General features: G+C 55.2%; 62 protein-coding genes and 5 pseudogenes (1 of these 67 only partly in view). 23 read left to right on the plus strand and 44 right to left on the minus strand.

Features of this window, described 5'->3' with window-relative positions:
- On the minus strand, positions 1–225 hold the 5' end (the start) of the coding sequence (locus ACJAXR_RS03750; protein ID WP_415056883.1) for an ABC transporter ATP-binding protein. Its footprint begins 465 nt before the window's first position; only the first 225 of its 690 coding nucleotides appear in the window; it begins with the start codon at positions 223–225; the stop codon falls past the left edge of the window.
- Positions 218–1342: an AraC family transcriptional regulator gene (locus ACJAXR_RS03755; RefSeq protein WP_415056884.1), complete on the minus strand. Its 1125-nt coding sequence runs from the start codon at positions 1340–1342 to the stop codon at positions 218–220. Before ACJAXR_RS03755 ends, ACJAXR_RS03750 begins: the two co-directional genes overlap by 8 nt.
- Positions 1343–1415: 73 nt before the next feature.
- Between ACJAXR_RS03755 and ACJAXR_RS03760 the strand changes: the two genes are divergently transcribed.
- Together ACJAXR_RS03760 and ACJAXR_RS03765 are read left to right on the plus strand one after the other, a co-directional pair.
- On the plus strand, positions 1416–2327 hold the full coding sequence (locus ACJAXR_RS03760) for a TauD/TfdA dioxygenase family protein (RefSeq protein ID WP_415056885.1): 912 nt from the start codon (positions 1416–1418) through the stop codon (positions 2325–2327).
- A complete protein-coding gene (locus tag ACJAXR_RS03765; protein WP_415056886.1) occupies positions 2320–3111 on the plus strand; it encodes a 2-keto-4-pentenoate hydratase in 792 nt (263 codons plus the stop codon). The genes ACJAXR_RS03760 and ACJAXR_RS03765 overlap by 8 nt, the downstream gene beginning before the upstream one ends.
- Positions 3112–3345: 234 nt before the next feature.
- On the opposite strand, the gene ACJAXR_RS03770 is transcribed toward ACJAXR_RS03765, so the two are convergent.
- Both ACJAXR_RS03770 and ACJAXR_RS03775 read right to left on the minus strand, forming a co-directional pair.
- Positions 3346–5133: an acyl-CoA dehydrogenase C-terminal domain-containing protein gene (locus tag ACJAXR_RS03770; protein WP_415056887.1), complete on the minus strand. Its 1788-nt coding sequence runs from the start codon at positions 5131–5133 to the stop codon at positions 3346–3348.
- 211 nt (positions 5134–5344) lie between these two features.
- A complete protein-coding gene (locus ACJAXR_RS03775; protein ID WP_415056888.1) occupies positions 5345–7135 on the minus strand; it encodes an acyl-CoA dehydrogenase C-terminal domain-containing protein in 1791 nt (596 codons plus the stop codon).
- A gap of 346 nt (positions 7136–7481) precedes the next feature.
- On the opposite strand from ACJAXR_RS03775, the gene ACJAXR_RS03780 reads away from it, so the two are divergent.
- The gene (locus ACJAXR_RS03780) at positions 7482–9278 is read left to right on the plus strand and encodes an SLC13 family permease (RefSeq protein WP_415056889.1); all 1797 of its coding nucleotides are present in this window, start codon (positions 7482–7484) and stop codon (positions 9276–9278) included.
- Between the two features lie 41 nt (positions 9279–9319).
- Here ACJAXR_RS03780 and ACJAXR_RS03785 read toward each other — a convergent pair whose 3' ends face one another.
- On the minus strand, positions 9320–10594 hold the full coding sequence (locus ACJAXR_RS03785; RefSeq protein ID WP_415056890.1) for a bifunctional O-acetylhomoserine aminocarboxypropyltransferase/cysteine synthase: 1275 nt from the start codon (positions 10592–10594) through the stop codon (positions 9320–9322).
- 161 nt (positions 10595–10755) lie between these two features.
- On the opposite strand from ACJAXR_RS03785, the gene ACJAXR_RS03790 reads away from it, so the two are divergent.
- Entirely contained in the window at positions 10756–11589 is an 834-nt protein-coding gene (locus tag ACJAXR_RS03790; protein ID WP_415056891.1) for a universal stress protein, read from the plus strand.
- A 5-nt stretch (positions 11590–11594) separates the two neighbouring features.
- Here ACJAXR_RS03790 and ACJAXR_RS03795 read toward each other — a convergent pair whose 3' ends face one another.
- The 12 genes from ACJAXR_RS03795 to ACJAXR_RS03850 form a co-directional block, all read right to left on the minus strand.
- Positions 11595–12365 (minus strand): ParA family protein, encoded by a 771-nt coding sequence (locus tag ACJAXR_RS03795; RefSeq protein WP_415056892.1) that lies wholly within the window; start codon positions 12363–12365, stop codon positions 11595–11597.
- 39 nt (positions 12366–12404) lie between these two features.
- Positions 12405–13487 carry a uroporphyrinogen decarboxylase gene (gene hemE, locus ACJAXR_RS03800; protein WP_415056893.1) on the minus strand — a complete coding sequence of 361 codons (1083 nt, stop codon included), beginning with the start codon at positions 13485–13487 and terminating at the stop codon, positions 12405–12407.
- 180 nt (positions 13488–13667) lie between these two features.
- Positions 13668–15086: an FAD-dependent oxidoreductase gene (locus tag ACJAXR_RS03805; protein WP_415056894.1), complete on the minus strand. Its 1419-nt coding sequence runs from the start codon at positions 15084–15086 to the stop codon at positions 13668–13670.
- A gap of 107 nt (positions 15087–15193) precedes the next feature.
- Positions 15194–19642, minus strand: coding sequence for a glutamate synthase large subunit (gene gltB, locus ACJAXR_RS03810; protein ID WP_415056895.1), 4449 nt, complete (start codon positions 19640–19642; stop codon positions 15194–15196).
- 237 nt (positions 19643–19879) lie between these two features.
- Positions 19880–21445, minus strand: a complete 1566-nt coding sequence (locus ACJAXR_RS03815; protein ID WP_415056896.1) for an AAA family ATPase — start codon at positions 21443–21445, stop codon at positions 19880–19882.
- Complete coding sequence (aroB, locus tag ACJAXR_RS03820; RefSeq protein ID WP_415056897.1) at positions 21442–22521, minus strand: 3-dehydroquinate synthase; 1080 nt, start codon at positions 22519–22521, stop codon at positions 21442–21444. Before aroB ends, ACJAXR_RS03815 begins: the two co-directional genes overlap by 4 nt.
- A 99-nt stretch (positions 22522–22620) precedes the next feature.
- Positions 22621–23136, minus strand: a complete 516-nt coding sequence (gene aroK, locus ACJAXR_RS03825) for a shikimate kinase AroK (RefSeq protein ID WP_415056898.1) — start codon at positions 23134–23136, stop codon at positions 22621–22623.
- A gap of 5 nt (positions 23137–23141) precedes the next feature.
- A complete protein-coding gene (gene pilQ, locus ACJAXR_RS03830) occupies positions 23142–25232 on the minus strand; it encodes a type IV pilus secretin PilQ (RefSeq protein ID WP_415056981.1) in 2091 nt (696 codons plus the stop codon).
- Between the two features lie 56 nt (positions 25233–25288).
- Positions 25289–25813, minus strand: a complete 525-nt coding sequence (locus ACJAXR_RS03835) for a pilus assembly protein PilP (protein ID WP_415056982.1) — start codon at positions 25811–25813, stop codon at positions 25289–25291.
- 2 nt (positions 25814–25815) lie between these two features.
- Positions 25816–26439 carry a type 4a pilus biogenesis protein PilO gene (locus ACJAXR_RS03840; protein ID WP_415056899.1) on the minus strand — a complete coding sequence of 208 codons (624 nt, stop codon included), beginning with the start codon at positions 26437–26439 and terminating at the stop codon, positions 25816–25818.
- Positions 26436–27014, minus strand: a complete 579-nt coding sequence (locus ACJAXR_RS03845) for a PilN domain-containing protein (RefSeq protein ID WP_415056900.1) — start codon at positions 27012–27014, stop codon at positions 26436–26438. The genes ACJAXR_RS03840 and ACJAXR_RS03845 overlap by 4 nt, the downstream gene beginning before the upstream one ends.
- Positions 27014–28078: a pilus assembly protein PilM gene (locus ACJAXR_RS03850; protein WP_415056901.1), complete on the minus strand. Its 1065-nt coding sequence runs from the start codon at positions 28076–28078 to the stop codon at positions 27014–27016. The genes ACJAXR_RS03845 and ACJAXR_RS03850 overlap by 1 nt, the downstream gene beginning before the upstream one ends.
- Before the next feature lie 185 nt (positions 28079–28263).
- Between ACJAXR_RS03850 and ACJAXR_RS03855 the strand changes: the two genes are divergently transcribed.
- Positions 28264–30657, plus strand: a complete 2394-nt coding sequence (locus ACJAXR_RS03855; protein WP_415056902.1) for a penicillin-binding protein 1A — start codon at positions 28264–28266, stop codon at positions 30655–30657.
- On the opposite strand, the gene ACJAXR_RS03860 is transcribed toward ACJAXR_RS03855, so the two are convergent.
- Positions 30615–31562: a LysR family transcriptional regulator gene (locus tag ACJAXR_RS03860; protein WP_415056903.1), complete on the minus strand. Its 948-nt coding sequence runs from the start codon at positions 31560–31562 to the stop codon at positions 30615–30617. The genes ACJAXR_RS03855 and ACJAXR_RS03860 overlap by 43 nt on opposite strands.
- Before the next feature lie 137 nt (positions 31563–31699).
- On the opposite strand from ACJAXR_RS03860, the gene ACJAXR_RS03865 reads away from it, so the two are divergent.
- Together ACJAXR_RS03865 and ACJAXR_RS03870 are read left to right on the plus strand one after the other, a co-directional pair.
- The gene (locus ACJAXR_RS03865) at positions 31700–33391 is read left to right on the plus strand and encodes an AMP-binding protein (RefSeq protein ID WP_415056904.1); all 1692 of its coding nucleotides are present in this window, start codon (positions 31700–31702) and stop codon (positions 33389–33391) included.
- Between the two features lies 1 nt (position 33392).
- The gene (locus ACJAXR_RS03870; RefSeq protein ID WP_415056905.1) at positions 33393–36671 is read left to right on the plus strand and encodes a carboxyl transferase domain-containing protein; all 3279 of its coding nucleotides are present in this window, start codon (positions 33393–33395) and stop codon (positions 36669–36671) included.
- Positions 36672–36774: 103 nt separating this feature from the next.
- Here the strand turns inward: ACJAXR_RS03870 and cydC are convergent, their stop codons facing one another.
- The 9 genes from cydC to ACJAXR_RS03915 all read right to left on the minus strand — a co-directional run bounded on the left by cydC (position 36775) and on the right by ACJAXR_RS03915 (position 47091).
- Entirely contained in the window at positions 36775–38424 is a 1650-nt protein-coding gene (gene cydC / locus ACJAXR_RS03875) for a thiol reductant ABC exporter subunit CydC (protein WP_415056906.1), read from the minus strand.
- Complete coding sequence (cydD, locus tag ACJAXR_RS03880) at positions 38417–40096, minus strand: thiol reductant ABC exporter subunit CydD (RefSeq protein WP_415056907.1); 1680 nt, start codon at positions 40094–40096, stop codon at positions 38417–38419. The genes cydC and cydD overlap by 8 nt, the downstream gene beginning before the upstream one ends.
- On the minus strand, positions 40080–41081 hold the full coding sequence (gene cydB, locus ACJAXR_RS03885; RefSeq protein WP_415056983.1) for a cytochrome d ubiquinol oxidase subunit II: 1002 nt from the start codon (positions 41079–41081) through the stop codon (positions 40080–40082). Before cydB ends, cydD begins: the two co-directional genes overlap by 17 nt.
- A 51-nt stretch (positions 41082–41132) precedes the next feature.
- Positions 41133–41780: an alternative oxidase gene (locus ACJAXR_RS03890; RefSeq protein WP_415056908.1), complete on the minus strand. Its 648-nt coding sequence runs from the start codon at positions 41778–41780 to the stop codon at positions 41133–41135.
- Between the two features lie 140 nt (positions 41781–41920).
- Positions 41921–43351 carry a cytochrome ubiquinol oxidase subunit I gene (locus ACJAXR_RS03895; protein WP_415056909.1) on the minus strand — a complete coding sequence of 477 codons (1431 nt, stop codon included), beginning with the start codon at positions 43349–43351 and terminating at the stop codon, positions 41921–41923.
- Between the two features lie 169 nt (positions 43352–43520).
- The gene (locus ACJAXR_RS03900) at positions 43521–44243 is read right to left on the minus strand and encodes an LrgB family protein (protein ID WP_415056910.1); all 723 of its coding nucleotides are present in this window, start codon (positions 44241–44243) and stop codon (positions 43521–43523) included.
- The gene (locus ACJAXR_RS03905) at positions 44240–44602 is read right to left on the minus strand and encodes a CidA/LrgA family protein (RefSeq protein WP_415056911.1); all 363 of its coding nucleotides are present in this window, start codon (positions 44600–44602) and stop codon (positions 44240–44242) included. Before ACJAXR_RS03905 ends, ACJAXR_RS03900 begins: the two co-directional genes overlap by 4 nt.
- A gap of 146 nt (positions 44603–44748) precedes the next feature.
- Positions 44749–45891 (minus strand): acyl-CoA dehydrogenase family protein, encoded by a 1143-nt coding sequence (locus ACJAXR_RS03910; RefSeq protein WP_415056912.1) that lies wholly within the window; start codon positions 45889–45891, stop codon positions 44749–44751.
- A 21-nt stretch (positions 45892–45912) separates the two neighbouring features.
- A complete protein-coding gene (locus ACJAXR_RS03915; RefSeq protein ID WP_415056913.1) occupies positions 45913–47091 on the minus strand; it encodes an acyl-CoA dehydrogenase family protein in 1179 nt (392 codons plus the stop codon).
- A 258-nt stretch (positions 47092–47349) separates the two neighbouring features.
- On the opposite strand from ACJAXR_RS03915, the gene ACJAXR_RS03920 reads away from it, so the two are divergent.
- Together ACJAXR_RS03920 and ACJAXR_RS03925 are read left to right on the plus strand one after the other, a co-directional pair.
- A complete protein-coding gene (locus tag ACJAXR_RS03920; protein ID WP_415056914.1) occupies positions 47350–48825 on the plus strand; it encodes a flavin-containing monooxygenase in 1476 nt (491 codons plus the stop codon).
- On the plus strand, positions 48809–49732 hold the full coding sequence (locus ACJAXR_RS03925) for an alpha/beta hydrolase (protein WP_415056915.1): 924 nt from the start codon (positions 48809–48811) through the stop codon (positions 49730–49732). The genes ACJAXR_RS03920 and ACJAXR_RS03925 overlap by 17 nt, the downstream gene beginning before the upstream one ends.
- A 40-nt stretch (positions 49733–49772) precedes the next feature.
- Here the strand turns inward: ACJAXR_RS03925 and ACJAXR_RS03930 are convergent, their stop codons facing one another.
- Together ACJAXR_RS03930 and ACJAXR_RS03935 are read right to left on the minus strand one after the other, a co-directional pair.
- Entirely contained in the window at positions 49773–51065 is a 1293-nt protein-coding gene (locus tag ACJAXR_RS03930) for an ABC1 kinase family protein (RefSeq protein ID WP_415056916.1), read from the minus strand.
- Between the two features lie 92 nt (positions 51066–51157).
- Positions 51158–52609, minus strand: a complete 1452-nt coding sequence (locus tag ACJAXR_RS03935) for a YdgA family protein (protein ID WP_415056917.1) — start codon at positions 52607–52609, stop codon at positions 51158–51160.
- Between the two features lie 200 nt (positions 52610–52809).
- Here ACJAXR_RS03935 and ACJAXR_RS03940 point away from each other — a divergent pair, with 200 nt between their 5' ends.
- Positions 52810–53655: an acyl-CoA thioesterase gene (locus ACJAXR_RS03940; RefSeq protein ID WP_415056918.1), complete on the plus strand. Its 846-nt coding sequence runs from the start codon at positions 52810–52812 to the stop codon at positions 53653–53655.
- Between the two features lie 23 nt (positions 53656–53678).
- Complete coding sequence (locus ACJAXR_RS03945; RefSeq protein ID WP_415056919.1) at positions 53679–54581, plus strand: LysR family transcriptional regulator; 903 nt, start codon at positions 53679–53681, stop codon at positions 54579–54581.
- 38 nt (positions 54582–54619) lie between these two features.
- On the opposite strand, the gene ACJAXR_RS03950 is transcribed toward ACJAXR_RS03945, so the two are convergent.
- Positions 54620–55258 carry an SDR family oxidoreductase gene (locus ACJAXR_RS03950; RefSeq protein ID WP_415056920.1) on the minus strand — a complete coding sequence of 213 codons (639 nt, stop codon included), beginning with the start codon at positions 55256–55258 and terminating at the stop codon, positions 54620–54622.
- 139 nt (positions 55259–55397) lie between these two features.
- Positions 55398–56141 carry an SDR family oxidoreductase gene (locus ACJAXR_RS03955; protein WP_415056921.1) on the minus strand — a complete coding sequence of 248 codons (744 nt, stop codon included), beginning with the start codon at positions 56139–56141 and terminating at the stop codon, positions 55398–55400.
- Between the two features lie 143 nt (positions 56142–56284).
- On the opposite strand from ACJAXR_RS03955, the gene ACJAXR_RS03960 reads away from it, so the two are divergent.
- The 4 genes and pseudogenes from ACJAXR_RS03960 to ACJAXR_RS03975 all read left to right on the plus strand — a co-directional run.
- Positions 56285–57196 carry a LysR family transcriptional regulator gene (locus ACJAXR_RS03960; RefSeq protein WP_415056922.1) on the plus strand — a complete coding sequence of 304 codons (912 nt, stop codon included), beginning with the start codon at positions 56285–56287 and terminating at the stop codon, positions 57194–57196.
- A gap of 268 nt (positions 57197–57464) precedes the next feature.
- Positions 57465–58387 (plus strand): annotated as a pseudogene (locus tag ACJAXR_RS03965) (HlyD family secretion protein).
- Positions 58388–58389: 2 nt separating this feature from the next.
- Positions 58390–59043 (plus strand): annotated as a pseudogene (locus tag ACJAXR_RS03970) (ATP-binding cassette domain-containing protein); the annotation flags it as partial.
- Positions 59033–59419: pseudogene (locus tag ACJAXR_RS03975) on the plus strand (ABC transporter permease); the annotation flags it as partial. The pseudogenes ACJAXR_RS03970 and ACJAXR_RS03975, both read left to right, overlap by 11 nt.
- 325 nt (positions 59420–59744) lie before the next feature.
- Here the strand turns inward: ACJAXR_RS03975 and ACJAXR_RS03980 are convergent.
- Both ACJAXR_RS03980 and ACJAXR_RS03985 read right to left on the minus strand, forming a co-directional pair.
- Positions 59745–61016, minus strand: a complete 1272-nt coding sequence (locus ACJAXR_RS03980; protein ID WP_415056923.1) for an MFS transporter — start codon at positions 61014–61016, stop codon at positions 59745–59747.
- A gap of 379 nt (positions 61017–61395) precedes the next feature.
- The gene (locus ACJAXR_RS03985) at positions 61396–62229 is read right to left on the minus strand and encodes an enoyl-CoA hydratase-related protein (RefSeq protein WP_415056924.1); all 834 of its coding nucleotides are present in this window, start codon (positions 62227–62229) and stop codon (positions 61396–61398) included.
- Between the two features lie 1173 nt (positions 62230–63402).
- Here ACJAXR_RS03985 and ACJAXR_RS03990 point away from each other — a divergent pair.
- Together ACJAXR_RS03990 and ACJAXR_RS03995 are read left to right on the plus strand one after the other, a co-directional pair.
- Positions 63403–63858: a phosphate-starvation-inducible protein PsiE gene (locus ACJAXR_RS03990; protein WP_415056925.1), complete on the plus strand. Its 456-nt coding sequence runs from the start codon at positions 63403–63405 to the stop codon at positions 63856–63858.
- Positions 63859–64105: 247 nt separating this feature from the next.
- Positions 64106–65884, plus strand: a complete 1779-nt coding sequence (locus ACJAXR_RS03995; protein WP_415056984.1) for an acyl-CoA dehydrogenase C-terminal domain-containing protein — start codon at positions 64106–64108, stop codon at positions 65882–65884.
- A 61-nt stretch (positions 65885–65945) separates the two neighbouring features.
- On the opposite strand, the gene ACJAXR_RS04000 is transcribed toward ACJAXR_RS03995, so the two are convergent.
- Positions 65946–67247: an MATE family efflux transporter gene (locus ACJAXR_RS04000; protein WP_415056926.1), complete on the minus strand. Its 1302-nt coding sequence runs from the start codon at positions 67245–67247 to the stop codon at positions 65946–65948.
- 664 nt (positions 67248–67911) lie between these two features.
- Between ACJAXR_RS04000 and ACJAXR_RS04005 the strand changes: the two genes are divergently transcribed.
- Together ACJAXR_RS04005 and ACJAXR_RS04010 are read left to right on the plus strand one after the other, a co-directional pair.
- Positions 67912–68553, plus strand: a complete 642-nt coding sequence (locus ACJAXR_RS04005) for a DUF1326 domain-containing protein (RefSeq protein WP_415056927.1) — start codon at positions 67912–67914, stop codon at positions 68551–68553.
- A gap of 161 nt (positions 68554–68714) precedes the next feature.
- The gene (locus ACJAXR_RS04010; RefSeq protein ID WP_415056928.1) at positions 68715–69314 is read left to right on the plus strand and encodes a DUF2182 domain-containing protein; all 600 of its coding nucleotides are present in this window, start codon (positions 68715–68717) and stop codon (positions 69312–69314) included.
- Between the two features lie 122 nt (positions 69315–69436).
- On the opposite strand, the gene ACJAXR_RS04015 is transcribed toward ACJAXR_RS04010, so the two are convergent.
- From ACJAXR_RS04015 to ACJAXR_RS04025, 3 genes are all read right to left on the minus strand, one after another.
- Complete coding sequence (locus tag ACJAXR_RS04015; RefSeq protein ID WP_415056929.1) at positions 69437–70903, minus strand: spinster family MFS transporter; 1467 nt, start codon at positions 70901–70903, stop codon at positions 69437–69439.
- Positions 70904–71185: 282 nt separating this feature from the next.
- Positions 71186–72349: a hypothetical protein gene (locus ACJAXR_RS04020; protein WP_415056930.1), complete on the minus strand. Its 1164-nt coding sequence runs from the start codon at positions 72347–72349 to the stop codon at positions 71186–71188.
- Between the two features lie 36 nt (positions 72350–72385).
- The gene (locus ACJAXR_RS04025) at positions 72386–72844 is read right to left on the minus strand and encodes a GNAT family N-acetyltransferase (RefSeq protein ID WP_415056931.1); all 459 of its coding nucleotides are present in this window, start codon (positions 72842–72844) and stop codon (positions 72386–72388) included.
- A gap of 261 nt (positions 72845–73105) precedes the next feature.
- Here ACJAXR_RS04025 and ACJAXR_RS04030 point away from each other — a divergent pair, with 261 nt between their 5' ends.
- Together ACJAXR_RS04030 and ACJAXR_RS04035 are read left to right on the plus strand one after the other, a co-directional pair.
- Complete coding sequence (locus ACJAXR_RS04030) at positions 73106–73426, plus strand: DUF2388 domain-containing protein (RefSeq protein ID WP_415056932.1); 321 nt, start codon at positions 73106–73108, stop codon at positions 73424–73426.
- A gap of 117 nt (positions 73427–73543) precedes the next feature.
- A complete protein-coding gene (locus ACJAXR_RS04035) occupies positions 73544–75460 on the plus strand; it encodes a DUF4105 domain-containing protein (protein ID WP_415056985.1) in 1917 nt (638 codons plus the stop codon).
- A 183-nt stretch (positions 75461–75643) separates the two neighbouring features.
- Here ACJAXR_RS04035 and ACJAXR_RS04040 read toward each other — a convergent pair whose 3' ends face one another.
- A complete protein-coding gene (locus tag ACJAXR_RS04040) occupies positions 75644–76141 on the minus strand; it encodes a hypothetical protein (RefSeq protein WP_415056933.1) in 498 nt (165 codons plus the stop codon).
- A 188-nt stretch (positions 76142–76329) separates the two neighbouring features.
- Between ACJAXR_RS04040 and ACJAXR_RS04045 the strand changes: the two genes are divergently transcribed.
- On the plus strand, positions 76330–77256 hold the full coding sequence (locus tag ACJAXR_RS04045) for an AEC family transporter (protein WP_415056934.1): 927 nt from the start codon (positions 76330–76332) through the stop codon (positions 77254–77256).
- Between the two features lie 188 nt (positions 77257–77444).
- Here ACJAXR_RS04045 and ACJAXR_RS04050 read toward each other — a convergent pair whose 3' ends face one another.
- From ACJAXR_RS04050 to ACJAXR_RS04065, 4 genes are all read right to left on the minus strand, one after another.
- Entirely contained in the window at positions 77445–79223 is a 1779-nt protein-coding gene (locus tag ACJAXR_RS04050; protein WP_415056935.1) for an alpha/beta hydrolase, read from the minus strand.
- A gap of 180 nt (positions 79224–79403) precedes the next feature.
- A complete protein-coding gene (locus ACJAXR_RS04055; protein ID WP_415056936.1) occupies positions 79404–80801 on the minus strand; it encodes an NAD(P)-binding protein in 1398 nt (465 codons plus the stop codon).
- Positions 80802–80984: 183 nt separating this feature from the next.
- Positions 80985–81629, minus strand: coding sequence for an FMN-binding negative transcriptional regulator (locus tag ACJAXR_RS04060; protein ID WP_415056937.1), 645 nt, complete (start codon positions 81627–81629; stop codon positions 80985–80987).
- A gap of 86 nt (positions 81630–81715) precedes the next feature.
- A complete protein-coding gene (locus tag ACJAXR_RS04065) occupies positions 81716–82033 on the minus strand; it encodes a 2OG-Fe(II) oxygenase (protein ID WP_415056938.1) in 318 nt (105 codons plus the stop codon).
- A gap of 603 nt (positions 82034–82636) precedes the next feature.
- Between ACJAXR_RS04065 and ACJAXR_RS04070 the strand changes: the two are divergent.
- A pseudogene (locus ACJAXR_RS04070) lies at positions 82637–82786 on the plus strand (integrase); the annotation flags it as partial.
- 62 nt (positions 82787–82848) lie between these two features.
- Here the strand turns inward: ACJAXR_RS04070 and ACJAXR_RS04075 are convergent.
- Together ACJAXR_RS04075 and ACJAXR_RS04080 are read right to left on the minus strand one after the other, a co-directional pair.
- A pseudogene (locus ACJAXR_RS04075) lies at positions 82849–82929 on the minus strand (transposase domain-containing protein); the annotation flags it as partial.
- Positions 82930–83054: zinc-binding dehydrogenase (locus ACJAXR_RS04080; protein WP_415056986.1), on the minus strand; the 125-nt coding region annotated here is incomplete at its 5' end.

Raw genomic sequence — 83054 nt, forward strand, 5'->3', positions numbered from 1 at the left:
AGATTCACCCAGCCCGGCAATCGATTGGCCCGCAACGTGAATCTCTCCACTGTCAGCCTGATCCAGGCCGGCCACCAAGTGTAGCAGTGTGCTCTTACCGCTCCCCGACTCGCCCATCAACGCGAGACTGTGGCCGGCTTCTAGCCGCAAACTGACGCCATCGAGCACTGGAATCTGCCCCTGCGGGCCCGTATAGGCCTTCTTAAGATTCTGTATATCAAGCACGTTGCATGTCTCCTGAGCCGGCGTGAACCAGCGCATTAATCAATGGCTCCAAAGGTTCTGCATGACGCTGCGCGCGCCAGTGGTCCGGCGGCAAGCCTGTCCAGCGCTTGAAAGCACGGGAAAAGCTGGCCGCCTCGGCATAGCCCAATTGCCTGGCGATACTGTCGAGCCCCAGGGCGCTGTCACGCAGCAGACGCTCGGCCAGATTACGCCGGACCCGCTCATCCAGCCGTCGATAGGGATAGCCCTCTTCCGCCAAACGTCGGTGCAGAGTACGTTCGGACAATCCCAAATAGGCAGCCACCTCGCGCGCCGGATTAATCTGCCCGGAGCGCCCCATAAGCAGTTGCATCACTTGGTGCGCCAGGGGCGCCTGGATGTCATCAAGACTGTCGCACAGGTGCTGACAGAGACTTGCACAGGTGCGCTGGGTCATCGCATTGGCGAGCGGCAAGGGGGTGTCCAGATCGGCTACCGCAATGAGCATGCTATTGCGGCTGGCCCCGGTATCCACAGCACAGGCGAAATGCGCTGAGTATAGGCCCGGGGCACCCGTCCCTGGCACGCACAAATCCACCTTCAGCGGCACGAAGGGGCGTTGCAAAAGCTCGGAGAACAGACATTGCCAGGCAGTCAGACCGCGCTCAACCACCAGGCAGCGGGCGTCTTCAGGCAATACACTTTCATCGAGGATCATCCACAGACCGTCGGCATGGGGCTGTAACTTAACCGGGCAGATGGACAGAGACAGGGGTCTGAACTGGCTGGTGACGTCAATCGCATCCCTGAGCGTTCTGCTGGCCAGCATTGCATATCCCAGCAGGCCAAGGCTGGTCAGATGATAATACCGACCCAATTGCAAACCGATACCCGGCGAAGGATGTTGCACCACCAAATTACGGATAACCGCCAACTCCTGCCACAGCTCTACACTGGCGATCGCTTCTAAGTGCTCGGACGCATCCTGGAGACCGGTGTTGGCCAGGCAGGTAGCCGAATCGACACCATGATCTGCCGCCACTTCGAGCAAATAACGCAGATTGGTATTGTCTCGTCGCTGACGCCAGTCCAATACCGACTCCTCGCCTAGTTGGCAGTAAATATCATGCCATGGCACGATTTATCATGGAGTCAGTATAGAAGCTCAGGCATGCTCAAGGGGTATAAACCTATAACAAGAGGTAACCGCCATGCCCGAGTTCTTCTACACCACTGCGCGCAACAACCAGGCGCGCACAAGCCCGCATTTTCGTACCGCACCGGTAGGGGGCGGGCTGGGTGCCGATATCCATGATATTGACCTGAACACCCTTTCTGATGAGGGCCAGACGGATTTAAGACAGGCCTTGCTGGATCATCAGGTGCTTTTCATCCGCGATCAGTCACTGACCGTTACCCAGCTTGAAGCGGTATCGCAACGCTTTGGTGCGTTCGGCGTGGAGCCCTATGTCAAACCCATGGCTGACCATCCGCACGTGGTCCATGTAGTCAAAGAAGCCAGTGAGGGTACGCCCTTCGTTTTCGGCGGCGCCTGGCATTCGGACTGGTCGTTCCAGGAACGCCCACCCGCGTTCACGCTACTCTATGGTCACGATGTTCCAGAGGTGGGCGGCGATACCTTATTCAATAATATGTACCTAGCCTGTGAATGGCTTTCGCCCACTCTACGCAAGATATTGCTCGATCTGAATGGCATAAATAGCCCGGAGTTTGGTTACGGCCCCAACGCCAAACACAACGCTGGCCTGGAAAGCATGCAGATCATTTATGGTGAAAATGTCGACCATGATGTACGCAGCCATCCGTTGATTGCCCGCCATCCGGAAACGGGCCGCAATGTGCTATTTGCCAACCCTGCCTATACTTTGGGTATCGACGGTATGAAGCCCGAAGAAGCGCGACCTTTGCTGGATTATCTTTTCAGTGTAGCCAGCGCGCCAGCGTTCACCTGCCGCATGCGCTGGACACCAGGCACACTAGCCATCTGGGATAACCGTTGTGTCTGGCATCAGCCTGTGTCGGATTACTTCGGCCAGCGCCGGGAAATGTACCGAACAACGGTCCAGGGCGAGAAGCCCAAGCGAGGCATGCTGAATGAATGAAGAGAAGATATTTGATCCCCGCAGCGCAGCTCAAGAGCTATTTACCGCGCGCCGCAACAGGGAACCCTGCGAGCCGGTCGCGGGCAAGTATGAAGTCAATATGCTGGAGCAGGCCTACACCGTTCAGGACGAGCTGATCAAACGCTTCAACCAAGCCGGTCAGAAAGTAGTGGGCTACAAACTCGGTCTGACGGACCCGAAGGCACAAGCAAGAATGGCGCTGGACAGGCCTTTATTCGGCAAGCTTGTAGAAAAGTGGGGCTATCTGGACGGCGCCAGCATTCCGACTGAGCAGTTGATTTCTCCCCGGGTTGAAGGTGAGGTTGCCTTTATCTTCAGCGCAGCTGTCAATGATCCCCAAGTTGATGAGGACACGTTGATGGCGAGTATCGACAAGGTGGTACCGGCGCTGGAAGTCTGTGACTCGGCTTTTGCCGGCTGGCCCCGCAGCCTGTTTGACGCCGTCGCAGATAACCTATCGTCGGGCTTGTACGTACTGGGAAACGCTCAGATGGATATACGCGACCTGGACTTCACTGCGGTGACAATGACACTGTCTCGCAATGGCCAGGAAGTCGTCACGGGCGATGCCAGCCAGTGCATGGGCAGCCCTCTCAAAGCCTGTCTGTGGTTGGCTCGCGAAATGGCCGAGCGAGGCACACCCGTTCAGGCAGGCGACGTTATCCTGTCCGGTTCACTGGGCCCCATGCAAGAGGTTGCCAAGGGTGATCGTGTAACGCTAGATCTGGGCAAGCTGGGCAGCTTGGAATGCAGCTTCGATTGAGGTGACGGCAGGCAACCAACAGGCAAAAAAACCCCGCCAAAGCGAGGTTTTGCAGAACATGATTCCTGATCATCCCTAAATCCGAGGTACCTCCAGGCACTGTCCCTGCTCCCTGTTGATTTTGCGGCATCCCTGCGATGCTCTTAGCAAATCAATGTTACTCATAGGCGCAAGGACTGCCCATAGCTAATTGCCAACAGCCTTGTAAGCATTTGCTTACAAGGCTCTTTGCGATCAAAACTGAGCCGCATCCAGCTCGTACAACGGCTCGCTACCCGCGCGCACCGCTTCACTGAGGGAGTGAATGCGTGGCAGCAATCGTTTAATGAAGAAGCGTCCCGTGCCAATTTTCGCAGCATAGAAACCGTCGCTATCCTCTTTCAGCCGAGCATTCGCCGCTTTAGCCATGCGCGTCCACATGTAGCCGTATACGGTATAACCGAACACATGCAGATACTCGACCGATGCGGCACCAACCTCATTAGGGTTGGTCTTGCTGCGATCGATCACCAGCGCAGTCAGCTCTTCCAGATTCGTGAGCGCTTTTGCCAGTGGCTGCACAAAGTCAGCCAATGCAGCATCCTGATTATCGGCGATAAAACTCCTGACCTCTTCGACGAACACATTGAAGAAGGCGCCATTATTGGCTACGGTCTTGCGGCCCATCAGGTCCAGTGCCTGGATACCATTAGTACCCTCGTAGATCTGACCAATGCGCGCATCACGCACCAGTTGCTCCTGACCCCACTCACGAACATAACCATGCCCCCCCAGCACTTGCTGACCATGGATACAGCTTTCCAGACCGATATCGGTAAAGAATGCCTTGGCCACCGGGGTCAAGAGCGCTACAAGATCTTCACCCTTCTTCTTGATCTGCGGATCATCGGCAAACTTGCTGATATCCAGTTGCGAACCGACGTAGGTAGAAAAGGCGCGACTTCCTTCATTCATAGCCTTCATGGTCAACAGCATACGGCGTACATCTGGATGCACGATAATCGGATCAGCTACTTGCTCAGGCGCTATCGCACCCGTCGGTGAGCGGCTTTGCGTGCGCTCGCGGGCGTAAGCCACTGCGGTCTGGTAAGAGGCTTCGCCGCAGCCAATACCCTGAATACCAATCGACAGACGCTCGTAATTCATCATAGTGAACATGGCATTGAGCCCTTTATTCACTTCACCGATCAGATAACCCTGAGCACCATCAAAATTCATTACGCACGTAGCAGACGCCTTGATCCCCATCTTGTGCTCGATTGAACCGCAGCTAAGGCTGTTACGCTCGCCCAGACTGCCGTCCTGGTTGACCAGCATCTTGGGCACCAGGAACAGGGAGATACCCTTGGGACCCGCTGGGGCGTCGGGCAACTTGGCCAGCACCAGATGGATGATGTTATCGGTCAGGTCGTGTTCACCGCCAGTGATAAAGATCTTGGTGCCGGTGACCGCGTAGCTACCGTTGGATTGCGGTACAGCCTTGGTGCGAATAATGCCCAAATCGGTACCACAATGGGGCTCGGTCAGACACATGGTGCCGGCCCAGGTACCGCTGTAGAGGTTGGGCAGATAGGCCCGCTTGAGCTCTTCACTGCCATGAGCGTCGAGTGCCAAGCAGCAACCGGCGGTCAATGCCGGATACAGCGCAAAACTGTTATTGGCACCGTACACCATTTCCTCGACCTGAACGCCGAGCGTCTTGGGCATGCCCAGACCGCCAAACTCAGGGTTGCCGCCAAGACCCACCCAGCCGCCTTCGGCATAGGTGGTATAAGCCTGTTTAAAGCCTGCGGGCGTCGTTACCACACCGTCATTCCAGTGGGCACCCTCTTCATCGCCGCTGCGATTGAGCGGAGCAATAATCTGGGAGGTGATCTTGCCGGCTTCCTCGAGCATGGCTTCGGCAGTCTCAGCGTCGATCGCACCATTCAAGCCAGGCAGACTCTGCCACAGCTTGTCGGCTTCGAATACCTCGTTGAGGACGAAACGAATATCACGCAGGGGAGCTTTATAATCGGCCATGGAATAATCCTTTTGCAGTAGGAACGCCCGGACCATCCGGAACTAGCAGTCAAGTGTAACGCGACAACAAATAGATCGACAGCGTCTTTAAATGACTAATTTGTAAATCTTGGTCACGAAAAGCAGCGCTCGCAATGCCAGCTAAAAGAAAAGCCCCGAACCGGTCGGGGCTTTTCTATATTACGCACAGCCAGAAGTCACATACCTAGCCTCAGAACTGATCGGCCGTCATTTGCATCAGGTTATCAGCTCCGGACTCCACGGCCGCAACATGCGCCTGGGCGCGCGGCAGCAGTCGCTTGAAATAGAACTCCTGCGTGGCAAGCTTGGCCTTGTAGAAGCTTTCTTCACTGGTTCCGGCGTCAAGTTGCTTCTGTGCCGTCATAGCCATCTGCAGCCAGAAAAATGCTAACGCGACGTAACCAGAGAACATCAGGTAATCCATTGCCGCAGAGCCAATTTCTTCCCTATCTTGCATAGCCTTCATGGCTATCTTCTGAGTCATCTCGCCCCATTGGGCATTCAGGCTGCTAAGATTTTTAACGTAGTCACCGAACTGTGCGTTGTTCTCATTTTCTTTGCAGAAAACGTGCACTTCCTTGGTGAAAGCACGCAGCATCTTGCCTTGAGTCATCAGCACCTTTCGACCCAACAAGTCCAATGCCTGAATACCATTGGTACCTTCGTAGATTAGCCCGATACGGCAATCACGCAATTGTTGCTCTTGGCCCCACTCGCGCACATAACCATGACCACCGAAAACCTGCATACCGTGGTTGGTCACTTCAAGACCGGTCTCAGTCATGAATGCTTTACAGATGGGCGTGAGGAATGCCAGTTGCTCTTCGGCATTTTCCCGTTCCGCTTCATCCTTGGAATAATGGGCTTTGTCCAGCAGCTGCGCTGTGTAGAAAGCTAAGGCACGATTACCTTCATTGAATGCTTTCATGGTCAGCAGCATGCGCCGCACGTCCGGATGCACAATGATCGGATCGGCGGGTTTTTCTGGCTCGGCAGGGCCAGAGAGTGCACGCATCGACAGACGATCCTTGGCGTAGGCAAGTGCGCTCTGGTAGGAGGCTTCGCCATGACACAACCCTTGCATACCGGTTCCCAAGCGCGCGTGGTTCATCATCGTGAACATGCAGTTGAGACCCTTGTTGACCTCGCCGATCAGAAAACCCTTAGCGTCATCAAAGTTCATCACGCAGGTAGCAGATGCCTTGATGCCCATCTTGTGCTCGAGCGAGCCACACTTGACGCCGTTACGCTCGCCCTTTTCACCATTGGCATCAGGCAGGAACTTGGGCACGATGAACAACGAAATACCCTTGGTGCCTTCGGGCGCATCTGGAAGCTTAGCCAATACCAGGTGGACAATATTTTCGGCAAAATCATGTTCACCACAGGAGATAAAGATCTTGGTACCGGTAATCTGGTAACTGCCATCAGCCTGAGGCACTGCACGTGTTTTGGTCAGTCCCAAATCCGTACCGCACTGGGGCTCGGTCAGGCACATGGAACCCGTCCACTGACCCGGAACCAGTTTATTTAGGTACAGCTCCTTTTGCTCCTGGCTGCCGTGCGCGCGGATCGCAGCGGCGCAACCCTGGCTCAGACCGGGGTACATGCCCCATGCATAGTTAGCCGAACCAATCATCTCAGCGACAACAAATCCCAGTGACGCAGGCAAACCCTGCCCGCCGAACTCTTCCGGGCCGGTCATCGAAGCCCAGCCATTGTCGACAAACTGTTGATAGGCTTCCTTGAACCCAGCGGGGGTTGTTACTACACCATCATCAATATGGCAACCTTCCTCATCGCCAGAACGATTCAGTGGAGCCAGAACTTCGCCGGCAAACTTGGCACTTTCTTCCATGACCGCGGAAATCAGATCCGGTGTAGCTTCGGTCAGTTCAAAGCGCTCGTAAGCCGCGCCAAAGTCGTGCAGTTCTTCCATCACGAAGCGCATTTCGCGTAACGGAGCTTTGTAATTAGGCATGGCTAAATCTCGCTAGGGGGGACGGCTGGAACATGCCAACCATCAGAATTCATACAGTTGTTTGAACACTATGCCGACAGCGGGTAGCGGTCAAGGGATACCCCCTCCAATTTGACTGCTTGATACAAAGGCATAAGAAAAAGCAAACACAGCTCCGATCACAGTGAGTTAAAAGACCCTACTGGGCCAAAATTCGCATATAAAACTCTAGAGCCAAGCCATTACTTATACTTTTTCATTATATAAAAATCAGTTTTCGTGCTTGGACAATATTAGCCATCCCTTTTACTGTGGCGGCCTCACAGGATCCGACACGCGGAACCTCAACGTTATAAGGTTTGGTTTGATGAGCTGGGATTCCCTGCCAATGATTGGCGTCGCCCTACTGCTCTGCTGGATTTTCTATGCATTCGCCTGGGAAAAATTTAGCCCCGACGTCGTCGTCGGCATCGCAGTGGCAATTCTGCTGATCAGCAGCCTGCTGACACCTGCCGACGTGCTCGGCATCCTGTCTAACAGCGCGCCTATCACTATCGCCTGCATGTTCGTGCTCTCCGCTGCACTAGAGCGTACCGGCTGTGTTGACGGTCTGGGGAAATGGTTGTCACGCATGGGTGGCGGTAGTCCATTGCGCACTTTGTTCAGCCTGATGCTGACCGCGATGGTGCTCTCGACTTTTATTAACAATACCCCGGTGGTCGCCATCCTGACTCCGGTTGCAGTGACGTTAGCCGCCCAGGTCGGCAGCAAGGCATCGAAGATGCTCATACCGCTGTCCTATGCGACGATACTCGGCGGCACCATGACGATGATTGGCACCTCGACCAATATTCTGGTCGATGGGGTTGCCAGGGATCAGGGCATGGAGCCCTTTGGCATGTTTGAGATATTTCTGCCAGGTCTTATCATGGCAGCTATAGGCCTGGCGTTCATCATGTTGGTCGGCCATCGTTTGCTGCCCGATCGTGAAAGTTTGTCCAAGCAACTGCGTCCTGACCAGAGCCGGCCATTCATGACCGAGCTACTGGTGCCCCATGATTCACCCGTGGTGAACCAGAGTATCAGCGAAGCCAAACTCAACGGTGACAGCGGCATTCAGGTCCTGAAGATCTTCCGGGGCGACGAGGAATTGTCCACCCCGGTCAACTCCACAATACTGAGCGCCGGAGATCGCCTGGTTCTCCATGCCAACATGCGTGATTTCATAGAGCTACGACAAAACGGCCTACTCACCTTCAATCATGAGCAGCCAGCCAGTTTCGAGACTATCTCGACCCGTGACGTGGTGCTGGCAGAAGCCATAGTCGGACGCAATTCGCGTTACAGTCACCGGCCAATGCGCGATCTTAACCTGACCGCCCGCTACGGAATTCATGTCTTGGCAATCCACCGACACAACGAGAACATCCAGAATAATCTAGATGATTTTCAGCTACAGTTCGGCGACGTGATGCTGGTCGAGGGCACACCGACACAGATCCGTAAGTTCGCCGATAACGGTGACCTTATCAGCTTGAATACAGTGCATGAACGCGCCTACCGACGCACCAAGGCGCCCATTGCTATTGCTGCAGTGTTGAGTGTGATGGTTCTGGCGGCACTACGGATAATGCCGATAGAAGGCCTAGCCATGATTGCGACTGCCATCGTGCTTGCAACAGGGTGTCTGGATACAGAGGATGCCTACAAAGCTATTGATTGGCGCATCCTGACTATTATTTTCGGCATGCTGGCCATCAGCATCGCAATGAACAAGGTAGGCTTGGTGGATAGCGTGGTCGATCAGGTAATGCTACTGGCGCCTCTGATGGGCCCTCTCTTCATGCTTTCCTTCATCTATTTGTTAACTTCGATACTGACCGAGATCGTCAGCAATAACGCCGTGGCGGTCCTACTCACCCCAATCGCGATCGGCGTAGCGCACCAACTGGGAGCAGACCCGCGTCCTTTTGTGGTTGCTGTCATGTTTGCTGCCAGCGCCAGTTTTGCTACCCCCATTGGTTATCAGACCAACACCTTTGTCTACAGCGCGGGTGGGTACAAGTTTACCGATTTCATGCGAATCGGCATCCCGATGAATTTGATCATGTGGGCCACAGCCACTCTGATTATCCCGCTGATCTGGCCTCTATTTCCGGCTTGATCAGCGGGATGATCAGATCTGCTCTAACGAGGCAGCTGCGGTTATTCAGCCGCCTTGAGGGACTGCTCGAGATCCGCAAGGATGTCATCGATATGCTCAATACCGATCGACAGCCGCACCATATCCCGAGGCACACCGGCTTTGACCAGCTCCTCGTCGTTGAGCTGACGGTGTGTCGTGGTAGCCGGGTGGCAGGCCAATGATTTGGTATCGCCAATATTGACCAGTCGCACAATCAGCTCCAGCGCATCTATAAAGCGCGCGCCCGCCTCCTGCCCACCCTTGATGCCAAACGACAGGATCGAGGCCGGGATGCCGCCCATATAACGCTGAGCCAGGGCATGCTCTGGATGATCCGGCAAACCGGCGAACTGCACCCAGCTGACCTGAGGATGCTGCTGCAGATAGTGGGCTACCTTCATGGCATTTTCGCAATGCCGCTCCATCCGCAACGACAAGGTTTCCAGGCCCATAAGGATCTGGAAGGCATTCATCGGTGAGAGTGCTGCGCCCATATTTCGCAGTGGTACCACGCGACAACGCCCGATAAAGGCGGCGGGCCCAAAGGCATCGGTATAAACCACACCATGATAGGACGGATCGGGGCTGTTCAGCAGCGGGAAGCGCTCGGCATTGTCTGCCCAGGGAAAGCGGCCGCTATCAATTACCATGCCGCCCAAGGTTGTGCCATGCCCGCCAATGTATTTGGTCAGGGAATGCACGACGACATCCGCACCGTGCTCGATCGGGCGGCATAACGCAGGAGTGGCTACCGTGTTATCCACTATCAGCGGGACGCCATGGCGATGGGCCGCTGCGGCCAGTGCTGCGATATCGATAATATTGCCTGACGGGTTGCCGACAGACTCACAAAAGACTGCCTTGGTGCGCGCATCAATGAGACTCTCGAGCTCTGCAATATCGCCATGCGCGCCAAAACGCACCTCGATACCCTGACGCGGTAGGGTATGCGCAAACAGGTTATAAGTCCCACCGTACAACTTGGCTACCGAGACGATATTGTCCCCGACTTCTGCCAGCGTCTGAATAGCATAAGTGATCGCCGCCATCCCAGAAGCCACCGCCAGGCCGCCCACACCGCCTTCCATCTCTGCAAGCCGCTGCTCCAATACCGCATTGGTTGGATTCATGATCCTGGTATAGATATTACCCGGCACCTTGAGGTCGAAAAGATCGGCGCCATGCTGAGTACTGTCGAAAGCATAGGACGTGGTCTGATAAATAGGCACTGCGACCGACTTGGTGGTGGGATCCGGCGAATAACCGGCGTGTATCGCGAGTGTTTCGAGCTTCATTTTCGTTATTTTCCGTCAGGGGTGTATCGTCAAGCATGCCCATGCACTCACTGACAGGTCAATATCTGAAAGCAGCCAAGGGCGTAAAGCTTGATTCGGATCAAATAATCTGACAATCGGGACAGGCATACTGCTAAAACTATCTTAAAGGAGTGTCTGCCGTGTCACCCATTATTGTTGCCAGCGACCTAAGCCCGGAATCAGATCTGGCCGTCAGTCGAGCCTGTATGCTCGCCAACCGTCTGAACATACCCCTTATTGCCCTGCATACGGTAGATAATCAGCTGCCACTGCCTGTACAGGATAGGGCCTGTGCGGAAGCAAAAAACCTGCTTGGCAAGCAACTGGCCCGATGCCCGGGAAAAGAAGTTGCCGATATGCAACTAGTTATTAAAAGAGGGCCTGTCGCCGAAACCATTTTGCGCGCGGCGAGCGAGCAGAGCGCCCAGCTGCTGGTCATGGGCAAGCATCACCAACGTAGTCCTGAACTGTTTGTTGGGACGACGCTTGAGCGAGTCAGCCGACTCTCCTCAGTGCCTGTCCTGCTAGTTGCCGGCGACGGCGGTACTTATGAAAGTGGATTGCTGGCCCTGGATTTTTCAACCTGCGCCAGTGAGGCCTTGCGCAGCGCTGCGTTGATTCTCAATGGGGGTCAGCTGCACGCTCTGCACCTGTGCAACCCACCCTTGGGGGCCCGCCTGTCCGGACCTGCCGCCCGCGATGCTTTCATAGCAGAACAACAGGAAACCCTTTCCGATTTATTGGAAGATGAGTTCGAGATCCTGGATATGCTTGGTACGCCGCGGCCCACAGCAGATTTGCAGATACAGACCGGGGAGGTTCGGACATTTCTTGAGCAGGCTATAGCGCGGTTGCATCCCAGCTTCATTGCACTGGGAAGTCACAGCCGAAGCGGCATGAGCGAAACACTTCTGGGCAGCCTGGCTCTAGCACTGTTACGCGAACCACCCTGCGATGTATTGGTCGCACGCTGACTGCGTTAACCTGCCTCTATATGCTCGTGCAGAGCAATAAACTGCTGGGTCAGCTTGTGCTTGCCATCGAGAAAGATCAGCGGCGTATTGACCTGGTGTGATTCGCGCATGCGCACCGAGCTGGACAAATACACCGGAATCACCGGTAGGCCTTCAGCAATTAATTCATCAAGCATTTGCTGCGGTAGCGACGCCCTGGCCTGGAATTGATTAACCACGATACCTTCAACTTCCAAGCCCTCGTTATGCTCTTCTTTGATGTCTTCCAGCTCTCTGAGCAAGCCATACAACGCCTGCCTGGAAAAACTGTCGCAATCGAATGGGATGAGGCAACGGTCTGATGCGATCAGTGCGGAGATCGTATAAAAGTTGAAGCTCGGAGCGGTATCTATATAGATCCGTTCGTAATTATCTTTGAGGTCATTCAGCAATTTGCGCAGCTTTTGGATCTTGTACCGCGATTCGAGCTTGTGCTGCAATTCGGCCAGTTCGGGACTCGCTGCCATCAGCCAGAGATTCTCGAATGGCGTTTCGGTGACAAACTGTTCGGCTTTCTTGTTGAACAAGCTGGTAGAAAGCGTTTGCGCAAAAAAATCCGCAATGGTCAGGTCCACATCGACTAATCCATCACCCATCAGGTAATGGCTTGAGTTTGCCTGAGGATCAAGGTCCACCACCAGGGTCTTGTACCCGGCGGCCGCACTGACCGCTGCCAGATTACAGGCAATGCTGGATTTTCCAACGCCGCCTTTTTGATTAAAAATTACCCGCCGCATATCCTACTCCCTGTCAGCCTTGCGTACCGCCGAATGTAATCAGACCAAGATAGCAGACGGGTCATGATAGATCGCAGACAACTCGTGTACGGCTTCAATAAAGGCGCCGGCGTGAGCCGGATCAACCTCAGGCGTAATACCATGCCCCAGGTTGAAAACATGACCGTTACCTTTGCCGTAGCTTTTCAGGATACGCGCAACCTCTTCGCGGATGGCGGCCGGTTTCGCATACAGCACGGTAGGATCCATATTGCCCTGCAAGGCAACTCTTGAACCGACTCTGGAACGGGCTGCACCCATATCGATCGTCCAGTCCAGTCCCAGGGCATCGGCGCCGGTATCGGCAATGCTTTCCAGCCAGAGACCACCATTTTTGGTAAACAGAATAACCGGTACACGACGCCCATCATGCTCACGAATTAGCCCAGAAACAATCTTACGCATATAGGCCAACGAGAACTTCTGGTACGCATCAGCCGAGAGATTGCCACCCCAGGTGTCAAAGATCTGCACTGCCTGGGCGCCCGCCATGATCTGACCGTTAAGATAAGAAGTGACCGACTCAGCCAGCTTACCCAACAACTGATGCATCGCTTCAGGCTCGTCGTAGAGCATGGCTTTGGTCTTGCGAAAGTCTTTCGACGACCCCCCTTCAACCATGTAGGTTGCCAGCGTCCATGGACTACCGGAAAAACCAATCAGCGGCACACGACCATTGAGCTCGCTGCGAATAGTGCGCACTGCATTCATCACATAACCCAGATCCTGCTCTGGATCCGGAACTTTCAGTGCTTCAACGTCGGCGGGCGTATCTATCCGCTTACGAAAACGTGGGCCTTCACCGGTTTCAAAATACAAACCTAATCCCATTGCATCCGGGATGGTCAGTATGTCGGAGAACAGGATTGCAGCATCCAGCGGGAAGCGTTCCAGCGGTTGCAGTGTTACCTCACAGGCTCTTTCCGGATTCATGCACAACCCCATGAAGTCACCCGCACGTGTGCGCGCCTCGCGATACTCAGGAAGATAACGCCCAGCCTGGCGCATCATCCATACCGGAGTCACATCTACAGGCTCGCGCATCAGAGCACGCAGGAAACGGTCATTTTTTAGTTGGGGCATGAAATAAGCATCCAATTGCGGAATCAGCGGGCATTGTACCGGGAAAACGGGATAAAGATCAGCGGGACCAGGCATACACCCGTGGCCGGTTGCCGCAACATGTGTTTGCGCCACGCACACTCTCTGCGTATTGATACAAAAAGGGCGCCCTGAGGCGCCCTGTCTATCGCTTCAGATAATTCAGAGTTCAAGATACTCAAGAATACCCTCGGCGGCCTGACGGCCTTCCCATATCGCAGTAACAACCAGGTCCGAACCACGAACCATATCGCCACCAGCGAAAATCTTTGGGTTGCTGGTCTGGAAATGATACTGAGCCTTCTCCACGGCAACAACACGTCCCTGGCTATCCGTATTCACATTCTTGCCAGCAAACCACTCGGCAGGGCTTGGACGAAAACCGAAGGCGATGATCACTGCATCAGCGTGAATAATTTCCTCGGAGCCAGGAATGGGCTCAGGGCTACGTCGACCGCGGGCATCGGGTTCGCCAAGCCGCGTCTCAACGACTTTGACGCCCTCAACATGATCTTCGCCGACGATGGCGATAGGTTGCCGATTGAACAGAAATTTTACGCCTTCGTCCTTTGCATTCTTCACTTCCTTGCGCGAACCGGGCATGTTCTCTTCATCACGACGATAGGCACAATGAACCGACTTGGCACCCTGACGGATAGAGGTACGATTACAATCCATCGCCGTATCACCACCGCCCAATACGACCACACGCTTGCCTTTGAGATTGATGAAGTCGTGTTCAGACTTCTCAAATCCCAGATTACGGTTAACGTTGGCGATCAGGAAATCCAGCGCATCGTGAACGCCGGGCAGATCTTCACCGGGAAAGCCACCTTTCATATAGGTATAGGTACCCATGCCCATGAAGACAGCATCGTACTCATCGAGCAACTGGTCGATAGTCACTTCATTGCCGATCTCGGTATTCAGACGAAACTCGATACCCATCCCCTCAAAGACCTCGCGCCGACGCGACATGACCGTCTTCTCAAGTTTGAACTCAGGAATACCGAACGTCAGTAGACCACCGATTTCCGGATTACGATCGAAAACGACAGGACTGACACCCGCACGCACCAGAACATCCGCGCAACCAAGCCCGGCAGGGCCAGCACCAATAATAGCTACGCGCTTACCGGTGGGTACCACATGGGACAAATCCGGACGCCAGCCCATCGCAAAGGCTGTGTCAGCGATATATTTCTCTACCGAACCGATAGTGACCGCACCAAAGCCATCATTCAGAGTGCAGGCACCTTCACAGAGGCGGTCCTGCGGGCAGACCCGGCCACAGACTTCCGGCAAGGTATTGGTCTGATGCGCCAGTTCAGCCGCCTCGAGTATATTGCCCTCCGATACCAGCTTGAGCCAGTTAGGGATGTAATTGTGTACTGGGCATTTCCACTCGCAGTACGGATTACCACACTCCAGGCAACGATGTGACTGATCAGCAGCCTGCTCGGGCTTGTACTGTTCAGCAATCTCGACGAACTGCGTCTTGCGTGCTCGCAATGGTCTCTTCTGCGGATCCTTGCGGCCCACATCGATAAACTGGAAGTCGTTGTTCAAACGGTCAGCCATAAATAAACCTCTTAGCTGCAGCGGCACGCCAACGGTGTACCGCTGCAAACATTCACCTTGGGGCCAAGCCCGATCAAAATGATCAAGCCTGATGCCAGACAATCACCTTATTGCGGGCTGGCTCGAGTGCTGCTCAGCAATGCACCGAGGCTCGCAGCCTTAGGCTTGACGAGCCAGAAACGACGGATGTAATTATCCAGGTTGTCGAGTACTTCGGCGCCCCAGGCGCTGTCTGTTTCTGCCACGTACTCAGTCAACACCATGGTCAAGTAGCTGCGATAGGACTCCATAGACTCGCTGGAAATCCGATGCAATTCGACCAACTCATGATTCAGTTTGTCGAAAAAGCTATTGTCCTGATCCAGTACGAAAGCAAAGCCACCGGTCATACCCGCACCAAAGTTATGGCCTGTCGTACCCAGCACACAGACCATTCCACCAGTCATGTACTCACAGCAGTGATCACCTGCACCCTCAATTACCGCGTGGCAACCTGAGTTACGCACTGCGAAGCGCTCACCCGCACTACCAGCTGCGAACAATTTGCCGCCTGTTCCGCCGTAAAGGCAGGTGTTGCCGATAATGGCGGTCTCTTCCGAGCGGAACGGACTGCCCTTGGGCGGCACTATAACCAACTTGCCACCGGTCATGCCCTTACCAACGTAATCGTTGGCATCGCCCTCGAGATACATGTGCAGACCACCAGCATTCCAGACGCCAAAGCTCTGACCAGCAGTACCCTTGAAACGATAGGTTATCGGCGCACCAACCATGCCCTGGTTTCCGTGGACGCGGGCAATCTCACCCGATACACGCGCACCAATCGAGCGGTCACAGTTCGTCAACTTCATCTCGAACTCACCGCCGGTCAACCCGTCGATACCCGCACGGGCAAACTCGACCATCTTCTCTGCTGTAAGACCTTTATCAAACGGCTCGTTGCGCGGTGACTGGCAATACTGTGGCTTGTCTGCCGGCACATCTTTGCTAAACAGCAATGGCTCAAGATTCAGGTTCTGCTGCTTGCTGGTGTTACCCGGCAAGATTTCCAGCAAATCCGTCCGTCCGATCAGGTCCTGCAAATGAGTCACGCCCAGTTTGGCCATCCACTCACGTGTTTCAGTCGCGACGTAGGTAAAGAAGTTCACCACCATTTCCACGGTACCGATGAAGTGATTGTCGCGCAGGTGTTTATTCTGCGTGGCCACACCGGTCGCACAGTTGTTCAGGTGGCAGATACGCAGGTATTTGCAGCCAAGCGCGATCATAGGTGCAGTGCCGAAGCCAAAGCTTTCAGCGCCTAAAATAGCCGCCTTGATCACATCGAGGCCGGTCTTAAGACCCCCGTCGGTTTGCACGCGGACTCTACCGCGCAAGTCATTGCCGCGGAGAGTCTGGTGCGCCTCTGACAACCCCAGCTCCCAGGGTGAACCGGCATAACGGATTGAAGTGAGCGGTGATGCACCCGTACCGCCGTCGTAGCCGGAAATGGTGATCAGGTCGGCATACGCCTTGGCAACACCAGCGGCGATCGTGCCGACGCCCGGCTCCGAGACCAACTTGACCGAGACCAGCGCCTTGGGATTGACCTGCTTGAGGTCAAAGATCAATTGCGACAGGTCTTCGATCGAATAGATATCGTGATGCGGCGGCGGTGAGATCAGCGTCACACCGGGTACCGCATAACGAAGCCGAGCAATCAGCTCATTCACCTTGCCACCGGGCAGCTGCCCGCCTTCACCTGGCTTGGCGCCCTGGGCTACTTTGATCTGCAACACATCGGCGTTAACCAGATATTCCGGCGTCACACCAAAGCGCCCGGAAGCGATCTGCTTGATCTTGGAGCTGCGGCTAGTGCCATAGCGGGCCGGGTCTTCCCCACCCTCTCCGGAATTTGAACGCGCGCCCAAGCGATTCATTGCTTCGGCAATAGCCTCGTGAGCTTCCGGCGAAAGCGCTCCAAGTGAAATACCAGCGGAGTCGAAACGCTTAAAAATGCTTTCCAGCGGCTCGACTTGGTCGAGCTCGACGGGGGTCTGGTCATCGCGTAGACGCAGAAGGTCGCGCAATGATGCGACCGGACGACTATTAACGAGTGCAGCGTACTCCAGATATTTGTCGTAGCTGTCACCCTGAACGGCGTCCTGCAGTGTACGCACCACATCCGGATTATAAGCGTGATATTCGCCACCGAAAATGAACTTCAGCAGACCGCCCTGCTGGATTGCCTTGCGGGGGTTCCAGGCTTCTTTCGCCAACAGGCTCTGCTCCATCTGCAGATCGCTGAAGCGCGCACCCTGGATGCGACTGACCACTCCGCGGAAACACACATCGACTATTTCGTCGGCCAGACCGACCGCTTCAAACAACTGTGCGCCACGATAGGACACGATGGTGGAAATGCCCATCTTCGACAGAATCTTCAGCAGGCCCTTGGAGATACCCTTGCGATAACTCTTGAATACTTCATACAGATCACCGATTACTTCGCCGGTGCGAATAAGGTCGCCCAGCACTTCGTAGGCCAGGTACGGGTATACAGCAGTGGCACCGAAGCCGATCAGCACAGCGTAGTGATGCGGATCACGGGCAGTCGCGGTCTCGACCAGGATATTACAGTCGCAGCGCAATCCCACCTCGATCAGATGGTGATGTACCGCGCCAACTGCCAGTGCAGCATGCACCGGCAACTTGCCTTCTTCGATGTAACGGTCACTGAGTACAAGAAGTGTTTTGCCCTCACGCACAGCGGCCTCGGCCTGCAAGGCAATACCCTTGATGGCTTCGGACAAGGGCATATCGGCAGCCACGTTAAGCTCAATACGCTGGACGCTGAAGCCAGGACGATCCAAATTCATCAAGGTGCGCCACTTGGCAGGCGACATCACCGGGCTGCTTAGGATCGCTCTGTTGGCATGCTCTGCAGTCTCCTCAAAAACGTTGCGCTCGGCGCCGACGCAGGTTTCCAGGGACATCACAATCGCCTCACGAAGCGGGTCGATTGCCGGGTTTGTGACTTGAGCAAACTGTTGTCTGAAGTAGTCGTAGACTGAACGAACGCGAGTTGAGAGCACCGCCATGGGTGTATCGTCACCCATCGAACCCACTGCTTCCTGACCATTTTCGGCCAATGGACGCAGCACCTGATCACGCTCTTCGAACGTGACCTGGAACATCTTCATGTGTTGCTTGAGTTGTTCCGGGTTGAGGAAATCCGCACCATGGTCGCGGTCATTCATAGTGGCCTGGATGCGCAACGCGTTTTCCTTCAGCCACTTGCGATAAGGATGGCGTGACTTCAAACGGCCTTCAACGTCAGTGGTATGCAGCACTTCACCGGTCTCAGTATCAACCGCGAGTATCTGACCCGGACCGACGCGACCCTTGCTGATAACATCTTCAGGTTGATAGTTCCATACTCCAATTTCGGAGGCCACGGTGATGTAGCCATTTTTCGTGACCACATAGCGGGCCGGGCGCAGACCATTGCGGTCAAGAAGACACACTGCGTAGCGACCTTCTGTCAGTACAATGCCGGCTGGACCATCCCAGGCTTCCATGTGCATCGAATTAAACTCATAGAACGCCTTCAAATCGGCATCCATGGTTTCAACATTCTGCCAGGCAGGTGGAACAACCATACGAATAGCTCGAAACAGATCCATGCCGCCAGCCAGCAGCAACTCGAGCATGTTGTCCATGCTCGACGAGTCCGATCCGGTGACGTTGACGATCGGCGAAATACTTTCCAGATCAGGTAGCAATTCGTTGGTGAACTTGTTCCGCCGGGCATGCGCCCAATTGCGGTTAGCCGTAATGGTATTGATTTCACCATTGTGCGCGACCAGACGGAAAGGCTGGGCCAGCGGCCATTTGGGCAACGTATTAGTGGAGAAGCGCTGGTGGAATACGCTGATCGCGGTCTCCATGCGTTGATCGCTCAGATCTGGATAGAAGCGTCCCAGATCAGCTGGCATCATCAAACCTTTGTACGAAATAACCTTGTGCGACAGGCTGCAGACATAAAAGTCAGCGTCCGCCTCCATGGCGATCTCAGCCTTGCGGCGAGCATAGAACAGCTTGATCCCGAACGCCTGTTCATCAATACCTTCGCCGGAAACGAATACCTGTTCAATGCGCGGCATGCAGCTTAGCGCGAGCGGACCCAGCACGCTGCTGTCTACCGGAACTTCCCGCCAGCCAAGAGAAAACAGGCCTTGGCTTTCCAGCGCGGCGTCGAACGCAGAGCGTGCGAGAGTAGCGGAGGCATCGCTAGCGCCCATGAAGATCATGCCCACAGCATACTGATCCGGCAATGCCGCACCCAGTGACTCTTGAGCCACCTCACGCAGGAAACGATCAGGCTTCTGAATCAGCAGACCACAGCCGTCACCGGTTTTGCCGTCTGCGTTGATACCGCCACGGTGGGTCATACACGTCAGAGCTTCAATGGCCGTCAGCAACAAGTGGTGGCTCGGCTCGCCCTGCATGTGGGCGATAAGGCCAAAACCACAGTTATCCTTGAACTGATCAGGCTGATATAAACCTGCTTTCATAGGCACACTCTCAAATGCTATTAAATTCAGACGCTTACGAGATTCAAACGAGACTGGATCTGGCTCGGCGCCGGACGAAAGGACGATAAGTGTACACAGCGGTTCTTATGCCCACAATTTTTTTTAAGCGCAGGGTGCCGCATTAACGTATCCAAATGTCGTAAATACGAAACATTTAAGCACAACGGCCACCTGTTAAATCGGGCTGGCAAAGCACGCCAACCCCGCATCATCGGCTCAGTCGAGCGATTGCTGTATGTCAGCCATTGAGCGCGGCCAGGGATTACCACGCCGCATAGGTTCCGGTAGTACCGATACGCCCTGCTGGGCCTGCTGCCGATTGGCGTAATTACCCTGAGTCACAACGAACCAGGGTTTGCCCTGATACGTGGTTTCAAACATCCCCAGATTAGCTACACCGGAATGAGCAGCAATAAACCCTTTTGCGGCTTCGCGACGCTGCGATCCGAGCACCTGCAGCACGTAATTGCCTGCTGCGCTCGCACGATACCAGTCCGCCCCATGAACACCCGAGCTCACACTAGGTTCAACTTTAGGCGTTGCGGCAATGGGCGCCTGAGCCGCCTTTTGAGCAACCAATTTAGTATCCGCCGGCTCTGCAGCAAGACGACTATCACTGTCAGTCGCCTTAGCAGGCGAAGAAACACCAGGGCTCAGCTCAGTGGCTGGCTGACTGCTCGGAAAAAGATTAACCGTTGCCGGGCGCTCTTCACTTGGGGCTGATGACGTCTTTTCGGCAACAGCCGCCTCAGGCTCAGAAACCGTTTCGCGCTCCTGTGCCAGAACAGCAGCTCCGGGCTGTGCGTTCAGTTCGGTCAGCTCTGCAAGCTGGGGATCGTCGCTGACCGTGACCGATACCACTGGGTCAGGTAACTCCAGAACAGTAGTGGTTGGCGCCTCCTGACGATCGCCCATAAACCACGCAAACCCGATACCTACCGCCACCAGAACAACAGCAAGTATTGATTTAAACGGCAAACCAACGCCTCGCGCCGATACTGGTGCATCATGCTCTTCCATGGCGTCTCGCATGGATTGCCTTGCCGCTTCGTTGACCCGACCAGGCCAGCCACCGCTGTGTCGGTGAATCCACTGAATCTGCTCTTCATCCAACAGTTCTATGCCCTGTCCAGCAGCCTCTAATCGCTGTGCAATGTAATCTCGGGTCTCATCTAACGAGTAAGCCTGTAGAGGTATCTGATGCAACCACTGAGCGCCTTCCTCCTCCGCATCAACACGATCAAGAGCCGGCTGAATGCTATCGTCGGCAAACAGAAAGATCCGTATTGGTGATTCAGCTCCGCCCACACGACTTAGATCAACCAACTCCTGCAGCGCTCCCTGCTCCAGAAGTTGAGCATCATCAACAATCAAATACAGATTGATGCCAGTGGCATGTAATTGCTCGGCCCTGAGCATCAGCGCTGCCGGATCTCTGCCACCGGCGTTTACTGCCTGGCAGAAAAAAGAGATCAACGCAGCATCGCCCGAACACTCCCGCGCAGTGGTGACTACGCATTGAGTCGTATCTTTATTACTGCTGGCCAGAAGCACCTGCCTTAGTAAGGTCTTGCCACTTCCTTCAGGGCCGGTTACCAACAACAACCGATCACCATAGCGAGCAAGGTGATGCAACTGCGCTAATACCGTCTTGCGCTGGGGCGTAAAAAATTTAAACCCAGGGGTCCTCGTCGCGAAGGGATCGTGGCTAAGCTGATAATACTCTTCGATACTTTCAGCGCCACTCAACGCATTCATGCTCGTTTCCTGTCGATCTGTCATGATTGGACTTCCGCAAGGGTTGCCTGCAAGGTTTCTGAATCAAACTCGGCTGTTACCACCGCTTCACCGATGGCTTTGAGCAATACTAGCCTCAACTGACCATCCAGCACCTTCTTGTCTACTGCCATTAACTCGATAAAGTCAGCGGGACTCATTGAGGCCGGCGAACATATCGGCAGACCTGCCGACTTGATGATGCGAATCCCTCGCTCAGCCTCCGCCTGGTCGATCCACCCAATCCGTCTAGACATATCCAGTGCCATTACCATACCTGCGCCAACAGCCTCACCGTGCAACCACTGGCCATAACCCTGGTGTGCTTCGATCGCGTGCCCAAAAGTATGTCCTAAATTAAGGGTCGCACGCACACCACCCTCGCGCTCGTCCGCCGCTACAACTTCGGCTTTAGCTGAACAGGATCGGGCAATCGCCTCGGTTACCAGGTCATGCTGCAATTCACGCAGTGCGGCCATGTTAATTTCAAGCCAGTCGAGGAACTGTGGATCGCGGATCAGACCGTATTTGATCACTTCAGCGAGCCCCGCACTAATCTCTCTGGGAGGCAAAGTGCTGAGGCTTGCCGTATCGATGATAACCGCCTGGGGCTGATGGAAAGCACCGAGCATGTTCTTTCCAGCGGGGTGGTTTATACCGGTCTTGCCGCCAACGGAGGAGTCCACCTGTGAAAGCAGTGTTGTCGGTACCTGGATAAAGTTGACACCGCGCTGATAGCAGGCCGCAGCAAATCCTGTCATATCACCAATCACACCGCCACCCAGTGCTATCAGAGTCGTTCGCCTGTCGTGCCGCTCAGCAAGTAGGGTATCGAAAATCTGCTGCAACGTTGTCCAGTTTTTATAAGACTCACCTGTAGGGAGAACAACCGTCGATAACTGATAACCCTGCAGGGTTTCTTGCAATGTTTTCAGGTACAGAGGCGCTACCGTATCGTCGGTAACAATACACACCTGCTTTCCGGCGATGAAAGGAGCAAACAAATCACGCTGCCCGATCAAGCCAACACCGATAAAAATTGGATAGCTGCGATCCCCTAACTCGACCGTCAGTTGTTGCATATTAATTTCTCCCAAAGGAATCCGGCAAGAATACAACAGACGGCACCATCGTGGGCGCCCTATGGCTGCTCTGAGAGCGTGCAAATAAAATGGGGTAGTTCAGGGGTCGGTTTCGAGCAGACGACCTAGGATGGTATTCACGACCACTTTTGGACCGCGCTGGTCAGTATCGATGGTGATGTCTGCAATCTCACGGTAGAGAGGGTCGCGTTTCGCCATCAGCTCGCGTAATACTCGCTCAGGATCAGCATTGAGTAGCAGGGGTCTCTGCCGATCTTTGGACGTTCGCTGCAGTTGCTGATCCACGCTGGTGCGCAGGTAAACAACTAACCCGCTGGCTGAGAGTGCCTGCCGGTTAGAGGCTCGCATAACCACACCTCCGCCAGTGGCTAAGACGATACCGTGCTCGTTCACTAATTCCGCGATCATTGCTTCTTCACGCTCGCGGAATCCCTCTTCTCCCTCTACATCAAAAATCCACGGAATATCAGCCCCAGTACGAGCTTCTATTTCACGATCAGAATCCTTGAAGGGGTATTTGAGTTCCTTGGCGAGCAGTCGCCCGATGGTGCTTTTGCCTGCCCCCATCGGGCCTACCAGAAAGACATTGCGCAATGCGATTACCTTGCCACGGTAATTGCGCCGTTCTTGATGATGCGCGGAGTCAGAAAAATCAACAGCTCAGATTTGCTCTCAGAAGTAACATCGCGGCGGAACATCTTACCCAATACTGGCAAGTCTCCCAGAAATGGCACTTTCATCTGACTATTTTGTGTCTCGCTGGAGAACACGCCACCAATCACGATAGTTTCACCATCACCCACCAGAATCTTGGCGTTGACTTCATTCTTGCGAATGGTCGGCACGCCATTAACTTCATTGGTGAAATCAGGCTCGTCCTTGGTCACGATAACTTCCATGATCACTTGGTTGTCCGGTGTGATCTGCGGGGTCACTTCCAAAGATAGCACTGCTTCAGCGAAGGCAGTAGTCGTTGCACCGCTGGAGCTCGCTTCCTGATAAGGGATCTCAGAACCTTTCAGAATCTTCGCCGTTTCCTTGTCGGAGGTAACTACTTTGGGCTGCGAGATCACTTCACCGTTTCCTGTACTTTCCATGGCAGAGAGCTGGAGATCAAGAATCGCATTATTAGTTATAAAGCCGATACCAATACCCGAGGTTGCTCCAACAACACCCATGTCAACAAAAGGTGCATTCACTGCGGGAGTAGGCATAGCCGCACCGCCCGCTCCGCGACCGAAGGTTTCAAAGCGGTTGCCTAGATTGACATTACCGCCCCAGCGTACCCCGAGCGCCTTATCAAAACCTACGTTCGCTTCTACGATACGCGCTTCAATCATGACCTGACGAACCGGTATGTCCAGCTGCGCAACAATACGGCGAAGCTCATCTAGCTCCTGCTGAGTTTTGAGCGCAATAATACTGTTAGTACGGTTGTCAACTGTAATTGAGCCACGCTGCTCGCCATCAGCGGCGGTAACCGATGCAAACAGGCTGGCTATTTCAGAAGCGAGTGCGTAATTAACTTGAATAAGCTCGCGACGCAAAGGAGCCAACTCGGCGATCTGCTGTTGTGATTCCAACTCCTGCCGCTCTCTGGCGGCAATCTCAGCAGCCGGGGCTACCAGTAGCACATTACCAATCTTGCGCTTGTCCAGGCCTTTGGTCTTAAGCACCAAATCGAGCGCCTGATCCCAAGGTACATTCTGCAAACGCAGCGTGATACTGCCCTGCACTGTGTCACTAGCCACCAGATTGAGATCCGTAAAGTCAGCAATTAGCTGCAGAACTGAGCGGACTTCAATATCTTGAAAGTTCAGCGACAACTTCTCACCGGTGTAAGCGAAGGCGTCGGCGTTGCGTTTTTCTGATTCGGTACGGCTAAGCGGCTTGAAACTGACTATCAGACGCTTGTCGGTCTGGTAAACCAGGTGCTCATAGAATCCAGTCGGCTCGATGTTGACGATGGCATTGCCATTGCTACTCGACGCATTCACAAAGTTAACTGGAGTGGCGAAATCAGTGACATCCAGACGAACTCTGAGTGCATCGGGCAACTGTGTGTCAGGAAAGCTCAAGCGAATCTTGCCACCTTGATCTTGGACATCTACCTGGACAGAGGGGTCGGAAAGGTCAATAACAACGTTACCTTCACCCTGATCACCACGCTGGAAATCCAGACCGAGGATCGAGGGTCCACCCATCATTGGGTTGCTGGAAACTACGGGTTCGGAAGAGGCGCGCCAGTCATCCGGGACGACAGTGGGTGCGACTGGAGCCGATGCCGATGTCGAGCCGTAGCCCGGCGCATCACCTTCACCTACTAGTACATAGAGATCATTACCGTCGGTTCGAGTGGTATATGGGACAAGGCTCGTGAGATTGATGATAAGGCGAGTACGATCGTTTGCTTCAACCACCGTGAGGCTTCTGGCGTTACCCATGCCTAGCTCGCGATTGCGTGAATCCAACTGACTCTTGACACCCGGCAGGTCAATTGCAATCCGTGCAGGTTGCTCGATGGTATAGCCCTTCGGGACCGACGTTACCGGCTCGTCAAAGCTGAGCTTGAGCTCGACCCGCTCACCGGGCAACGAAGCCACGTCGAGATTTTGGAGGTTGGCCGCGAGGGCCAATGGGCTCAGCAGCACAATAACGGCGGCGAGCGAAAACTTCTTGGCTAGAGGCATTTGATTGCGTTCCACGCTTGACTGTTTACAGTTCATGATTTCTCTCCCTGGTTGACTTATCCGCGCTCAGGCAAGCTGAGCGTTCTCGGGCGCTCCAACCAACCGCCTTCCCCGTCCGGGACGATTTCGACTACGTCGACACGGCCTTCTTCGATCGCAATTATGCGGCCGTGGTTGCGACCCAGATAGTCACCCATCTGCACCCTGTGCACGCTGCCAGCACCGCGAACAAGCGCTTGAATGCCGCCACCGTCGCTCAGGGTTCCAACCATCTCAAATCCCTCGATATTGAATCCTTCAAGGAACTGTTTAACTCTGTCTTCATCTGGCTTGATATCCTGCGAACCCCGCTGACGCTGTGTCACATCGATGCGAATGGGTGGCTGGAAAGGACTGCGAAGCGACGCAGCACTGTAAGTGAATGCCTCATAAACCTTGAAGCGAGGCAGCGGCTCAATATTCCCCGCCGGCTTGGCGCGGGTCTCGGCCATGAATGCTTGCAGATCGGCGTAACCGCTATCGCCGCAACCGCTCAGTAGCAACGCTGGAAGAAGGGCCAGGGCCCATACACGCTTGTGCATGATCATTGCTGGCCTCCTGTGTCGTTATAACGATAAGTCCGAGCGAGAATGCTCATCTTCAATAGATCTGGATTGCCCTCGGCCACCGGCGCTATAGTAAAATCGTGGAGCGTAACAATACGCGGCAAGCTGGCGATGCTGCTGACGAAGGTGCCCAGATCATGATAGTTACCCTGCACCACAATGCTGATCGGCAGTTCAATATAGAATTGCTTAGCCGTTTCCGGCTGCAATGTAATTGACTCGAACTCCAGACCACTATTAAGGCCCATCTGCGTTATGTCTTCCAACAGACCAGGAACTTCAGTATCGCTGGGCAACTGCTTGAGCAGTGTGCCAAAACGCTCTTCGATTTCTACCAGCTGATCTTTGTAAGCTTCAAGATTCGCCGCGCGGAAGGATTTCGCTACGAAATCTTCTCTCAAGGTAACTTCCTGCACCTCACTGCGCTCAAGAACCACTTGCAGATCCTTGAGGTGAAAGTGATAGCCTGCAAACATCAGAGCAATAAGCAGTAACAGGCCTACTATGAACTTGAGAGCGCCAGGCCAGGCGCCAACGTTGTTGAAGTCGATGTTATTGACATCAATTTTCTTGAAACTTTCTACGGATGTGGACAGGCTCATGGCTGCTGTTCTCCCTCAGCGGTAACGGCGCCAGGCTCGGTCTGCTTGACCGACAGCTCAAAGACGTTAGCTTGGTCCAGGCCACCAGCCGTGACTGCTCGCACTGCGGTCAGATTTGGCGATGTCAGCCAATCGGACGCATCCATTTGCCGCATCAGATTCGAGACTCTGCTGTTTGACTCAGCACTACCTTTAACGCTGATAGTAGGACCTTTCATGTCCAGGGAACCAAAATACACACCGTCTGGCAGAGAGCGCGCCAGCTCGTCGAAAACCCGAACGATAATCGGACGATTACCTTGCAGGTCCTGAATGATTTTCATGCGATCGAGCAACTGCGTGCGTCGTGCTTGTAGTTGTTCGATCTCTTTTATACGCGCTTCCAGGAGGGTGATTTCCTTTTGCAAAAACTCATTTCGATCGTTCTGGTGATCAATCTTGCCATTCAGGAAACGATCGCCAAGAAAAACAAGGCCACCGGCAAATAGAACGACTAACACCAGTACGGTCAAAAATTCTTTCTTGCGCTCTTCCCTGAGCTGCTCGCGCCAGGGTAATAGGTTAATGCGAGCCATTAGTCGAAACTCCTCATTGCCAGACCGCAGGCAATCATCAGCGCCGGAGCGTCATTGCTGAGCGCGACGGCGTCGACTTTGTTTGACAAGGTCATATTTGCAAAAGGGTTGGCCACCAGCGTCGTGGTGCCGATTTTTTGCTGAATCAGCTGATCAAGCCCAGGAATCGAAGCCGTACCACCAGCTAGCAGGATGTAATCGACATCGTTGTACTGACCACCGGCAAAGAAGAACTGTAATGAGCGCGAGACCTGCTGTACTACCGCATCCTTGAACGGACTCAGCACCTCGCCTTCGTAGTCATCCGGCAACCCGCCCTGCTTCTTCGCCAGGCCAGCCTCGTCCTGGGAAAGTCCGTAACGCCGCTGAATTTCGTCGGTCAACTGCTTACCGCCGAACAGCTGCTCTCGCGTATAGATGATCCTACCTTTGCTGAGCACACTCAGGGTCATCATGGTGGCGCCAATATCGATCACCGCGACCGTGACGTCATTTCGATCGCCTTCTAACTGACCAATTACCAGCTCACAGGCTCTCTCCATCGCGTAGGCCTCAACTTCGACCACACGTGCATTGAGCCCGGCCAACACCAGCGCCGCCTCACGAATATCGACGTTCTCTCGACGGCAAGCCGCCAAAAGGACCTCGACTCGCTCAGCGTTACGCGGCGATACGCCCTGAACCTCGAAATCGATTGCGACTTCGTCAAGGGGGTAAGGTATGTACTGATCAGCTTCGAGCTTGATCTGCTCTTCCATCTCGTCAGGATCAAGCCCCGCATCCATCTCGATGGTCTTGGTGATCACTGCGGAGCCGGCGACCGCAACAGCGGCCTGCTTCAGCGAGCTACGAGATCGGGCCAGGACTTTCTCCAAGGCCTGACCGACACCTTCAAGCTCGACGATATTTTTCTCGACGACCGCACTGGGTGGGAGGGGTTCAACCGCATAGGCTTCTACCTTATAGCGGTTTCCTGAACGACTGAGTTCGAGAAGCTTCACCGTAGTGGAGCTAATGTCGATGCCCAGAAGCGTGTTTGCTTTTTTCTTTATGAGCCCTAGCACAGCCAATTTCCTATCAGCATCCGACACTTACGGACGGTTTATGTTTTCATACATTAAATAACAGTCGTAGCACAAGCGCAAATAGCTAAAACAAAAAAAATGCGCTTATAATATAGACTGCTAACCCGTTCTCACAACGCAACATCCCTAACCATCTCATTTGACAGGGAATTCACTTCTTCCCCATGCAATTTTTAAAATTTCTATTTTGGTCAATTCTCGCCATTATCAGCGCCCCAATCCTTGCTTTGAGCGGGATTGCGCTCTATTTAAGCCCTTCTTTGCCTGACGTCGACGCCTTGCGTGACCTGCAATTACAAACCCCTTTGCGGATATATAGCACAGATAACAAACTCATAGCAGAATTCGGCGAAATGCGCCGGATACCAATAAGCTACGAGCAAGTCCCGCAAAACTTCATTAACGCCTTGCTTGCTGCCGAAGACGACAATTTCCTAAATCATCGGGGGGTTGATCCGATGGGCCTGCTACGTGCCGCCTCTGAGCTGGTGCAGACGGGTCATATCCAGACCGGTGGCAGCACGATCACGATGCAAGTAGCGAAAAACTACTTTCTCAGCAGCGACAGAGTATTTTCTCGCAAATTCAATGAAATACTTCTCGCTCTGCAAATCGAGCGGAGCCTCAGCAAGCGCGAAATATTTGAACTCTACGTTAACAAGATTTACCTGGGCAATCGCGCATACGGCATAGAAGCTGCCGCGCAGATTTATTTCGGCAAATCGATCGACCAACTGGACCTTGCCGATCTAGCCATGATCGCCAGCTTGCCAAAGGCGCCCTCCCGTTACAATCCCGTATCCAACCCGGAGCGGACATTGATTCGTCGTAATTGGATACTGGGGCGCATGCTCAGTCTTGGCAATATCGACCAGAAAGCTTTCGACGATGCGGTATCCAAGCCAATCAAAGCCGAAAAGTATGAAGCCAAGCCCGAACTCGAGGCGCCTTATGTTGCGGAAATGGCTCGGCTTGAAATGATCGAACGATTCGGCGACAGCGCATACACGAGTGGCTATCACGTGTTCACAACCGTTGACAGCACCTTGCAGGAGCTGGCCAACCGGTCCTTGCGTGACGGTTTGATGGAATATGATCGCCGACACGGCTATCGCGGCCCCATGGAGACCAACCCCGGAGCCACACCCGATCAATGGGAGGCTCTTTTACAACCTTACCGTGAAATGGGTGGGCTGATTCCCGCGGTGGTCACTACCGTAAACGCGGAAAAGGCCCTTATCCAGATCCGAGGCGGCGAGCTGGGCGAAATTCCTTGGGATGACATGCGTTGGGCACGAAAGCATTTGAACACCAATAGCCTGGGACCCAACCCCTCCAAACCTGCGGATATTCTCAGCGTCGGCGATGTCGTTCGGGTAAAACCTGTTGCCGGTGTGCGCTACAGCCTCGCACAGATACCCAAGGCGCAGGCCGCGCTAGTTGTGCTCGCACCAGATGATGGTAGCGTTCAGGCACTGGTAGGCGGGTTCTCCTTCGACCAGAGCAAGTATAACCGTGTAACACAGGCCAAACGCCAGCCCGGATCCAGCTTCAAGCCGTTCCTTTACAGTGCGGCACTCGATCATGGCTATACACCCGCCAGCCTAGTCAATGATGCTCCGCTAGTAGTCGACGACGGTCACATGGAGTCCGCTTGGCGGCCGCAAAACTCCGGCGGCGATTTTCTGGGGCCAATCAGGCTGCGCGAAGCGTTGTATCGATCTCGCAACCTGGTTTCGATCCGTCTTTTACAGGATATCGGTGTCGACAAAGCGCTGACCTACATGGAGCGCTACGGCTTCAGCCGCAGCGATTTGCCACGCAATCTCTCCGCAGCTCTGGGCACGCCAGAGCTCACCCCCCTGCAAATCGCGCAGGGATATACCACCATTGCCAACGGTGGCTTCGCGGTTCAGCCCTACTTGGTCGAGCGGATAGAAGATCACGAAAGCAAGATAATCGATTTTGCCAAGCCGGCAGCCACACCAAAAGCCATCGAAGCTCACCAGGAGCGCGTCGAACGCTATAGTGAAATGGCTGCGCTACCTGCCGTGGAAATCGCCGCTGCCGAGCAGGCGGTCGATCCGCGCACCACCTACCAGCTCACCAGCATGCTTAAGGACGTCATTACCCGCGGCACCGCTGTGCGAGCCAGAGCGCTGCAACGACCCGATCTGGCCGGCAAGACCGGCACAACAAACGAGCAGAAGGACGCCTGGTTTTCCGGCTATAACGGCGACTTCGTCGCCACAGTTTGGGTCGGCTTCGATCAGCCTGCCACGCTAGGGCGGCGAGAGTATGGCGGTACTGCGGCGCTACCCATCTGGATGACATTCATGTCTGGAGCTCTTGAGGGCCGGCCTGAAAGCAGCCAGCCAATGCCCGACGGCCTGGTTAACGCACGGATTGACCCCGAAACCGGACGCACCGCACGACCAGACAGCGACAACGCGCTGTTCGAAGTTTTCAAGGAAGAAGACGCGCCTCCTTCCTTCAGCGAACTGGATGCCGGTGGTTACTCCAGCGAAGGCGCCGTAACACCGCTTGAGTTGTTCTGAGCCAGAGCACAGACCTGTTCGCGCAGCCAGCGATTCGCGGAATCATGTTCCGAGGTCTCATGCCAGTAAAGGTTGAGGCCGATTGCAGGCAATGGCAGTGGCATTTCAAGTAATTGATTATCCAGCACAGCATTGACCAGCTCCGCATGCCGTCTGGACATTGTCAGCAGCAAATCGCTCTGCGCCACGACCAGGCTTGCAGCCTGGTAATTCTGGCATTGCTGTACCACCCTGCGCATCAAGCCCATATGTCCTAGCGCCAGATCTTCATAGGACAGCCCACGGCGCCAAGAGGCGACGGCGATGTGCTCACTCTCCAGATAGCGTTCGATGCTCAACACCCCACTGAAGCAAGGCCCCGCCACAACACACAGCGGCTCCGTGAGCAATTGGGTCTGACGCAGGCTCGCCTCAACCGGTCTCGCTATCTGTACCGCTAGATCAATACGACCGGCTGCCATTTCCAGTTTCAATTCGGACCAGCGTACCCCTGCTATTCGCACCCGGCACCCGGGAGCGCAGTGGCGCAAATGCACCAGCAAGGGTGGTAGCAATACCAGCTCCAATTGCTCAGGGAGGCTGATCGTAAAAGTGCGCTCATCAGCTGACGGATCAAAATCCTGCAAACCCTCAAGGGTGCGCTGCAGCCGCGCCAGGCTGTCGCTGATCACTGGCGCGAGTCGCTGGGCCAGCGCCGTCGGAGAAACCCCACGGCCCTCGCGCACAAACAGCGGATCAGTAAATTGCTCGCGCAGGCGCGCCAGCGAGTGACTTACCGCCGATTGACTGACATGCAAAATTGCAGCCGATCGGGTCAGATTACGCTCCCGAAAAACCACCTCAAAAACCCTGAAAAGATTCAGATCCATACGCGCAATCGATGGCAAACCATTCATTTCATTCATAAGCAACAGCTCATCCCGCAAGGTATACAAATTATTATGACCTGTATTCATAATTATAGATGAATAAGCTTCGCTTCACCCTATGGCTTGTGCGGTCTAAGCTGCTCGACACAAAATCTACCATCGAGGCGTGGCCAATGCAGGAACACGAATATCTCTCGTCATTGCGCAACTTGCAGCTCGCGGCGTGGCCAAAGGGCGCTCCCACCGAAGCGGTCTATCCCCTAGGCGAACAACCAGTCACCGAGTATCTGCGGCACTGGGCAAAGGCCACCCCGCAGAAGACGGCGATTCATTTCTATGGCTACCAGCTCAGTTATGCCGAACTGGACGACCTGAGCGATCGATTTGCTGCCCTTCTTTACCAGCAAGGCATCAGCGCGGGTGACCGGGTAGCGGTCTTCATGCCCAATTGCCCGCAGCTGCACATTGCTTTTTATGGCATCTTGAAAGCCGGCGCGATCCACGCCCCTGTCAGTCCAATGGCCAAAGGTATGGAGTTGAGTTACCAACTCAACGACAGCGGAGCGACTGCCATTGTCTGCTTTGACCAACTGTTGCCGGTCATCCGAGACGTGCGCAGCGAAACCAACTTGCAGCTAGTCATCAGTACCAGTTTGTCCGAACTGTGTCCTGCCGCGCCTTCAATACCCGTTCCTGACCTTCTGCAAGCGCCCAAGCTACCAATCAGCGACAGTATCGACATGTTGCCAACATTGGCGGTCACCGCACCCGCCACCGCATTGCCGATGCTTGCTCTGGACGATATCGCCGCGCTTAATTACACCGGTGGCACCACCGGATTACCCAAGGGCTGCATCCATACCCACGGCGATATGTTGTATACCTGCGCAAGCTTTGTACCCGCAGCACTGGGTCTGAATCCTGACCGCGTGAGCCTCAATTTCATGCCGGAATTCTGGATCGCCGGCGAAAACGCTGGCCTGCTGTTCCCGGTGTTTACCGGCACCACCATGGTGTTGTTGGCACGCTGGGACGCACTCAGCTTTATGAGTGCGGTGCAATATTATCGTGTCGGGCATACCGGCCTGCTGGTCGATAGCGCGTCCGAAGTACTTGATCATCCGCGGGTCGGCGAATTCGACTTCAGCTCGCTGGAAATCACCAGCTGTGTTTCGTTCATCAAGAAACTCACTCCCGAATATCGCCGGCGCTGGCGCGAGCTAACTGGCTGCACTCTATTCGAAACCAGCTTTGGCATGACCGAAACACACACCTGCGACACCTTTACCGCAGGCATGCAGGATGATGATTTTGACCTGCGCTCAGCCCCGACCTTCGTCGGCCTGCCGGTGCCGGGCACTGAATTCAAGGTATGCGATTTTGCAACAGGCGAGCTGTTGCCGCTGGGCGCCGAGGGCGAGCTCTGTGTACGCACCCCATCGCTGCTCAAGGGCTATTGGAACAAACCCGAGGCCAGTGCTGACGCGCTACGCGGTGGCTGGCTGCTCACCGGCGACAGCGGTGTGATAACTGAGCTGGGACACATTCGCTATCTGGGGCGCCGCAAGGAAATGCTCAAGGTCAACGGTATGAGCGTATTCCCCAGCGAGCTGGAAGCGATGCTCGGGCAGCATCCCGACATCCTGGCGTCCGCCGTCATTGGCGTTGCTGACGAGAAGCGCGGAGAGGCGCCTTTGGCATTTATCGTCGCCAAGCCCGACAGTGGCCTGAATGCGGACGCGCTCTATCAATGGTGCAAAAGCGCCATGGCAATCTACAAAATACCCGAAATCCGGCTGGTCGAATCCTTGCCGATGACTGCGACCGGCAAGGTCAAAAAACAGGAACTGCAGGAATGGATCTGATATGAATTTCAAGAGCCTGCTAATTGCCAACCGCGGTGAAATCGCTATTCGAATCGCACGCGCTGCCGCCGAAATGGACCTCCATACGGTCGCTATCTACGCCGAAGACGACAGTGAATCACTGCATGTGCGCAAGAGCGATACGGCCATCGCTTTGCGCGGGCGCGGCGCCAGTGCTTACCTGGATGCAGGACAGATCATCGCTATCGCACAGGCGCAAGGTTGCGACGCCATCCATCCGGGCTACGGGTTCCTTAGCGAGAATGCAGACTTCGCGCGACGCTGCCAGACGGTAGGTATCGTCTTCGTCGGTCCTGACGCCGATGTCCTGGATACGTTTGGCGACAAGGCCAGTGCCCGGCGATTGGCGCGCCAGCACAATATTCCTTTGGGCCAGGGAACCAACGAGTCGACCAGTCTCGATCAGGCCAGACAGTTCTTTCAGGACCAGGGACCCGGCGGAGCAGTCATGCTCAAGGCGCTGGCGGGAGGTGGCGGTCGCGGCATGCGTGCGGTGTACAGCCTGGATGAGCTTGATGAAGCTTATAGCCGCTGCACATCCGAAGCCCGAGCCGCCTTTGGCACAGGCGAACTCTATGTCGAGCGATTGATCCGCAATGCCCGTCATATCGAAGTCCAGATCATCGGTGATGGCAACGCTGTCAGTCATGTGTGGGAGCGTGAATGTACCTTGCAGCGGCGCAACCAAAAATTGCTGGAAGTAGCCCCAAGCCCGCGCCTGAATCCGGGCTTGCGTGATCAGTTATTAGCTGCCGCGCTGACACTCGCCAAGGCAGTCAACTATCGCGGTCTGGGCACGTTTGAATTCCTGATCGACGAAGACACTGGCGACTTTGTCTTTATGGAGGCAAACCCGCGCATCCAGGTCGAGCACACCGTCACCGAGGCAGTCACTGGCCTGGATCTGGCGCAGATTCAGATTCGCCTGGCCGCAGGCGCAACACTGGCCGAGCTGAACCTGACTCAAGATCAGATACCTCCCGCCCGAGGGTTTGCCGTACAGCTGAGAATCAACTTGGAAAGCATGGCCGCCGACGGCAGTACCCGGCCAACCGGCGGGACTCTCAGCACATACGAGCCGCCGAGTGGAGCCGGTATCCGTGTCGACGGCTATGGTTACAGCGGCTATACCACCAGCCCTGGATTCGACTCTTTGCTGACCAAGGTCATCGTGCACGCTGAGGCCGATTACCCCGCCGTGCTCCGTCGCGCCTATCGAGCGCTATGCGAGTTCCGGCTGGAGGGTGTCGCGAGTAACCTGTCATTTCTGCAAAACCTGCTCAGCCACCCTCGAGTTCAGGCAAACGACGTCACGACCGCGTTCATAGAACGTCACACTGGAGACATGTTAGTCGGCCGTGAGCACCCCAACCTGTTTTTTGCACAAAAGCAGGCGAGCACACAACATAGCGCCAGTCAGACTAATGCTCCACCCGGAACGGTTGCGCTGATCGCACCTGTTCAAGGCGTGCTGGTAACACTCTCTGTGCAACCGGGTGATCCCATTGCCCGCGGCCAACAGGTCGCGATAATGGAATCAATGAAAATGGAGTTCGAAGTCAAGGCGACGCAAAGCGGCATCGTTCGCGAACGTGTGGTCGAGCCCGGCGCCAGTCTATTCGAAGGTAGCCCCTTACTGTTTCTTGAGCCCGCCGATATCGTCGCCAGCGAGCAGGCTAATGAGGAGCAGATCGACATCGCGCATATCCGCGCCGATCTTGCCGAAGTACTCGAACGCCGGGCCGACCTGACCGATCAACGCCGCCCCACCGCCGTCGCCAAGCGTCGCAAGACAGGGCAACGTACTGCCCGCGAGAACCTGGCCGACCTGCTAGATGAGGGCAGTTTCATGGAATATGGCGCGATGGCTCTGGCGGCGCAGCGTGGGCGCCGCAGCCATGAAGAGCTCTTGGCGATGAGCCCCGCCGACGGCTTGATCAACGGCATCGGTACCGTCAACGCAGATCTGTTTGGTGCCCATGCCAGTCGCTGTATGGCGCTGTCTTATGACTACACGGTATTCGCCGGCACCCAGGGCGTGATGAACCACAAAAAGACTGATCGCATGCTCGATCTGGCAGAAAAGTGGCAGCTGCCCGTTGTATTCTTTACCGAAGGCGGCGGCGGCAGGCCCGGAGATATTGACAAGGTCGGCGTTGCTGGACTGGATTGCACCACCTTCATGCGTATGGCCAGTCTGAGCGGCCGAGTACCACTGGTGGGCGTCGTATCCGGCCGCTGCTTCGCTGGCAATGCCGCCCTGCTCGGCTGCTGCGACGTCGTTATCGCGACCGAGAATGCGACCATTGGCATGGCTGGGCCGGCGATGATCGAGGGCGGCGGACTGGGTAGCTATACCCCCGAGCAGGTGGGACCGACCAGCGTTCAGGGACCCAACGGCGTAATCGACATTGTGGTCGCTGACGAGGCCGAAGCCACACGGGTGGCCAAGCAGTATCTGGCCTATTTCCAGGGCAACATCAAAACCTGGGATACCGCCGATCAGCGCGAACTGCGCCACCTGATTCCGGAAAATCGCCTGCGCGTGTATGACATACGCCAGGTTATCGAGACCCTGGCCGACAGTGGCTCAATGCTCGAGCTACGCCGCCAGTTCGCCCCCGGCATGATCACCGCACTGATTCGTATCGAGGGTCGACCCTTCGGTCTTATGGCTAACAACCCAATGTATCTGGGTGGCGCCATTGATGCCGCCGGCGGCGACAAGGCCGCACGCTTCATGCAGCTGTGCCAGGCCCACGGCTTGCCCATGGTTTCCCTGTGCGACACCCCCGGTTTCATGGTCGGACCCGAAGCAGAGCAGCAGGCCACCGTACGCCACGTTTCGCGGATGTTCGTCACCGCTGCCAGCCTGCAGATTCCGTTTATGACCGTAGTGCTGCGCAAAGGCTATGGCCTGGGCGCACAGGCCATGGCCGCGGGCAGCTTCCAGGCACCACTGTTCACCATCGCCTGGCCCAGCAGCGAGTTCGGCGCCATGGGTCTGGAAGGTGCCGTACGCCTGGGCTACGCAAAGGAACTGGCAGCGATAGAAGATGAAGGTGAACGTAGCGCGATGTTCGAACAGCTGGTAGCCGAGCTGTATCAACGGGGCAAAGGCGTAAGCATGGCCAGCTTCCTAGAAATCGACGCGGTGATTGACCCACTGGAGACCCGCGAATGGTTGCTGCGTGGCCTCAACTCGGCGCCGACAGAATCGCTGACCAAGGGTCTGCGGCCGTTCGTGGACACCTGGTAATTCTCACAGGCCGGAGCCCTCAAGCACCAAATGCCAAAGATCGGGGCTGGCATGCGCACACATAAATCTGTGCATGCCAGCCCCAACGATACATTCTGCGAGATTAGAGTGCCTCGAAAGCAATCACCCGATCAGTGCGGGGCAGCAAGTTCGCATCGTGCCCCAAAAAAAATGCTGTGCGCCCTGCAAGCCAAGGCTCAATACGCTCAATAACCCGCTCCCGAGTAGCCGCATCCAAACCACTGAACGGCTCGTCCAGAATCAGCAGGGGAGCATTTTTGAGCAGCACCCGCGCCAGCGCCAAACGCCTGCCTTCACCACCCGAAAATTGTCGGCCCGACTCGCCCACCCACGTATTGATACCCGCGGGCAAGCTACTGACCAGCGCAGCCAAGTCAACCATCTCCAGTACGCGCCAGAGCTGCTCATCGGTTGCATCCGGGCTGGCCAGAAGCAAATTAGCGGCGACACTGTCATGCAATAGTTCGGTTTGTTGGGTCAGATAGCCTACCTGCGCTCGCCATTGAGTGAGCGACACCTCATCCAACGGGGTACCGCCCAAAACCAATCGTCCTGAATCCGGATCGACAAGACGTGCCGCCAACGCCGCCAGGGTAGACTTGCCGCAACCGGAGGGTCCAATCACCGCCAAGTGCTCACCCTCATTCAGCGTCAACGTCAGCTGTGAAATTCCGGCGTGGCGCACGCCTACAGCCTGCCAGTGTAACGTCAGCTCATCGGGCATGATCAAGGGCTGATCCGGGTCAACCAGACGAGTACTCATCGCCACCTGCCGATTCAATCGAGCAGCAGCGGCGCGGGTCCCACCAATATGTGCAAAGGCTGCTGGCAACCCGGCGAACCCTTCGCTCAACGCCATCAGGGCCAGCGGTATCATGACCATCACCGGGCCTGACAGCAGGCCCGCGCCGAAAGCCTGAATAGCACCAAACAGGCCCACTACAACAGCGCTCATCACGCCCAGGGTGGCCAACGCCTGCCCCAACGCAATCCGGCCCTGCAGTGCCAACTGGTCATCCAACATCTGCTGACTGCCTGTCAGCAGATGCTGGCGGTACAACCCCAGAGTGCCAGATGCGGTCATTTCCGCCAGCCCCTGCAATTGCTCTACCGCCTGAACTCGCAACCGATCCAACTGTTCTACCCGCCGCGCACTGTAGTGCAGCCCAAGCAAGGCCATACCCAGCGTCAGCGCCAACAATAACGCCAGCAAGATAAGGCCAATGAGTAAAGCCAGCGACAACTGAAAAATCGCAATCAATCCGCACGTCAGCACGATACCAAGCAGTGCAACGAGAGGGGGCGCCAGCAAACGCAGGTACAGCGTGTCCAGGGTATCAATATCAGCTGTTAATCGATTGAGCCATTGCGCTGCGCGCAGACGACCCAAGGTGGCGCCGTCCAGCGCCGCCAGAGCAGCAAAATGCCGACCGCGCAAATCCGCGAGCAAACTCAGTACCGTATTGTGATTGAAAACCCGCTCAAAATAGCGCGCCACGGTCCGCGTCAGAGCAAAGAAGCGAATCCCTCCCCCAGGCGTGTAGACATCGAACAGCACACGCTGCCCGCCAGCCCACAATAGCGCTGTGATACCCGTAGCCGTTATAAACCAGCCCGACAACGCCAGCAGGCCTATCGCGCTGAACAGTGTCATAGCCAAGAGAAGCGCGCCTAACCAGAGGCGGCCTTGGCGCTGCATGATCAGATCCAACCAGGGTTTGAGCTCAGACATTCACAAGCCTCCCCTGCGCGAGCTCAACGCGACGATCCGCCAGCGCCATCAATGCCGAATGATGCGTGGCAATCACAAGCGTTTTACCGCTGCTCACCAGCGACCGCAAGGCATCTATCACCTCGAGCTCACTCTGCTCGTCGAGGCTGGCCGTGGGTTCGTCGAGCAATATCAGTTCGACATCCGCTAGCCACACTCTCGCCAGCGCCAGTCTTTGCGCCTGCCCACCGGACAGCCCACGGCCGCCCTCACCCAGTTGCGTTTCGAGGCCCTGTGGCTGTTCTGCCAATAACGGACCGAGGCCTACTGCGCTTACAGCGCGCAACATGGCTGCCGCATCCGCTCGAGGGGCGCAAAGGCGCAGATTGTCTGCCCAACTGCCCTGTATCAAGAATGGCCGCTGGCCCAGCCAGGCGATTGACTGCCGCCCAGGCAACTGACCAAACACGCTCAAGCTGCCAGCATTCGGTTGTACAAACCCGGCAAGACAGTGCAGCAAACTGGATTTGCCTGAACCAGAGTGACCTGTCAGCGCCACCACCTGCCCGCGGGCAATCTCCAATGAAATACCGTTCAACACGCGCCCTCGTCCGGGAAACTCCAGTACCAGATCCCGTGCCTCAATAATCTTGGCATCGGCACTGGCCGCAGGACTTGAGTCAGACTCATGATCGACCGATTCGAGCTGAAGCGCAGCCATGATATCTGCGGCTCCCAATGCTGCTGCACGGTCGTGATAAGACTGCGCGAGGCTGCGCAATGGCTGGAAAAACTCAGGCGCGAGCAACAAAATGAACAGACCGGAAAAGAGACTCAGCTGCGCTGACGGCCCAAACTGGATAAAACCCAGCAGGCCAAAGCCGATATACATCGCTACGAGGGCAATAGCGACAGAGGCAAAAAACTCCAATACAGCGGACGACAGAAAGGCAATGCGCAGAGTGCGCATGGTCACCGCGCGATAGCGTTCGGCAGCATCCTGCACCGACACTGTGGCTGCCCCCACCTGACCAAACAGCTGCAGACTAGTAAGACTGCGTACCCGGTCAAGAAAATGCCCGGCCAGGCGCCCGGCTTCAAGCACATGCTGCTGACTGACTTTTTCGGCACTCATACCCACCAACGCCATGAAAAGCGGAATCAACGGAGCAGCGAACAGCAGCAACAGCGCTGCCAGCCAATCGAGCCAGAATACCAGCGGCAGAATCAACAGCGGGGCCAACAGCGCGAGCCATTGCTGCGGCACATAGCGAGCGTAGTAGCCATCCAACGCCTCGACCTGCTCAACCCATTGGTTGGTCAGAGTCGCGCTGGAACGATCAGCAAGCCGGACCGGACCCAGTGCAGCCCAATGCAGTGCCAGCTGTTCACGGGCCTGCTGGCGCACCCTTGCACTGGCATGCTGACCGCAACGCTCCTGTGCAGCCTGCGTCAAGGCGCGTACCACCATCGCGAGCACCAGACCCACACCCGGCCATAACAGGCTGACATGAGCCACCTTTTCGATCAGCACGGCGTGAACAATCCAGGCAATCAGCCCCATCTGAGCGATGATACTCAGCGACTGCAGCAATCCCAAGACCACCGCTGCACGCAGCCAGGGCCGGACAGCCAGCCCCTGCAGCCTTAACCAGTCGCGGCTGCGCCGACCCGAGTCAGTGATACCTTTCACCGACACGAACCTTGCCGCGGAAGACCCAATAGGTCCAGGCGGTATAGCCCAGGATGATCGGAATGACAAATACCATGCCGATCAGCAAGAACATCTGAGATTCAGGGGCAGAAGCCGCATCCCACAGCGTGAAATTCGGCGGAATCACATAGGGCCAGCGAGTCCAGAGCAGGCCGAAGTAGGTCGAGACGAACATCGCCATGGTTGCCAGAAACGGCATTACCTCCTTACGCATGCGCAGACCGCGCCAAATCTGAAAGGCGAAAAACAGCGCCAGTAACGGGAAAATCCAGATCCAGCGGATCACCGCGAACCAGCGCTCGAAGGCGGCCGGATCAACCGAGGGCGTCCAGATACTGATAATCGCGAACACCGCCAGCACGGCACCGAGTAGCCAGGGGGCCAGGCTATAAGCCCAGTCCTGAATATAACCTTCGCTTTTCATGATCAGCCAGGTGCATCCCAGAAGCCCATAACCCGCCATCAGTCCCAGCCCTGTCATGACGGTAAAAGGCGTCAACCAGTCGAACGCGCCGCCCGCATAAACCAGACCCTCGGTTTCATAGCCTTGAATGTAGGAACCCACAACGACCCCCTGAGCAAACGCAGCAAGGTAGGAACCGCCAGCAAACGCCCAGTTCCACAGATAGCGCGAACTTTTGGCCTTGAAGCGAAATTCGAAGGCGACACCCCGAAAGATTAGCCCCGCGAGCATCAGAAAGATGCCTATGTACAAGGCCGGAAGTAGAATCGAGTAAACAAGTGGAAAAGCGCCCAGCAAGCCGGCGCCACCAAGTACCAGCCATGTCTCGTTGCCATCCCAGACCGGCGCCACCGAGTTCATCATCACATCACGGGCGTCTTCATCCGGCGCAAAGGGGAACAACATGCCCACACCCAGATCGAAGCCGTCCATCAACACATACATGATTACCGCAAAGGCGATAATCATCGCCCATATCATCGACAGATCGAAGATTTCCATATCCATGTTCACGCCCCCTTATGTTCGTTTGCTGTTAGCAAAATGCTCAAGTTAATTAACTAAGTTATCCGCAAATTGATGATTCGCATCTCGGTGACCCGCTTCATCATTTCTGACGGCTATAATCACATCGCGCAGCATCGCATCCGCGGACAACTTCCAGTAATCAATCGCTATCTGGGGAGCCTTCACGTTCTCCAGGCGACCACTGTCTACCTCGGCGAGATATTCGCTATAGCTATACACCGCCTCTTCTTCGAAATAGCCGACTAGACGGTGTGCGGTTCGGCCAGAGACTACATAGAGCAATAAAAAGCTTGTGAAAAAAATACCCTGAGCCAACAAAATCAGCATCCGTTCTACTAAGCTCGGCTGAGCAATTTGCACAAACGTAAGCAGATGCATGCGTTCATTTTCAGCTTCTTCCAGCAGTGTATGGATAGCCTCTCTATCATCTTTCATCCGCCTGAGTGAGCGCATGTGACGTATCATTCCGCCAACCATGCCCGGCACTGCTGCCACTGTTTCCAACACTACCGCCCTGTGGCCATAACGCTTAGCAAAGAAAAGATCCGCGAAAAATCGTAGCACCTTGGTCAAAAAAAAGGCTACGCGATCAGAAAAGCCCGACGGAATGTGATGTTTGCTCAACGGATCGCTATTGTGTGTTTGTAAAGAGGCTTCAAGTGCTTCGTTCATGGTAATAACCTCCAAAGATAAAGGTGCTAGCACCTCAAAATAACGAATATTGATTCAGGGCAAAATCATGCAGTCCATAACCACGTTATGTAAGTTCATTACTCTTCTGTCGTCGCAACAGAATCACAAAGCAAGATCATCTAAAGCCTTAACCCCCCCTCTACTTCAATCACTCGACCCTTTGTATCGAATGATACGTTGCTGCCCGAAAGCGGACGTGCCGGCCGATGTATCTCGGATGCGTCAGCCGCGTGCTCATTGATTTCCAGTCCGTCCTGCAGCACCCGCATCAGGTAGTACAGGCCTGCGCTGAAAATCATCCCGTAGACCAACATGTAACCCAGCAAGGTAAAGAGCGCCATTCCACCGGTTAATGAGGGTGTCAGACCTTGAGCGTGGGTCATCAAACCGTAAACCAGCCAGGGGGCTCGTCCGCTTTCGGTAACGATCCAGCCCGCCAGAACCGCTACAAAGGGCGTCACACTCATCAGCCTCAGTGCTTGCAGGAACCAGGGCGTCTGCCAGTAACGCTGTTTGCGCCGCAGCAGCAGGCCAGTAAAAGCGGTCGCAATCATCAGCAGTCCCAGTCCGACCATGATACGGAAGCTCCAGAACACCAGCGCCACCGGCGGCTGCTCTTCGACCGGCACTTCGTTGAGACCAGGCACCTCGCCATCGGCATCATGGGTCAGAATCAGGCTGGCGAGTTTTGGAATGCCGATTTCAAAACGATTACTCTGTGATGCCTGATCGGGCCAGGCAAAGAGCAACAGGGGCACACCACTGGAGGTTTCCCAGTTGCCCTCCATGGCCGCCACTTTGGCTGGCTGATGCTCCAACGTATTGATACCGTGAAAATCGCCTATCACCGCCTGGGTCGGAGCCAGAATCAAAATCAGCCAAAGACACATGGATAATGCCCTGCGATTGACTTCAACCTCACGGCCACGCAGCAAGTACCAGGCGCTAACCCCGGACACCACAAATGCGCCGGTGAGAAATGAGGCCACGCCCATGTGCGCAAAACGATAAGGAAAGGAGGGATTGAAGATCGCTTCCGTCCAGGAGGTAACGAAGAACACACCATCGCGCAACTCAACCCCTGCGGGCGTATGCATCCAGCTATTGGCGGAGAGTATCCAGAACGAAGAAATAAAGGTGCCCAGCGCCACCATGCAGGCCGCAAACAAATGCACACCCTTGGGTACCCGGTTGCGGCCAAACAGCAGAATCCCAAGAAAAGCAGCTTCAAGGAAGAACGCCGTGATGACTTCGTAACTGAGCATGGGTCCCAGGAAGTTGGCCGACGCGTAGGCGTAATTACTCCAGTTGGTTCCAAACTGGAAAGACATGACGATACCTGACACCACCCCCATGCCGAATACCACAGCGAATACCTGCACCCAAAAACTGGAAAGCCGCTCCCATACGGGATTGCCTGTTTTAAAGAAAAGGGCCTCTAGAAAAGCGATAAACGAGGCCAGCCCGATAGTAAATACCGGAAAAATGGCGTGAAACAGCACCACAAATGCAAACTGGATGCGTGACAACAGGAGAGGATCCAATTCCATGCGCACAGCTCCTTAGAAAGAAGATGCTGCCGGTTCAACGGTCTATTCCGCAAGGCAGCACAAAGGGAACGTCGTTATGACCTCAAGGAGACCTACAATGTTCCGAAGCTCAGTGTGCGCCGCGATCAGACCAGAACACAGAGACCAATTGCCGCAGCGTGGCCTCGAGTCAGATGAGTGCCCACAAGGCAATAGCCAACGGCAGTAGAACGGCGGTGGCCGACCCCATGAGGCTCATCGCCAGCGCAGAGAAAGCGCCCTGCTCCTCGCCCTCCTCGATCGCCCGGGAGGTGCCCACCGCATGGGCTGTCATGCCCATCGCCATGCCCCATGCGGCCGGCTCGGTTACACCGCAGACACGCAGCAGCCAAGGACCGAGCAAGGGCCCTAGCACGCCAGTGAACATCACAAACACTGCAGCCAGTGCTGCTATTCCACCGATTTGTTCCGCGACAAGCATCGCTATAGGGGAGGTGACGGACTTAGGTGCCAGCGTCATCAGAATCATATGCTCGGCCCCCAGCGCCCAGGCGATGAGCAGCGTTATTATCGTCGCGAAGCACCCGCCCAGCAGCAGCGTCAACAACACAGGCCAGAAAAACAGACGAATACGTCGCAAGTTCAGATAAAGCGGAACCGCCAGAGCCACGGTTGCCGGGCCCAGGAGAATCATCAGAGGCCAGACCGCATCACGGTAAACGAGGTACTCAACACCCAGCATTGATAGCAGCAAAACCAGGATGGCAACCGAAATCAGCACTGGGTGGAACACCGCCAGGCGCGTGCGGACATAGAGCACCAACCCGAGCTGATAAGCGCCAAGAGTCAGGCCGAGTAGAAACAATGGATGCCCGGCCACTGCTTGCCAGGCTTCATACCAAGTTCCGCTCACCGGGACTTCTCCATTGCGCGCTGGCGTCTTATCAGTTTCTGCATCAGCCAGCCGCACAGCGGCAGGGTAAGAACAAAAGACAATAAAAGCGCAACCATGATTGCCGTAGCGTCAGCAGCTATTTCTCCGCCATAGGCCATCACGCCAACAGCCGGGGGCACCAAAATCAGCGGCAGGTATTTGAGCAATCCGGAGGCTGCCATATCCAGCGACTCCCCCGTCTCGCCACGCAAACAGAGAAATACGACCAACAGCACCATGCCTATGATCGGTCCAGGTAGAAAGGGCAACAGCAGGACGCTCAAGCCACTACCCAGCAACTGGAAAACAATCAGCCAGGTCAATCCGCGCAGCAACATGGTCAAAGCCTCGGGTGGCTGAATACAGTAGAAGTGCGAAGATTAAAGGCTGGGAGAGAGTCTGACCACCCCTACGATGGTCCGCACAAACAAAGGCCGGTCATGTGACCAGCCTTTCACGCTAGCATGTGAACACTGTGCGGTTATCAGTAGCCGCGCAAGCTGGCAAAGCGATCTGCGTGGTACCGGTAATCGCCGAACAGAGCCTGGACCGGACGCGCCCGTTTCATGAACAGTCCAACATCAAATTCATCGGTCATGCCCATACCCCCATGCAGCTGCACTGCCTCGTTGGTTGCCAGCTCAGCCACTTCACAGCTCTTTGCCTTGGCCAGGCTCACCAGCACCGGCGCCTCGGGATCCTGTTCATCAAGTGCCACCAGCGCCTTGAGCACAACTGACTTGGCCAGCTCGAGCTCACTGAACAGGTGCGCACAACGGTGCTGCAGCGCCTGAAAAGAGCCCAGGGTCACGCCGAATTGCTTGCGCTCCTGCAGATACTTGACCGTCACTTCAAAGGCCTGCAGGGAAATACCCAGGAGCTCGGCAGACAGTTGCGCATTGGCGATGTCGAGTACCTTGTCCAGTACCATCAATCCCTGATCAAGCTCACCCAGCAGGGCATCCGCACTCACCTGCACGTTATCAAAACGCACAATCGCGGCATTGCGGCTATCGACCATAATAGTGCGCTCGACACTCACACCGGCGGTGTCGCGATCCACCAGCATCAGGCTGATACCCTCACGATCACTCTGCTCGCCACTGGTGCGCACGGATACAATCAACTTGTCCGCCACGTGACCGTCGATCACGAAAGACTTCTGGCCATCGATCACCCAATGATCTTCGTGGCGGCGTGCTGTGGTGGCAACACTGGCAGGCGCATGGCGCAATTTCTCGTCCACTGCGAGCGCAGTAAGCAAGCGGCCTTCGGCAATCGCCGGCAATAGTGTCTGCTTTTGCACTTTGGAGCCAGCCAACTGCAGCACCGACACCCCCAGCACCGCTGTGGCCAGCAGCGGCGAAGCACTTAGATTGCGCCCCGCATGCTCAAATACCTGACCCATACCCACATTACCAAAAGCCGAACCACCAAAATCCTCAGCGATCAGGGTGCCGACGAAACCCATCTCTGCCATACCCTTCCACAGATCACGGGAAAATCCGGTTTCGTCACCGCTATCACGCAGGCGGCGCAGCTGACTGATCGGTGCCTTTTCGCCCAGAAAACCCTGTGCGGCATCCCGTAGCATCTGCTGTTCTTCGTTGAGTACCAAAGCTGCCATTAGTCCTGTCCTCGATTAGTTCTACTGGAGCCCGAGAATGTTGCGGGCAATCACGTTGAGCTGGATTTCCGAAGTGCCACCCTCGATCGAGTTGCCCTTGGAGCGCAACCAGGTGCGCGATACCGCTCCCTCGTTCCAGGCTTCACCTTCCCAGACCATCGCGTCGCTTCCGCGCAGAGCGACAAAGAGTTCCTGCCGGCGCTTGTTCACTTCGGTACCATAATATTTGAGCATCGCCGACGCATTACCCACGCCCTGCCCGGCTTTGGCCTCATCCAGTACTCGCTCAGCGGTCAACTCAAAGGCTCTGGCATCAATATCCCAACGCGTAATGTCGCTGCGCAGGTAGCCATCAGCCAATTTGCCATTATCCAGACCCAGCGCCTCGACGGCCGCTTGCGGTAATGTTTGCTGACCCGCAGCGGTACGCCCCATGCCACCAATCATCTCGCGCTCATGAGTCAGCAAGTACTTGGCATAGGTCCAGCCCGCATCTACCTCGCCAACCACCTGATTCTTCTCGACTCGCACGTCATCCAGGAAAGTCTCGCAGAAAGGCGAGCTACCGGAAATCAGCTTGATCGGACGGGTAGTCACGCCGGCAGTGGCCATGTCGAATAACACCAGGCTGATGCCCATCTGCTTTTTGGCATCAGGATTGGTACGCACCAAACAAAACATCCAGTCAGCCTTGTCGGCATAGGAGGTCCAGATCTTCTGACCATTGACGATGAAATGATCGCCCATATCCTCGGCTTTGGTTTGCAGCCCGGCCAGGTCCGAGCCAGCACCGGGCTCGCTGTATCCCTGACACCAGCGAATCTCACCGCGAACCATCTTCGGCAAATGCTCACGCTTGAGCTCTTCGGATCCGAACTTAAGAATTGCCGGCCCGATCATCCACACGCCGAAGCTGGATAGCGCCGGACGCGCCTGAATACGTGATAGTTCCTCGCGCAGGATCTTGTGCTCCTCGCGACTCAATCCACCACCACCGTATTCCTTTGGCCAGTCGGGAGCAGTCCAGCCCTTATCAGCCATGCGCTCAAGCCACAGGCGCTGATCTTCGCTTTTAAATTTGAAATCACGGCCACCCCAGCACTGCTCATTCTCAGCGGAGAAGGGAGTACGCATGCTTTTTGGGCAGTTATCGTCAAGCCAGGTACGAACGTCCTGACGGAATGCGTCCAGATCGGTCACGGGATGGTCTCCTCAATGAATCAACAAAGTAAATCGATGAGTGATTAATCAACAGCATAAGATACTCCCCGAGCGCCTCCAACACCCGCCCCTTGATCGCGGAAATAATGACCCATTAGTCAAGCCAATATGTTGCTCGGCATTACAGACACGACTGACTGAAATCCCCCTACCGCTGGCCAATCAGACCCTACACCGGCACCTTGGAAAGGATAGGATAGACTTGGCCGCTTACTGGCCATGAAGGAGCTGATAACAATGCATAACAAACAACAGCAAGACGCACCTCTGAGCGTGCTGATCGTGGGAGCGGGCTTTGGCGGCATAGGTCTGGGCATCCGTCTAGACAAAGCCGGAATCAGCGACTTTCTCATTTTGGAAAAGGCCGATGATGTCGGCGGCACCTGGCGCGACAACAGCTACCCCGGCGCCGCCTGCGATGTGCCATCGCATCTCTATTCCTTCTCGTTCGAGCCGCGGGCCGAATGGTCCACCCGCTATTCGCAACAACCGGAAATTCACGACTACATACGTCACTGCGCTAAAAAATATCATCTGACCCCGCGCATCCAACTTAACACCGAGATCAGCCGGGCCGAATTCGATGAGCCCACCGGGCTCTGGCAGGTGACCACAACGGATGGCCGCGAGTACTGCGCACGCTCCCTGGTCATGGCCTGCGGCCAGCTCAATCGGCCTATTTATCCGTCGATCCAAGGGCTCGACAGCTTTGCTGGGGAAAGCTTTCATTCTGCTCGTTGGCGTCATGATATCGACTTGCAGGGCAAGAACGTCGCGGTGATCGGTACCGGCGCCTCTGCGATCCAGTTTGTGCCGCAGATCGCCCCCAAGGTCCAAAAGCTGATGCTATTTCAGCGCAGCGCCGCCTACGTCATCGCCAAGGAAGACAAGCAATACGGTGCTCGGGAGCAAGCATTGCTTCGGCGTTTTCCGCTGTTGCAAAAGCTCAGCCGAGGCGGTCACTATGTGGCGCACGAAATGCGTGCGCTGGCTTTTATCAGCTTTCCATCGCTGATGAAGGCCATGGAAGGGCAATTTCGCAAACATCTCGAAAAAGGGGTCACCGACCCAAAAAAACGAGCCCAACTGGTGCCCGATTACCCCATGGGCTGCAAGCGCATGCTGATCAGCAATGATTTCTTTCCAGCCGTTGATCGTGAGAATGTCGAGCTGATCACCACTGGCATCGAAACCATCACCTCCGAGGGCGTCAAAACAATCGATGGGGAGGAACACCAAGTCGACGTACTGATATTCGGCACCGGCTTTGCGGCCACTGATTTTCTGGCACCTATGACCATAAAGGGCCGTGACGGACTCGATCTGAATGACGCTTGGCGCTCTGGCGCCGAAGCCTACAAAGGCATAAGCGTGAGCGGATTCCCGAATCTTTTCGTACTCTATGGCCCCAATACCAACCTGGGCCACAACTCGATCATTTACATGCTGGAAAGCCAGTTCAACTATGTTGTCAGCTGCCTGCAGACCCTCGCCAAACGCGGATTGCGGTACATCGACGTCAAACCCGACGTGCAAAGCGCTTTCAATGCCCGGATTCAGGACGCCATCAGCACCACCATCTGGAGCCGCGGCTGCAACAGCTGGTACCAGACCGCAGAAGGTAAACAGACCAACAACTGGCCGGGCTATACCTTTAGCTATCGCCGCCTGACACGGACACCGGAGCTCGCCGATTATGATTGTGCACGCTGATTATACCCACCCCACGCCAGATCAACCGGTCCTGCGAGGCATTACCCGGGGCACTATGCGCTTACTTTTTCGCGGCCTGATTCGGCCTGGTGTTCCAGTGCCGGCGCAACGTGTCATATTGCGTTTGCTGACAGCCACCATGCCCATGGCCGGCGGCGTGCAACGCAGTCGGGAACTGATCGCAGGGCGCTCGTGCGAATGGCACCGAGCCCCCAACAGCGCTGGCAAGGTCATTCTGTATTTGCATGGCGGAGCTTATCTGATTGGCTCCCCCGCGACGCATCGGGGCATTGCCTCCGGCATAGCCATTCGCAGCAACCGGGACGTCTGCGTCATCGATTACCGTTTGGCGCCAGAGCACCCCTTCCCCGCAGCCCGTGATGATGCCGTAGCGGCCTATCGCGACTTGCTTACCCGGGGCTACGAGCCTGCCGATATCGTATTGGCCGGCGACTCTGCTGGCGGCCACCTGGCGCTGATCACTGCATTAGAATTGGCTGCGCAGGGGCAACCAATGCCCGGTGCGCTGGTATGCTTTTCACCGGTAGTCGACTTCACCGCAGAAGACATGCATACACCGCCGGCGGGAGATCCGCTGCTGAACAAGAGCTGGATCGAACAGGCCGCTGACCTGTTCTGTCCATCGGGCATGGATCGTCGTGATCCCGGTTTGTCACCGATCAATGGCGAACTCGCGCAACTGCCACGCTTGCTCATACAAGTCGGCGAGGACGAACTATTGCTCAATGACAGTCTACGACTCGCCAGCCAAGCACGCGAAGCCGGAGTCGAGGTCCAACTCGAGCGCTACCCCGAATGCTGGCACGTGTTTCAAGCCAATACCGGGTTGTTGAAGGTAGCCGACACGGCGTTGGACCGCGTCGCGACATTCCTTTCGATGGCTTAATGCAAGAAGGCAGCTAAAAGGCAAAATCCGCTTCTTCAAACTAGGCGACTGAATGCGGCGGATGTGTTTTGATCCGCCGCTCGATCAGATCCGCCACCGGCAAGGCAACGCCGAGGCGGGTCAGATTCCAGTAGTGCCCTTCCAGTGTGCGATTGATCAGCAGTGTGCCCGGCGCCGGTTGCAGACTGCCCAGCGCACTCAGCGCATCAGGAATCAATCGCTGTACCTGATCGTGAACCGGTGTGGCCGCAAAATCCCAGAGCATACCTGGCTGTACGAGCGGCCCGAGAAGCGCAGTCAAATTGCGGTATAGAGTCCACGGCGGCGCTGACTGGGGTTGCCGCGTACCCAGCGACTGAAAGCCGCGCTCCAAATCCTCGGCGCGACCCGACTGCAAAGCCCGGAACGTCTGAACATAGGCTGCCAGCAAGGACGCTTCGACCCTTTGTATGCAGCCAAAATCATAGACTACCAGTCGACCCTCTGCCGTATAAGCGAAGTTGCCCGGATGCGGGTCCGCATGCAGCTGGCCAAGGATGAATGCCTGGGCCACCAGCCACTCGGCCAGGGTCTGAGCCAGGCGCTGCCTGAGTGCATCCGGGGCCTGACCTACCTCGGCGAAAGACAGCCCGGGGACCTCCGTCAAAACCAGCACCCCGGGGCGACACAGATGCTCGATAGGGCGCGGCATCAGTACATCGGGCCAATCAGCAAAGAATTGCCGGAACGTCATTAGCCGCTGCATCTCCGCTGCATAGTCCAGCTCGGCTGTGATGGTTTGCTCCAGCTCACGATAAACACCTTCGAGCTGTGCAGCCGGCGCCCGAAACAGCCGGCCTAGGGGCAGCAAACGCCGTACCTGCTTGAGATCGGCGGCGCAGATGGCAGCAATGCCCGGATATTGGATCTTCAGCACCAGAGCCTGACCATCCAGTCCACGGGCGCGATGCACCTGCCCCAGGGAAGCCGCCGCGAAGGGCTGCTCATCAATATGCTCGAAATAGTCTGTCAGCTCACCTTCATATACCCGTTGCAGATGAGCCTGCAAATGCTGATAAGGCAGCGCTGGCACCTTGTTCTGCAGGGAGCCGAGGGCACGGGATACCGGTTCGGGCAGTACATCATGCCACTGTGAAGCCATCTGACCGAGTTTGAGAACAGGCCCCTTCATATCGCCCAGCACTTCAGCGAGCAGATCGCCCACCGGCTGCCAGTCGATTCCCGAGCGGCCACGCAGCAGACGCTGGCCCAGCACGCCTCCGGCAATCCGGGTAGCGGTACCGGCCAGACGCAAAAAACGACGGGCAGACGATGCGGATGGTGGCAGAGCCATTCGATATTCCCGAAGCTATTTCAAGCGATAGTGGGCCGACCAGGCCCCACCTGCAATCGCAACACGGTAAGCAAAAATAACAGGGTGACCTATTACTCCGCAGTTACAGCCGGGTTGGCTGGATTGAACAGTGCCAGCAGCCCTGCCAGTGCCTCAGGCGGAATTACCTCACCATTCAACTCGATGTTGCCATCCGAGTACGTCAGCTTAGTCACCAGGTTATCTTCCTCCTGCCGTGCTAGCTTGGTACTTTCAGCCATGCCAGCAACCATCTCGACCATTATTTCCGCCTCGGCAGCTACCACCTCGGCGTCCATGCCGGGCTCAAACAGAGTCTTGTACATGATTATGTCGCGCAACATCGGTTTGGACAGCTGCACATGGGCGTCCAGGCTGGCGAGCAATTGTGGTACCAGATCCTGTATTGGCAGCCCGAACGACTCTGGGCTGGCGAGTTCAATTCCCGCACGCGCGCGACTCTCACCACTTGGCGTGCGAATCACCAGAAGATCCAGAGCCAATTGTGGTTGAGCGGCAAGCAGGGAGGCAAATGCACTGCTCCAGCGCTCTGGCTCAACCTGCGGCTCTTCGCCCCTGTAAGCACTCATGGTTATCTGATTGTAGAGCTCATTAAGGTCAGCAGTCGCCTTCTGATCGAAGCGAGAAAAAGTCCACTTCATGCCAGCGGACCCCAGCTCCTGACCCTGATACGACACCTTGCTAATATCAAAATCCAGGGTGCCCGCCAGATTGCTTTCGTCTTCGGTCAAGGTATCGCTCTGGGCCAGCCCCTCGAGCACCAGCGTTGAGTCGCCTTGGGTCTCGACCTCCAGCTTCTCGACACCCATACGGCCTTCGCCTATATAGAACTCGGATACACCACGATGACGATCAGCAAACAGCGTTAGCCCAGAGACGTTAACGGTAACCGGCTCACCAGCCTCAGACGTAGCGGTCAGACGCATACCATCGCTGCGGCCATCAATCAGCACCGCCTCACCCTCCATATCAGTCGAGAAGCTTAGCTTGCCCGGGGAAAATTCTGCTTTGCCTTCGTCACTCTCGAATACCAGCGCGGCCACATTGATTGAGCCATCGATGCTATTGCCGTAACCGACCGTACTCTTGACCACAATCGGAGTTTCATCACCACTGGCGGTGAACAGGGGCGCAAGGTAGTCGCTGCGCTCAAGCACCGCTTCACTGGTCGCCATCACCGGCAGCAGCTTTAGCTTCGCGAGACGCGACAGGGGAAAGGGGCCATGCTGCACTCGATCCAGCATGACGATCGTGACCGGGCCTTTCTCTTCGGGACCCGGGTAGGACAATTCATATCGGGCAGAACTCGAGAACACTCCTCGCTGAAAGTCAGTCATCTCCAATCGTACGGCCGAACCGGGCAAGACCTTCTCGATCTGTCCGTTGCTCTGCGCAACGGCGTCACGTAGCACAGCTTCCATTTTCGTTCCGGTGTACCAGGCGCCTGCCGTGCCAACCAGGCCTATTGCGACAACGACCGCAACGGCTATCCCTGTTTTTTTCATGGCTCTTTCCTTAACGGGTGTAGGAGAATCAGCGCAAACTGTATTCCATCACAGGTCAGCTGTCAGCCCCGGAGCGGAGTAACACCGGCATGATTGACCATTTACGCCATCTATCATGGACGCGCCAGCTTGCGGTCAGTAGTGCAAATGTCGATCCTTGAAACCTCAACAAAACCAACCCACAGGAACACCCCGGTCCCATGACAGATACTCCCGTCACTTTCCAATGCACCCTGACTCCACGCTTTACCGATCTGGATACCTGGCGGCACGTTAACAACTCAAGAATCTATCAGCTGCATCAGGAAGCGCGGATGCAGGCGCATCTCGATCTACATGGACCCGACGCCTGGTTCTCCGATGATGTGCGTCTGCGTCCAATACGCAGTATCACGGATTTCCGGCGGGTGACCTGGTACGGCAGCGACGTCAAAGCGCAGGTCCAGGTGCTGGCCTGTACGAACGATAGCTACCGTGTGCGCAGTGAGCTGTTTCAAAATGGTGAGCACGTCGGCACGCAACAGGCGGTCATGGGCGCCTTCGCCAAAGGCCAGCGCGTGGACCTGCCTCAGGTCATCCGAGAGCGGCTTGACAACATCGCCACGGGAAACTCAGAGCCGCTCAAACCGGCAGATTACATCGATTCGATCAAAACGATTACCGACTTCCCGGTGACCCAGCAGCTGACGCCACGCTATGCCGATCTGGATGCCGACAGTCAGCGCAGCGAGGCCGCCTTGGCACGTTACATGGAGCAAGCGCGCTTTGGCGCCATACGCCATCTGGACCTTGGCGGTTTGGGTATACTGATCGCATCAATGGATGTCAGCTATCTGCATTTCCGCGCAGGCTGGGAGCCCGTGGGCCTGCGCGCAGGTATCAGCCGCGTCGGTAATAGCTCATTTGTATTCACTGGCTGCGCCACCAGCGAGCACGGCTTGCAGGCAGTGGCCAACAGCGTGATGGTAGTGATTGATCAGGCCAGCAGCCGCCCGGCACCGATGCCCAACGCGCTGCGTGAACAGTTGCAAACCCTGACAATCTGAACCCTGCGTCCAGCGGAGTACGCATGACGAACCTGCAGCAACTGCGGCACTTTTTAGCCCTGACCGAGCACGGCAATTTTGCCCGTGCCGCTGAAGCCGTCAATCTCAGTCAGCCGGCGCTGAGCAGAAGCATTCAGGCACTCGAGGCCAGCCTCGACTGCCGCCTGCTCGATCGCCACAGCCGAGGTATAAGCCTCACAGTGCATGGCCAGCTCGTACTCGAACATGCACAGCGTCTGCTCGCCGGCAGTCGCGCGCTGGAGAACGCCGTCGTTCAGCTGGCCAACCTCGAAACGGGCGAGTTGTTACTGGGCAGTGGTCCCTATCCGGCAGCACGATTGGTACCCCAGGCGCTTGGACGGATGGCGACCGCCTGGCCAAGGGTGCGCGTCAATTTGCTGATTGATAACTGGCGTGGTCTACGTGATCGCTTGCTGCGCGACGAAGTCGAGCTATTTGTCGCCGACATTCGGGATCTGGAGCATGACCCTCTGCTGTTCATAGAAGCGCTGGGCACGCATCCCGGCGTCATGTTCGGCCGCCCAGGCCATCCCTTGGAAAACCGCAAGGGCCTGAGCATGAACGACCTGCTTGAGTATCCGCTTGCTGCTACCCAGTTGCCGGAAAAGGTCGAGCTGGAATTGAACCTCATCAGCGGTCGGGTCCAGCCAGTGAGTATTCAATGCGACAACTTCATGGTACTCAAAACGCTGGTAGCACAGAGTAACGTGATCAGCATGGCGCCTTGGGACGTGATCGCCAACGATGTAGCCGCTGGCCGGCTCGTTACCTTACCCCTGCCACTAAGCAGCTTTAACCAGAACTCGGCTTACGGCTTGGTCAGTCGTGCCGGACACAGCCTGTCGCCGGCAGCACAGGCTATGCGTTTGCAGATTCTGGAGGATGACCCGCTCGCAAGCGAATAGCACCTGTTATATCCACCCAGCTCCAGGAGCTGTGGATATTAAAGACGTGACAATGCTTCAGCTACTGGTGCGTCACCGGACACCACATAAAAAATTCGATTCACCCCAGCACCTGCATCCAGTTCTTCCAACAACACCCGAGCAACATCCTGACGCGGAATCTTGCTGGAATCCTCTTGGGTAGCACTGACTGAGACCTTGCCTGTGCCCTCATCATTGGTCAGTTGCCCCGGACGAACGATAGAGTAATTAAGCCCGCTTTTTTTCAGGTGCTCGTCAGCGTTGTGCTTGGCGCGCAAGTAATGCTGAAGCTTTTCAGGCCCTTGTTCCGGATTCTCAGCGCCCACGCTGCTCACAATGATAAAGCGTTTTATGCCAATAGCTTTGGCGCTATCGATCAAACGGATGGCGCCATCCTGATCCACGGCAGTGGTTTTATCCGGCCCGGTATCGGGGCCTGAGCCCGCAGCAAAAACAACTACATCGCAACCCTTCATGGCCGCGCTACAGTCTTTTTCCAGATCGCCCAGCACAGTTTCTGCAGCGCCCAGTTGCTTCAGCTTGGGGCCCTGCTCCAAATGCCGGACCATGGCCCGCGCCTTATGCTCGCTGCCAGCCATTTCCCGCAACAGATGGTGTCCGATCTGGCCGTTAGCTCCTGCAATAAAAACCTGCATTGCAATTCTCCTGATTGGCTTTTTCCGATGGTTCAAGTCAATAGACTAGTGCAACGCCTGATCAGTTCAACCAAGACGCGAATGTGCACTGTAGAAAGCCAGAAGCCTGCAGCCCACGCTACAGGCTCTCTGCGATGGATCAGAAATCCTGCACAGTTGGCCGCAGAACGATCTCGTTGATATCCACATCCGCTGGCTGTTCGATGGCGAAGGCTATGGCTCGAGCGACGGAAGCCGCAGGGATCGCTTGCTTGTAGAAGTCCACCACGAAATCGCTGGTCTGCTGATGCGAACTGCCGAACTTGAGTTCAGAGTCCACTGCGCCGGGCTCAATGGTGGTGGTACGAATACTGCCACCTACCTCATGACGCAAACCTTCGGAGATCGCCCGGACCGCGAACTTGGTACCGCTGTAAACAGTGCCGCCGGGGCTGAAGACCTTCAGACCCGCCACCGAGCCGATGTTGATGAAGTGGCCGCTGTTCTGCTCCTGGAATACCGGCAGCGCTGCCGCAATGCCATAAAGCAGTCCCTTGATATTGATGTCGATCATGCGGTCCCATTCGTCCACGCGCCCTTCGCTGAGCGGAGCGTTTGCCATCAGACCGGCGTTGTTGACCAACACATCGATGCGCCCAAAGGTCTTCAGAGCACCCTGAATCAAAGCGTTAACCTCGGCTTGGGAGGTGACGTCAGTTTGATAGGCGACGGCCTGACCACCGGCGCTGACCAACTCAGCGACCAGTGCATCAAGCTTGTCCTTGCGCCGAGCTGCAAGCACCACGTGTGCGCCAAGGCTGGACAGATGACGCGCCGTACTCTCACCCAGTCCACTGCTGGCACCCGTGATCACGACAATCTTTCCGGAAATATTATTGCTCATGTTAAAACCTCATCTGCTGAACTTGAATTTCACCATGCCGTTATGGCCTGGATATGGGCTCACAGTAGAGTGAAAATTTATCTTAATAAATGGAAAGATATGGATTAAGCTATTCCATAAAATGGAATTAATGAGTGCAACTTATGCTTAATCGCATTGAAATGGTCAGAATCTTTTGCGCGGCGGCCGATGCCCCAAGCTTCCGTGAGGCGGCGATACGCCTGGGCATTTCGCCACAAGGCGTAACCCGTGCTATTCAGGCCCTGGAGTCTGAACTAGGCGAGCCGCTGTTTCATCGCAATACGCGCCAGGTAAGTATCACCGCCTTTGGCCAGCGATACGCGCAAGAGGCCAGGATAGCCCTTGAGCATTTTGACGCGCTGTTTCGAGCAAACAAAGCCGAGCCCGATTTCATTGGAAGAATCGGTATCACAGCGCCTCAAGCCATTGGCCGGCGCTATCTGATTCCATTTCTACAGCCCTTGATCGCGGCACATCCAGCACTTCAGTTTGATTTACGCCTGGAAGATCAAATGACCGATTCAGTCGAAGCGCAAATCGATATCGGCATCCGCGTGGGACTGATTAGAGACCGCCGCTATGTGGCCCGCCCACTGGCATCAGTGCCGCTCTATGTCGTCGCAAGCCCGACGCTGATCGAAAAAACGGGGGTACCCGAATCACTGGAGGTATTGGATCAACTTCCACTTTCTGTGCTGATCAACCAAAGGAACGGGCGTCACTGGCCCTGGATGTTTGCTAATGGGCAAACCTTTAACCCCACACAGCCCACACTCATCTGCGACGACGCCGAGACTGAACTTGAGGCCGTGCTGGCGGGCATTGCTTTTGCTCAGGTGCCTGCATACCTCGCAGAGCCTTTTGTTAAGGAAGGGAAGCTTCAGACCGTATTGGATGCTGACTTGCCGCCACCGTGGAATCTGTTCATCTACCGACCGCAACAGGGCCCTGTATCGCGCAGGGTACGTCTTGTTTATGATCATCTGAAGGAGGCATTCTCAGATTCGTCGCGGTTTCCCCAAAATAGGCTATGAATGCGTAAAGCATTCATCAGATGCATCTGATGCATCTGATCATCAGCCTGACAGTGCAACCACTGATTCAGATCAATTATTCATCCTGCGGGTTCAGTTAGCCTGAGTACTTGGAACAAGTCCTGCGCTTGAGACCATTGGTGGAGACATAAATGTCCACCGAATCCAAGCTACCTCGCCATGCCCGCAACTGCACCGGTCAATGCCGTGTCATTGCTGCCTGATTTAACAGCTAACCAACTCACTCGTTGAGATGCCAAGAGTAAATATGTCAGTCAATCATAAATGGATCCCTCGTGTAGCCAGCGTTGTCGCATTAGCAATCATTGCCGCTCTTGCCTGGTACGAGTTGCGTCCAACAGGTCTGGGTACTGCGTTTGCGAGTGGTAACGGACGAATTGAAGCTACTGACATTGATGTGGCAAGAAAATTGCCAAGGCGCAGATAAGACTGCCGGAAAGCGAAAAAATCGCCGCCGAAGCGCTTGTCCGCCAGCGGCAAGCAGAGGTGTCGGCCGCGCAAAAACGTCACGCCCGTACCGCTATTTTGGTCAAACGCAATGCCATGGCTCCGCAGCAGCTAGACGATGAGCTTGCCCGACTGCAAAGCGCTCAAGCGGCACTCGCAGCCGCCCGGTCACAGGTGGTTTCCGCTGAAGCAGGCATTGCGGCAGCACAATCGCAGGTCATTGAAGCGCAATCTGCCGTGGAAGCAACTCAGGCTAGCGTCGAGCGCTTACAGATTGACATCGAGGACAACCAGCTAAAAGCACCGCGTAGTGGACGTGTACAGTACCGCGTAGCCCAGCCAGGTGAGGTGATAGGAGCCGGTGGCAAAGTGCTCAATCTCGTCGATCTTGGCGATGTCTAAATGACCTTCTTCCTGCCAGAACAGCAAGCAGGCCGGGTCGCTTTGGGCGCCGAAGTGCGCTTGGTGATCGATGCCATACCGGAGTACGTGATCCCCGCGCAGGTAAGCTATATGGCCAGCGTCGCTCAGTTCACCCCAAAAACTGTTGAAACCGCCAGCGAGCGTGAAAAGCTGATGTTTCGAGTTAAAGCAAGGCTTGTTCGACAACTGCTAAAGCGCCACCGCTCTCAAGTGAAAACCGGTGTTTCCGGCGTCGCTTATCTGCGTCTCGACTCACAGATCGAATGGCTTGAAAACCTGGCGATCAAGGTTCCGCAGTGAGCGTGGCCGAGGCAACTGTCGCGCAGCTACATGAGGTCAGCCTGCAATACGGCAGCACCTGCGCGCTCAATGCCGTCAGCCTGAAAATCCCAGCGCAACGCATGGTCGGCTTGATTGGTCCTGACGGGGTGGGCAAGTCCAGCCTCATGGCACTGATTGCCGGCGCACGCAAAATCCAGAGCGGGCATATCGAGGTACTCGGCGGCGACATGGCCAACCGTGACCACCGCCAGAAGGTCTGTCCACACATCGCCTATATGCCCCAGGGATTGGGTAAAAATCTTTACCCGACGCTTTCGGTGATCGAGAATTTGGACTTCTTCGGCCGCCTGTTCGGCCAGAAAGAGGCCGAACGCAAAACACGTATTGACGAGCTGCTACGCAGCACCGGCCTCAGCGAGTTTGGCGAGCGCCCTGCCGGCAAGTTGTCCGGTGGCATGAAACAAAAACTCGGACTGTGCTGCGTACTGATTCACGACCCCGACTTACTGATCCTCGACGAGCCCACCACCGGCGTCGACCCGCTGTCACGCAGCCAGTTCTGGGAGCTGGTCGCCCACATTCGCGCCCAGCGCCCGGGCATGAGCGTACTGGTAGCCACGGCCTACATGGAGGAAGCCGAACGCTTCGACCATCTAATAGCGATGGCTGCAGGTGCCGATTGCTGGATCTCTACCACTGTTTCTGTGTGGCGCATTGCTACACCTGCTTGCCACCACATCAATGGGTATTTTCTTTGGCACCATTGCGCGCTCAATGCCGCAACTAGGGTTGTTGATTATTCTAGTGCTGATCCCGCTTCAGATTCTCTCCGGCGGCACCACTCCGAGAGAAAGCATGCCTGAGCTGGTGCAGCAGATCATGCTGCTCGCACCGACCACTCACTTTGTCGATCTGGCCCAGGCAATCCTCTATCGTGGCGCGGGATTCGTCACTGTTTGGCCCCAGTTTCTGGCGATCATCATCATCGGCGTATTATTTTTTGCAGGTGCGCTACTACGCTTTCGAAAAGCACTGGCACAGATGTCTTGAAGGAAAGCCGTATTGAGCTCATACGGAAGAACTCAAATCGGCAATAGGATTTCTATTGCATCATTTAGGCTATTGGCTCGTGTAGCCAATTAGGGCATTCGCTTTTAAGAAGCATGGCACGCTAGCTATAGGCTTTGGAAGTATATAAATAGCTTTGACGACGCGCTCTATTACCCCTTCCTAAGCAAATCTGCTCAGCGCTTTCTGCACACAAGCAGTCGGGTCCAGCTCATGCACATCTTTATTGTATTTGTGAAGAAGCCGGTCCCTGTTATGTATTTGTGACTGACCCATTAGCCATTAGCCACCCATGGGCTGTAATCTGCTAAGGCTTATCGGCCTTATCCTCAACGGGTGTGAGGGGCTCTCCATCTTCGTCCAGAAGCTGGTAATTATACGCCGCCTGAAGGCCGGTTTGGTCTTCAACCTCTTCCTCGGGCTCTTGGTCGATATAACGCGGGTAAAGTGGCGACAACATTGCTACCAGAATACCGATTGCGGAGAAGGTGGCAAATGCATTGGCGTAGCCGAATTCGCTCACTAGCATGCCAACAACGGGCGAGCCGGTTGCCTGCCCGAGCGCCACAGCCATGAAAGGTAATACCGGCCCCATCGACAATCGGCCCGGCAACAGGCGAATGCTGGTCATCAGATAGAGCCCTGTCAGGCTCATGTAGGCCAGACCGAAGACCAACCCAGAGAATGCCGCCAGCACCAGCTGATCAGGGCTGGCAGCAAGCAGCGCCAAACTCGCGGACAACATCACCAACATCAGTGAATGTGTAATGGGGGGGTTGTTGCGATCGGCTAGATCGGCCGCCACGGCACCTCCGATGCCAGCGATGCCAACTGCTAGCCACAGCCATCCGGTTGCAGAGGGCGTTAGGCCGCCGAGGGTGATCATTAAATCGGGTGCAAAAATCCAGTACGCAGAGGAAACAAAGCCCATCACAAATGCAAACAGCGAAAGCCTGAACAGACGCGACCACTGGAGGACACTTATCTGTATTGGCGGAGCAGCGTTCGCGGGAATAACCCGCGACACGGAAGGGATAAAATACCATGCGGCAACGACGCCAATCCCCGCCAGGACAGCGAAGAACAGGTACGCCGAGCGCCAGGCGCTAGAGAAGAGCAGAACCACCGGCACGGCAACAGCCACGCCAATGCTGGCGCCCACATTCATGACTGAACTGACACGACCATGCACAGCCCAGCTCACCATAGCCTGCATAGCGGCCGTGAGCGCCGGCATCATAAGGCCCGTGCAGATACCGCACGCGAGTACGCCCAATCCGAGCGACAGCGCACCTGACGCCTGGCTGATAATCGCCATCCCGACGACGCCAAAACCACACGACAGGACGGCCGTGTTGCGGGCACCTAGACGATCGGCGAAGATCGGTGCTACCAACGTCGCCAGAAGGAAGCTGATAAGTGGCAGTGCGCCGATGATACCGATTACGTCTGGCGTGAGATCTAGTTCGGCCCGGATAGGCGGTACAAACAGGCCAAAGGCGAAGCGCGCGAGGCCGTAGCTAATTGCGATCAGCACTGCACCAAAAAGCGCGAACCCTGTATTCGAGAGGGACTTCATGCAGCCTCCGCCAGCCAGGCATTAAGGATTCCAGGAAGCAGGAAACAGGAGCATGGAAACCGAAAGTCGGGTTGGACATATAGATGTAATTTGAGCTTTAGTTGTACCAGAGATAGTGTTTAAAAATAAACCTGTCCCAGCTTTCCTTTTACAAAAATGGGGAATACCTATTCACTTGACGACACAAAACTCAACCACTGTCGACGGATGCCTACTGAAGCAAACTACCAGTGAATATTGGCTCTGACACACAGAAAACCACCGCAAACTAACTTGAGATGGCTTTTGACTACGCAGATATTCCCCTGAATTTAATCTCTTGCATCCACAACATTGCCACCGCTTGCTTGCTTGCTAATTTAGCTTGGTCCAGGTCAGCTTACTTACGTCCCATCGACTCAAGCATTCGGCTCACCGCTTCAAGGTGCTCTGGCTCGTTATGGCACATACCCTGAAAACAGGCGCAAAGATCCAGAAAGTCCTTCAGCTCCATACGTTGCGCCATCTTCATCAAACGCTTAGTCATCCTAATCGCTTTAGGCGGCTGACTGGCCATACGTCCAGCTAACGTCATGACTGTGGGCATCAGCTCATCTGCCGACACCACGTCCAGAACAATACCCAATTCTTTAGCTTCACCCGCATCAACAATCCGGCCAGACAAGGTTAACTCGAAAGCCCGTTGGTAGCCGATCAAGCGTTGCATCAGCCAGGCACCACCGTCCCCCGGAATTATCCCAAGGTTAAGGAATGTTTCTCCAAACTTGGCTTTCTCCGAAGCTATGCGTACATCTGCCATATTCGCTAGATCAAAACCGGCACCCATCGCCGGCCCATTCACTGCAGCGATAATCGGCACCTCGACAGCCTGCATTGCCAGCGGAATTCGCTGAATACCCTTGCGATAGCGCTCGGCGCATTCCGCTGCGTCACCAGCAAAATCACCACCGCGTTCTGCCATGTCGCGGATATTGCCTCCGGCACTAAAGGCTGAACCGGCACCAGTGATAACCAGTACCGAGACATCAGGGCAGCCATTGACCCACTCGGCGGTCATCACAACATCATCGATCAGATGAGATCCAGTAAGGGCGTTGCGTACGTCGTGGCGGTTGAGGGTTAAGGTCGCAACACGATTCTCAAGAGTAATCAGTGCATCAACTAACACTGGCAGGCTGTTCATATTTGACGGGCTCATATTTGGTTGGCTCATAACGGCGTCTCCTAGCAAACGATTATTCGGGTGTTGACGAAATCAGGGGTGATTCACGATTTCTTCAAATTCATATCAGTAATTCGAGACTAAATCTGCTTCCACTGGTACATAATAAAATCACTTTACCCAGAGGTATATCGATTATAAAAAGCACGACCTCACTCATTGAATTGCTAGGTAATCCAGCGAATTTTGGGCCATCCACGTTGCGCCGCTAAGGCACGTAAACTGACAAATAAAGCATCAGCAGCTCTTGAACCACGCGCACTTGGGGAGACATACATATCATCCAAGAAGGCGACGTCGCAGCCACCGAGAGAGCGAGGACATGCACGAACGTTCCCTGCGATGCCATCGTCCATGGGCACATGATAGAAACCAGCATATCCGTTAAATAAAACCCGCCTCTCAGCTTTGTCGTTTTTGGTAATGAAATTAATTTGATTATTCGTCATAAATCTCGAGGCTGTAGTCAGAATTACCTAGTGCCCCCAGCATCGATATTTTAGATCAGCTGGCAAGCAGTCGGATTATGTATGAGGGATTTACCACAGCTATGGACCCAGCCATAGTTACCCGTAAACGGGCTGCCAAGGCGAAGCACTAGTCTCTTGAGTGAAGGCGACTGGCTGAAGACGCTAGGTGGCAATGAGGGCCAGACTTGGGTAGTTGAAAGAGCTCGTATTGACCATGAAGACGAATAAGTCGCGCAGTACAACAGTACTCGTGAGATTGCTGAAGCCACATACAAGGCAGGTATGAGAGAGCCTGGTTCCATCACTCCAACTCCAGACGAAATTACTCGGCACTACCGCATGAGCCCCTTTACCAGCGCATCAGCTAGCCGAGCTTGGGAAGGTGCCCCCTCACGATGAATGCAATTGACTGGGCCGCAAATCGGACGCCCAGCTTTCAAGTACTGTATCGAGCCCGCTGACGAACCACAGCGCAAGCTGCTGGTGCTTCTTTACCTAGAATTGTCAGGATGGTGTAAGTGTTACAATCGAGTCGAAAATAATTGATGCTAGATGATAATATCCAAGTTCAGTGTATTTATAACTATGCAATTTACGGTTTTTCCTGCAAATGGGCAGTCACAGGCTAGTCTCCTAACACAATCATCCGATACGTTGACGCAAGCTAAAATCACTTGATGCTAAAACCATAATTATGAGTACTAAAAGAAATACAGATTACAGTCAAAACTCGGGAGCGCAGTCAAAGGCAAACGAACGCGACGATGTACCAAATGTCGGTCCTGGCAGAAACACTTTCGCTCTTGCTTCTTTTAAGGTGATCGAGAGTTTGTTGCTGTTCATCGTTGTGTTGATGACACTGGGCGGTGTGGCCTTCGAGCTTTACGCGGTTTACATTGCCCAGAACATAAGACTTGCCGACATCCTGCTGATATTTCTTTACCTAGAAGTGGTCGGTATGGTGTCTGTATTTTACTCAAATCGACGATCTGCCCTCGTCTACCCGATATTGATTGCGATCACGGCACTTGCCCGACTTATTATCCTGCAAGGCAAAGACATGGCGCCCGAGAATATTCTGTATGAGGCCATTGCAATTCTAATCTTGGCCGTGGCGGCGATTATTATCCTCCGCTTGTACCGCATTTGAAGAGGTTGGTCTTCCTCGCCATACGCACAAGCACGCTTGCGTAGGGTGTTGCCAAATTCAAACATTCTTTTAGTGGTACCGGACCACACTCAACCAACACCCGGTGTAGTGTCCTACGGCGATAGACCATAGAGAAAAACAAGCGCAGATTTTTAACACCTCATTTCTTGCTTTTGGCAAAATCGTGCAGCCGATTCCAGCTGTTGATGGTGATATACAAGACCATAGAACCCGATTGAGGAGAGTCATCTTGAAATACCAGGCCCCAGTAAATGATCTTCGTTTCTTGTTGTTTGATGTACTGGGCGTAGACCGGCTTCATGAGCTGGAAAAATACGCCGATGCCACCCCGGATCTGATTTCTGCAGTTATTGATGAGGCCGGCAAACTGGCGGCTGAAGTGATTCAGCCGACCAATCAAGCCGGTGACCGCGAAGGCTGCCATTACGATCCCGAAACCCATACCGTAACCACGCCTGAAGTGTTCAAGCCGGCTTACAAAAAATTTGTGGCAGGTGGCTGGACTGCCCTCGACGCGCCGGTGGAATTTGGCGGGCAGGGGTTACCACACACACTTAAGTTTATAGTGGATGAAATGGTCTGCTCCACTAACCTGTCTTTGGGGATGTACCCGGGGCTGACCCACGGTGCTATCAGTGCACTGCACGCCCACGGCTCGGACGAACTGAAACAAACCTACCTGGAAAAGCTGGTGTCCGGCCAGTGGACGGGCACCATGTGCCTTACCGAACCCCAGTGTGGTACCGACCTGGGTCTGATTCGCAGCCGCGCTACACCCAACGCAGATGGCAGCTACGCCATTGAAGGCACCAAGATATGGATCACTGGCGGCGAACATGATCTGACCGATAATATTGTGCATCTGGTACTGGCGAAACTGCCCGGTGCGCCGGACACTACAAAAGGTATTTCGCTGTTTGTGGTTCCCAAGTTTATTCCAGAATCTGGCGAGCGCAACTCGGCGTTCTGTGGCGGCCTAGAGCACAAAATGGGCATCAAGGGCTCCGCAACCTGCGTAATGAATTTTGAGGGTGCCAAAGGCTGGCTAGTGGGTGAGGCCAACGACGGCATGCGTGCCATGTTTACTATGATGAACGAAGCCCGCCTGATGGTGGGCATGCAGGGCTTGGGTCTTGCCGAGATGGCCTATCAGGAAAGCCTTGGATTTGCCCGCGAGCGTCTGCAGGGTCGTTCTATGAGCGGCGTGAAGAACTTGGATGGCCCCGCTGACCCTATCATTGTGCACCCGGACGTTCGCCGCATGCTGATGCGCCAAAAAGTTCTGAACGAAGGCATGCGTGCCATGGCCCTGTTTACCGGCCATCAATTGGACCTCTCGGTTGCCCATCCGGATGAGGCTGTACGGGAATCCGCCGATGATCTGGTACAACTGCTTACCCCTGTAGTAAAAGCGTTCCTGACTGACGAAGGTTCCAACAATACGAACATCGGCCTGCAAGTCTTGGGCGGCTCGGGTTTCACTACCGACTGGCCGTTGGAGCAGCTGGTTCGTGATGGCCGCATTGCGCGCATCTATGAAGGCACAAATGGCATACAGGCGCTGGATTTGGTGGGCCGAAAGCTAAGTCTGAAAGGTGGGCGGCTTGTTCGCACTCTGTTTGGCGTACTTTCAAACTACCTGAAGGACAACCCTGAAGCACCCCATCGCGATGAGCTGAAAGGCGCTGTAAGTGCACTGGAAAAGGCCACTCTATGGCTGGCAACCAACGCGTCAAAAGATCCGGAGCAGGCAGGTGCCGCTGCCACGCCATACCTGCGCCTGATGGCTCTGACAGTTATTGGTTATATGTGGTCACGCATGGCTAACGTTGCCAACCGCCAGATTGCAGCCGGAGAGGGTAACAAGCCACTGCTGGAGGGTAAGCTGGTATCTGCCCGTTTCTACTTTGAAAAGCTGCTGCCGGAAACGCACTGGCTACTAAGCGACATCGAAAGCGGCAAAGGCAGCCTGATGGATATGGAAGACGATCACTGGGCGGCGTGAACCTCAATTTTTGCGCTTTGGTTTAAGCCACGCACTGCGTGGCTTTTTTATTTGAATCAAGTCAGTAAATCGATCTCAGCCGTAGCCTGCTAATTTCCCGCTTGGTATAAAAGTGTGCTATCACAGAGCTAACTATTACTACAATTACGATGGTGTAGAACATGGACACCATGGGATAGTCCCAAAGTACGATGAGTACATAGTTAATTATTGCAGGTATCACCAGCTGCCTTGCAATACCAAGGTACATCGGGAACATGGGCTTGCGCATGGCCTGCAGCACCGCGACGCTTTGGAATAGAACCACATACGCATAAAACGCTAAGGCATCGATTCTGAGATAGGTTATGCCGGTGCGCTGTATCGCCTCGGCGTCGGTGAAAAAGCCCATCATAAGCGGAGATAAAAAGTACATGACCGGTACTGAAACCAGCGCCATAGCCAGTCCAATCAACAAACCCTTTTGGTAGGTCTCGGCCACTCGCGCACTGTTTCCCGCACCCATATTCTGACCGGCAATAGCCATAACCGCGCTGTTCAAACCCAATGCAGGTAACAATAAAAGCTGTTCAAGTCGCAAGCCCACTGTGTAACCAGCCACGTGATTGCTTCCAAACTGCCCAATGAGCGCCACCGTAATGAAACCACCCAGAACAATGGTGAGCATGTTGAAGCTGGCGGGCAGCACTTGTTTGAGCAAAGCTTGCCAGCGTGCCCAATCGAACGCGGGTCTTATGCGTATATTCAGCCGCTTAGCGAGGACGCTTAACAAGTAAAAGGCCGTTGCCAATTTAATAGTCACAGTCGCCAATGCTATGCCCGTCACGCCAAGCCCAAGGCCGAACGTGAACAGTGGGTTCAATGCAAAGTTCGCAAAAAAACCAATGGCCAGTGCGTTGCGGTTGGACTTGGTATCGCCCAGGGCCATCAAAGCACCCGCTGCACCAAAAGAGAGGGTGAAGCCAATAGAACCTGCCAATGTTACCCACAAATATTCCATGGCCAACGGCTCGATATGCGGCTCTGCTCCCAGCAACACCACCAAGGGTCGCGCGGCGAAAGCCCCGAGCAAAACTGATATAACACTGAAACCAATCGCCATTCCGCTGACGTTGTCGATCCACTCTTTGACCTGACTTGTGCCATCGTTCATGGCACCCCTTCCAACCTCCGGCGCTATCATGGCTGACGCACCCGTCTGTATTCCTACACCAATGGAGAGCAACAAGAAAAACACGCTGCCCGCTATTGATAAGCCCGCAAGCGCATCATCACCAAGGTAACCCGCGAACCAGATGTCTGTGAGGTTGTACAGGGTGTTGAACACCATTCCCATTGATGCCGGGATTGATAGCCTTATCATGTGGGCTAAGACAGAGCCACTCGTCAGAGAGGGTGAAGTCGGGGTACCTTTCAAGGCGAGCTTCGAATGATAAATGGGGCTAAGGCTAATGCGTTTTGCGACGTCTTTGTAACCGTTCTCTTCACTTTCATATAGGGCCTATTGCTATTGGGAATGCTGAATGTCTTGGTCGGCATTGCCGGAACAATACATCAAAACCTGGTTTTCTTGTCATCGTACCTTCGGGTACCAGGCAGATAGGACTGAGTAATTGTGAGGGACTGGAGTGAGATGAGCATAAATTCAGGTAGAAAATTTCATCTGACCCCGTTTTTCGCTCGCTGAATGACCGTGATCGGATGAACTATCCAGTCCTCATCGGGCGCTGGAAAGTATTGGCCCGGCAGACGCACGCAAGACCTTTACTACCGAGTCCGATTGCAGCAAATCCTGATCAAGCGGCGGCCCAAGGGTGTCGCTCGATAAGTGATGTCTGTCTGGTAATCGAGGTCGATCTGCCGTTCGGTAAAAATTACCTGACGAAAGGGTTCGGCAGGAAATCCTTGCACGGCTCGTACTCTTCGGCGATGTGGTTGACCGTCAGGACTGAGTGGCTTGGCTTTCTCTCGCACATTGGCCTACAGTCATTGAGTACACCTAATGCAACTATCTGGGAGATCTCGACATGTCAGACCAGTGGATAGTCCAAGCAACTACCTTCGCTAACTGCAACTGCCTGATTAATTGTGGCTGCCAGTTCAATATGCCTACGAGCTACGGCTTCTGCAATTTTGTGATGGCCGGCCACATCGACGAGGGAAACTTCAACGGCACCGCACTAAACGGACTGAACTACGCCTGTATTTTCGCCTTTCCCGGCGAGATTGCTGAAGGCAACGGCAGACAGCTAATCGTTGTCGATGAAAGAGCGGATGAGGACCAGCGCGCCGCACTTCAAAAAATTCTCTCAGGGCAAGCGGGAGAGGCGGGGTCAAATCATTTTTCCGTGTTCAGCAGCATGTGCAGTGAGTTACTGGCGACGGAATACCTGCCTATCGAAATTGAAGTCGATATCGCCGCACGCTCGGCTTCGCTGAAAGTCCCCGGTCTGATTGAATCCGTCGGCAAGCCCGCCATAAACGTCTTCAATGGCGACCTCTTGCATATCGCGATTGCCAGGCCCTCCGGTAGTTTTGAATACACCTATGCAGAGCTGGGCCTGGGAACCACCACCGTCACCGGCGCTATGGAAATGCATTTGGACGCCAGCTACGGACAGTTTTGTACGATCCATTACAACCAGGAAGGTATGGTACGGGCTGCCTGAAACCGACGACGGTGATTTCACTGCGGCGCTGGGACCAGAGCTTACTCGTCTCCTCGCTCGCCGGGCTAACACTGCTAGCCTGGGCGTACCTGCTCTATCATGATCAAAACATGCTTGGCATGGATGCTGGCACGCGCCCGTGGCGACCCGGTGATTTTTTCATGATGTTCCTGATGTGGGCAATCATGATGATGGCCATGATGCTACCAACCGCCTTACGCGCGATTTTGATCTATGCCCGTATCGCTGCCCAAGGCCGGCAGGACGCATTACCCATTACCCCAATCTATATTTTTAGCGGTGCCTATATCGCCATATGGACCCTGTTCAGCGTCGCTGCGACTCTCATGCAATGGGGTCTGCAGTCGGCAGCGTTGTTGTCACCGATGATGGTTAGCAGCAGTGCCGGACTGGGCGCAGCGCTGTTGATAACCGCTGGTATTTATCAATTCACCCCCCTCAAAGAGGCCTGTCTCAAGCACTGTCAGTCGCCTATCATGTACCTGGCGGCCAACTACAAAAGGGGCAACACGCACGCTTTCCAACTGGGACTTAAGCACGGAAGCTATTGCCTGGGCTGTTGTTGGGTGCTGATGGGGTTGTTGTTCCTCGGTGGAGTCATGAACCTGCTCTGGATCCTGGCAATCACTCTATTTATTTTAGCCGAAAAGCTACTGCCGCCGACGTTGCATGGTACCCAGCTTAGTGGTGTTGCGATGATACTAGCCGGCATCGCCTTTCTCGTCGGTTACCCGACGTAGGCGTTGCATGGACTAGTTCAGGAAAACACAGGGAATCAGGGTAATTGGGGTCGAATGATGACCCCCAATTACTCTTTTAAGCGCAAAAAAAAGAGGGCGCTATGCGCCCTCTGGATAGTCACTCATGGTGTGACCGGTGTTACAACCTGTCTGTCTATCATGTCCCTGCCCATCCGGCGCCAGGTCAACAGGAAGCACAGAGCGCTGCCGAAGTACAAGCAAGCCATTATGACCATGGAGGTTTGCAGGCTTTGCGCGTAGACCTGCCCACAGACTTCCTGCAGGTTCTGGTTCAGTTGGCCGAGTACGGCGGGGTGACACTGATTTCGCGTCAGTTCGCCAGCCGCAACCCCGAGCTCAGCGACGCCGGACTTGAAGAAAATGTCGGAGACTGCGCCAATGAACAGCGGGCCGAAGCCGTAGCCAATCAGGTTGACGACAAGCAGCATCACTGCCGTCGCCATTGCGCGCACACGCATACTTACCACACCCTGGCCGATCGTGTACTGAGCGGCTAGATAGCCGTACTTCACGAAGCCGCCGATGATCAGGCCAATTGCAGCGTAAAGCAGATTGTCGGTCGTGAAGGCGAAGATATAAAAGGGAACCGACAATGCCAAGCCCACCGCCGGCACCCAGGCGATGGCGCCCGGGTGCTTCTTGTAAATCCTGGTCGCTAGCCAACCGGTGGCGAAGGTGCCAATGGCTGCGGACAGAGCTACCGGCGTGTTGATCCAGATCGCTGCCTGACCGGCGGTGATTTCGTAGGTGCGGACTAGAAAGATCGACTGGAACGAGGAGATACCGTAACCGCAGAACGCGGCAATGGTGGCGCCGGCGGTCATCAGCCAGTAAGCAGGCTTGCCCATCAGCTCGTGGATAGCCTCACCCAGGCTGGCTCGCTCTTTTTTCTCGGCTTGCGGCGGATCGGTATAGCCGCGCGGCGGCTCCTTGACCGTCAGTTTGAAAACAAGAGCGACCAGCAAGCCCGGCAAACCGACGACGAAAAAGGCGGTGCGCCAGTCAAACATGTCGGTAACCCAGCCGCCGATCAAGTTAGCAAACATGGTGCCGAGTGTGACGCCCATGGCGTAGAAGCCCAGCGCCTGGGATCGTTCGCGCGGGATAAAATAGTCCGCGATCAGGGAATTGGCCGGCGGCGTACAGCCCGCTTCGCCGATACCCACACCGACACGACACATCAGCAGAATCCAGAACGCGCCGATGGTAACCGAACCGATGGTGACTTCCGTCGCCAGGCCGCAGAGCGCTGTCATCAGCGACCAAAGGGCTACGCAGACGGTCATGATCCATACCCGATGGGCGACATCGGCAAAACGCGCTAGAGGGATGCCCACGGCGGTATAGAGCAGGGCGAAACCGAAGCCAGTGAGAAGCCCGAACTGAGTGTCCGAAATCCCGAGGTCCGGCACCAAGTCGGGACCGACAACCGCGAGCAGGGCGCGGTCGACGAAATTCAAGATGTAAATAAGTGTCAGCGCGAAGAGCACATAATTGCGGTACGCTTTGGAGCCGTAGCCGACCAGGTGGCCTTGGGTTCCCCCTTCTCTGGCAGTGATGGCGTTCATGGACAATCCCCTTCTAGGTACGTTGTTATTAGTAGACGCGGGCTGTAATCGCACGCTGATATTACTGGGTAATTGGGGTCAGATGAACATTAATTACTTATCCTTTTCAAGTGGTTGGTTAGAGCCTTATATAATTGGCTCAAGCTCTTATTTGAGCTTGCTTTCTGCACCGCTAAAGCTGCATACCACTCAGCCCGGACCCCTGCTTCAAATCCTGCAAGAATTACAAAGATTGATGCTTATCTGACCCCTATCTTTAGGTGGTAATTGGGGTCAGATCTCCTACACCATTAGCTTGGGCATATTGGCGATCGCCGCCATGGCATTGGTCCGTAGCCTGGCCATGACGGCCACCTTTTCGGCGTCGGCCTTGTCCAGATCGGCAATCATTTTTCCAAAACCATCGAGCCTGGAATTGCGAATCCACTGGCGCAGCGCTTTGTCCTGAGACCAGTGGTACTGGTTCATCATGCTGGCATGGGTGGCGCGCGCATAACCGGCCAGATTCTCTGGAAAAGGTACCGGGGTGCAGAGTTTGTTTTTATGGGCCTCGTCGCCACCATGCACTTCGACATAGGCGGTCAGCGCGGCGCTCAATGCCACCAACGGAGCCCGAAGGAGCTGGATCAGAATACGGTCTTCCTGGAAAACCGGGCCGCCTGTGCGGGAGGTAGTAAGGGCCGATGCGGTGCAATCCACATACAGCGTGCCGGGGTCCATAGTCATTTCGCCTTGGGCCATGACCATGGCATTGTGACCAATACTGAGTACGCGACCTTTACGGATCACCTGTTTGATCGTACGCAGTAATTCCACCTCGCCGGTGGAGATGGTCGCGTAGTGAAACATGGTGGGATTCTGGGCTGGATCGATACGTAGCACCTGGCCGAGCACCTCAAGCTTCAGGAATACTTCTTCTATAGATTTGGACTCTGCAAAGGCGGCCAACTTGTCAGCCTCACCACCCATGCTGTTGTTGAAGAACTCCAGCCCCGGCTGCGTCTGCAAGCGGTTCAGCAACCAGGAATCGCGCGGCATCACCCACTGAATGGATTCCGGCGTGGCACCGTGGCGCAGCAGCCAGACGACCGCATCCATCGCCGTCTTTCCAGCGCCCAATATGCAGAAATTTTGCGGCACCGATTCACCATTGCGTTGCAGCCAGAGTTGCGGCAAGGCGTTTGGCGCAATTACGCGCACGCCATCGGCCACCGTGAAGCTCGGTGTATGCGTGGCCGGTATGTTGGGTGAAATATAGGTGGCATCCACCGTCTTTTTGCACACGGTGACATTGGTCTGATTGCCCGACAGAAGTGAAACGATACGACCCTCGCCCAGGTAATTGCTCATGGGGTGGTAACTGACCCTGCCGCTGGGCAAAAACTTATGCTGCATCACCTTGTCGTAATAGGTGTTGATCTCGGGCCCACTCGCCAGCTCGGGCAAAAGACAAGACCTGACCCTCAGCTTCGCTGCCCCAGATTAGAGCTTTCGTTCCATCAACCAGTGCTCCTTGCCCCAGGCATGGAAAAGCTCCCTATATTCCCAGCCGCGCTTGGCGTAATAGTCACCCCGATCATGGGTGTGCAAGTACAGTCGCTCATGGCCCTTGGCTCTGGCTTGGGAGTAGATGCCCTCAATCAGCTGCTCGGCCAGTCCTCGCCGTCGTGCCTGCGGTGCAACAAGAACGCAGGCAAGCCAAGGCCCCAGTTCCGGACGCTCGGCCAAATCGTCTTTGGCGAGCGCCGCCCCACCTAATAGCTGACCGTCTTCCAAGGCAATCAGTGTTTGCCACTCCCCGTTGCTCTGCCCCTCTCTGAACTCATCCTGCCAGTCAACCAGAAGTTGCTCGCTGTATTCGTACGCAAACTGTTGATGCACCCAGAGCGCAAAGGTATCGCTGTACTCCAGATGATCGCGCAATGAAACTAACCGGGGCATGCGTATCGCCTTAAAACATGATTGGAAGCAAGATCGTAACAAATGACTGCTTAGTTAAATGAGGTTTCGCGGGTTTCAGCAACAACATGACACCGAAAGCGAGCAGCAACGCCAATAGCAAAAGGTCTTCAGACAGTCGCGAAAAGACGAAACGAAACAAGAGAGTGACACCGGGCATATACAGGCTAGAATCAACCACAGCGAGCCTGCAATGGCTCGATACTACATGCCCTTGGGCCTGGTCTCTCTCTAGGAGTTTTCATGAAGATTCGCTCTATAATCCTTGCTGCTGGTTTGGTTGGTTTTTCTGCAATGGCTTCCGCTTCCAGCTTTATTGGCACCACCAATGCGGTAGGCCACGTTCTGGTCGATATGGCTGAAGCCCTGGGTGACAGCACTGAATCTACATTTGGCTCGAACAAGGTCGTATTGGATGCCCGGGATGACGCTGCCAGCTTCGTCGGTAGTGACGGTCAAGTACGCGGCGTTAACCTGGAGGCGGCGCTGGGCCATATTCGTCACCAGATGCCTGAGCTACAAGCCACTGATATGCAACTGGCAGAAGCTATTCTGGCTCTGTGATCGCAGTCCTGAACGCCCAGTCTTTTCAGGGCGCCATTCCCATTGCGCCGTAACATGCGCCCCGCTCTTGAGCGGGGCGTAGCCGTGATCGCGATTGTCCTAGGTCTGGCATCGCTGATGTGGGTTCCTCTTGCTCATTCGGCCTTGACTGTGAAACTGGAACAGGCCGAGCTAAGCACTGAGCAGCGCCAGGCCAGCCAGGCGCTGCTTGATGCGGCGCTCAAGGCCCTGCCCCCCCGATTGGTTTCAGAACTCGACCGTGAAATCGTTCTACGCTGGTCCTCCAGACTGGCGCATAGCGTCATGGGACGGGCTCGCTATGATGGTCAAATACTCCTGAATCAGCGCTGGCTCGATGCGCTGGTGCAGGGGGAGGATCAAACCCTGCCCGCTGGACGGCAGCACGCCACCCTGCAACGGGAACTGCAAGCAACACTGGTACACGAGCTTGCGCATTTTTACGACCGAGGCCAGTTCTGGCCTGCGGACGAGCGTGGCTTGTTACGCACATGTGCCCGGCAGCATAGCAGTCTTGGCCCGGTTGGCCTCCCAGTGGAGTGCCAAGGCCGGTCCCAGCGACGTTTTACTCTGAGCGACGACCCCAGATTACTTGAGCTCGCCGGTTGGCCCGCACGTATAGGTGGCCGCGGCGAGGTAGAACAGCAGAATGATCAATACCTGCGCACGCCGGATGCCTATGAACTAAGCAACCCACGCGAGTTTGTTGCAGTCAATCTTGAGTATTTCCTGCTCGACCCGCAATACCGATGCCGACGGCCGGGATTACACGACTACTTTTCTGAGCATTTTGGCTGGGCGCCCAGCGCTACGGCCGACTGTGCTCCGGGTTTGTCTTATCTCAATGGCGGCCTGGATATCGACCAACCCGTCCTGGGGCAGCTCGACGAGGGGCGTATCTATCAGGTGCATTATTTGCTGGCCGAGCCGGAAGGAGCACTGGTCAGTCGCTGGGGTCACAGCATGCTTCGGGTTGTCATGTGTGCGCCTGGCCGGCCGTTGGGGCCTGAGTGTCTGATGGATATTGAGCATCATCTGGTGTTGTCGTTCCGCGCCTTCGTCGATGATCTGCAGATATCCAGCTGGGATGGGCTGACCGGCGTCTATCCGTCTCGGTTGTTCATGCTACCGCTGAGTCAGGTGGTCGATGAATACACCAAGGTTGAGTTCAGATCCCTGCAGTCGCTGCCACTGCGCTTGACCGCTGAGGAACAGATCAGCTTGGTCCGTCGCGCCGCCGAGATGCACTGGAACTACGACGGCACCTACTACTTCGTCAGCAACAACTGTGCGGTAGAGACCCTGAAGCTGTTGCGCAGTGGTACCGACCGCCTCGATATTCGCGGCATGGAGACTGTTACGCCAACCGGACTGAGGGCACTGCTCGGGCAGGCTGACCTGCTCGACGAGTCGGTCTTGCAGGATCGTGCCGAAGCCTTGCGCCAGGGCTACTATTTCGACTCCTACCGTGAGCGCTATCAGTTGATGTTCAACGCAGCGCGCGAGGGTTTGAATCTACCGCAGCAGAGCGTAGAGGAGTGGCTGACATTAGCGCCGCAGGAGCGAAATGGCTGGTTCGAGCAGGCCGACTATCGCGTTACGGCGGCCCTGCTGCTGCTTGAGCAAGCGGCTTTAAGACGCCAGATTGCATTGATTCAGCACGAGCTCAAGGAGCGCTATGTCTCCGGGCGGCGCATGGACGATGCCGCCCTGAATGAAACCGGTGAACTCCTGAGCCAGCTACTGCGCGAAAGCGGCTTTCTCAGCCGTCCCGCAGAACTGCTGAAGACAGGCTATGGCCTGCCGCAGCGCCAGGAAAGACAGCAGCTGAAGCAGCTCACTCAAGAGCGTCAGCAGGGACTACGCGGGCTGGCCGTATTGGTAGATGAGCGAGCGCTTGAGATGATCAGCGCTGAGCACCGCAGGGCGGTGGAAGCAAACCAGCGCAATATCAGCGAACTGAGTGCGCGGCTGCGCCAGTTGCACCGCGAGTCTGGAAAGCTTGTGCTGCCCTGAGCCAGACAAACCTTGAGTCTTGTCTGAAAAAGGGCTCGCCACCTCGGACGTAAATGGGGCATGTGCTTTGCCTTACCACTTTATTAGGGGCGGGATTTTAGCAAATGACGACATGGTGCGCCGGAGGCTTTGTGGGAGGGCTGGTCCTGTAGGCAAAAGACAAGACCTGACCCTCGGCTTCGCTTAATTAGCAATTAATGACTCAACTGTGCCTTCCAGCGAACTCATACCGGCAGCCCGGCCTAGCTGGAGAGACTCTGCGACCGGCTTACCCTCGATCTCATGTGCACGAATGGCTAGCAGTGCACCCACACGATTGCCGCTTGCGCAGTGGAGAAGCACCTTTTCATTACCCTGCAAAAGCAGATCAAGCTGCGCTGCATTCTCCGATGTAACATCGTCAGAACCTGCAATTGGCAACGAAATATAGGTAAAACCAAGTGCCTCAGCCTTGGCTTGTTCGTCGTAGTCGACTTTTTCATTGGCAGTTCGCAGGTTGATGACCTTAGTGACGCCTGCGCTCTTAAGCTGCTCCAAATCCATCGCCGAGGGCTGCCCACCGGCAATCAGGCTTTCGCTCACCGCCGTGAAGTTACTCGGTAATTCCAGCTGATCTTTGGCCTGAGCATAACAAGAGGCCGGTATGAAGATCAGAGCGATCAAGGTAAACAGATACTTCATGGTGCAGACTCCCAAGTGTCCAGATGGTTTGCAGAATTCGATGGGGTAAAGTCAACCCAAACTTGGCACCCTACCCTCCGGCTACTTCATTGAACATAAATGACTCCAGGGGACGATGCAAATTGATGCTGTGACCTATCTTGCCACTTTGGGTTAGTGTCAGAATCCATTGCTTTGGATAACGCGCAATGACTGCTTTGCTTTTACTCGCGCTGGTACCCATCGCCATTCTTATCGGAATGGGAACCTGGCTACGCTATTCGGGATTTCTACAAGATGCGTTCTGGCCCCAGGCCGAACGGCTTGGCTACTACGTGCTTTTGCCGTCCCTGTTCTTTCACAGCCTGGCTACAGCGCAGCTGAGTGAAGTACCAGTGCAAGACATGTTTCTGGCTTTGGTGCTGTCTTCCGTCGCGGTGGCGGGTCTACTTGTTGCGATACGGCCGGTCATCGGCCTCGATGGCCCTGCCTTCACGTCGTTTTTCCAGGGGGGCGTGCGCTTCAACAACTACGTTGGCGTGTCGGTAGTGGCGGGCCTATTCGGTGCCCAGGGTATCGCACTGGCGGCCGTGGCAAACGCGGCGCTAGTGCCTACGGTGAACGTGCTTTGTGTCCTGATTTTTGCGCGCTACGGCTCCCGCGGGCAATTGTCCCTCAAAGCCATCGGTCATCAGTTGGTGCTCAATCCACTCTTGGTTGCCTGCGTGCTGGGTATAGCGGTTCAAGCTAGTGGACTCGGCATTCCCGCAGGTATCGACGCGGTGCTTAAAGCGCTCGGTCAGGCTTCACTGCCGCTCGGGCTGTTGTGCGTCGGCGCCGCTTTGAAACTGGGATCTGCCGCAAGCTGGATCAAGCCCATAGGACTTTCGTCCATCGCCAAATTTGTGCTCATGCCGCTGGCAACGCTAGGGCTTTGTCATGTCTTCGGCTTGCAAGGCGAGGCGGCAATCGCGGCAATCTTGTTCCAGGCTCTGCCAACGGCTTCATCGTCTTACATAATGGCTCGACAGCTTGGGGGGGATGCCCCCCTGATGGCAGGTATCATCGCCGGCCAAACCCTATTAGCCGTCATCGCACTGCCTCTCGTGGTGATGAGCATCACTCCGTGGATTTGAGAGGGTAATTGGGGTCAGATCCCCTACACCATTAGCTTGGGCATATTGGCGATCGCCGCCATGACATTGGTGCGTAGCTTGGCCATGACGGCCATCTTTTAGTTAACTGGGGTCAGATTAAAATTAATGTAGACACCTTCATCTGACCCCGTTTTTTTCGCATACGACGGATCGTTCGGTTTTTGAAGTTACTGCAATGGCAGCTGCACTACGCCTGTCAGGTTAACGGCGCTGGGGAGGCGCGAAAACCCTAGTGCATACTGCGGGTGAAACCCGTAGAGCATAAGGCCGACTTCATCGCCGGAATGAAGTTGGGTGCTGGCGCCAATAAGCTCGGTTTGACGCGTCCCGGTACCACGCATGGGCAGGATCTGATCATGCAGCAGTTCAGGGCTCAGCTGTCCCAGCCGTTTGACCCCAAGCCCAACGAAAACCCGCGGGTCAAGTGTCGCTTCACCGGCTATGTTCAGGTCTGCCAGAGGTATGCCGGCGAGGATTAGATCACTGCTGGCGCGATACAACGGTACAAAGCGCGGAGCGGTACCCAGTTCTGCCAGTAACGCTGGAGGTTGAGTTTCGACTAGCTCTGTAAGTAACGCAGTGACCTGCTCCGGCCCAATGGTCACCAAGCCAATCAGCGCTTGGGTAAGCTTACTCGCCGTATTGGCTGACAGCCGGCTGAGCACCTCAGACAAGTCGACGGGATCGAGCTTACGTAACAGGTTGAGCACCACATCGACCGAAGGCGGACCCACCAGCAGATCGCCGCTAGCAAAATGCAGCTCCATGCCGCCTTTAGGCATATCTTCACTCACCACCCCCTGATTGCGCTCTTGTGTCAGACATACGCGGGGGATTGGGATAGTACGCTGCAGCTTACGCAACTTACCGTCGAGGAATGTGTAAGACAAATCAGCGATGCTATAACGGGTATTGCCGCACTGAATATCGTTGAAAAAGCCGCCGTAGTTGAGCGTTCCTCCATCAGAACCGTCCTGGAAGGCAGGCAATATGTGCCCCCCCGTAGTAACAAACAGATAAGCATCGTTACCGGCATTACGCAGACAGTCGTAATTCCAGGCAGCTTCATTGGAATTGAACAAAGTGTCGTTGACACCCTGGATAAAGAGAGCATCGACCTTTGGAACGCCAAGACCGTCAGTGCGCGGTTTGCAATACGCTCCCAGTCCATTGCGACCCAAGCGTCTAGCCCCCTCCTCGCTCGCCGTGCCAGACAGCGATTCTGCGTAAGCCTGAGTAATCCAGGGCGCCTGGCTTTCTCTAGCCAGACTACTTAACACCGATAGCCATAGCGTCTTTGGAACACGTTCCGGGCTCAAGCTATAAGGCAGGTCGTGCCAGGTCATCGCCGGTACCAGAGCGTCAAAGCGCGTATCGATGCTTGAACCAACTAGCTGAAATCCACCACCATAGCTAAGCCCTATACCCCCCACCAGGGGATCACCTTTGAGATACGCTAAGTGAGGTGCCAGGCTAGCTTCCGCCCAATCAAGGAGAGCCTGTACATCGCGGCCTTCAAAATCAGGATCCTGCGAATTGGCTTGACCACCGCTGTCACCAAAACCCCGCTGATCAAATGTGAGCACAAAGTAGCCGGATTCCCATGCCTTGCGAGCCGTTTCGGTGAGAGAGTCTGTTTCGCTCAAATCGGTAGAGCGGCTGCCACCCCAACCGTGACTGTACATCAGCAAAGGGGCTGGCTGACCCTGCGTCAGAGTGGGCTGATAGACCGTTACCGCAATCTCGGTGCCGTCAAAGGAGGTAATAGTTAGATCATACTTACGTTGCGACAGCGCGGCACCGCCACCGCTTATGGCGGCCGCTATTTCTTTTTGACTGTTACCTGCTGCCTGAGCCGGTGTCATGGTAAAACCAATCAGCACAGTAGCAATGGCAAGGCTCAAGATCGCCTTATGCGTCAAGCTAAGAGAGGGTATGGAAGTCATAAATCGTGCCTCTTTATTATTGTTCTGAGTTTAATATTTCAAGCGTTGTGTGCCCGCGTCCCCTCTAAAGTTGGCTTATGAGCATAGGCTTTCGGAGAGGATGGGGGGAGGCTCAAATGAATATTAATGTAGAAACTTTCATCTGACCCCCCTTTTTTAACCCTTTTTACATGACCATTTTTACACCATTAGCTTGGGCATATTGGCAATCGCCGCCATGGCATTGGTGCGTAGCCTGGCCATCACGGCCATCTTTTCGGTATCAGCCTTGTCCAGGTCTGAAATCATTTTTCCAAACCCGTCTAGCCTGGAATTGCGAATCCACTGTCGTAGCGATTTGTCCTGAGACCAGTGGTACTGGTTCATCATGCTGGCATGGGTGGCGCGCGCATAACCGGCCAGATTCTCTGGGAAAGGTACCGGGGTGCAGAGTTTGTTTTTATGCGCCTCGTCGCCACCATGCACTTCGACATAGGCGGTCAGCGCGGCGCTCAATGCCACCAACGGTGCGCGCAGGAGCTGGATCAGAATACGGTCTTCCTGGAAAACCGGGCCACCTTTATGGGATGTAGTAATGGCCGATGCGGTGCAATCCACATATAGCGTGCCAGGCTCCATAGTCATTTCGCCTTGGGCCATAACCATGGAATTGTGACCAATGTTCAGTACGCGACCTTTACGGATCACCTGTTTGATCGTACGCAGCAACTCTACTTCGCCGGCGGAGATCGTGGCGTAGTGAAACATGGTGGGATTCTGGGCTGGATCGATACGTAGCACCTGGCCGAGTGCCTCGAGCTTCAGGAATACTTCTTCTATAGATTTGGACTCTGCAAAGGCGGCCAACTTGTTAGCCTCTCCGCCCATGCTATGGTCGAAGAATTCCAGCCCCGGCTGCGTCTGCAAGCGGTTCAGCAACCAGGAATCGCGCGGCATCACCCACTGAATGGATTCCGGCGTGGCACCGTGGCGCAGCAGCCAGACGACCGCATCCATCGCCGTCTTTCCAGCGCCCAATATGCAGAAATTTTGCGGCACCGATTCACCATTGCGTTGCAGCCAGAGTTGCGGCAAGGCGTTTGGCGCAATTACGCGCACGCCATCGGCCACCGTGAAGCTCGGTGTATGCGTGGCCGGTATGTTGGGTGAAATATAGGTGGCATCCACCGTCTTTTTGCACACGGTGACATTGGTCTGATTGCCCGACAGAAGTGAAACGATACGACCCTCGCCCAGGTAATTGCTCATGGGGTGGTAACTGACCCTGCCGCTGGGCAAAAACTTATGCTGCATCACCTTGTCGTAATAGGTGTTGATCTCGGGCCCACCCGCCAGCTCGTACATGCCGCTGTTGGGTCCGCTTTCATCTTTGCGGCGGCTGCCCAGTTCGGTGGAGCTAACGCCGTAATAGGCAGACGGCTGGTGGAGGGTAACGAACGAGTAGGCATCGTTCCAGTGCCCACCGGGCTTGGCATGACGGTCAACAATAGTGATGTGCGCATCACTTTCGTCGAGCAGGGTATCCGCGAATGCCATACCAACGGCGCCGCTTCCTATGATGAGGTAATCAGTTTTCATTATTATTCTGTCCCGAATTAAAAGAAAGGGCGCTAGATGGATCTGAAGAGTCAGCACCCTAAAACACATACCCAGAATTAGCATCCTTTCCATAAGAAGGGACAGATTTATTTTCAGAAAGTCGGGGTCCAGAAACTCGGAGTCAAAACTCGGGGGCAGGTCTTGCCTTTAGCCACCAGCGGTTCACGGCTTTGCTGTCTCAGCTGCGATGCGCATAGTGTCTGCCAGCCTTTGCTGCCCACGGGCATCCAAGGCGTCCACCGCCCCCGCCACATCGGTAGCAGTCTTGTTCTGGCTCAGCTTGAATTTGCCCACCAACCGTTCAATGTCGATCTCAATACCAACAATCGCTGCCAGCATCTGGCTGATATAGTCCGGGCTGGAATCGGTCATCTTCCAGGGGCGTTCGGGCTCGGCCTGGGCCTCATGTTCACGGGTGAGCCGTGCGACCAGTCCTCGTACAAAACGCTCATCGTCACGCAGGCGAATGCGGCCGTGAGCATGCACTACCTGATAATTCCAGGTCGGCACCTGGCGGTGGGTTTCGTGCTTGCTGGGGTACCAGTTGGGTGAGATATACCCCTGCGGCCCCTGAAAGATCACCAGCACGGGCATGCCATCCGTGATCTGCTGTACCAAGGGATTGGCGCGGGCGATATGGCCTTGCAACACGCCGTGTGCGCCCTGCTCTGCCAACAGCTCAAAGGGAATGTGGTTGGCATCCAGACCGGCGTCTGTGTGCATCACCAGAGTGCCCAGCGAGTGGGCGCGCATCAGGGCGTGCAGTTGGTCGGGCCGGTCTTCAGCAAAGTGCTCGGGCAGGTACACGGCAATAAGGCTCCAGCAGTACAGGGTCTATAGGGTAACGGGCCTATCGGGTAGAAGTAACGTATTTCAAGGTAACGGAGTTTTTACTACTGAGCTGCGCAGCCCCACGGCGCATGCAGCGCGATACTCAGCAGCACGCGCTTGCCACGCACGATGGTCGAGACGCTGTGGTCGTACAGATCGGGGCGGAACAGGATGACGCGCTTAAAAAGAGAGAAAATGACCCTATCTGTCTCGAAAACCCCACCCTTTGCAGGCTTTATCAGTACAAAGTTGAGCTTGTAGTAGCTGCCGCCACCTATAGGGTCATTGTGGCGCCTCACATGATGGCCTTCTGGATAGGTGACCAGATTGACACTCAGGCGCCAGGTGTTGAGCAAGCTACGGTTAATGACGCGGCCCATGCGGAGGTCTCCGTAAAGAATTAATCAGGTGTATTTAAACCTATTTTGAATGATTGCTCAAAATGGATTTAAATAATCATTCCGATAGCTTTAAGGTGGCTCTCGTTCCACATCATTGACCATGCTGTAAAGCATTGCGGATCAATCGTATTTCATCGCTGGGAATGGCTTGGCGAACAAGCGCCTCGTGGCGATAACGCCTATCCATCACCGTATCGCCTAACGCCACAAAGCAAGGATCGGCATCCAGCCACTGGCTCTCTGGCACATTTTCGATGCGACCTCGAAAGTGCAGCCGCTGCCAAAACAGGCGTTTAGGATACGCTTAATCCAGCAGCGTGGCGGCTCTTTTCTGCACGGCGTGTCCAGCGAAAGCCGTCAGTCAGATCGACCGTTAGCCCCTACACATGGAGAGTTTCTGCATCGCGAGCTCATGCATTCTGTTCCCGATCTCTGCCTAAATACGATCGCGCCATGATCGCCAGGTGGCCTTCGAAGCGTCCTTAATCGCTCTAAGTTTCGTGGCTAATGAATGGCGGCTTGCCTCAGCCCAAGGACTTAAATCTCGATAAAGCACCGTCACTAAAATTGGCCGAATGACTCGTACGCACCCCTTTCAATCGTGCGGATTACATCGAGCGCGGGGGCTCCATGATGACTTGGTGGAGCCAGCACATTCAGGAAGCGGCTAGAGGCAACCTGTCGGTTCCAGCTATCAAGGAACACAGGGACAGAAAAGTCGTATCCATACGTTTACGTAAGGGCGGCTCTCGACCCATTGCTGCCGGTTGCGACCGGCAGCAATGGGTCAATCTCTATCGCATTGCCTGTTGCGTCGGCAGCCGCATAAGCACATCTTTGAGATAAGCATACGGACCATGCCCACTCATGCGTGCTTAGATATCCAGGCAAATTTTGCCGAAATGCTGGTTGGTTTCCTGATACTTGAACGCTTCGACAATCTCGCTCAACGGGAAATGACGATCAATAATCGGGCGCATGCCATTAGCATTGATGGCTC

Source organism: Halopseudomonas sp., assembly GCF_047631575.1.
In the GTDB taxonomy this organism is placed as follows: Bacteria; Pseudomonadota; Gammaproteobacteria; order Pseudomonadales; family Pseudomonadaceae; genus Halopseudomonas.

Excerpts from the sequence above, each read along its gene's own strand:
- ACJAXR_RS03760 (WP_415056885.1), top strand. The coding sequence starts at position 1,416 with ATGCCCGAGTTCTTCTACACCACTGCGCGCAACAACCAGGCGCGCACA.
- ACJAXR_RS03765 (WP_415056886.1), top strand. The coding sequence starts at position 2,320 with ATGAATGAAGAGAAGATATTTGATCCCCGCAGCGCAGCTCAAGAGCTA.
- ACJAXR_RS03770 (WP_415056887.1), bottom strand. The coding sequence starts at position 5,133 with ATGGCCGATTATAAAGCTCCCCTGCGTGATATTCGTTTCGTCCTCAAC.
- ACJAXR_RS03775 (WP_415056888.1), bottom strand. The coding sequence starts at position 7,135 with ATGCCTAATTACAAAGCTCCGTTACGCGAAATGCGCTTCGTGATGGAA.
- ACJAXR_RS03780 (WP_415056889.1), top strand. The coding sequence starts at position 7,482 with ATGAGCTGGGATTCCCTGCCAATGATTGGCGTCGCCCTACTGCTCTGC.
- ACJAXR_RS03785 (WP_415056890.1), bottom strand. The coding sequence starts at position 10,594 with ATGAAGCTCGAAACACTCGCGATACACGCCGGTTATTCGCCGGATCCC.
- ACJAXR_RS03795 (WP_415056892.1), bottom strand. The coding sequence starts at position 12,365 with ATGCGGCGGGTAATTTTTAATCAAAAAGGCGGCGTTGGAAAATCCAGC.
- hemE (WP_415056893.1), bottom strand. The coding sequence starts at position 13,487 with ATGCCCCAACTAAAAAATGACCGTTTCCTGCGTGCTCTGATGCGCGAG.
- ACJAXR_RS03805 (WP_415056894.1), bottom strand. The coding sequence starts at position 15,086 with ATGGCTGACCGTTTGAACAACGACTTCCAGTTTATCGATGTGGGCCGC.
- gltB (WP_415056895.1), bottom strand. The coding sequence starts at position 19,642 with ATGAAAGCAGGTTTATATCAGCCTGATCAGTTCAAGGATAACTGTGGT.
- ACJAXR_RS03815 (WP_415056896.1), bottom strand. The coding sequence starts at position 21,445 with ATGACAGATCGACAGGAAACGAGCATGAATGCGTTGAGTGGCGCTGAA.
- aroB (WP_415056897.1), bottom strand. The coding sequence starts at position 22,521 with ATGCAACAACTGACGGTCGAGTTAGGGGATCGCAGCTATCCAATTTTT.
- pilQ (WP_415056981.1), bottom strand. The coding sequence starts at position 25,232 with ATGCCTCTAGCCAAGAAGTTTTCGCTCGCCGCCGTTATTGTGCTGCTG.
- ACJAXR_RS03835 (WP_415056982.1), bottom strand. The coding sequence starts at position 25,813 with ATGCACAAGCGTGTATGGGCCCTGGCCCTTCTTCCAGCGTTGCTACTG.
- ACJAXR_RS03840 (WP_415056899.1), bottom strand. The coding sequence starts at position 26,439 with ATGAGCCTGTCCACATCCGTAGAAAGTTTCAAGAAAATTGATGTCAAT.
- ACJAXR_RS03845 (WP_415056900.1), bottom strand. The coding sequence starts at position 27,014 with ATGGCTCGCATTAACCTATTACCCTGGCGCGAGCAGCTCAGGGAAGAG.
- ACJAXR_RS03855 (WP_415056902.1), top strand. The coding sequence starts at position 28,264 with ATGCAATTTTTAAAATTTCTATTTTGGTCAATTCTCGCCATTATCAGC.
- ACJAXR_RS03860 (WP_415056903.1), bottom strand. The coding sequence starts at position 31,562 with ATGAATGAAATGAATGGTTTGCCATCGATTGCGCGTATGGATCTGAAT.
- ACJAXR_RS03865 (WP_415056904.1), top strand. The coding sequence starts at position 31,700 with ATGCAGGAACACGAATATCTCTCGTCATTGCGCAACTTGCAGCTCGCG.
- ACJAXR_RS03870 (WP_415056905.1), top strand. The coding sequence starts at position 33,393 with ATGAATTTCAAGAGCCTGCTAATTGCCAACCGCGGTGAAATCGCTATT.
- cydC (WP_415056906.1), bottom strand. The coding sequence starts at position 38,424 with ATGTCTGAGCTCAAACCCTGGTTGGATCTGATCATGCAGCGCCAAGGC.
- cydB (WP_415056983.1), bottom strand. The coding sequence starts at position 41,081 with ATGGAAATCTTCGATCTGTCGATGATATGGGCGATGATTATCGCCTTT.
- ACJAXR_RS03890 (WP_415056908.1), bottom strand. The coding sequence starts at position 41,780 with ATGAACGAAGCACTTGAAGCCTCTTTACAAACACACAATAGCGATCCG.
- ACJAXR_RS03895 (WP_415056909.1), bottom strand. The coding sequence starts at position 43,351 with ATGGAATTGGATCCTCTCCTGTTGTCACGCATCCAGTTTGCATTTGTG.
- ACJAXR_RS03905 (WP_415056911.1), bottom strand. The coding sequence starts at position 44,602 with ATGTTGCTGCGCGGATTGACCTGGCTGATTGTTTTCCAGTTGCTGGGT.
- ACJAXR_RS03910 (WP_415056912.1), bottom strand. The coding sequence starts at position 45,891 with ATGGCAGCTTTGGTACTCAACGAAGAACAGCAGATGCTACGGGATGCC.
- ACJAXR_RS03920 (WP_415056914.1), top strand. The coding sequence starts at position 47,350 with ATGCATAACAAACAACAGCAAGACGCACCTCTGAGCGTGCTGATCGTG.
- ACJAXR_RS03925 (WP_415056915.1), top strand. The coding sequence starts at position 48,809 with ATGATTGTGCACGCTGATTATACCCACCCCACGCCAGATCAACCGGTC.
- ACJAXR_RS03930 (WP_415056916.1), bottom strand. The coding sequence starts at position 51,065 with ATGGCTCTGCCACCATCCGCATCGTCTGCCCGTCGTTTTTTGCGTCTG.
- ACJAXR_RS03935 (WP_415056917.1), bottom strand. The coding sequence starts at position 52,609 with ATGAAAAAAACAGGGATAGCCGTTGCGGTCGTTGTCGCAATAGGCCTG.
- ACJAXR_RS03940 (WP_415056918.1), top strand. The coding sequence starts at position 52,810 with ATGACAGATACTCCCGTCACTTTCCAATGCACCCTGACTCCACGCTTT.
- ACJAXR_RS03945 (WP_415056919.1), top strand. The coding sequence starts at position 53,679 with ATGACGAACCTGCAGCAACTGCGGCACTTTTTAGCCCTGACCGAGCAC.
- ACJAXR_RS03950 (WP_415056920.1), bottom strand. The coding sequence starts at position 55,258 with ATGCAGGTTTTTATTGCAGGAGCTAACGGCCAGATCGGACACCATCTG.
- ACJAXR_RS03955 (WP_415056921.1), bottom strand. The coding sequence starts at position 56,141 with ATGAGCAATAATATTTCCGGAAAGATTGTCGTGATCACGGGTGCCAGC.
- ACJAXR_RS03960 (WP_415056922.1), top strand. The coding sequence starts at position 56,285 with ATGCTTAATCGCATTGAAATGGTCAGAATCTTTTGCGCGGCGGCCGAT.
- ACJAXR_RS03980 (WP_415056923.1), bottom strand. The coding sequence starts at position 61,016 with ATGAAGTCCCTCTCGAATACAGGGTTCGCGCTTTTTGGTGCAGTGCTG.
- ACJAXR_RS03985 (WP_415056924.1), bottom strand. The coding sequence starts at position 62,229 with ATGAGCCAACCAAATATGAGCCCGTCAAATATGAACAGCCTGCCAGTG.
- ACJAXR_RS03990 (WP_415056925.1), top strand. The coding sequence starts at position 63,403 with ATGAGTACTAAAAGAAATACAGATTACAGTCAAAACTCGGGAGCGCAG.
- ACJAXR_RS04000 (WP_415056926.1), bottom strand. The coding sequence starts at position 67,247 with ATGATAAGGCTATCAATCCCGGCATCAATGGGAATGGTGTTCAACACC.
- ACJAXR_RS04005 (WP_415056927.1), top strand. The coding sequence starts at position 67,912 with ATGTCAGACCAGTGGATAGTCCAAGCAACTACCTTCGCTAACTGCAAC.
- ACJAXR_RS04010 (WP_415056928.1), top strand. The coding sequence starts at position 68,715 with ATGATGTTCCTGATGTGGGCAATCATGATGATGGCCATGATGCTACCA.
- ACJAXR_RS04015 (WP_415056929.1), bottom strand. The coding sequence starts at position 70,903 with ATGAACGCCATCACTGCCAGAGAAGGGGGAACCCAAGGCCACCTGGTC.
- ACJAXR_RS04025 (WP_415056931.1), bottom strand. The coding sequence starts at position 72,844 with ATGCCCCGGTTAGTTTCATTGCGCGATCATCTGGAGTACAGCGATACC.
- ACJAXR_RS04030 (WP_415056932.1), top strand. The coding sequence starts at position 73,106 with ATGAAGATTCGCTCTATAATCCTTGCTGCTGGTTTGGTTGGTTTTTCT.
- ACJAXR_RS04035 (WP_415056985.1), top strand. The coding sequence starts at position 73,544 with ATGTGGGTTCCTCTTGCTCATTCGGCCTTGACTGTGAAACTGGAACAG.
- ACJAXR_RS04040 (WP_415056933.1), bottom strand. The coding sequence starts at position 76,141 with ATGAAGTATCTGTTTACCTTGATCGCTCTGATCTTCATACCGGCCTCT.
- ACJAXR_RS04045 (WP_415056934.1), top strand. The coding sequence starts at position 76,330 with ATGACTGCTTTGCTTTTACTCGCGCTGGTACCCATCGCCATTCTTATC.
- ACJAXR_RS04050 (WP_415056935.1), bottom strand. The coding sequence starts at position 79,223 with ATGACTTCCATACCCTCTCTTAGCTTGACGCATAAGGCGATCTTGAGC.
- ACJAXR_RS04055 (WP_415056936.1), bottom strand. The coding sequence starts at position 80,801 with ATGAAAACTGATTACCTCATCATAGGAAGCGGCGCCGTTGGTATGGCA.
- ACJAXR_RS04065 (WP_415056938.1), bottom strand. The coding sequence starts at position 82,033 with ATGGGCCGCGTCATTAACCGTAGCTTGCTCAACACCTGGCGCCTGAGT.